The sequence below is a fragment of the Paenibacillus sp. IHBB 10380 genome (assembly GCF_000949425.1).
GTDB lineage: Bacteria > Bacillota > Bacilli > Paenibacillales > Paenibacillaceae > Paenibacillus_AQ.
On sequence record NZ_CP010976.1, the window covers coordinates 2364527 to 2479869 of the forward strand.

109 protein-coding genes, 4 pseudogenes and 2 riboswitches (2 of these 115 running past the window's edge) are annotated in these 115343 nt (G+C 39.6%); of the genes and pseudogenes, 28 read left to right on the forward strand and 85 right to left on the reverse strand.

Annotation, left to right across the window (positions count from 1 at the left end; translation table 11 throughout):
• On the forward strand, positions 1–297 hold the 3' portion of the coding sequence (locus UB51_RS10130) for an N-acetylglucosamine kinase (protein WP_044877196.1). It extends 693 nt beyond the left edge of the window; 297 of the gene's 990 nt are visible here — the last part of the coding sequence; its start codon lies beyond the left edge, outside the window; its stop codon occupies positions 295–297.
• A 12-nt stretch (positions 298–309) separates the two neighbouring features.
• Positions 310–1620, forward strand: coding sequence for a 6-phospho-beta-glucosidase (locus tag UB51_RS10135; RefSeq protein ID WP_044877197.1), 1311 nt, complete (start codon positions 310–312; stop codon positions 1618–1620).
• 174 nt (positions 1621–1794) lie between these two features.
• On the opposite strand, the gene UB51_RS10140 is transcribed toward UB51_RS10135, so the two are convergent.
• Both UB51_RS10140 and UB51_RS10145 read right to left on the reverse strand, forming a co-directional pair.
• The gene (locus UB51_RS10140; protein WP_044877198.1) at positions 1795–3024 is read right to left on the reverse strand and encodes a family 8 glycosyl hydrolase; all 1230 of its coding nucleotides are present in this window, start codon (positions 3022–3024) and stop codon (positions 1795–1797) included.
• A gap of 253 nt (positions 3025–3277) precedes the next feature.
• Positions 3278–4873, reverse strand: coding sequence for a bifunctional metallophosphatase/5'-nucleotidase (locus UB51_RS10145; RefSeq protein WP_044877199.1), 1596 nt, complete (start codon positions 4871–4873; stop codon positions 3278–3280).
• Positions 4874–5180: 307 nt separating this feature from the next.
• On the opposite strand from UB51_RS10145, the gene UB51_RS10150 reads away from it, so the two are divergent.
• The 5 genes from UB51_RS10150 to UB51_RS10170 all read left to right on the forward strand — a co-directional run bounded on the left by UB51_RS10150 (position 5181) and on the right by UB51_RS10170 (position 9512).
• Complete coding sequence (locus UB51_RS10150) at positions 5181–6161, forward strand: phosphate/phosphite/phosphonate ABC transporter substrate-binding protein (RefSeq protein ID WP_044877200.1); 981 nt, start codon at positions 5181–5183, stop codon at positions 6159–6161.
• Positions 6162–6328: 167 nt separating this feature from the next.
• Positions 6329–7123 carry a phosphonate ABC transporter ATP-binding protein gene (phnC, locus tag UB51_RS10155; RefSeq protein WP_044877201.1) on the forward strand — a complete coding sequence of 265 codons (795 nt, stop codon included), beginning with the start codon at positions 6329–6331 and terminating at the stop codon, positions 7121–7123.
• Positions 7120–7890, forward strand: a complete 771-nt coding sequence (gene phnE, locus UB51_RS10160) for a phosphonate ABC transporter, permease protein PhnE (RefSeq protein ID WP_044877202.1) — start codon at positions 7120–7122, stop codon at positions 7888–7890. The genes phnC and phnE (UB51_RS10160) overlap by 4 nt, the downstream gene beginning before the upstream one ends.
• Positions 7887–8684, forward strand: a complete 798-nt coding sequence (gene phnE / locus UB51_RS10165) for a phosphonate ABC transporter, permease protein PhnE (RefSeq protein ID WP_445322360.1) — start codon at positions 7887–7889, stop codon at positions 8682–8684. The genes phnE (UB51_RS10160) and phnE (UB51_RS10165) overlap by 4 nt, the downstream gene beginning before the upstream one ends.
• Before the next feature lie 162 nt (positions 8685–8846).
• Positions 8847–9512 carry an S-layer homology domain-containing protein gene (locus UB51_RS10170; RefSeq protein ID WP_044877203.1) on the forward strand — a complete coding sequence of 222 codons (666 nt, stop codon included), beginning with the start codon at positions 8847–8849 and terminating at the stop codon, positions 9510–9512.
• Between the two features lie 598 nt (positions 9513–10110).
• On the opposite strand, the gene UB51_RS10175 is transcribed toward UB51_RS10170, so the two are convergent.
• From UB51_RS10175 to UB51_RS26380, 9 genes and pseudogenes are all read right to left on the reverse strand, one after another.
• A complete protein-coding gene (locus UB51_RS10175; RefSeq protein WP_044877204.1) occupies positions 10111–10662 on the reverse strand; it encodes a CueP family metal-binding protein in 552 nt (183 codons plus the stop codon).
• Between the two features lie 240 nt (positions 10663–10902).
• The gene (locus tag UB51_RS10180; RefSeq protein WP_044877205.1) at positions 10903–11895 is read right to left on the reverse strand and encodes a phosphotransferase enzyme family protein; all 993 of its coding nucleotides are present in this window, start codon (positions 11893–11895) and stop codon (positions 10903–10905) included.
• Positions 11896–11981: 86 nt separating this feature from the next.
• Positions 11982–12182 (reverse strand): annotated as a pseudogene (locus tag UB51_RS27770) (MFS transporter); the annotation flags it as partial.
• A gap of 52 nt (positions 12183–12234) precedes the next feature.
• Positions 12235–12546: an ArsR/SmtB family transcription factor gene (locus UB51_RS10185; protein WP_044880032.1), complete on the reverse strand. Its 312-nt coding sequence runs from the start codon at positions 12544–12546 to the stop codon at positions 12235–12237.
• Between the two features lie 63 nt (positions 12547–12609).
• A complete protein-coding gene (locus UB51_RS10190) occupies positions 12610–14811 on the reverse strand; it encodes a M1 family metallopeptidase (RefSeq protein ID WP_144406996.1) in 2202 nt (733 codons plus the stop codon).
• A 144-nt stretch (positions 14812–14955) separates the two neighbouring features.
• Positions 14956–15315, reverse strand: a complete 360-nt coding sequence (locus UB51_RS29685) for an EFR1 family ferrodoxin (RefSeq protein WP_052675849.1) — start codon at positions 15313–15315, stop codon at positions 14956–14958.
• A gap of 27 nt (positions 15316–15342) precedes the next feature.
• Positions 15343–15678: pseudogene (locus UB51_RS28940) on the reverse strand (FMN-binding protein); the annotation flags it as partial.
• A gap of 657 nt (positions 15679–16335) precedes the next feature.
• Entirely contained in the window at positions 16336–17574 is a 1239-nt protein-coding gene (locus UB51_RS10205; RefSeq protein WP_044877207.1) for an aminopeptidase, read from the reverse strand.
• Positions 17575–17826: 252 nt separating this feature from the next.
• Positions 17827–21267 carry a metallophosphoesterase gene (locus UB51_RS26380; protein WP_082063298.1) on the reverse strand — a complete coding sequence of 1147 codons (3441 nt, stop codon included), beginning with the start codon at positions 21265–21267 and terminating at the stop codon, positions 17827–17829.
• Between the two features lie 453 nt (positions 21268–21720).
• On the opposite strand from UB51_RS26380, the gene UB51_RS10215 reads away from it, so the two are divergent.
• Together UB51_RS10215 and UB51_RS10220 are read left to right on the forward strand one after the other, a co-directional pair.
• Complete coding sequence (locus UB51_RS10215) at positions 21721–22425, forward strand: DsbA family oxidoreductase (protein WP_234405597.1); 705 nt, start codon at positions 21721–21723, stop codon at positions 22423–22425.
• Between the two features lie 249 nt (positions 22426–22674).
• Positions 22675–23247 carry a nucleotidyltransferase family protein gene (locus UB51_RS10220; RefSeq protein WP_044880037.1) on the forward strand — a complete coding sequence of 191 codons (573 nt, stop codon included), beginning with the start codon at positions 22675–22677 and terminating at the stop codon, positions 23245–23247.
• 95 nt (positions 23248–23342) lie between these two features.
• On the opposite strand, the gene UB51_RS10225 is transcribed toward UB51_RS10220, so the two are convergent.
• The 9 genes from UB51_RS10225 to UB51_RS10265 form a co-directional block, all read right to left on the reverse strand.
• On the reverse strand, positions 23343–23576 hold the full coding sequence (locus UB51_RS10225) for a hypothetical protein (protein ID WP_044877208.1): 234 nt from the start codon (positions 23574–23576) through the stop codon (positions 23343–23345).
• A gap of 136 nt (positions 23577–23712) precedes the next feature.
• Positions 23713–24678 (reverse strand): NAD(P)H-dependent flavin oxidoreductase, encoded by a 966-nt coding sequence (locus tag UB51_RS10230; RefSeq protein WP_044877209.1) that lies wholly within the window; start codon positions 24676–24678, stop codon positions 23713–23715.
• A gap of 219 nt (positions 24679–24897) precedes the next feature.
• The gene (locus UB51_RS10235; protein WP_044877210.1) at positions 24898–25464 is read right to left on the reverse strand and encodes a nitroreductase family protein; all 567 of its coding nucleotides are present in this window, start codon (positions 25462–25464) and stop codon (positions 24898–24900) included.
• Between the two features lie 201 nt (positions 25465–25665).
• Positions 25666–25992, reverse strand: a complete 327-nt coding sequence (locus tag UB51_RS10240; protein WP_044877211.1) for an AzlD domain-containing protein — start codon at positions 25990–25992, stop codon at positions 25666–25668.
• On the reverse strand, positions 25968–26711 hold the full coding sequence (locus UB51_RS10245; RefSeq protein ID WP_044877212.1) for an AzlC family ABC transporter permease: 744 nt from the start codon (positions 26709–26711) through the stop codon (positions 25968–25970). Before UB51_RS10245 ends, UB51_RS10240 begins: the two co-directional genes overlap by 25 nt.
• Before the next feature lie 146 nt (positions 26712–26857).
• Positions 26858–27766, reverse strand: a complete 909-nt coding sequence (locus UB51_RS10250) for an aldo/keto reductase (protein WP_044877213.1) — start codon at positions 27764–27766, stop codon at positions 26858–26860.
• A gap of 33 nt (positions 27767–27799) precedes the next feature.
• Positions 27800–29044 carry a DUF445 domain-containing protein gene (locus UB51_RS10255; RefSeq protein WP_044877214.1) on the reverse strand — a complete coding sequence of 415 codons (1245 nt, stop codon included), beginning with the start codon at positions 29042–29044 and terminating at the stop codon, positions 27800–27802.
• Between the two features lie 47 nt (positions 29045–29091).
• A complete protein-coding gene (gene lspA, locus UB51_RS10260; RefSeq protein WP_044877215.1) occupies positions 29092–29553 on the reverse strand; it encodes a signal peptidase II in 462 nt (153 codons plus the stop codon).
• Positions 29554–29631: 78 nt separating this feature from the next.
• A complete protein-coding gene (locus tag UB51_RS10265) occupies positions 29632–29910 on the reverse strand; it encodes a hypothetical protein (protein WP_044877216.1) in 279 nt (92 codons plus the stop codon).
• A 134-nt stretch (positions 29911–30044) separates the two neighbouring features.
• On the opposite strand from UB51_RS10265, the gene UB51_RS10270 reads away from it, so the two are divergent.
• The 5 genes from UB51_RS10270 to UB51_RS26385 all read left to right on the forward strand — a co-directional run bounded on the left by UB51_RS10270 (position 30045) and on the right by UB51_RS26385 (position 35384).
• Complete coding sequence (locus UB51_RS10270) at positions 30045–31277, forward strand: aminopeptidase (RefSeq protein WP_044877217.1); 1233 nt, start codon at positions 30045–30047, stop codon at positions 31275–31277.
• 30 nt (positions 31278–31307) lie between these two features.
• Positions 31308–32540 (forward strand): aminopeptidase, encoded by a 1233-nt coding sequence (locus UB51_RS10275; RefSeq protein ID WP_044877218.1) that lies wholly within the window; start codon positions 31308–31310, stop codon positions 32538–32540.
• A gap of 35 nt (positions 32541–32575) precedes the next feature.
• The gene (locus tag UB51_RS10280) at positions 32576–33340 is read left to right on the forward strand and encodes an SDR family NAD(P)-dependent oxidoreductase (RefSeq protein WP_445322361.1); all 765 of its coding nucleotides are present in this window, start codon (positions 32576–32578) and stop codon (positions 33338–33340) included.
• Between the two features lie 173 nt (positions 33341–33513).
• Entirely contained in the window at positions 33514–34701 is a 1188-nt protein-coding gene (locus tag UB51_RS10285) for a pectin acetylesterase-family hydrolase (protein WP_234405598.1), read from the forward strand.
• A gap of 35 nt (positions 34702–34736) precedes the next feature.
• On the forward strand, positions 34737–35384 hold the full coding sequence (locus UB51_RS26385; protein WP_052675852.1) for a TetR/AcrR family transcriptional regulator: 648 nt from the start codon (positions 34737–34739) through the stop codon (positions 35382–35384).
• A gap of 259 nt (positions 35385–35643) precedes the next feature.
• On the opposite strand, the gene UB51_RS10295 is transcribed toward UB51_RS26385, so the two are convergent.
• The 5 genes from UB51_RS10295 to UB51_RS10315 form a co-directional block, all read right to left on the reverse strand.
• Positions 35644–36810 carry a hypothetical protein gene (locus UB51_RS10295; RefSeq protein WP_044877220.1) on the reverse strand — a complete coding sequence of 389 codons (1167 nt, stop codon included), beginning with the start codon at positions 36808–36810 and terminating at the stop codon, positions 35644–35646.
• A gap of 204 nt (positions 36811–37014) precedes the next feature.
• Positions 37015–38016, reverse strand: coding sequence for an AI-2E family transporter (locus tag UB51_RS10300; protein WP_044877221.1), 1002 nt, complete (start codon positions 38014–38016; stop codon positions 37015–37017).
• Between the two features lie 248 nt (positions 38017–38264).
• Complete coding sequence (locus UB51_RS10305; RefSeq protein ID WP_044877222.1) at positions 38265–39044, reverse strand: CPBP family intramembrane glutamic endopeptidase; 780 nt, start codon at positions 39042–39044, stop codon at positions 38265–38267.
• 24 nt (positions 39045–39068) lie between these two features.
• Positions 39069–39455: a hypothetical protein gene (locus UB51_RS10310; protein WP_199925001.1), complete on the reverse strand. Its 387-nt coding sequence runs from the start codon at positions 39453–39455 to the stop codon at positions 39069–39071.
• 149 nt (positions 39456–39604) lie between these two features.
• Positions 39605–40408, reverse strand: coding sequence for an inositol monophosphatase family protein (locus UB51_RS10315; RefSeq protein WP_044877223.1), 804 nt, complete (start codon positions 40406–40408; stop codon positions 39605–39607).
• A 309-nt stretch (positions 40409–40717) separates the two neighbouring features.
• On the opposite strand from UB51_RS10315, the gene UB51_RS10320 reads away from it, so the two are divergent.
• On the forward strand, positions 40718–41992 hold the full coding sequence (locus UB51_RS10320) for a chitinase (RefSeq protein WP_044877224.1): 1275 nt from the start codon (positions 40718–40720) through the stop codon (positions 41990–41992).
• A gap of 162 nt (positions 41993–42154) precedes the next feature.
• Here UB51_RS10320 and UB51_RS10325 read toward each other — a convergent pair whose 3' ends face one another.
• The 15 genes from UB51_RS10325 to UB51_RS10405 form a co-directional block, all read right to left on the reverse strand.
• The gene (locus UB51_RS10325) at positions 42155–42916 is read right to left on the reverse strand and encodes a DUF4184 family protein (RefSeq protein WP_082063098.1); all 762 of its coding nucleotides are present in this window, start codon (positions 42914–42916) and stop codon (positions 42155–42157) included.
• 140 nt (positions 42917–43056) lie between these two features.
• The gene (locus tag UB51_RS10330; RefSeq protein WP_052675853.1) at positions 43057–43782 is read right to left on the reverse strand and encodes a hypothetical protein; all 726 of its coding nucleotides are present in this window, start codon (positions 43780–43782) and stop codon (positions 43057–43059) included.
• A 40-nt stretch (positions 43783–43822) separates the two neighbouring features.
• Complete coding sequence (locus UB51_RS26390) at positions 43823–44062, reverse strand: aminoglycoside adenylyltransferase domain-containing protein (RefSeq protein WP_052675854.1); 240 nt, start codon at positions 44060–44062, stop codon at positions 43823–43825.
• Positions 44063–44220: 158 nt separating this feature from the next.
• On the reverse strand, positions 44221–44928 hold the full coding sequence (locus tag UB51_RS10340; RefSeq protein WP_044877226.1) for an SDR family NAD(P)-dependent oxidoreductase: 708 nt from the start codon (positions 44926–44928) through the stop codon (positions 44221–44223).
• A gap of 295 nt (positions 44929–45223) precedes the next feature.
• Positions 45224–45862 (reverse strand): GNAT family N-acetyltransferase, encoded by a 639-nt coding sequence (locus tag UB51_RS10345; RefSeq protein ID WP_052675855.1) that lies wholly within the window; start codon positions 45860–45862, stop codon positions 45224–45226.
• Between the two features lie 123 nt (positions 45863–45985).
• Positions 45986–46225, reverse strand: a complete 240-nt coding sequence (locus tag UB51_RS10350) for a DUF3951 domain-containing protein (protein WP_144407103.1) — start codon at positions 46223–46225, stop codon at positions 45986–45988.
• Positions 46209–47030: a GNAT family N-acetyltransferase gene (locus UB51_RS10355; RefSeq protein WP_044880044.1), complete on the reverse strand. Its 822-nt coding sequence runs from the start codon at positions 47028–47030 to the stop codon at positions 46209–46211. Before UB51_RS10355 ends, UB51_RS10350 begins: the two co-directional genes overlap by 17 nt.
• A gap of 106 nt (positions 47031–47136) precedes the next feature.
• Positions 47137–47907: a hypothetical protein gene (locus tag UB51_RS10360; RefSeq protein ID WP_044877227.1), complete on the reverse strand. Its 771-nt coding sequence runs from the start codon at positions 47905–47907 to the stop codon at positions 47137–47139.
• Positions 47908–48216: 309 nt separating this feature from the next.
• Positions 48217–48633: a hypothetical protein gene (locus tag UB51_RS10365; protein WP_234405599.1), complete on the reverse strand. Its 417-nt coding sequence runs from the start codon at positions 48631–48633 to the stop codon at positions 48217–48219.
• Between the two features lie 433 nt (positions 48634–49066).
• Entirely contained in the window at positions 49067–49534 is a 468-nt protein-coding gene (locus UB51_RS10370) for a P-loop NTPase family protein (protein ID WP_234405600.1), read from the reverse strand.
• A gap of 370 nt (positions 49535–49904) precedes the next feature.
• Positions 49905–50885, reverse strand: coding sequence for a phosphotransferase enzyme family protein (locus UB51_RS10375; protein ID WP_044877230.1), 981 nt, complete (start codon positions 50883–50885; stop codon positions 49905–49907).
• Positions 50886–51219: 334 nt separating this feature from the next.
• Positions 51220–51852: an AAA family ATPase gene (locus tag UB51_RS10380; protein WP_044877231.1), complete on the reverse strand. Its 633-nt coding sequence runs from the start codon at positions 51850–51852 to the stop codon at positions 51220–51222.
• A 249-nt stretch (positions 51853–52101) separates the two neighbouring features.
• Complete coding sequence (locus UB51_RS10385) at positions 52102–52485, reverse strand: glyoxalase (RefSeq protein WP_044877232.1); 384 nt, start codon at positions 52483–52485, stop codon at positions 52102–52104.
• A gap of 677 nt (positions 52486–53162) precedes the next feature.
• Positions 53163–53699, reverse strand: coding sequence for a hypothetical protein (locus UB51_RS10395; RefSeq protein WP_044877234.1), 537 nt, complete (start codon positions 53697–53699; stop codon positions 53163–53165).
• 970 nt (positions 53700–54669) lie between these two features.
• Complete coding sequence (locus tag UB51_RS10405) at positions 54670–55128, reverse strand: DUF2262 domain-containing protein (RefSeq protein WP_044877235.1); 459 nt, start codon at positions 55126–55128, stop codon at positions 54670–54672.
• A 432-nt stretch (positions 55129–55560) separates the two neighbouring features.
• Here UB51_RS10405 and UB51_RS10410 point away from each other — a divergent pair, with 432 nt between their 5' ends.
• The gene (locus UB51_RS10410; protein ID WP_044876287.1) at positions 55561–56745 is read left to right on the forward strand and encodes an IS256 family transposase; all 1185 of its coding nucleotides are present in this window, start codon (positions 55561–55563) and stop codon (positions 56743–56745) included.
• 8 nt (positions 56746–56753) lie between these two features.
• Here the strand turns inward: UB51_RS10410 and UB51_RS10415 are convergent, their stop codons facing one another.
• From UB51_RS10415 to UB51_RS10435, 5 genes are all read right to left on the reverse strand, one after another.
• Positions 56754–57110 carry a hypothetical protein gene (locus UB51_RS10415; RefSeq protein ID WP_044877236.1) on the reverse strand — a complete coding sequence of 119 codons (357 nt, stop codon included), beginning with the start codon at positions 57108–57110 and terminating at the stop codon, positions 56754–56756.
• A 300-nt stretch (positions 57111–57410) separates the two neighbouring features.
• Entirely contained in the window at positions 57411–57917 is a 507-nt protein-coding gene (locus UB51_RS10420) for a DinB family protein (RefSeq protein ID WP_044877237.1), read from the reverse strand.
• Between the two features lie 235 nt (positions 57918–58152).
• Complete coding sequence (locus tag UB51_RS10425; RefSeq protein ID WP_044877238.1) at positions 58153–58605, reverse strand: GNAT family N-acetyltransferase; 453 nt, start codon at positions 58603–58605, stop codon at positions 58153–58155.
• A gap of 263 nt (positions 58606–58868) precedes the next feature.
• A complete protein-coding gene (locus UB51_RS10430) occupies positions 58869–59468 on the reverse strand; it encodes a class I SAM-dependent methyltransferase (RefSeq protein ID WP_044877239.1) in 600 nt (199 codons plus the stop codon).
• A gap of 236 nt (positions 59469–59704) precedes the next feature.
• On the reverse strand, positions 59705–60196 hold the full coding sequence (locus UB51_RS10435; protein ID WP_044877240.1) for a cysteine hydrolase family protein: 492 nt from the start codon (positions 60194–60196) through the stop codon (positions 59705–59707).
• A gap of 126 nt (positions 60197–60322) precedes the next feature.
• Here UB51_RS10435 and UB51_RS10440 point away from each other — a divergent pair, with 126 nt between their 5' ends.
• Positions 60323–60871, forward strand: a complete 549-nt coding sequence (locus UB51_RS10440) for an IS110 family RNA-guided transposase (protein WP_267884744.1) — start codon at positions 60323–60325, stop codon at positions 60869–60871.
• Positions 60872–61081: 210 nt separating this feature from the next.
• Here the strand turns inward: UB51_RS10440 and UB51_RS10445 are convergent, their stop codons facing one another.
• The 10 genes and pseudogenes from UB51_RS10445 to UB51_RS10480 form a co-directional block, all read right to left on the reverse strand.
• Entirely contained in the window at positions 61082–61771 is a 690-nt protein-coding gene (locus UB51_RS10445; RefSeq protein ID WP_044877242.1) for a hypothetical protein, read from the reverse strand.
• A gap of 393 nt (positions 61772–62164) precedes the next feature.
• Positions 62165–62347 carry a hypothetical protein gene (locus tag UB51_RS10450; protein ID WP_044877243.1) on the reverse strand — a complete coding sequence of 61 codons (183 nt, stop codon included), beginning with the start codon at positions 62345–62347 and terminating at the stop codon, positions 62165–62167.
• Positions 62348–62543: 196 nt separating this feature from the next.
• Complete coding sequence (locus UB51_RS28225) at positions 62544–62684, reverse strand: hypothetical protein (protein ID WP_160297252.1); 141 nt, start codon at positions 62682–62684, stop codon at positions 62544–62546.
• A 199-nt stretch (positions 62685–62883) separates the two neighbouring features.
• Positions 62884–63471, reverse strand: a complete 588-nt coding sequence (locus UB51_RS10455) for a hypothetical protein (RefSeq protein WP_044877244.1) — start codon at positions 63469–63471, stop codon at positions 62884–62886.
• A gap of 124 nt (positions 63472–63595) precedes the next feature.
• Positions 63596–63939, reverse strand: a pseudogene (locus UB51_RS29430) (tyrosine-type recombinase/integrase).
• A 24-nt stretch (positions 63940–63963) separates the two neighbouring features.
• Positions 63964–64323: a hypothetical protein gene (locus UB51_RS10460; RefSeq protein WP_144406997.1), complete on the reverse strand. Its 360-nt coding sequence runs from the start codon at positions 64321–64323 to the stop codon at positions 63964–63966.
• A 182-nt stretch (positions 64324–64505) separates the two neighbouring features.
• Positions 64506–67706 (reverse strand): bifunctional cytochrome P450/NADPH--P450 reductase, encoded by a 3201-nt coding sequence (locus UB51_RS10465; RefSeq protein WP_044877246.1) that lies wholly within the window; start codon positions 67704–67706, stop codon positions 64506–64508.
• Between the two features lie 235 nt (positions 67707–67941).
• The gene (locus UB51_RS10470; protein WP_144406998.1) at positions 67942–69021 is read right to left on the reverse strand and encodes an AI-2E family transporter; all 1080 of its coding nucleotides are present in this window, start codon (positions 69019–69021) and stop codon (positions 67942–67944) included.
• 20 nt (positions 69022–69041) lie between these two features.
• Positions 69042–70463, reverse strand: coding sequence for a sensor histidine kinase (locus tag UB51_RS10475; RefSeq protein WP_044877247.1), 1422 nt, complete (start codon positions 70461–70463; stop codon positions 69042–69044).
• Positions 70441–71148, reverse strand: coding sequence for a response regulator transcription factor (locus tag UB51_RS10480; protein WP_044877248.1), 708 nt, complete (start codon positions 71146–71148; stop codon positions 70441–70443). The genes UB51_RS10475 and UB51_RS10480 overlap by 23 nt, the downstream gene beginning before the upstream one ends.
• Positions 71149–71385: 237 nt before the next feature.
• On the opposite strand from UB51_RS10480, the gene UB51_RS10485 reads away from it, so the two are divergent.
• The gene (locus UB51_RS10485) at positions 71386–71733 is read left to right on the forward strand and encodes an Asp23/Gls24 family envelope stress response protein (RefSeq protein WP_044877249.1); all 348 of its coding nucleotides are present in this window, start codon (positions 71386–71388) and stop codon (positions 71731–71733) included.
• A gap of 109 nt (positions 71734–71842) precedes the next feature.
• Here the strand turns inward: UB51_RS10485 and UB51_RS10490 are convergent, their stop codons facing one another.
• Together UB51_RS10490 and UB51_RS10495 are read right to left on the reverse strand one after the other, a co-directional pair.
• Positions 71843–72385, reverse strand: a complete 543-nt coding sequence (locus UB51_RS10490; protein ID WP_044877250.1) for a hypothetical protein — start codon at positions 72383–72385, stop codon at positions 71843–71845.
• A gap of 96 nt (positions 72386–72481) precedes the next feature.
• Positions 72482–72898, reverse strand: coding sequence for a hypothetical protein (locus UB51_RS10495; RefSeq protein ID WP_044877251.1), 417 nt, complete (start codon positions 72896–72898; stop codon positions 72482–72484).
• Between the two features lie 158 nt (positions 72899–73056).
• On the opposite strand from UB51_RS10495, the gene UB51_RS28230 reads away from it, so the two are divergent.
• From UB51_RS28230 to UB51_RS10505, 3 genes are all read left to right on the forward strand, one after another.
• Positions 73057–73212 carry a hypothetical protein gene (locus UB51_RS28230; RefSeq protein ID WP_160297253.1) on the forward strand — a complete coding sequence of 52 codons (156 nt, stop codon included), beginning with the start codon at positions 73057–73059 and terminating at the stop codon, positions 73210–73212.
• A 262-nt stretch (positions 73213–73474) separates the two neighbouring features.
• Positions 73475–74905 (forward strand): MFS transporter, encoded by a 1431-nt coding sequence (locus tag UB51_RS10500; RefSeq protein ID WP_044877252.1) that lies wholly within the window; start codon positions 73475–73477, stop codon positions 74903–74905.
• A 263-nt stretch (positions 74906–75168) separates the two neighbouring features.
• Positions 75169–76014 (forward strand): alpha/beta hydrolase family protein, encoded by an 846-nt coding sequence (locus UB51_RS10505; RefSeq protein WP_044877253.1) that lies wholly within the window; start codon positions 75169–75171, stop codon positions 76012–76014.
• Between the two features lie 11 nt (positions 76015–76025).
• Here the strand turns inward: UB51_RS10505 and UB51_RS10510 are convergent, their stop codons facing one another.
• From UB51_RS10510 to UB51_RS10540, 7 genes are all read right to left on the reverse strand, one after another.
• Positions 76026–77222, reverse strand: coding sequence for a Ger(x)C family spore germination protein (locus tag UB51_RS10510; RefSeq protein ID WP_052675858.1), 1197 nt, complete (start codon positions 77220–77222; stop codon positions 76026–76028).
• Positions 77215–78318: a GerAB/ArcD/ProY family transporter gene (locus UB51_RS10515; RefSeq protein ID WP_044877254.1), complete on the reverse strand. Its 1104-nt coding sequence runs from the start codon at positions 78316–78318 to the stop codon at positions 77215–77217. The genes UB51_RS10510 and UB51_RS10515 overlap by 8 nt, the downstream gene beginning before the upstream one ends.
• Before the next feature lie 26 nt (positions 78319–78344).
• Positions 78345–80084 (reverse strand): spore germination protein, encoded by a 1740-nt coding sequence (locus UB51_RS10520; protein ID WP_044877255.1) that lies wholly within the window; start codon positions 80082–80084, stop codon positions 78345–78347.
• Between the two features lie 186 nt (positions 80085–80270).
• Positions 80271–80756, reverse strand: coding sequence for a DedA family protein (locus tag UB51_RS10525; RefSeq protein WP_044877256.1), 486 nt, complete (start codon positions 80754–80756; stop codon positions 80271–80273).
• Positions 80757–80777: 21 nt separating this feature from the next.
• The gene (pssA, locus tag UB51_RS10530; protein WP_324607761.1) at positions 80778–81299 is read right to left on the reverse strand and encodes a CDP-diacylglycerol--serine O-phosphatidyltransferase; all 522 of its coding nucleotides are present in this window, start codon (positions 81297–81299) and stop codon (positions 80778–80780) included.
• Between the two features lie 44 nt (positions 81300–81343).
• The gene (locus UB51_RS10535; RefSeq protein ID WP_044877258.1) at positions 81344–83104 is read right to left on the reverse strand and encodes a sensor histidine kinase; all 1761 of its coding nucleotides are present in this window, start codon (positions 83102–83104) and stop codon (positions 81344–81346) included.
• Positions 83101–83781 (reverse strand): response regulator transcription factor, encoded by a 681-nt coding sequence (locus tag UB51_RS10540; protein ID WP_044877259.1) that lies wholly within the window; start codon positions 83779–83781, stop codon positions 83101–83103. Before UB51_RS10540 ends, UB51_RS10535 begins: the two co-directional genes overlap by 4 nt.
• A 348-nt stretch (positions 83782–84129) precedes the next feature.
• Between UB51_RS10540 and UB51_RS10545 the strand changes: the two genes are divergently transcribed.
• Both UB51_RS10545 and UB51_RS10550 read left to right on the forward strand, forming a co-directional pair.
• The gene (locus UB51_RS10545) at positions 84130–84564 is read left to right on the forward strand and encodes an SRPBCC family protein (protein ID WP_044877260.1); all 435 of its coding nucleotides are present in this window, start codon (positions 84130–84132) and stop codon (positions 84562–84564) included.
• Positions 84565–84933: an ArsR/SmtB family transcription factor gene (locus UB51_RS10550; RefSeq protein WP_044877261.1), complete on the forward strand. Its 369-nt coding sequence runs from the start codon at positions 84565–84567 to the stop codon at positions 84931–84933. It abuts the gene before it with no gap.
• 82 nt (positions 84934–85015) lie between these two features.
• Here UB51_RS10550 and UB51_RS28945 read toward each other — a convergent pair.
• The 9 genes and pseudogenes from UB51_RS28945 to UB51_RS10585 all read right to left on the reverse strand — a co-directional run.
• A pseudogene (locus UB51_RS28945) lies at positions 85016–85138 on the reverse strand (pentapeptide repeat-containing protein); the annotation flags it as partial.
• A gap of 13 nt (positions 85139–85151) precedes the next feature.
• Positions 85152–86033: a L,D-transpeptidase family protein gene (locus UB51_RS10555; protein WP_234405601.1), complete on the reverse strand. Its 882-nt coding sequence runs from the start codon at positions 86031–86033 to the stop codon at positions 85152–85154.
• 323 nt (positions 86034–86356) lie between these two features.
• Positions 86357–88678, reverse strand: a complete 2322-nt coding sequence (locus tag UB51_RS10560) for a histidine kinase (protein ID WP_044880048.1) — start codon at positions 88676–88678, stop codon at positions 86357–86359.
• A gap of 59 nt (positions 88679–88737) precedes the next feature.
• Positions 88738–89346 carry a potassium-transporting ATPase subunit KdpC gene (gene kdpC, locus UB51_RS10565; RefSeq protein WP_044877263.1) on the reverse strand — a complete coding sequence of 203 codons (609 nt, stop codon included), beginning with the start codon at positions 89344–89346 and terminating at the stop codon, positions 88738–88740.
• Between the two features lie 28 nt (positions 89347–89374).
• Positions 89375–91405 carry a potassium-transporting ATPase subunit KdpB gene (gene kdpB, locus UB51_RS10570; RefSeq protein ID WP_044877264.1) on the reverse strand — a complete coding sequence of 677 codons (2031 nt, stop codon included), beginning with the start codon at positions 91403–91405 and terminating at the stop codon, positions 89375–89377.
• 20 nt (positions 91406–91425) lie between these two features.
• Entirely contained in the window at positions 91426–93105 is a 1680-nt protein-coding gene (gene kdpA, locus UB51_RS10575; protein WP_044877265.1) for a potassium-transporting ATPase subunit KdpA, read from the reverse strand.
• Between the two features lie 31 nt (positions 93106–93136).
• Entirely contained in the window at positions 93137–93214 is a 78-nt protein-coding gene (gene kdpF, locus UB51_RS29690; RefSeq protein ID WP_144407104.1) for a K(+)-transporting ATPase subunit F, read from the reverse strand.
• Between the two features lie 132 nt (positions 93215–93346).
• Positions 93347–93760: a hypothetical protein gene (locus UB51_RS10580; protein ID WP_044877266.1), complete on the reverse strand. Its 414-nt coding sequence runs from the start codon at positions 93758–93760 to the stop codon at positions 93347–93349.
• Between the two features lie 120 nt (positions 93761–93880).
• A riboswitch (cyclic di-AMP (ydaO/yuaA leader) is annotated at positions 93881–94062 on the reverse strand.
• Between the two features lie 108 nt (positions 94063–94170).
• Positions 94171–94371: riboswitch (cyclic di-AMP (ydaO/yuaA leader) on the reverse strand.
• Positions 94372–94785: 414 nt separating this feature from the next.
• Positions 94786–95469 (reverse strand): succinylglutamate desuccinylase/aspartoacylase family protein, encoded by a 684-nt coding sequence (locus UB51_RS10585; RefSeq protein WP_044877267.1) that lies wholly within the window; start codon positions 95467–95469, stop codon positions 94786–94788.
• 372 nt (positions 95470–95841) lie between these two features.
• Here UB51_RS10585 and UB51_RS10590 point away from each other — a divergent pair, with 372 nt between their 5' ends.
• Positions 95842–96291, forward strand: a complete 450-nt coding sequence (locus UB51_RS10590) for a hypothetical protein (protein WP_044877268.1) — start codon at positions 95842–95844, stop codon at positions 96289–96291.
• Between the two features lie 85 nt (positions 96292–96376).
• On the opposite strand, the gene UB51_RS10595 is transcribed toward UB51_RS10590, so the two are convergent.
• From UB51_RS10595 to UB51_RS10605, 3 genes are all read right to left on the reverse strand, one after another.
• Positions 96377–96769 carry a ribosomal maturation YjgA family protein gene (locus tag UB51_RS10595; protein ID WP_044877269.1) on the reverse strand — a complete coding sequence of 131 codons (393 nt, stop codon included), beginning with the start codon at positions 96767–96769 and terminating at the stop codon, positions 96377–96379.
• A 26-nt stretch (positions 96770–96795) separates the two neighbouring features.
• Positions 96796–97167 (reverse strand): DUF423 domain-containing protein, encoded by a 372-nt coding sequence (locus UB51_RS10600; protein WP_044877270.1) that lies wholly within the window; start codon positions 97165–97167, stop codon positions 96796–96798.
• 101 nt (positions 97168–97268) lie between these two features.
• Positions 97269–97964 carry an AraC family transcriptional regulator gene (locus tag UB51_RS10605; RefSeq protein ID WP_234405650.1) on the reverse strand — a complete coding sequence of 232 codons (696 nt, stop codon included), beginning with the start codon at positions 97962–97964 and terminating at the stop codon, positions 97269–97271.
• Positions 97965–98203: 239 nt separating this feature from the next.
• Here UB51_RS10605 and UB51_RS28495 point away from each other — a divergent pair, with 239 nt between their 5' ends.
• A complete protein-coding gene (locus tag UB51_RS28495; protein WP_199925003.1) occupies positions 98204–98377 on the forward strand; it encodes a hypothetical protein in 174 nt (57 codons plus the stop codon).
• A 171-nt stretch (positions 98378–98548) separates the two neighbouring features.
• On the opposite strand, the gene UB51_RS10610 is transcribed toward UB51_RS28495, so the two are convergent.
• The 5 genes from UB51_RS10610 to UB51_RS10630 form a co-directional block, all read right to left on the reverse strand.
• Complete coding sequence (locus UB51_RS10610) at positions 98549–98998, reverse strand: GNAT family N-acetyltransferase (protein ID WP_044877272.1); 450 nt, start codon at positions 98996–98998, stop codon at positions 98549–98551.
• 50 nt (positions 98999–99048) lie between these two features.
• Positions 99049–99924, reverse strand: coding sequence for an alpha/beta fold hydrolase (locus tag UB51_RS10615; protein ID WP_044877273.1), 876 nt, complete (start codon positions 99922–99924; stop codon positions 99049–99051).
• Positions 99925–99953: 29 nt separating this feature from the next.
• Positions 99954–100631 (reverse strand): HAD family hydrolase, encoded by a 678-nt coding sequence (locus tag UB51_RS10620; protein ID WP_044877274.1) that lies wholly within the window; start codon positions 100629–100631, stop codon positions 99954–99956.
• Between the two features lie 64 nt (positions 100632–100695).
• Positions 100696–101238, reverse strand: a complete 543-nt coding sequence (locus UB51_RS10625; RefSeq protein ID WP_044877275.1) for a GNAT family N-acetyltransferase — start codon at positions 101236–101238, stop codon at positions 100696–100698.
• A 419-nt stretch (positions 101239–101657) separates the two neighbouring features.
• Positions 101658–106850, reverse strand: coding sequence for a glycosyl hydrolase family 8 (locus UB51_RS10630; protein ID WP_234405602.1), 5193 nt, complete (start codon positions 106848–106850; stop codon positions 101658–101660).
• A 322-nt stretch (positions 106851–107172) separates the two neighbouring features.
• Here UB51_RS10630 and UB51_RS10635 point away from each other — a divergent pair, with 322 nt between their 5' ends.
• Positions 107173–108015 (forward strand): AraC family transcriptional regulator, encoded by an 843-nt coding sequence (locus UB51_RS10635; protein ID WP_044877276.1) that lies wholly within the window; start codon positions 107173–107175, stop codon positions 108013–108015.
• 92 nt (positions 108016–108107) lie between these two features.
• Here UB51_RS10635 and UB51_RS10640 read toward each other — a convergent pair whose 3' ends face one another.
• Complete coding sequence (locus UB51_RS10640) at positions 108108–109907, reverse strand: CBM96 family carbohydrate-binding protein (RefSeq protein ID WP_052675859.1); 1800 nt, start codon at positions 109905–109907, stop codon at positions 108108–108110.
• A gap of 470 nt (positions 109908–110377) precedes the next feature.
• On the opposite strand from UB51_RS10640, the gene UB51_RS10645 reads away from it, so the two are divergent.
• Positions 110378–111409 (forward strand): chitosanase, encoded by a 1032-nt coding sequence (locus UB51_RS10645; RefSeq protein WP_082063102.1) that lies wholly within the window; start codon positions 110378–110380, stop codon positions 111407–111409.
• A 59-nt stretch (positions 111410–111468) separates the two neighbouring features.
• Here UB51_RS10645 and UB51_RS10650 read toward each other — a convergent pair whose 3' ends face one another.
• From UB51_RS10650 to UB51_RS10660, 3 genes are all read right to left on the reverse strand, one after another.
• Positions 111469–112470: a Gfo/Idh/MocA family protein gene (locus tag UB51_RS10650; RefSeq protein WP_044877277.1), complete on the reverse strand. Its 1002-nt coding sequence runs from the start codon at positions 112468–112470 to the stop codon at positions 111469–111471.
• Positions 112471–112578: 108 nt separating this feature from the next.
• Positions 112579–113676 carry a Gfo/Idh/MocA family protein gene (locus tag UB51_RS10655; protein ID WP_044877278.1) on the reverse strand — a complete coding sequence of 366 codons (1098 nt, stop codon included), beginning with the start codon at positions 113674–113676 and terminating at the stop codon, positions 112579–112581.
• Between the two features lie 21 nt (positions 113677–113697).
• Complete coding sequence (locus UB51_RS10660) at positions 113698–114444, reverse strand: sugar phosphate isomerase/epimerase family protein (RefSeq protein ID WP_044877279.1); 747 nt, start codon at positions 114442–114444, stop codon at positions 113698–113700.
• 109 nt (positions 114445–114553) lie between these two features.
• On the opposite strand from UB51_RS10660, the gene UB51_RS10665 reads away from it, so the two are divergent.
• Positions 114554–115343: the 5' portion of a helix-turn-helix domain-containing protein gene (locus UB51_RS10665; protein ID WP_052675860.1), read on the forward strand. Its footprint extends 134 nt past the window's final position; 790 of the gene's 924 nt are visible here — the first part of the coding sequence; the start codon lies at positions 114554–114556; its stop codon lies off the right edge, out of view.

Here is a 115343-nt window from a genome sequence, read left to right on the forward strand (position 1 = left end):
CTGGGCAAGTCGGCTGCTGCCGTCATACACAAGCTTGGGATGGAGAAAGATACGTTCGACGTGGTTCTCGCTGGAAGTATGCTGACACGAGGCGATCGTGGTTGGATTCGAGGTCCAATTGAAAACGCTGTACATACGGCGGCTCCACTGGCCTCAATCGTGACGCTTACGACGGAGCCCGTTGTTGGCGCAGTATGGTCCGCCATGGAAGAAGATGGATTAACCATTTCCACAGAAACATATGAAAGAATGCGTTCATACCGTGAATATGAAGAAATCAAACAAACTATACGATAGGATGGGGAAACTATGACACAAGTACAAGGATTAAAAATTGCTGTAATTGGTGGAGGATCTTCGTATACACCTGAATTGGTTGAAGGATTTATACGTTACTATGAGGAGCTTCCAGTTCGTGAACTATGGCTGGTCGATATTGAAGCTGGTCTGCACAAGCTGAATATTGTTGGTAATCTAGCTAAACGAATGGTTGAGAAATCTGGACTTCCAATAGAAGTTCATTTAACAACAGACCGTCGCCAAGCAATTAAAGGTGCAGACTTTGTTAGCACTCAAATGCGTGTAGGTATGTTAGAAGCTCGTGGGCACGATGAATCTATTCCATTGAAATATGGAGTCATCGGTCAGGAAACAACAGGTCCTGGTGGCATGATGAAAGCACTACGGACCATTCCTGTACTCCTAGATGTATGCCGTGATATTGAGGAGTTGGCTCCAAACGCATGGCTACTGAACTTTACCAATCCAGCGGGTATGGTTACAGAGGCTGTTCTGAAATATTCGAACGTCCGCAGCATCGGTTTGTGCAACGCGCCAATCGGATTAATCAAGCAGACTTCCGCTAAATACAATGTACCTGCAGACCGCATTTATGCGGAGTTCGTTGGGTTGAATCATCTTCACTGGATCACACGTATTGATGTTGAGGGCGAAGATAAACTGGACGAAATGCTTGCAGACACTACTAGCTACAGTGCTAAGAACGTACCTGCACGTGAATGGGATCCTGAGTTTCTGAAATCACTCCGCGCATTGCCATCTTATTACTTGAAATACTTCTACATGACAGATGCCATGCTTGAAGAGCAGCAAGAATCCGTCAAAACGGCTGGCAATCGTGCCGAGGTCGTGAAGCGTGTAGAAGCGGAACTATTCGAACTCTATAAAGATGTTGAATTGAAAGATAAGCCGAAACAATTAGAGCAACGCGGCGGGGCCTTCTACTCAGAAGCTGCCATTAATCTGATGCGCTCTCTTTACAACGGCACTAACGATATTCAGACATTGAATGTAGCCAACAATGGTACGCTTGACTTCCTACCCGATAACGCTAGCATTGAAGTCAACTGTCTGGTTACCAAGAACGGCCCGCTTCCGCTTCCACTGACTAAGATTCCACGTTCAGCTGTTGGACTTATTCATGCCGTCAAAACCTACGAACAGCTTGCCATTGAAGCTGCCGTAACTGGCGACCGTGGCCTGGCTCTTCAAGCTCTAGTACATCACCCACTTGTTCCTTCAGTGGATGTAGCAATCAAGATGCTGGATGAAATGCTCGAAGCAAATAAACAATATTTACCACAGTTTTTCAAGAATTAGTCTCTACACAATAGCAAACAGCCCCATCTATTGGGGCTGTTTTTAATTATCAATCCCTTAAATTCGTTCATTCACACACATTTAACACGTATAATATGACTCCATAAAAAGGATAGATCCGCTAATTTTACATTAGCGGATCTATCCTTTTTTAAATATTATTTTCTATGCCTGTTAATATGCCCACCAGTTACCGGACATGACCATCATAGAGAAGAACTTGATGCTGTCCTCATAGTAACCTTCGTTAGAACTGTTAGCTGCTTTATTCCATACAGCATTTAGCCAACTTTGGTTGGAAGACGATGTCATCGCACTCACTCCAAAGGGAGCATAGAATGCGCCACTGTCGTACGAACCCGTTGCCGTCCCGTTCAGCTTATAGCCATCTTTGACGTTGCTCGGGTTACTGCTTACTTTACCTTTGATCCACGTGTTCATTTGGTTCAGTTGAGTCAGCGCACGGTTGTCACCTGTCATTAGATAGTCTGTCGTAATCCGCCAAGGGATACGGCAGGAGTTATAACCATAATAAGCATCACTAGCAGCTTCGAGGAATCCTTCAGGAGCAGGTTTGTAGACTCCCCCAGATAAGACAACGAAATCAGGAAGTAAGCCTGTACTTGAGCTATATCCAGTGTGGAGGGAATTAATAATGGTGTATGTTTTATCGATGACGTTATTCCACTTATTATCCCCTGTTGCTTGTTGAAAAGCCTTCATATGCTGCAGCATGAAGTCCGAAGGACGCGTAGCTCCGTCATACTTCCCTGACGTTGCCCAGTCACCCAGACGAAGGGTCCAACGGGACTGATCGACATCACTTTGCATGATCGCATTAATGATATTTTTACCTGCTTGCAGGTAATTAATGGAACCACTACTTCCCCACTGTTTGTCAGCCAACAGAAGTGAGTAAGCAATATCCATATCTCCATCAGTTGCAGAGTTAGCGCCTTCGATATTCTGGAAGCTACTGTTCTGTTTCCAGGCCATCAAATATGGGTTATTATTACTCGGGTGAGCCTGATAATATTTATAAAGTCCATCAAAATAGCTCTGGGCACTACTGTCATGTCCAGCCATCATTACCGAGGCCAACATACCATAACCATGTGCTTCAGAAACCGTATTTCCGTTAGACTGGTATTTCACATAATATTTACCGGTTCCAGCTGGCTTCAAATAAGCTGCTTTCCAGCTATCCCATTTCGATTTGACCGCATTATCCATCGTACTTTGCGTAGCATTACTCGGCTTAATCGTACCGCTAGTGTAGGTGGTGTGTTGAGGAAATGGTTTGTTAGGTGATGCGAACGCGAAACCTGCTGGGACCATAAGAAAAGCGAGACAGCATAACATTACGGCTTTGCTGCTAAAGCTAAATTTCTTATTTTTGCTCATCAACGTACGCTCCTTTGGGAATCGATTTTTGGTAGAATTAGAGTACAGGTATTGGTCATTTCCGACAAAGATTCCGTTCTACCTTGCAGCTTATCCGCCTTCTAAAATTAAATCTATCAACCCTCCTTTTTAAGTTTAAGCGCTTAAACTTAAAAGCGCTTACTTAACACTTTATATGACTTACAAATATTTGTAAATAAAATTCAAATATTTGTATCTAAAGTCCCTACTGTATGCAAAATTCGACAAAAAACTATGCCCCAGAAATAACATGCCAATTGTCATTTACCGTGGAAACAATAGTTCCTTTGTCCCTAATGTAGTCTGCAAGGATCTCAACCATATCCACTGAGATTTCCTTAACTATAGGTTTATCTTTGAACATACTGTACTCTCCCCCACCACTAGCACGGTAATTATTCATAACAACGACATACTGCTTGTCAGCAAGGATAGGCATCCCCTCTCTCTCCAAGTTCACAATTCGTTCTCCATGCGCTTTAGATACATTGATCGTATAGTTAAGCCCCTCCCACATATCGTAGTTGAAGTGCTGTGTCTTCGGATAAAGAAACGCTGAACTAACTTCGATGTCTCCCGAATCATTTAAATGAAAATACTGTGCAGACCGCTCTAAGGCTGCCTTAATATCTCTACCTTCCAATCTCAGGACACGTAATGTATTCGGGTATTTATAATTAATCATAATATCTCTCATCGTGATAATCGAGTCGAACCCAGGGGCCAGATCATCAAACAAGGCGGTACAGGAAATTTCAGCCCCACTAATTTCCATCTGTACTCGTTGAATCCATTCGATGAACGGATGCTCTGTCATTCGTGCTTGAAATGGATTTAAAATACGCATGTTATCTCCTTCAACAAATCCAATAGGCTGATCAAGCCATTGTTGAAGGTTATTCTCCGCAGGAGTTGTTAACTCAGACACGATAGGATCAGCGACGAAACTTTCACAACTCACGATCTCTGATTGTTTATGGTTGACGATCCACTTATGTTCCACCTTCTGAAGCGAGAGCGTAACTTTCCCCACAAATTGCCCTTCACTACCCGGTTGCACTACGCATACTCCAGCTACTTCCTCGCCGGATATAACTCTGTGCTGATGACCACTTAATAGTACGTCAATGCCAGATACTTCTTCACAAAGCGCGTACCCTAGATTCTCACCTGTGAGTGACTCAGTAGGTTCGCCTGACACAAGATCTCTTTCGAACCCTCCATGATAAGAAACGATAACGACATCCACTTGTTCTTGCTCTCGTAAATATGGAACCCATTGTTTAGCTGCTACTATAGGATTGGTAAATGTGATCCCTTCAAGATGATTAGGATGCTCCCAGTTCGGAACATAATGAGTCGTTAACCCCAGTACCGCGAGCCGGACACCATTATCCCATTCCCATATCCGATAAGGTGTGCCGAATAAAGGTTCTCCTGTCTCTTCGGACAGTACGTTAGCGGATAACCATGGAAAAGAGGAAGCTGTAAATGCCTTTTCTAAATAACTTTTACCAAAATTAAACTCATGATTACCAGGTACAACAGCATCATAATTCATAGCATTCATGCATTCTATCACGGTAGTCGGTCGTGATTGATCTACCTTAGCTTGGTGATAGGTTAAAGGCGACCCTTGTAGAAAATCCCCATTGTCTATAAGAAGTACCTCTTCGCTATGCTGTCTGTGTTCATTGATAAGACTGGAGATAACCGATAGCCCTTGATTGATAGAGCTTCCATCTACATAAGAATATGGCATCATGTATCCGTGTACATCACTTGTCTCCAATATAACGATCCTCATAGTTGCATGTTCTTCCTTCATTACGTATGCCCCCCCCTAATACAATATGTAATATGCATTTTCAATATTTGTAATTTCTGTGCATTAAGTCTTTCCACAATAGTATACAGACGTTTCGTCAATTGATATAAAGTGCTCTATGAAAACAATGTAAAATCATATGAATAAACTCCACGATTTTTTTACATAGATTTGAATAAAATCGACGTTACATTTGACCCTTCTTTTTCCTAAAACTGCTAGCATGGAACTTGTCGGAATTGAACTATAGCTTATAAATGCTAACATCGGTCCGGCGGTATCTAGATATAATGAGGGGGAATTAGTTTTGTTTAAGAAAACATCAACACTCTGTATGATTTTGCTTCTTGGTGCAAGTCTAGCCGCATGTGGAGGAAACAACAAGGCGAATAACGCAGCCGCTCCAGCAGGAAACGCTACGACACCAACAACAGAAGCTAAAACAGAAACCGGGTATGCACCAAAGGAATTAAAAGTACAATTTGTTCCTTCTCAGAATGCTGAGACACTTGAAGCCAAAACCAAGCCACTTGAAAAACTGTTAGGTGACCAGTTGAACATTCCAGTTCATGTCACGGTTTCACCTGACTATAATACAATTGTAGAGGCGCTGTCTTCTAAACAAGTCGATGTCGGATTTCTTCCTCCGAACGCTTATGTACTTGCACATGACTTGAGACAATCGGCTGATCTGCTCCTTCAAGCTCAACGCTTTGGCGTTAAGGATGAGACTGGAGAACCTACTGAAGAGAAAGTAGATTTCTACAAAGCAATGATTATCGTTAAGAAGGATTCAGATATTAAAAGTATTAAAGATTTAAAAGGTAAAAAAATAGGTTGGCAAGATGTGACCTCTTCCGCCGGTTATGTTTTTCCTGCAGCAGAGATGAAAAAAGCGGGTATTGATCCTGATACAGATGTACAAGGCATCACGATTAAGGGACATGACGCAGCTATCATGGCTTTACTTAATGGACAAGTTGACGCTGTTGCTATTTTCCAAGATGCTCGTAACACGGTGAAAAAGGATGTTCCCGATGTATTTGAACAGACACGTGCCATTCACTTCACTACTCCAATCCCGAACGATACAATCAGTGTCCGTTCTGATATGAGTCAGGAATGGCGGGAAAAGATTAGTCAAGCCTTCATAGCCATTACAGAAGATCCAGAAGGCGCTCAAATCGTAAAAGATATTTATACGCATGTAGGTTATGAAGTCGGCGATGATAGTAACTTTACACCTGTACGTGAGTATGCAGAAGCTGTAGGTCAGAAGATCAAATAGATTCATAGCCATGAATAGAACCTCTGTCCACCTTTCGAACTGTAATCTAGAAACTGGATAATCCATATTTCATTCACGCCGCTCACGGTTTGTCAAACGTGGCGGCGCTGTCTGCTTATGTAAGTTATACATCGATATCATCAATAGAGAAAGCGGGATTAATAACTATGATTGAATTGACACACGTCTCCAAAACCTATCCAAATGGAACCATTGGATTACATGATATTAATCTAACGATTAAAGAAGGTGAATTTGTTGTTATTGTGGGATTATCCGGTGCTGGTAAATCTACTCTGTTACGCTCGATAAATCGACTCAGTGATGTATCCTCTGGAGATATTCGAATCCATGGCCAATCAATCACTGCTGCTTCGGGTAAGGAATTGCGTTCGATTCGTCGTAATATAGGGATGATTTTTCAAAGCTTTAATTTGATTAAAAGATCTACCGTGCTACAAAATGTACTTTCGGGTCGTGTAGGTTATCATTCTACATTAAGAACGATATTCGGCTCTTTTCCGAAACGGGACGTTGATATCGCATTAACTGCCTTAGAAAGAGTGAATATTCGGGAAAAAGCTTACATAAGGGCCGATCAACTGTCTGGAGGACAGCAGCAACGTGTATCTATTGCCCGTGCACTTGCACAAGAAGCCACCATTATTCTAGCGGATGAACCTGTAGCTTCACTCGATCCCCTAACCACTCGTCAAGTAATGGATGATTTACAACGGATTAATCGAGAATTGAATATTACAACGATTGTAAATCTTCATTTTATTGATTTAGCACGTGAGTATGCTACTCGAATTATCGGATTACGCGCTGGAGAAATCGTATTCGATGGGAGTGTCCAAGAAGCAACAGATGAGAAGCTAGCTGAAATATATGGACGTCCAGTAAAAGCAGATGAACTGCTAGACACAAACGCAGACGTTCATCTCGTAGGTGTACAATGACAGCCATTCAACCACAGAAAGGTAAACGTATCGCTACTTGGATATTATTTCTAGTGATCATTATTGTGTGCTCTGTGTATGTAGAGGTCACACCTTATCAGCTTTTTGTAGGATTACCACAGATGGGTGTACTACTTAAGGAAATGTTCCCACCAGATTGGAGCTATGTTTCTACGGTATGGGGACCTACGATTCAGACGATCAAAATTGCAGTTGCAGGAACCCTTCTCGGAGCCATTCCAGCCATTCCCGCAGCATTGTTATGTGCTCATAATGTTACGCCTTATAAGACTATATCTGTCCCGATGCGCACTCTACTGAATCTAGTGCGTACTGTGCCTGATCTTTTATTTGCGGCTGTATTCGTAGCTATATTCGGAATTGGTCCGTTTGCAGGTATGTTGGCGCTCTTGTTCTTCTCTTTCGGGATTATTACCAAATTGACGTATGAATCAATAGAAGCAATCGACCCGGGCCCGCTTGAAGCTATGACTGCTGTCGGAGCTAATCGAATTCAACTGATTGTCTTTGGTGTTATACCACAAGCCATTCCTGCTTTTGTCTCCTATCTTTTGTATACATTTGAAATTAATATTCGTGCGGCCACTGTACTTGGATTTGTTGGAGCTGGGGGTATTGGACTCTTACTTAATCAGTCACTTGGGCTATTCCGATATGACCGTGCAGCAACCATTATTCTACTAACACTCACGGTCGTTCTAATCATCGATTATGCTAGCACTAGCATACGGAGGAAGCTGTTATGAACAAGAAAATGTCTTCCCCATCTCTTACAACTCAACTACGTAAATGGCTAATCGTTCTACTTATTATTATTGTGTTTATATGGTCTTTGCTAGGTTTAGACTTTCAAGGATTACAAGCGACCGCTGGGACAGTATCTTTGTCTATACTTAAAGGCTTCCTACATCCAGATTGGGCATTTGTTTACTTACCTGAAGGGGAAGATCTGCTCCGAGGTCTGCTAGAAACGTTAGTAATCTCCATTCTAGGTACATTTGTGTCGGCTATTCTCTGCTTTCCATTTGCCTTCTGGGCAGCAGCTAATATGAGTAGACTTCGTATCTTTTCTGGATTGGGCAAGTTCACATTGAGCGTTATTCGAGTGTTTCCAGAAATGATCGTAGCCATCTTGTTTATTAAAGCCGTTGGACCCGGTTCATTCGCTGGAGTGCTGGCACTTGGCGTCCATTCCATCGGTATGTTAGCTAAGTTATTCTCCGAGACCATTGAAGGGATAGATCGCGGACCTCAAGAAGCTCTAATCGCTTCTGGGGCCAATCGAATCCAAATGATTCGGTTTGCTGTTATTCCTCAGGTTATGCCCCATTTCCTTTCATACTCGTTATATCGATTTGAGATTAATATCCGGTCTGCGACAACTCTGGGGTTAGTCGGTGCGGGTGGGATTGGAACACCGTTGATCTTCGCCCTTCAAGTTCGCAATTGGAACCGTGTTGGAATCATATTACTCGGCATTGTCGTGCTAGTGATTGTGACAGACTTTATTTCCGGTTGGTTGCGTAAAAAGATGATATAGAGATTCTTATAATGGGCGATAGATTACAAAGGGAACATCATTTCCGAGTGTGTACTTGGATAATGATGTTCTCTTTATTTTCCATATCCTGCAACATTAATTAAAATAAGTACGTCTACAAGAATAAGAATAACGACAATAAATTATCAATAGGAGTGAGTCATGATGAAAATGAAAACTTTAGTAACGAGCTTAACCGTAGCTTCAATTCTTTCCCTCTCATTCGGAGGCCCGCTATTTGCGGCAGCGAAAGATTTTGCAGATATAGATAAGACGGCTGGCAAAGAAAAAATTATCGCATTACATGAACAAGGCATTATCAATGGGATAACCGCTACTGAATTCAGACCTGAACTTACGCTTAACAATGCACAAGGTATTCAGCTCATCACGAAAGGTCTACATCTTGATCTAGCCGCTATTGATTTCGTCAAAATTCCTGAAGCCAGTGATTTATTCTCTAATATTAAAGATAATGCTTGGTTCGCAGAGGCATTCATCAATGCCTTTTATAATGACATAGACATCCCCAAAAACATCGACCCATCCAAGCCTATGACTAAGGAACAGTTCACTTATTTCTTGATACGAGGAGTAGAGCGGATCGGAAATTTACCAAAGATTAATATTGTCCCTGCAAAAATTTCGGATGCGAAGGATATTACAGCTTCATACCAAGGAGCTATTCAACGTTCACTAACTTGGAAGATTAATACTCTTACTAATAAAGACAAATTTAATCCTACAAATGAAATCTCTCGTGCAGAAGCAGCAGTAATGCTATATAACGCGATTGAGTTCCTGAATGAGAGTAACGTACAACAGTAGGACATGATCCTTTCAAGAAGAAGTGGCTGTCCCATAAGTAGATTAATCTTCTGACGAGACACTCACTTTTCTAAAAAAAGAGACTGATGTCCAAAAAAGCAGGTCAAGGTGTAAAGTGACCCCTTAGCACATACCAGTTGTCTGATAAAATTTCTTCTTTAACGATTCGGATCTGTTGATTCATGTCTTAACCTCCCTGAAATCTTATAGATCAATTGGATGAGCCCGGTTCGACTTCCCTTTTCTTGATGCCTGATCCTTTTTTTGATTATATAGGGTTACGTGACGTCACCTTCAAGCTTTTTTTAACTAAATCATTTCTGTAAGGTAATCTCTGGTTAAATGGATTTCTATCACTTGTATTCATGTTGCAAATTTCTCCTTTTCATGTGAATAGAATCTAATGAAATGAACGCAAAGAAAACGTATCCTTTATGGGTTCATGTATACTCAGCGATAATGATGAATGTTCATGACAGGAACATTGGTAGCACAAACAAACCTTGGATAGGCATTTGTCTGAAATCACCTGTTATTAATCTTCAAGATATTCTGATCTTGTAGAGAATCGATATTTTGAATTAAAAAAAGCGCTCAATTACGCGCTTTTTCCCCCTAGTAATTGCATAGTTGTGATGCAAGTGTTGTCGCTTTCGAACGTAGAAATCTCGGACTCTGCTGATTTCCCGCCGTGCACGATTGTTATGCGATATTTTTTGTCATGTGGTAGCCAGAGATCGATAAATCCGTTCGATTGGGATTTCATTGTTTGGTCCAATATCACGTTGCCTTCCATATCTTCGATGTTTACGCTAAACTCTTGTTTCACCATTTCTCCTTGACAGCCAGTCAAGCTATGGGTTGCACAAGGGTGGGTTCCCTCGATATACGGCGCAATGGAAACAAAAAACTCGTTCTCAGGTAAGTCATAGGTTAACGGGTCTACTTCGCCCCCGGTCACGATGAGTTGCTTCGAAGTGATTGAGGCGGACAGGTTTTCTATGTTTCCTACACTGTATTCCTGTACCAATTGCTTAATCTCTTGCGCATCAATTTTGATAGGCTCTTTTTTTTCGACGCTACCTGTTAAGAAATACGCCCCTACCGCAACAACAACCACTCCTGTAGCCACCACTATTTTTTTTCTCAACTGGACTTCATCTCCTTGTCTCTTTTAACATGTTATTTTCTATCTCCGCGTATCTCTCATTCTCTGTCATTAGTATAACTATTATAACCTTGCCAGCACAACATTGAGGGCTGGGCGAAACTGTGAAAAATATGCAAAAAAGGAATAGAAACATAAAAAAGACGATATCCAGAAAGTCGAAAGACTTCGTGGTACCGCCTTTTCCATATAAAACGTAAATTTAATATCATGAATTACCCGTTACAAGGTAGAATATTTAATGATATTTGTTATACGTTCATAATTCAAACAAATAGATGGATAGTTATTTTCCAAACGGAATCGGTAAAGATTTAATATCCTAACCTGTTCTTCACTTAAGCTCTCTGCATCCCAGTACATATGCATTAGGCAATATTCAAAAATCTCTTTTAGTTTAAAAAACAAAGGTAGTTTTTCGATCATGTCTAGCGGTAGACTATGTTCTTCTAAATAACCCGCAAACAAGGATTCAGCAATAGATTGAGCATAGTCATTTATATTACCCTTCCCGGCGAACGAAAATTCAAGAGCCGAATATATCGGAACTACTAAATCATAAAGATAATAATGTCGTTCACAATCTTGAAAATCTATAATAGTGATATTTGACTGATTTGCCACTAACACATTCTCTAACCATATATCCCCGTGCAACAAACCATATGTATTGCTATTTCTAGGTAATTGTTGAACCTCAGCTAATACTGCCTCAGCTAACTCTCTAATTATAGTTTCCTCAGCAGGGATATACTTCAAAAAATAATACTCTTCATTTTCATTCCACTCTTTAATATATTCCAATTCGGTTTGACTCTCATACCGTGCAGTGATGCGATGCATTTTACCGATTTCCCGACCTAAATCCTTGAATATTTCACTATTCCAACTAGAACGAGGCAAATGAATTCCTTTGGCAGCTTTAAATAGAACAATACATTTTTCTTGAGGGAAATTTCCTGTTTCGACTAAATTACCTTCTATAGAAGGAACTACTGAAGGAACTCCGACTCCATGTTTACTTAAAAAGTTTATCCATTTTAATTCTTCCTGTTGTTCTTCATATGACTTATAACCAGTTATTCGAACAAAATATTCATTCTCATTATCGTTACAACGAAACATTTCATTGGTGATTTCCTCTATTTCATTAATTACAATAGGGTATTTCGCACTAATCTCTTTTAATATTATTTCTTTCATCTCAATAAGCATAATTTCTCCTTCTGAAGTCGATAGTATTTTATTAACTATTCTTCATACAAAAGGATTTACCTTTTTCAACAACTTATCCGTTGAGCTTAATTTACGTTTCTTTCCACTATGTTCGATTTGGAAATTTTTATTTTTATCATAATCGATAAGAAAGCAAGCAGTGAAAACATAATTCTGATCCAGATGAGTTGATGTATTCCCGAGTGAGAAATAAACCAACCTCCGATAGAAGTTCCTATAGTAATTCCAAGATTGGAAAATGAGATAAACAAGCTGTTTCCGAATTTACATATACAGAATTATAGATATATTAACACAAAAAAAGTACCTCCTCCCCGTTTATAGTTTCTTTTGGATATACTCGGAAAATTCCTGAAGGGTCTCTTCGTTCCGACGATAGTATGTCCACTTTCCAATTCGCTCTGATTCCAACAAACCAGCTTTTTGCATAGTGAACAAATAGCTGGAGATAACAGACTGTGCAAGTCCTGCTTTAGCCTGAATATCTCCCACGCATACGCCAATTCGAAAATTGAGGCCTTGTTGTAAATAAGGCTGTTCATCAAAGAACTCCTCTGGATTCTTTAACCATTGCATAATTTGACTACGAGTCTCGTTAGACAAAGCTTTATAAATCAATGTAGGTTCCATATAGATCATTATATCTACTTTTATAGATTTATAAATATCAAAGAGTATTTTCGTTATATTCCGTTATTCCGCGAATAGTTGTGCAAACGGATTTTCGACTTTATGTTCGTTGCTAATTTTACCTACGTTATTCAGCACATAATATTGATAGAAATGGTTTGAGAAACTCAATGATTCCGATGCTTTATCCATAAATGGATCAGCCACCTGATCACTTAATTGGTCCCCTGTCCAAAAATAATGCAGCATGAGACGATTCTGGTTATACGGATGTTTGATAATGTAGGCTCCGGATTGATTAGACTTATTCATGATATCCCGCCATTTAAACCCGACTGTATCAGCACGCTTGATGATTCCGGACTTCAAGGCTTGTATAAATCCATTCGTATCCGGTTTGCCGATTACAATGACATTGCTATCCCCTAACTCTTGCTTAAGCTTGTTTTTCAATACTTGGCGTTCTGTTATAACCGTTGGCTTTATCCCTGCTATTTGCATAAAGCCTTGAATCTGGTTGAGCAGTTGATCTTGTTGTTTTTTTGTTTTGTCCGATATCTGACCGTCGCTCATGATAATCGTTAACGGTTCGCCCTGCAACGTTTTATCGACTATTCGGCTCATCGTTTCAAATGGCACCTCTGGAAACTGGACAAACACCGAATGGTATATTGATTTAAATTGCTCGTGCATATAAGCAGCTTCCTCGTCCGCTGTTAGACGATATTCAGGCTTCAAAGAATAATTCGGGTTGCGCAAATCTGCTTCCCAATCATCCCTGATCTTTTTGCCCGCTTTGTTTTCAACAACCTGCAGTAGTCCGTCGATTGTTGCATTTTTGAATACATACTTGTCAAAATATGTCCTCATCAACTCATCAAACTTCTCTTCACCAAGCGTACGATACAACTCATAGATGGCTTGCCGACCTTTCTTATAAAAAATGGCATCGGGAGAATCCCCAACCTTATCATTGGTCGAATCAAGTGGACTATCTAACGATACTTCATCGAATTGAATCACCTTGAATCCATTTAACGGAATTCCTTGTTTCTCATAGAAATAAACCATAGAGAAATCGGCAAATCCTTCATCCAGAAATGACTCCGTCTCCGAATCATTTCCAATTAAGGCATGGAACCATTGATGCGCAATTTCATGGACAAATGCTGAATGGTTCAAAATATCAGGCTGGCCCTGGATCAAGCCCATTTGAATCGTTCGCGAAAATTCAACAGCGAGGCCTTCAACGTACGATTCAACAATTCTGAACTCTGGATAAGGATATTTACCATATTTTTCGCTGAAGAAGTTTATGACCTTAAAGGCTTGATCGATATATTGATCGATAATTTGTTTTTTGTCTTTCTGATTATCAAAGTAATAGTATTGAACGGTCAGCCCATCTCGTGTAACACTTTCTACTTTAAAATCCGGGCTCGCGAAGAAGACAAATTCTCTCGTGTTATTCGCAGTAGCCGTTACCGTCTTGCGTCCTGCATCGGCTTCCTGTTCAGTCAGTGTCCCAGGCATGGAAACCTTATACTCGGCGGGAACATTCAGAGTTACCTGGTAATCAGCAGAATCATAATAATCGGATTCAAATGTTGTACTGTAAGGAGTTTTGTCCCACATATGCTCTGCAGGGTCATAGACTGAGAGGACAGGAAACCAATGAGCGCCGTTGATAATATTTTTGTAGTAGGACAACCGCTGCGAACCATAAGGAATCTTTACGTCAAATTCAAGCTCCAGTGTGATAGATTGCCCGGGCTGTAATGCTTGTCCCAAAGTAACCGTAAGTGCCTGATTTGTATTATCAAACTTCAAGTGTTGTCCTGATGACTTGATATTGTTAATCTCAATGCCGCCCAGGAAATCCTCGGGTTTCTTATCCGGATTCTCCTTTGCCATTCGTTGATTTGAATGTTCGAATAAACTTGATTGTGTTTCCTTTGAACGGTTTGCATCTGCAAAGGTGTGAAATACAATATTGTCTAGTGTATCGCTCGTGTTGTTGCGATAGGTCACGGCTTCTGTGGCGTGAATCTTCATCGCCTTCTCATCAATCCTTGCGTCTACTTGATAGCGTGCAAGATGATGAACAGCCGTATTCGCTTCTACTAATAAATCGTTCTGAAGTGTTGGCTTTCCCGCCACCGCTATCCCCAACCCGGATACAGGGACAGCGGTTAATGCTACAACAAGACTGCCTGTAATGATGCACTTCGGTAATGTAATATTCCATTGTTTAAGTTTTTTCAAGTTGATCCTCCTAATTAGAAGTCCTAATCATAATCATAGAACTTCATCTGTGTATGAAGACTAGCATAACGCCCCTACCTTACACGAAATTAATTGGAACCTTACATGAACCTTAAAATGGAATATTGCTTTAACTTTCAGGCTCTATCTTCTCACCATTTCATCGATCCTTATATTTGGATTTGTGTATCTCCCTTTTTTTTCAGTCTCTTTCCCATATTGAATCGCACTCACGGGGCAATAATGGACACACACCAGACATAGAGTACAACGTTGCCCCCACTGTGGTTTATCGTCTACTTTAATGTTATTGCAGTTACAAACTCTCTCACAAGTATCACAATTGGTACAACGATCATTTACATGAAACTTTGTAGTATCAATCGCTTTTTTATTAAACATCGGATTTATAATGCCGGTTAATAACCACGGAAGAGCACCTTTTTCTACCTTAAATTCTCCTGTTACTCTTCGATTCCCGGTTCCCGAAAAGTAAAAAAGCATCGTATCATCATCTCGATTTCTGTATAATTATTCCTGCGCTTCGTCAAGTGCGTCTTCTATCGCTTCGAGATATGCTTTAGAGGTAAGGGTTGCTCCACTTATGGTATCCACCTGCAGCGACTGCGACTGGATTACCCTACCGAACAATTCATCTGTGGATGCTGACGACTGATTCTTCGCATGCTCTAATAGCTTGATGTCAGTAATTGGTCTTTGGTGAATACTGTATCCCACAATAAATTGATTTTTTGTCCCGATCTGTACGTTGTATCCGGGTTTCAACTGTCCGTTTTGCATGTGGACTTCTTTCATCCGCATGAATGTGGCATCTCGATCCGTCTTACTAAAACTGTTACGGTTACCGAGTGTTTCATGATATCTTTCGTACTTTTGCAGACGAGGGAGCAGATCTTTTCGAAGCGTTCGTACCGCTCTTTTCAGTGGTTTATCTTTTGGATTTTCCAGAAGACGATTTTCGATCTGTTGAACAGCTGTCTCCAGTTTATGACTTGTAAGCCCATCTTGCTCACCTAGCTCAGCAAGATCCTGACCCTTATATTTTACCAAAAAGAGCGATTTCTTTGTGTTGTTTTGGCGAAAAAGGTTGAACAATTTATGCTCAAAGTAGCGCAGAGGACGGAACGATTTCGGAAAATCGAGAGCGGTCGCCTAAAAGCTTTCCGAAGGAAAGCTACTCCGTAAGCATATGCCTTGGTCTCCGAATTTCAACTGCTGAGCAGTTTTAAACCAGAAATTTGGAGACCACAGCGATTGGAGAAACGATTCGTTCGCGGAGCGTCTCTCAAAACATCTAATTTTCGCCTACAAAAAAACAAATGGGGTGTCCCTAGCGATTTTCACGACTTATGGGACAGCCCCTTCTCGTTAAATATAAGCAAAATATAGTGAAAACTTATACTTTCTTATACTTGTACAAATGAAAATGCACCCCTCAGAATGATCATCCGTTTAAACCCACAAGTGGGTACCGATGTTTACTCTAAGGGGTGCTATTTATCTTTATATTTTATATGCCCATTTCCCTTTCCGGAATACGGGTTCAACTGTTCCATCTGCCAGTTCACCGTCAATCTCTAAATCAGCAGATCCGATCATGAAATCTACGTGTGTCAAGCTAACATTAGCACCTCTGGCTAGTAGTTCCTCCTTGCTCATCTTTGTCCCACCTTCTATATTAACGGGATATGCACTACCGAGTGCAAAGTGACAAGAGGCATTCTCATCAATCCCTGTGTTATAAAAAATGCGGTTCATCTGCGAAATAGAAGAATCATGAGGTACAAGCGCCATCTCACCTAGATAAGATGCACCTTCATCGGTTTCTAGTAACGAGGTCAAATGTTCACGTCCTGATGCTGCATCATATTCTACCACTCTACCCTCTTTAAATTGTAACTTGATCCCTTCTACCAGTCGCCCATTCAAATTTAACGGAAGCGTGCTTGTCACCGTACCATTCACACCTGTACGTAACGGCATCGTATAAATTTCTTCGGTTGGCATATTCGCTACAAAATATACGCCACTTTCGTTCTCACCACCGCCACCAGCCCACAGATGACCCTCTGGCATTTCGACGTGAAGATCGGTTCCCGGAGCACGATAATGCAGACTCTTATAACGTTTGGCATTCATTCGCTCATGGCTTTGCTTCAAATGACTAATATGCTCACGCCATGCCGCTACAGGATCTTCATTACCAACGCGGTTCATCAAGAATACGGCATCCCACATCGCGGATACTCGATCTTCTTCAGGGAGATCAGCGAATACTTTATTAGCCCAAGCAACGGTTGGCGCTTTAATCAGAGACCAACTCACTTTATTGTTTCGCACATAACCCTGATATGTCTCGCGTGCTATTGCAGCTGCTTTTACCGCTGTAGATACTTTAGATGAGTCAATGCCATTGAACAGTTCCGGATTAGGCACCTTAATATGTAGAATGGCTCCTCCCCCTTCAGCCAACTGCTCCATCATGTCTGCCTGCCACTTAGGATAGTAGCTGAAAGAATCATCAGAAGCCTTCTCATATCGGATGCGGGTGACCTGTTCATCCTCCCACTCCACCTGTACATATTTGGCGCCAGCTTCATAGGCCTTGGACACGATAAGTCTTGTTAAATCTACACTCTCTAACGGCGACTGCACGATTAAGACTTGTCCAGGTTGTATATTAACGCCTACTTTCACGACCAGCTCAGCATATTTATCTAACATCATATCAAACTCTTTCATCATCCATTCCTCCATAGTATTAAAGATTCACCTACTATAGTAACACTACTTTTAGTTTAACGTGGCGTTTATAACCTTTCTCATGCATCACGTTAGCTTCTGGAACAAACAAAGGCAGCCCTCAGGGGCTGCCTTTGTGGCTTGGCTAATGACGATACTTTACTGTGCAACTTGCCGATTTCGATTTCGAACTAAAAATTTCTAGGTAATAAAGCAAGAAAAATGTCTATTAGCCCAGAGTTTAACAGTCCCCTATGGTGTGCTGACCTCTACCGGATCTGAATTAATTCTGGTACCCACGGCTCTCACCACAAAATCATACTTAGTCGCTGTATTTATATTGTTAACCGTCAAGGTATAATCCATTTTTCCGGATTCCGAAGGCACATAAGCACTCCAGAAAGCTTTTACCTTGTCATTCTTCTCATAAATCCTAAAGCCTCTTACAGGTTCGCCACCAGCTGCAGGCGCCTTCCATGAAATGACGGCTTTATTTCCACTGATCTGAACCTTAGCTCCCTCCACTTTAGCCGGTTTCGTGTCTGTTCTCTTGATACCGTAATGATCATAGACTTTTACGCCATTATCGCCCGCCTTCTCGTCTTTTTTGGCTGCTGTATAAGCCGTAAACTGAAGCACGTCGCTAGAGACCGATACGTCTGTAAACATTTTTTTGTGCGGCTGATTGTTAATCGCTGCAAAGTAGTCATTGTAACCCGGATACTTTTCATAGAATTTATCACCAAAGGAGTTAGACATAAGATAAACTGTCCCCTTAGGATTAATCGCATTTCCTTGATTGTCGAATGACAGCTGACTAGTTGGAATAGTCTTGTCACCCAGCATCTGGAACGATCTCATATACATATGATCATGAGCTTCAAACACCATATCGATGCCCATCTCATCAAAGGTAGGAATCAGAATCTTTCTGTAGAACTGGACTCGGTCATCCTCCCATTCTCCAGCGTTATCACCTGCTGAGTAAGGTCCTTTGTGGAAGGTAACAAATTTCCATTTGGCATTACTCTTGGCTACCGTGTGTTTCATCCACTCGACCTGGGCCGTAAACTGTGGGTCCACCGATTTCACATCCTTGCCATTACTCGCTAACTCTCCACCATATTGGGAGTTAAATACAAGAATGAGAGCATCTCCATATTCGAAGGAATAGACGGATCCATCGTCAGTATTAGCTATGACCTTTTTGGGCAAGTTGAAATGGTTGTAGAAGTTAGAGTTGGCTGTTGTTTCGTCTCCGTCATAATCCTTTACTTCGTGACCGCCCAGTACCGGAACAATCGGTACATTCAGTAGTTGATTCTGTGGAAGTCCTAGCATCCACTGCCATTGCTCCTCTAAATCACCATTATCTACAAGATCCCCTGCATTGATCAGGAATTTAGGGTTACCAACGGTTTCAACTGCTTTTCGGAATGTATCCGCCCATGGCTCAAAGCCTGATTTACTTGAGGCCTGTGAATCAGATCCAGCTATAAAATGAAAAGGCTGATTGCTTGTTGTGTCGGTCTGGAACGAGCCGATTGAACTCCAACTATCTGAAGATCCACTACCGACACGGTATTTATACACCGTTCCAGGTGTCAGATTATTGGCGATGACTTTATGGCTGATAAATTTCTTCTTCTTGTTGCCCGTCCGATCGGCCTTTGTTATATAGGTCTGAATTTCTTCTGCACTACCTCCAAATACTAAGGCTTCATCCTCGGGAAAATTACTTCCTTGAACTTTGGAAGCTTCTACGACTTGCACTACCGAGCTTGTCAAGACATCTGTATACCATGTAAAGGCCCGGGTTGTTTTGGAATCCCCGTTAAATGTCATATTAATGAGCTTTGGTACGGAAGGCGTACTCTGCCCTCCCTGTATTGTAAAGCTCCATGAAATATCATTTGCGAGCATAACCTGATCATTTTTTCCCTTAATCAGTTCCTTGGGAACTTTGACGGTATAAGTTTGCCCACTTACAAATGAAGGATGTTTGATGTTCAAGGTGTCATTGTTAACAATTTCAGAAGTAACGGAGCCCAACGGTTTATTGCTTTTGTCTACGATGGTGACGCTATAGCCCGGATTGACTGAGACCGCTTTATTGAAGGTCACGGTTACCGGAGCTGCCTGAGTCACATTGGTTACACCGTCTTTTGGCGCCTTCGCCAGTTCGACTGTAGGGATTTCCACAGGACCACCCGTTATGGAACTTCCAGAAACACGTACATCTTTGATTCTGCTGGAGCCAGTGCTACCTATGCTCTTCCCATCTTTAGTGTTGGCATCTGAGCTGACAATCCAACGGATATACAGTAAATCTTGATTATTCGCGTTCGCTGGAAGGGGTACATCCACTAACTTGCACGTATTGCTCGCACAATTGAAACTGGAGACCACCATTTTCAAATTCGTGTTTGGTACGTCCGACCATGTGTTGTTGTTCGTACTGATTTGAACCTTGAAGTCTCGTGGTCCCGTACCGGAAGAATTTTGCTGTGAGGATAACGTTAAATTGTCATAACCTTTAGTAGAAACGGTCGCCAACCAGTACTTCTTACCGTTGCTCCCGTCCCAGCCCTGGTAACTTATGGCTTGCTGGCTGCTATCGTAATCCTCGTAGTAACCGCCTATGCTCCGAAACGTAGATGCGGTCTTGAATGTTCCATCCGTTGCCGGAAATACCCCGTTTTGTCCTGCGTTTGCAAAAATCCATTCTGCCAGTTTAGTCTTTTCCAGCGATGCCGCCGACTTCGTTGTAACTTCAATCTGGTTGCTTATGTCCGAATTGTTATTCGCAGAGTCATAAGCAATGACATGGTATCGGTATGTTGTATCCCGAATAACCCCTGCATCATCATACGATGTAGCTACTGTACTACTGATTTTGGAACCGTCACGATAAATGTGATATCCAGTAGTTCCAACATCGTCAGATGCCATCCAAGTCAGATTAATCGTCGAATCGGAAACCGCAGACCCGGCAAGATCAACTGGTGGGGTTGGAGGCGTTGTGTCGGAAGGAGGCTCCGTTCCCTTCAGTTCTCCTTCAACCGTAATGTTGATCAGTTGGCTTGAACCCTGATCACCGATGGTCGATCCAGAGGTGCTCACATTCGAATTGACAAGCCAGCGAATATACAATTTATCTTGATTATTAGCCGTATCTGGGAGAGGCGCTTTAATCAATGGAGTCGCTGTATCTGGATTCAATACAAGGTCCGGCAAGTCCGTACCTTCACCCGTTATGTTGAGCCAGTTCTGCTGATCTGTACTGATTTGAACCCTGAAATCACGAGGGCCAGTAGTCCCCTTACCTTGCAGCGCTGAGGATAACGTTATATTCTTATAATTTTTGGTTGGAACGACAGTGAGCCAATATTTATCCTTCCCTGTTTCTTGATGCCAGCCTTGGTAACGTATCGCTTTAATATCGTCATTCCAGTCATAATACGGTGCAGAAGGGACAGGTTGAAGCGTTGATGTTTCTTTATAAACGCCATCACTAGCGGGAAATATGCCTAGATCGGTTGGGTTGGACGTATATTTCCATTCTGCAAGCGTACTCGGAGCCACCACACTACCTTCAGCGAATGTGAGTCCGTTAAACTGTAATGTAATCACCATAAACGCCATGAGCAATGAAAGCATTCGCTTCCCTTTTTTACCCCAAATTATATTCATTTGCATCTCCTTCGCTTTTTTCATAAGTGTGCTATTCTTTGCCTGACTTCCTCCTAACCTCCCTTCCTCGTAAAATAAATCCCTGACAGCAACTCACAAAGTTAAAACGCTTTAACTTTTTTGAAATTAAAACGTCATAAATATGACAATCTGCTGTCATACACTTAATATACTATATTCCTAAAATAATAAGAACCATAAAAAAAGAGTTAGCATCTACTACAACCTTGCCAACTTCTAATCAATATATGAATTTAACTGTTCATAGGCGACTACTACAAACAAGCAAAGAAACTACCTCGAATGACCTGTTTAGTCAACCGATTTTCACGCTGCACAGTGCCTTTTAATATAAACAATAGCCACATTCATCTATAATGTTGCTAAATATCACCTAATCAGTTAAACTGTAATTATAAAAATTATAGATATGAACCTAAAGGAGAATAGATCATGACAATGAAAGTTGAATTCTGGTCAGATATTGTTTGCCCATGGTGTTATATAGGTAAACGCCGTTTCGAGAAAGCTCTATCTCAGTTTGAACATCAAGATCAGGTTGAAGTGATTTGGAGGAGCTTTGAGCTGGATCCATCGTCATCACGTGTGGGTGAAGATATTGTAGAATCCTTAACCAACAAATTTGGTAAATCAACCTCGGAAGTGAAACAAATGACAGAACAAATTGCTGCGCTTGCTGCACAAGATGGTCTTGAATACCGTTTCGACCTTATGAAATCCGGAAATTCGTTTGATGCGCATCGTTTGCTTCACTTGAGCGCCGAACAAGGCTTGCATAAAAATTTCAATGAGCTTCTCTACAAATCTTACTTTACGGACGGCATGCTCGTTGGTGATTTGGATTCACTCAAGAAAATAGCCGCAGAGGCTGGCCTTGATTCAGCCGAAGTAAATCGCGTGCTAGAGAGTGATGCATATGCTGACAAAGTAAGAGATGATGAAGCTCGTGCATCAAGTCTAAGAGTGAATGGTGTGCCTTTCGTGCTTGTAGATGATAAATATGCGATCTCAGGTGCACAATCTGTAGAAGTCTTCCTTGACACTCTTCGTAAAGGCTGGATTGAGACACATCCGCTTACGATGGCTGGTAACCCTGAAGATGGAAATAGCTGTGAAGGTGACAACTGTATCATCTAACCATCGATCCTTATGCTTGAAAATACGACTAAAGCCTCTGGAAAGAAAGAGTATAGTTTGGCGATAGAACTGGCATTCAAACTGACATAGGTTTGAATGCCAGTTTTTGTTATATAAATGTTATATAGATATATAACCCATACACTATAAAAGACATCATCGACTTGTTGAAAGAAATGCCTTCCCATGATCTTGCAATCAGATATAATTGGAATATATACGTTCGTGGAGGAGATAACTTTGAACGCAATGAAAGAACAAGATATTATTCAACTTGTTAAAGAAGACGTGTGGATGATGGATATATTAGTAACTGCCAAATCTTTAAATCTACCTGATTGGTGGGTCTGTGCTGGCTTTGTACGCTCTAAAATTTGGGATGTGCTTCACGGCTTTAAGGAAAGAACACCCATGCCAGATGTAGATGTAATCTATTTCGATAAAAGCAATCTTGATGAAGAAGAAGAAAAACAATTAGAAAAGAAGCTACGCAGCATGAACCCTAACATTCCTTGGTCTGTCAAAAATGAAGCAAGAATGCATCTGTTGAATAACTTACCCCCTTATTCATCATCCGTGGATGCGATCTCAAGGTTTCCAGAAACAGCAACCGCATTGGGGCTTACATTAGAGGAACTCAATAAAGTTGTCTTAATAGCCCCTTATGGCATAGATGATGTAGTCAATATGGTAATAAAACCTACACCGCGATTTGAAGAAACGAAAGCATTAGCACACATTTATGAAGAACGTATTGTAAAGAAAAATTGGCAAGGTACTTGGAATAAGATAAAGGTATCTCATATTCAGCAGAGCGACTAATATAATCAAATACGTCACAAAGCCAGCGGATTACCGCTGGCTTTGTTTACATCCTTGTATCAAATTCGTAGCCAATACTCAAAAAAATCATCCCATTATTCAAATCCTGTATGGTACTTCTTCTCACTGGAAGAAGTGTGCTTGGATTCACCCATACGCCGCTTCTCTTCTTGCTTCTCCATCGTCAGATCTTCCATCGGTATAGAGTCTACGGTCTGTTCGCTCTCAAACATATCCAATAAACTTTCATTCTCCGTTGGGTATTGCTCTGGATGATCTCTATTGCCTTCGGAATATTTAGAATTGTCATCCTGCTTCTGCTCAGTCATTGGGCTCACCCTGCTCTCTTAAAGGTATTTATTCGCCAGATCAATGTGATCTAGCCATGTACTGATGTGATCACCTATGAATCATTACCTCAGAGAGAGCTTTCCAAACAGAACAAATTTATACCCCAACTCTAATTCAGATCTTCCCTACATGCGCGGACCTATATTCTTCCATAATATTGTCGATAATTTGCTGTACAGATAGTATCTCTTTAATCTCGTGCACTCTGGACCCGGCAAAAACCAACCCGTTCCGAACGTCCCCTCTAAGAGAGGTGAGTAAAGATTCCATCGTGCAGAATCGATGTGAGCAAACTTTAAGACAATTATGGCATTTGGCTATTTTTATTTTGGCATCATCGCTGATCAGATCTGTAAATTCATTTCTAATTGCTCTTCCCAGCAAACCTACTGTGGACTTGACCAATACGGTATCACCTTCTCGGGCATCCACATATTTCTGTTTGAATTCTAAGGGGGCATCACATTCATTACTGGCTACGAAACGGGTACCCATTTGTACACCGGATGCGCCGATCTGGATTGCCTTTGCCACATCTTTTCCTGTCAAGATCCCACCGGCGGCAATGACGGGAATTGTAACTTCCTCTACTACTTCAGGAAGGATATCAAACATGGATCTGTCTGTTCCCAAATGTCCTCCTGCTTCAAAGCCTTCTACCACAACAGCTGCTGCACCTAATTTTTCGGAAATTCTGGCTAATTTGGCAGAAGAAACAATAGACACCACGGGTGTGCCATATTCTTTTCCCCATGCATACACATCTCTAGAAATTCCGGCCCCAGAAATAATGAAATCCACCTTTTCTTCTAAAGCAACCTTCATCTTTTCGGCATAGTCCTTCATTGCAAATAGCACGTTCACACCGATATATCCAATCCCTCTAGAGAGTTCTCTTGTTCTACGAATATGGATTCTCAATTCCTCCGTAGTTATGCCTGTACCGGAAATAGTACCGATTGCACCAGCATTGGCAACCGCAGAAGCAAGGCCACTCAGGGAAATTCCGACACCCATACCTCCTTGAATAATAGGTACCCTTGATTTAATGTGCCCGAATTGTATGATTGGAAGGTTCAATTACGCACCTCTTTCACTGTTTTTTGTGGATCTTTAATAAGACTCGAAAGGAGTAATACCGATAAAGATATCACAAATAAAGATTTACCGATGTGATTATTCATGCTCAGGGCCAACGGTATAAATCTCATTAACATACGAAAACCCAAGTGACTGTCCTGCTGGACGTTCACTTGGGTTTTCGTATGTTAACTATAGAAATCATATCAGACACTTATACTATGCTTCGTCAATGATACTAATTCTGTCTGCCGCTGGAACACGTTTCTGAGGATTAGGGACTTGAGCTGCATAACCAACATGCAGGCTTCCTACAACCTTTTCACCTGGCTGAACACCTACGGCTTCTCGGAAAGCTGCTTCGTGCATGAATCCGTAACTCTCCCATACCATTCCAATTCCTTGATCCCAAGCAAGTAGACTGAAATTGTGAATGACACAGCTCGTTGAAGCATAGTCTTCTTCTCTAATCGCAATGACTGGATTTTCTTTCATGACAACAATAACAAACACCGGAACATTCATCATTTTGTTATAGAAATTCTGCCCCGCTTCTTTAGCTTTCTCAGGATCACTCTTCAGGAGTCCCTTCCCCTTCGGGTTAAGTTCTGCAATACGCTTCCGACCTTCTCCGTGAACAATAATAAAACGCCATGGTTGAGTCATTCTGTGGTTAGGAACCCACACAGCTGTATCTAGCAGGTCTTTAACTACATCCAGAGAAACCTCTCGTTCCTCAAATCGATGAATGGATCTTCTTTCTCTAATGAGTTGTGACAATTCCATGATATGACCCCTCCTATTCCTTGAACATTGATAAGTATGAATGATTTTATTAATTCGTTTATTGCAAATGATAATCCTTATCATTGTAAATTAGGAATACTAAAATGTCCAATGATTTTCTTGAGATTACTGGCAATTAACCTCGACTTCACACGGAATTCGTGCATATACATTGCTGGTATGCCTCCAATCTATTACAACTTAAAAAGCCCATCGAAGAAACATCATGCAAACAAGGCCCACGAGGACAGTGCCTAGTAAACTCCGAGTCATTAAGGCAACTGCGAATGTCGGTATGGCAGCTAACCATTCCAACCGGGTGACAACCAGTGAGAAATGGCCATCTGCAATGAACAGTTCTTGAGCAATTAAGGCGGACATAACAGCAACCGGAATATGTTGTAGCCAACGAATGAGACCATTAGGTAATTGCATTCGACTGAGCACGACTAACGGGAGAACGCGAGGGATAAACGTCACAAGGGCAGAACCCAAAATAATAATTAAGATATTCCATCTGATTTCCATCTTTCGAACACAACTCCTATCGTAGAACTTAGAACGGCAGCCACGATAATCCCTATACTTCCGGTAAAAATATAACTGGCACCGATCACAATGAGTACCGAACTTAAGGCCACGATCATATGTATAAATAATTTTTGGCTATTATACAATTGAAGTACAAGTAAGCCAATGAACATAGCCGGTAGGGCAAAATCGAGTCCAAATGCTTCTGGATTAGGAATCCATTTACCTAGCAATCCACCTGCGACCGTTGCTAGCAACCAATTCAGGTAAGCCGTTATATTCAGCCCAAGCATCCATTTGTATCCTAATGCTTTCCCACTAGCGACCCGATTCATTGCCACACCGAATGTCTCATCTGTTAATTGGGAACCAATCACTAGATTGTTCCAAACGGTGAGTCGCTTAACTTCGGGTGCAAGAGCAGCACTTAGTAGAAGATGTCGAAGATTTATGAAAAAAATAGTAAAGATAATCGCTGATACCGAAGAGCTTGCAGCAATCATTCCCGCGGCGATAAACTGTCCTGATCCTGCATAGAGTAATGCACTCATGAGAGCTATTTCAGCTATGCTGAGTCCTGAGGTATTCCCGACAACACCTGCCGCAAATCCAATACTTAAGTAACCTAGCAATGTAGGAACACAATCTTTAACTCCTTGTAAGAAGCTATCTTGTGACTTTGAAGTTTGATGATTTATAATCTGATCCATCTCCATGTATTCTAACCTCTTTAGTATTTCTTGATATGATGAACCAATCTCCATGATGTGAAAAAAGGGTAAATCCTAAGATCTACCCCTTTTTCACAATACATCATTATAAGTCATGATATAGATAATATCAATTTTTAATTACTTTTCTATTAACGATGTTGCTCATAGCGGTCTTCCTTGCTATTCTCTCGAATGAACGCTAGTTCCTCCTCAGATAAAGGCGCAGTATCTCCAGCAGCAATATTATCTAGGAGTTGTTGTAACGAACTAGCTCCAGGTACAACTACAGCGACGGCTGGGTCAGCTAACACATACTGAATAGCAATATGAGCCATACTTCGATGCTCTTCAACTAAAGATTGTAATCTTTGGCGTACGTTATGAAGTTCATCAGAACTGTAGTTCATATATTTATTATCTGCTTTTCGATCTCCACCAGCAGATAAGATTCCTTTCGCTACCGGTCCACGAACGATCATACTGATATCATGTTCTGATAGTAACGGTAAGATTTCCTCTTCTGGACGACGATCTAGAATACTATACTGACTCATCACACTTACTATGTTGGATTTCTGTACATACTCACGAATCACATTTGGACGTATCGATGAAACCCCATAATAACGTATAAGTCCTTCTTGTTTTAATTGCTCAAATGCTTCAATGGTCTCGTCTATAGGATCTTCCATCGTTCCACCGTGAAGTTGATATAGATCAATATAATCCGTCTGCAAACGTCTCAAACTTTCTTTGACTTCAGCAATGATATATTGTTTAGATGGGTCCCAGATCCAGCTGTCTTGACCTTCAACACGTCTGTTGCCAACCTTAGTACTTAGAATAACCTGATCACGACGACCTTGGATAGCCTTGCCTACGATTTCTTCATTGCGCCCAGCATCGTATAAATCAGAGGTGTCCAAGAAATTCACACCCTGTTCCAAGGCTTGATGTATCAATGGTATGGCAGATGACTCTTCGGTCCCAAGTGACATACATCCAAGACCGATCTCACTTATCAACAGATCGGATAACCCCAGTTGTCTTGTCTTCATTAGTCAACCCCCTTTCTACAAACCCAATCTACATTAGACCACCATATGGAGCACAGTAAGAAGGATACCAATAATAAAACCACATAAAGCTCCATTCACTCGGATCCACTGTAAGTCATTACCCACTTTATCCTCTAACATTTCCACTAGCGTTTGATCATCCATTTTGTCCAAATTATCTTTAACTAAGAGTGATATTCGATAATAATTTGATTCCACAAGGTTGACAATAAGGTTTAATAATCCTTGCTCCCAACGATTAACTAAAGCTTCTTGCTTATTTAAAGTCGTTACCACCCAACGGAATGAGGATAATATGATACGTCCACCATTGTCATATTCTCGATCTAATTTAAGAAGCAATTGACCTCTCAGCTCCCCCAATTGATTGAATATGAACCTCTCCGTACTTTCATCTATTAGCTTTGTCTCTATCCATGATTTAATTTGATGAGTTACAGATGGATTTAGAGCGGCCGTTGTTAGCTGGACCCTTATCTCTTGAAGGATTCGTTCCCGATAAGCACTATCTGAATTAGATAGATCTTCTATAGAAGAAACCAATAAGCCTGTAAGTAAGGAACCTAGCTTCTCCTCACTCATGAAACCTATGAATGCCTGAATAGCGAACCCCTTCATACCTCCAACCTGTAGGTCTTGTAATTTACTGTGTACAATTTGGCCCAATAAAACTTCTGTCTCCGGCTTACTAGCCCACTTCTGACCATAATCCAAGGCATAGTCTAACACTTTTTCATCATATCGCTTCTCAACAATAGAGATCGCCGTTTGAGCGACTAGTGGCTCTAATTCTTTATTTCTTACATAACTCACCATCGCAGTCTGAACGGAGGATGCTACTTTCTCAAGTGGAAGGGCTTGAACCAGCGATTTAGTAGAAAAAACGATATTTTTTCGAACCTCGCGCTTACGAATCATTCTGAAAGCACCCGAAGCTAGCGCTTTAAATACTTTTGCCTGACGTAATTTGTTCTTGATGCTTTCTTTATTCAACAGTTCCGTTTCCATGGCTGCAATTAAAGAATTTACAATCTTAGTCCGATTGCTAAGAAGCAAAGAGGTGTGTGGAATTGGAATGCCCATAGGATGACGGAATAATGCGGTAACCGCAAACCAGTCTGCGAAACCACCGACGAGCCCAGCTTCAAATCCACCCTGCATCAAGCGAACCACAATATTTTGAGGCATGAACAAAGTGAGTAGGAATCCAATTCCCATGATGATGAGTGAGGAAGTTGCTATATGTTTGGTTCTCATGTGATCCTCCTAATAGTTTGTTTGTTAAAGTTGCTACACGAATATGATCATACCATTGACGTTCTCTTTTTCCGTCTTGTTCTAGTAAATACCATCCCAATGATTATAAGTATTACCCCGAAATTGATCGCTATATCTGCTAAATTCATAATTCCAGTATTAGAACCTAGGACTATGAAATCAGTAACCTTGCCGCGCCATACCCGATCTATAGCGTTTCCTATAGCACCACCTGACAACAATCCTGTGCCCACATTCATGATGAACCCTTGTAGTTCACCCTTCTTTCGGTAGTACACGATGACGATGACAACGAGTATGGCTAATATAGCAAACAAACGTCCATATCCCTGAAAAGAGCTAAAAGCGGCTCCACTATTCTCATAGTAATTAAAGTGTATATAATCATTACCCCAAAATTTGACCTCACCTAGCTCCATGTTGGAACGAACCCATATCTTCGTGATCTGATCTAACATGATAATGAATATCGAGAGTATATAAAACATGTCTATTTCCCCCCATCCACAACATGTACTTTCTAAAACTCAAAAAAAACCGTGCGAACACACGGTTGTGTACTTCTCTTACTCCGAAGCTGTCGGCTCCATTGAATCCAGCGCTGCATCTAGCAATTGATCGAATAGATCATCATCTTCTTCGATCAATTTATCGATCGTAAGTAAATCCTCTTCCTTACCGGATTCCTTAGCAAAGTTGATACTATAATCCCACTCTTTTCCCCTTTTGCTAAAGAAGGTTAGCTCGTACGAATCTTTATATCCTTCAATACTAAACAGGGTGTGACCGATAAAGTGTCCATCTTCATTTTTCTTCATATCTGCGCTCTCAATATGTACATTCATTTTACAGTGTTCTCCTTTGATTAAAATATGTTTCTATAGTATACCATTTTTGCGATAAATACATGTCAGTTTTCATTATGCTTGCCAATTTAGTACAATAACTGTTGAGTAACTAAAAATGTGGAGGTATACATATGACTGATTTACAACAACAATTGAACAAATATGCCGATTTAGCTGTTAGAGTCGGAGTGAATGTACACAAAGGTCAGACTCTTGTAGTAAATGCCCCGATTAGTTCAGCTGAATTCGTTCGGTTAATCGTCAAGAAAGCATATGATGCAGGAGCCAAAACAGTTAAAGTCAACTGGAGTGACGAAGTTGTTACACGTCTGCAATATGAATTAGCCGCAGATGAAGCATTTACTATACCCCCAAAGTGGTATGCAGGTGAATTGATTGAACTTGTAGAGAATGGAGCGGCTGTTCTTTCCGTTCTAGCTGAGAATCCTGATCTACTAAACGGAATACCGCAGGAACGAATTTCCACAGCTCAGAGAACTCGTGGGGAAGCATTAGCGAAGTATCGGGCATACGGACAGTCAGATAAATTCAGCTGGTGTTTAGTCGCTGTACCTTCACCGGAATGGGCAGCTAAAGTTTTCCCTGAACTCCCACCCGAAGAGCAGGTTCAGAGTCTATGGGAAGCAATTTTCCATACCGTTCGTGTCGACCAAGATAATCCTATCGAAGCATGGCAGACTCATCTTGATACACTTGAGTCCAAGTCTAAAGCGCTCAACGCCAAGAAATATAAGAAACTTCATTATACTGCACCTGGTACAGACCTTACCATTGAATTACCCAAAGGTCACATCTGGGCTGCAGGAGATAGTACAGACGAACAAGGACATCACTTTGTAGCTAATATGCCTACAGAAGAAGTATTCACAGCACCACTTAAGACAGGTGTTAACGGAACCGTGAGCAGCACTAAGCCTTTGAGCTATAGCGGTAATATTATTAACAATTTCTCTGTGACTTTTGAGAATGGACGCATCGTTAGTGTATCTGCTGAGCAAGGCCAAGAAGTACTTGAGCATCTAGTCGCGATGGATGAAGGTTCACACTACCTTGGTGAAGTAGCCCTTGTACCCCATCAATCTCCAATCTCGGAATCGAACATTCTATACTACAACACATTGTTTGATGAGAATGCTTCCAACCATTTAGCTATCGGGAGTGCCTATGCATTCTGCATCGAAGGTGGCAAAGATATGAGTAAAGAGCAGCTTACTGAGCATGGGTTGAACACGAGTATCACGCACGTCGACTTCATGATTGGCTCGGCTGAGATGGACATTGACGGTATTACAGAGGATGGTACAGTAGAACCTTTATTCCGTAACGGCAATTGGGCATTTTAATAAAAACTACTAGATAATGGAGGAATACTCATGCTTAGTTATGAACAAAAATTAGATAATTATGCAACTTTGGCTGTTAAGATTGGTGTCAATATCCAACCCGGTCAGACCCTAGTATTGAACGCGATGATCGACGCAGCCGAACTAGTCCAGCTTATTGTGCGTAAAGCTTATGAAGCAGGTGCAAAGCTTGTTAAAGTGAACTATTCAGATGAGGCTGTATCTCGGATGCGTTATGAGTATGCATCGGATGAATCCTTTCTAGAAGCACCCAAGTGGTATGCAGGTGAGGTGGAGGAATTGGCTGAGACAGGCGCAGCTTTTCTAACGATCCTCTCTTCAAGTCCTGATATGCTTAAAGGCATAGACCCTGAACGTATTGCTAACCATCAACGAACGTATGGTCAAGCACTGTCTAAGTACCGTCAATATCAACAAGCCGATAAGATGAGCTGGAACGGGATTGCCTTCCCTTCCCCAGATTGGGCAGCGAAAGTATTCCCAGATGTGGCACCCGAAGAGCAAGTAAATAAACTGTGGGATGCTATTTTTGCAGCTGTACGTGCAGATCAACCAGACCCTATTCAGGCTTGGCATGATCATATCGAAACACTTCAAGCAAAGTCAGATGAACTTAACAGCAAGAAGTACCATAGCCTCCAATTCGTGGCTCCAGGTACGGACCTGACTATTGAATTACCGGAGGGTCATATTTGGGCACAAGCTGGAAGTGTGAATGAACAGGGCGTATCATTTGTAGCTAACATTCCCACGGAAGAAGTGTTCACAGCACCGCTGAAGACAGGCGTTAACGGTACTGTGAGCAGCACCAAGCCTTTAAGCTATGGCGGTAATATTATTGATGGTTTCTCTCTAACTTTTGAGAATGGACGTATTGTGAGTTACAGCGCTGAGGAAGGTCAAGATACACTTGATCGTCTCATCAACATGGATGAAGGCTCTCATTATTTAGGTGAAGTTGCTCTAGTTCCTTTCCACTCTCCTATTTCTCAAAGTAATATTCTATACTACACTACGTTGTTTGATGAGAATGCATCTTGTCACCTTGCTATCGGCAGCTCCTATGCCTTTAATATTGAAGGTGGTAAGACTATGACCTCCGAACAGCTTGCTGACAAAGGAATGAACGCTAGCATTACCCACGTCGATTTCATGATGGGATCACCGGAGATGGATATCTATGGTGTAACGCAAGATGGAGTAAAGGAACAAATCTTCCTTAAAGGCGATTGGGCTGTCTAATCGTAATCTATCATCCTTGGGAGGATTGAACTTAGATGCTGAATGTAGATTTGCAAGGTAAAACGGCATTGATTACAGGAGCTACCGGTCAGCTAGGAAGAGTTATGGCACGTACATTAGCTGATTGCGGCGCAAATATCGTTGTTCACTATCGGGGTAATGAAACAAAGGCTATCGAATTGAAGCAAGAGATCGAGTCTATCGGTCGTAGCTGCATGATTGTACAGGCCGATGTGACCCAATTTGATGACGTCCTACGTATGAGAGATCATATATTCAATCATTTCAAGACTGTTGATATCATAGTCGCCAATGCTGTGATCCAGTATGAGTGGAAGTCGATTCTCGACCAACCTCTTGAAGATTACGCTAGTCAGCTAGATACATGTGTCATGCAAAGTGTCTATTTGTCCAAAGCTTTCGTACCTGCCATGATCGAACGTAAACAAGGTCGTGTCATTGGAATAAATACCGAATGTTCGATGCAGAATGCACCTGGCCAATCGGCCTATGTGGCTGGTAAAAGAGGTATGGATGGCATTTATCGTGTACTCGCAAAGGAAATTGGAGCGAATCAGATTACGGTTAATCAAGTCGCACCAGGCTGGACCATCAGTGAGAATGACCGCGAAAATAAGACAGAACATAACGAAGCATATGAGCAATCTGTCCCATTGAAACGTAGAGGTACTGATCAGGAAATTGCGAATGTCGTAGCTTTCCTAGCCTCTGACTTAGCTAGCTTTATAACCGGTGCCTACATTCCCGTTAATGGTGGCAATGTTATGCCTGCTATCTAATCACAAGATATTATGGTCTAATGGATTACTCCGGAAATTGGCGATAGCCTTCGCCAGTTTTCGGATTTTTTTGTATATACAAATCCCCTCACTATTAGGTATTCAAGAACACTAATTGCACATATTGTGCAATTAGTGTTCTTGGCGTATACTCAATAAAGGGAGTGATGGATATGAGAAAACTAGGTAAAATAACCAAAGTATTTGTAATCAGTCTATTATGCGTCATTATAGTGAGCTCTGTTGCAATTTATGCTTTTGCTATTAAGAGACCCACAACAATCCCTGTTATGGCCGATACCAAACCCTATAAATGGAACAAAGTCACCCTTGGCGAAAAGGTTCTCTCAAGCGATGGATCGGAGTATTACTTATGGACCAAAAAAGGAGAAAACCCGAATTGGATTATCTTCTTTTCCGGCGGAGGGGTCAGTTGGGATGCAGAAAGCGCCTCGCACCCGATTAAGATCATGAATTTCATGACAGGCCGTGATACGGGGAACTATTTTGCCAACATTCCGTTCTACATGCTAACGTTACTCGGTGGTATGCTGGCAACCGATAATCCCGACAATCCCTTCAAAGAATGGAATGTCGTGTATATTCCCTATTCGACTGGTGATTTCCATGTCGGCAATAATAGTGCCGAATATAAGAAAAAAAATGGTAGCAGCTTTACCATGCATTACAATGGTAAGAATAATGTACAGAGTAGCCTAGACTGGATTTATGCAAATGTAGATAAACCCGATAAATTGCTGATCGCCGGTGAAAGTGCGGGAGGATTCGGGTCTGCCTTTTGGGCAAATACCATTGCCAAACACTACAATGAATCGGAGATCTATCAATATTCTGACAGCTCCTATTTAAATTCCGACAAATGGCCAGATATCGTGAAGAACGAGTGGCATGCAGATTTCAAACAAACATTCGGATTTTCCCCCGAAGCGGATTTAATTGGGTCAGCTGTTAAAGCCAACAGCCACCTATTGCCTGCAAATGCTGTTTTATTGCAATCCTACTCACTCTTTGATGAGATATTAATCCACTTTCAGAATAAAATTAATGATTACACAGGACCTTTTGATCAGCGGAACGTTGCCGATTGGTCTCGCCAAATGAGGGAATCTACCAAGGCTTTGGATTCGTCAATTCCGAATTATTATTACTATTTAACAGATTATGGCTTGAATGCCAAGACAGGAACAACCCCGCATACGTTTGCTACACGTGAAACCTTCTATAAGGCAGAACAAGATGGCGTTAAGCTGCTGAATTGGCTGGATGATATCATTAATAAGCAGAAGAACTATTCCGTTGGACATAAATTTATCGAAGAATTGGATAATGGGCAAGATTAAGAGACGAACATCCAAAGGAGTGGCAGAAAGACAATATGAAATTGCGGGAAAAGCAGACCCGGATGACCCGGGAGATCATTAAGAGAACGGCACTCGGTCTGTTCTGTGATAAGGGAATTGAAAACACGGATATGTCTCTAATAGCGGAGACAGCGGACGTTGCACGCCGAACGTTGTATCATCATTACAAGGACAAGGAAGAACTGGCTGCAGAGATTTATACGGAAAATTTGAATACGATGTTCGGACAATTGTTACCTGACTTTAATTTTGAGCGACCGCATCAATCGCTGGAAGCAATTTTGGACAAATATCTGATGCTTAGGGAGCAATCTGAGTCTCTTCTCTATTACGATGCAATCTTTAATACGTATTACAGCACACTCTCCAAGAATCCAGCAGAATTACCCGATTACAAAAGAATTATGGAAGAATGGTATGGCAAGATCGTACAGCTCGAAGCGGTTTCTATGGCTTCGGATGAACGAGCAAAGTGGCTGGAAATGCTGTTTATGTCCACTCATTTGTTTTTTAGCTACTTGCAGAAAGCCGTCATTATTACTCATCAAACAGGTGGACTTCTAACCGAGGCTGACCGAGAAGCAGATCGAAAATTCAAGAATTTCATTATAAACAGTGTAAAATACAACCAGCTGGCGGATGATTCTTTTATAAATGAATGAAAATGAGATTACTCGAAAACCTTTGACAAAAAGGGCTCACAAAAGTCATTAAAAACGAACCGCTCCTGCAGGTCGATCTGAGTATCGAATTCTAGTTTAGTGACTTATTCCCTGAATTAAGCTTACGTGGTCTTCCTTACGCCGATTGATTCAGTCCCTATAAACAAAATTCCAGTCAAAACACGAGACTAAAAGTGTTTTGACTGGAATTTGTTTCACTATCGTTTCCTCGTTATAGCGAGGAGGCTTATTTGCTTTCCTACCCCATCTCACTACTTATCTTCACCAATTTTTCTCCTTGTTCTAAAAGTGTTTCATAATCATAGTCTTCTTTAATTTCTTTTATTTTATTTTCAGAAATATCATTTATTTTAAAGTACTCGATTAAAATTTCATATTGTGTCTTTCCTAGTTTAGTTGAACTATCTTCAATAGCTTCTTTCCATGGAATATTTGCTTTATCCATCATTAATTCAAGAGCTGAACCCGTCTCATATCGCATACTCCTCTCTAAGAACCTTGGAGACTCTGCCTGTCCACTAACAATAAAATCGAATGCTTGCATAAAAGTAACGTGATAAGGCTCCTGCTTTTTTGCAAGCACCCTAAGGTTTCCGCCTGCTAATTGACTATAACGATACTCTAAGTATCTTGCTGAACCTTCAATCGCTTCTGTTTTTGTTTCACCTATTAACTGTGGCCACTTTGTATAACGATAATTACGTACTAAGGTCCAATCATATAAAACTTGTTTGATCGTTTCGGAATTATTATTCATCATGGCCTTATCTAATAGTTTGAACTCCAATCCCATTAACGCATAATTTTCTTTATTTATAGGATAATCAGGAATGTACTCTGCATCATTTGCGTCATATGTCCATTTTTTTTGTTTATAAGCATGAAAAGACTCATGTAATAAAAAAGAAGAAAAATCAAAATATAAATCTGGATCACTAAACATTTTAGGATAATATTTCAAGTGAAATATTTCAGTGTTATTAATATTTAGTGTCCCGAAATTCCCAGGAGCCCACGTAGAAATGGTTCTTAAATCAAAATGATTTAAGCGATATACCTTGGGTAAATGAAAAGACTTCGGTACTTCTATTTCTTTTGCAAATATACTATTTTCTATTTGCTTTACATTCATTGCATAAGCTTCTTTCCTTATAAATCCATTCGATTTATTGCTACGAATAAGAATTAACGGTTTTTTTTCAAAATGGTAATCTTCATTCCAAAGCTTGTCACTGGATTCTTCAAAATGGTTATATATAGTTGATAATTCTCTTAACATGCTTTGATCCGTTTCATTTAATGACTCAAATTTTGTATGATAATTTTTATTCAACATGATGCTTACCAACAAAATCCCTACAAATACCACTAATGAGATTAGAATTACTTTTACAAGTTTCTTCATCTTATACTCCTTTTGAAAGTCACAATTCTTATGATGAATAAGATTATCAATCCTTATATGATGCCCAAAAGAAAATAATTGAAATTATCAATGATTTTCTTTTTTATAGTCTTAGTGAATTCATGTCATATTTTCTCCAAGAAAAAAACGCTTGGAGAACCAAGCGTCGTTACAAACTTATACGGAAAGTTATTCATCGATTAGTTATTCAGACTGCTCAACTTCAAGTACATCCAACAGGAACATAAATATCGGAATTCCAATAATCAATCCCCATATGCCCATGTAATGCTGTGAGAAAATCAGAATAATAAACGTGTAGAACATAGGTAGCTTCGTCTTATGAGCATATAACTTGGGATTAAGGAAATATGTCTCAATTCCATGAATAACTAGGATCATCACAATGGTCCAGACTACCAAAGATAAACTACCAATTTGGTATGCAATGATACCGATCGGAATGAACGAGATAATGACACCTGCAACAGGAATAAGACTAAACAGGAACACCATAATCGTAAGTGCAAATAAATACGGAAAGCCCATAATCCATAGACCTATGATCGTCAGAACGGTATTGAATACTGCAATGAGCAGCTGGACTTCTATAACTTTTCCGAAAGAAGAAGTGAATTTTCTACCGAAATAATTAAACTCACTGTACACCCAACCTATTTTACTTTTACGAAATTTCTCTGTGAACTGATCGACCTTGTTTTTTTGCAGAAGATAAAAGAAACTAAGCAGGATAACAAACAGAATAATCTCTAGCCATTTTCCCAACTTCATAATGTAATCTACAGCACTGCCCAAATATTTCTGGTAGTCAATTTTATCCAGCGCATTTGTTAACATCTGGAGGGTTTCATCATTCTTAGAGGAATTTAGAAATCGGTTGATATTATTAATCATATCTACGACTTGATTTACAATTTTAGGTGCATAATTGAAAATTCCAAATATCAATGAGGAAATAAGCAGTAAGTACAGAATTACGTTCACTACTGTGGGAGAGATGGGAAAGATACGGCTTATTTTTTTAGTCACAAAACCTTCAAGACGTCCCATCACGAAAGTAACCAAGAATAATAGAAGTAATAAATTGAGCATATGACGCAGACTATATAATAATAATAAGACCAGCATCAAAAATAAAACCCTTTTTACAATCGATTGAGCAAAAAATGTGCGTAAAGCTTCCATAGGCGACCCTCTTTTTCTCTTTTATTCATCCTCCCTTAATACGGATAAATGTTGCTTACGTTTCACTTTAAAGTAAAAATTTTTCTCTTAATCCATATAAGTTTTATTAACCTACTTATGTATTGATTTCTCCCCTCTATATTTGGTTCAATTAACAAATAAAGGGGCTTATTCATGCGTACACATTGAAATGATGATGGATTCAATGAGTAATGAGTATAACGCTTTAACACTATTAATCAGCCATCTCATTTTATTTGATTCACGTCTATTTTATCTAACGGCGACTTTAGAATACCTAGAAGAATAATTATCCAAAGCGGGGAATTCCCAATAGTATGTACAGCAAATGAAGCCCAAGTTGAACCCGTATGTTGTGCAATCCAAGGTGCTATTAACATTCCAGGAATCATCCCAATAAAATGCCATTTTAAACAAGCATGAATCATCCAGGCCCAAAGTATTCCGTTAATCATCCATGAGTAAGTCCCGAATGTATTTACTTGTAAAGGTAAAATGTACCCTCTCCACATTAACTCTTCACTAAACATTGCAAGGATATGTATTGGAACAAACAAGGCAAGTAGTTTCCAATTTCCCCTTAGTGATATATCGAAAAACTTAGTTGGTGGTATTACAAATTTCTTAAGTGGATTAAATGGTGCTGGTAAGTACCCAGGTGGAGAAAAAAATTTCATCCGTGCAAAATATTTTCCTACTGGTTCTAGGAGTTGATCAAGAATTATTGTCAGAATAACTGCTCCGAATACCCAAAACCAATCATTCGGCTGAAAAGATATAAGATGAAATCGTTCCTTGAACGCTGAAAATGACATCGTTCCCCCGTCTAACCAATAAAAAAAAACGGATAAAGGGAGCAAGATAATGACTGGCATCCATAAAAAGAACCAAAAAGAAAAAATTAATGGGACACCTCTACTCACTGATTTCGGTGTCCAATAGTAAAAACCACAATATAATAACATCCCTGGAATTCCAAATAGCAAAAGTTGCACCCACAAAGACATTATTTATCTCCTTATTGGAATCATCTATAGTATTTTCACTTTATCCTCAAGCTCTTCATAGGCTTCTTTTAACCATGGATGGACGACCTTTAAGGTTTCTTTCCGTTCCCATAAGTAATTGATATATGCAAATGATGCATGTGTTAAAGATTTCTTTAAATGTCTATTCAGTACTTCAATATATGGAGGCACTCCTGACTGATCCCAAGCAATCTTATCTGCAACAAATAATACGTGATCAAGTAAAGTTGCATTTGCCCGTAAAGTCGTATGGCAACCTACGGCATCTAATATTTCTACATCTGTAATTCCAAAAATATTTCTAGCCATTACTTTTGATATCTTTTGATGGATAATCATTGGAAATAGTTCTTCTTCAGGTAAAATATCAATCTGTAAATGTCTCGACACATCTATTCGCTCAATGAATATTGCTTTTCAAATCACTTGAAAACTCAATATGTTCTGTGAGGTGTTTAAAAATGGTATGCATACATACATTCTCTCTTTCTTATATTATGCTGCATTAATGCGTGAATAGGAAGTTTCAGTGGCTTATTCTAGTTACTTAATCCCTTATTGATCATGGATAAGAAATATTCCTTATTATCAGGATGACAGGCAATTAAATAGGGTTCCTCGTTCATCCCATTAAAGGGATTTCCCTCAAAATCGATTACAATACCTCCTGCTTCTTTCACCATAAGTATCCCAGAATATAAATCATCACCCTCCGAGTTATACAGGATAATACCATCAAGGTCACCTTTGGCTAACATACACCACTGTATGGTTGGAGCCCATAACCGCATCATTCTCTTGCAATTGATATCTATATATTGTCTTAATTTTACTGCTTTTTCTTCATTTTGGACTTTGTGCCCTTGTATCCATCCCAGATTAAATCTCTTATTTGTATCTTTCTTTTTCATTTGGAGCCGTTTATCATTACAGAAGGCGCCCTCATGGATGCAGGATATAAATAATCGATTAATCATAGGCTCAAAAATAACCCCAAGCACTGGCTCCTTCTTATACATTAATGTTATGGATGAAGAAAACACAGGTAAACCAATTGCAAAATTATTGGTGCCATCCAAAGGGTCTACTAACCATAGCCATTCACTTTCCTGTCCATTATCACCTGCTTCTTCACTATGAATTTTATGCTCTGGAAATACTCTATTAATTTCTTTAAGAATTAATTCCTCTGCTAAGAGATCTACTTCCGTAATTACATCACCAAAAATATCTTTTTCTTCAAGAAAGGTGAATTCATCAAATCGATTTTTAGCTATTTTTCCTGCTTCAAGAATCACCTTACTAGACAACCTCTTAGCATCTTCTAATATTCTCACGTCCATAAGTCACCTCATTATCCATAGCTTTTTCTTGAAACCATATTGGCATAGTGTTACTTTTTTACTTAGAGTGAATTCTATATGTAATCTTTTCTATTTTACTATATACTTCATAGTTTATCACAATTATATACTCATCTGGATATAACTACTCATTCTCAGCTATGGTTACATATTCAACACTCTGTATGGCGTAAATCCTGTTTCCTTCTCCAACATTTAGAGATGAAAATGAAGTTAGTACTCAAATCAAACATGATTTCACACAAACAAGAATAGACTTGAATAATTCCAAATAAAGGAGAATGTTAAATGGCTGAATGGAAACATCCTTTTTCAAACAAATTAATAAATCGCGCAATGTGCTTGGCGTTAGGCACCGTGCTGCTCGTCACACCACTTACAGCCTTCGCTACACCCACCGTATCAAGTGTGACTGGCTCCACATCTTCGCAAGTGAAAATTAGTTTCAATCAAAATGATAGCGCTTACTTCGACTATTATGATGGAGATAGTACTTTGGAAGTTGGTGAAAGCCGTGTCCTAAGCAAGAGAGAGATAAGAAAAGAGTGGGATGGAATCGATCCGGATTACAGTCCTGAGCGTGCTGTTGAAGCCGTTAAAGCGGCCCTGCCGCAGAAAGATTATGAAGAGCTATTTCCTTATCGGCTTGGATCAGAAGAATGGCATAAGGCAGCCAAAGGAAAAGAGTATTATAAAGAAAACCAAAGCGATTATTACTCTTATGACAACTTAATTAACGCAGTAACTGAAGTCGCTAACATTAAATATAAAGTAAGAAACCGAGAAGGCAGCGATACGATACAAGAAGTGTATAGACTGGATAAGGAAGCGAAAGTAGAGACACTCGTTGCACGTTCGGTCGATTTCTACTCAGATAAGAACCGACAACAAGCTACTACAACCCAGATCGTGGATTATGGTACTTTCCTAAAAGAAGGCACCAAGATCAATCGGAAGAGAGAGCTGGCTGCGTTACTAGCGAATCTTGCACATGAAACCGGTGGTGGATGGGATGCAGCACCCGGAGGTCCACTAAAATGGGGATTATTCTGGAATGAGAATATTGCCGGAAGAACTGGAAAAAATCTAGATCCTTTCGTCGACCCAGCTAGCAGTGAGCTATACCCTGGTATCAAGGAAAAACGGTACTACGGCCGTGGACCCATTATGCTAAGCTGGAATTTCAACTATGGATTGTTTAGCTCCATTATTTATGGCGATAAGAACGTGTTGCTAAAAAATCCTGAGCAGCTCGCCGTGGACGGAAAAACTGGTTTTATGACTGCCATCCTGTTCTGGATGACACCACAATCTCCTAAACCTTCCGCTCATGATGTTATGGTAGGCAAGTGGAAACCGACAAAAGATCAAGCCGACAAAGGACTTAAGCCAGCTGGATTCGGTATTACGATCATGGTTCTTAACGGCCTAGAAGCCAACCTTGGCGAGACTGAAGGAACAGGAGTCAAACGCCGTGCCGGACATTACCGTGATATTACAGCTAGAATGGGTGTAGATATTACCGATGAGAAGGTCGATACCTTAGGAATGCAACCATTCTAGAATACAGCTTCTAAAAGTACACAATAATAACAAAAGGACTACTCGCTGTCCTTTTGTTATATATCCGCTTTAACCCTCTCGGACCAATAATGCTATCACAACGATCGTGAAACAGGAATCCAGCCCAAAAGATCTTCAAAGGTATACCAGAAATCTAAATCTTTAGTTCTTTCGAAAAATCAAACTTGCAATAATGACCCCAAGAAAGAATCCTGATATGGAAGAGACAATAATGATTCCGATGATATTTGTACTTGTAGTAAAGACTAACTTTGCAATGATGACGCTTATCGCTGTTATAAGTACGATTAACCAATACACTAGCTTTCTCTTCAAACTGATTCTTCTAAAGGGTTTTGTTGAATAAGGAGCTTTACGTATTAACACAACTATTAAACACATCTGAACCACAATACCAATGATGGAAAGTGAGTATTGAAGTAACTTGTACAATGGAATAATAAAATAACTGTTTTGTAAGAATGGGTAATTCATGACAAGGAATCCCGATTTATGAGTGAATGAATCTATAAATATATGACTATAGAATCCAACCACAACAGATATTAAAAACACAATCCAATTCGAAAATTTCCGAAAGTCAAAATATCTAATGAATGAGTATGACTTCATATCGATATTAAACGTGGAAGGCAGATGAAGTATGAAAGGCTTCATTATTATTTGAAGTAATAATAAAATGACTATACATAGGGGAATTCCTTCTAAGAATAGTCCCCAATGTGTATGACCTATGATTTGATATGGCTCTAATGCAATAAAATACTCAAAATCAGGAGACATACTACCAAGAACAAGCCCAACTAAGCTAAAATATCGAGGTTTAATATATTTAATTGGAAATGAATATAATGGATGTGCAAATGTAAATGGCAAAGCATCACTCCTCGTTAAACAGATCATCTACTATGATACTTCCAAGTATTACATATTCACTAATTTTTAATCCATTTACTTTCCCGAAATTCGTGCTTTAGAATGCTCATTGTTATCGAATCATGGTATTCATGGTTATAAAAGAGAATTTATTCCGAACTTCCTCTTTAATCTTCTCTGATTACCTTCCAAGATTTGTTTACATTCGAATATTCAATAATAACTTTATATTCATCTATATGTTCTTTGAAATCATAGACTTTATCCATGTCTGTATAATGACCCACTGATGCTATTGGTATCTTTAATTTACCTCGGGTCTTTATTATTTTGGATAGATCAATAAATAAACCTTCTCTAGTACATTCTAGGAGTATTGAAGAAATATCACTGGGTAACTTCGGAAATAATCTACCCGTTAACAAACCCAATTTATTAATAATTACATTTGATAATAGGGATTCATAATCTCTCAAGTCAGTCACATAAAGTTTATTGAACCAACCATCATCATGAGCATAATAGGCAAATCGATTCATTGGTATGGATTTCATAGGTTTAGCCATGTGCGAAAAAAACAATAATTCGGCTATCTGACCATTACTCAACCTATTTAAGTCTTCCTCTTTGGCGAAATCCACCCAGCAGAAATTACCGTATCCATAAACATCATCATCAAGTAATAGTTCAATCTCTAGTCTTGTAACATATTCGAAATTGGTGTGTTGATTCCTCCTAGCATAATCAAAGTGATGGTTAAGTAGTATCAAGTTCTCCGGTCTATTAGGTATTGAATTAATAAATTCAAAAAATTCTATTCCATAGGAATAAAAACACTGTTGATCATTAGTTCTACTTACGTAAATTAAATCTCTAATTTTATTCTTTTTCATCGAAACATCCCTCATTAAATGAATTGTTAAATCTATCATTTCAAAATTTGTTGTTACATTGTTCCATAATATAGTTCATATATGTAATTGCTTCTTGTTTTCTTTTAATTTTTGATCGGTAGAGTGATTTTGTTACGCCTTGTCTTACATTAATTGATTCTTGAATTATCTTGTGCCAGTGTTTTGGTACAACTTTTAATGCATATTCACCCGCTCTAGCCTTATTTGTAATATCGTGTTCCTGGTGAACAACAAACGAGTGATCCCAAGTACTCCCCATTCAATCTCTGTTCTTCTTATGTAAAGTAAGTATGAGTTAAATGAGAATCGATTTATCGATTTTTTTATCCAGTTCTTCCAGTATGTATTTAAGTTCTCATGCAGATTAGATTTCATAATATTCTCTCCATCTTTCCAATTAGAAGCATATCTAAGATCTCACCAAGGCATGTCTTGAACTAATGGTTGAACAAAAAGTCCTGAGCTATTAATATCAATTGTCCCTATCCATTCATAAATATTCTCTGCAGCTATTGATGGATCTGTATTTGCATCAGTTGACCTACCTCTTGTTAACAACTCACCCGGATGAATTGCACACACTGTTATATTGAAACGCTTAACTTCTTGACCCAAACATATTGTAAACATGTTCTGAGCAGCTTTTGCCATTCTATATGAATATGAGAATCCTCGATCTTTAAATTCTCCTGAAGCCATTCGTGTTAAGGAACCGAGTCTTGAAGAAACATTAATTATTCTTGGATTATTTGATCTTTTTAATTGAGGAAGGCAAGCTTGTACTGTTCTAATAGGACCTAAACAATGAATATTAAATAGATTATTAACCTCTGCGGTTCCTAATGTCTCTATTAAATATTCCGAACCTGAAATACCTGCATTGTTAATCACGACATCTAGCGATTCTGTACTATTCTCTAAGATCAGTTTAATGCTGTTTATGGACTTATCCTCTGACAAATCCGCCACTATTGGTCTACAGTTATATGGGAATTGCGCTCTAATTGTTTCTGCCGATTCCTCCGTTCTAACTACAGGAAAAGTAAAGAATGCATTTGAATTGAATACTTTCAGCAATTCGAGACCTAAACCTCGATTTGCACCTGTTATTAAAATACTCTCCATAGAAACACCTCCGAGAATAGAGTTCAACTCTTTCATGTAACTAAGGCGCAACCAAATAGCGTAAATAGGTTGTTATCTGGTGTATATTCCTTATTCAAGTCCAATTCGGCCGAATGATCCGATACGTGAATATAGTATTGTACTATGTAACATGGCTCTCAAGTCAGCTAATAAAATCTTGTATCCTTCTCCCATTCTCTATTCGCTCTTTAAATTGCCCACTGCGGAAAGCGGTTTTATATGATAGGCATACCTTCTCTTATCGCCTTTAATATCAAGTTTTTCCTTCACCTAATCACAATCTCTTCTTAATCCTATACCAATATGTATATGATTCTTTGTATCCGAGTTTACCATATCCTTGATTTCTATATTTACTGTCCGTGATGATATCATAAAGTCCAACATAGTTTCCTTCAATCACACCGACTCCGCATGCAACAGGAACCGAATCAACATAAAGTATAAAAAATCCTTTCATTAAATACGACTTTGATAACAATTCTTTTGTTATCCTTACATTAGAATCTGTAAGATTTTTAAATTTAGTTAAAATTTCTACCCATTCGTTGTTAATTTCAGTAGAAACAATGGCATCGTTTAATAGAGATTCTTCAATCTCGGATAAGTCTACTGTCTGCACACTGGAAGGTTCAACAATATAGTAGCCCAATCCTTCTAAGATACAGTCGATATTAACTGGATTAACAAACGGAGTTACTTTAAAAATGGTGTCCAAGCCAACGTCTGTATAAATATTCTCACAGGACTTAATCTTTTCTTGAATATTAAGTTCATTGGTATCGTATATAGGACTTATTGAATTCGATCTCTTGGTATATCCATTAGCAAAACGCAAGAGCCAACCATCATAAACAAAATTTTGTAGAGCAGGCCAAGCATTTAGTGAGTATTCTTCAATTTTCTTAAACATTCACTACAACGAATTGCATCGGTCAGACTAATGTTATGTAATTAATTCCCTCAATGTGAAGACCTCATTGTAATTATTGAATGTATTATGCTCCTGAATCCAATTATTCACCAAGTTCTCCTGTTATTTATTGTTGTTCTTATCTTTATCATCACCTTTGTCATTCTCTTCCTCAGTCTCCTCTTTTTCTTCATGAAATTCAATATTTGTTTGGCTAGTAATATAATCGAATGGCGTATAATTACTGCTCGGTAATTCTTTCTTCGTAATTATCTTACGATCAGCATAGAATTCTATTTTCAGCAAGCGCTGATTATGAATTAGAGCCTTATTTGTATTAGATAATCTATAATTTAAACTCATAACCTTTAAAACTAAATTCTCTTTTAAAACCCACTTGTTGTGCAACTGCATTTGATGGATAATTCACTTCCATACAATCCCAATACGGTGTAAAACCATTAGAGAAACAATGCTCTACAAAAGAATGAACAACATTTTGTGCAAGCTTTTTCCCTTGAAAGGATTCAATAGTTTCAATATCAATTCCATGTATTTCATTGTAACGAAATCCAGTAATGCATAGACTAGCAATTTCATTTTTATGCAAAACACAAAATCCAATACCATTTTCAAAAAAATCATTTTCACTTTCCCAGAATTTTAATATTTTGGATTTTAAAAACTCTTGATTCAAAATTGTATCTGATTCTAACATGTCTCTAGTTACCCTTTTGATAACAAATGAATGATCAAGGTTATGTCTACCCTCTGTTTTATATTCACGAGAGGATAAAGTATATACATTTTGATCCCATGATCCTAATTCCCTATCACTAAAGATTTCTTCGAATGTAATATACCAACTTGAATGGTTACCGATACATTCAAACCATTCAAGGCCGAGTTCTTTAGCCTGTACTGTGATTACTTCGTCAATATACTTTTTAATTTCCTTATTAAAGAGATCATTTTTTGAATCGCCAATAAAAATAAAGCCATCCAAATTGCCTAGCCATATCATAGCAGAGCGTGGTTTTTCAATATTATCAACAAATATTCTACCTGGATTTGTTCCCGCTACTATCGCCTTTTCTTCAATATTAACACCACGATTCACAATATCACTACACCTATGAAATTGACTTCTTTCTAATTCGTAAATCATCTTGTCACTCCCTTTTAATTTGATATCATTTATTATTTTTTGGAATTTCCGCTGATTTCCTATAAGCGTGAACACATTGTTATATGATGGTGATGCCTTCATCGATTTACTCTACAATAATCTCTTTTAAGAATTTATTCAGGGTATTTACAATATAAAGCTTCTCAATGTTACCTTCTTCATTTTTCAAATTAACCACTTCCAATATCGAACGCTTGAGCCCTTCACCCCACTCGACAGAATCAGATATTTCTAGTGTATAATTTGATAAATCTCCAGTCTTATCTTGTATTACTGTAATTGGATCATAGTGTTTAAGACCTTTATAAGGATTTCTAATAAAAATACGTTCTCCTATGTATGCTTCTTTTATTTCATCGTTAGCTGTTTCTAAGGTAAGGCGCATCCTTATTTCATCCCCAGCAAACAACAATAGACCTTTCCCTTTTCCATACTCATCATCAAAAGTGAATTCTGCACTTTTATCATTATTTATAGTGAAATCTGCACAAGAATCTGTTACTCGATCCGGATTATATAAAAAGAAACAAATTGAACCAGACAACCCATCCTCAGCTTTACTACCAATATCAATACTATTTTCCGATTCGTTATTTTGATACAGATTGTATGAATCATCAATCCATGACCCATTACTTTTCACTAATAAATCTCTTAATTCTGATTTTGAATTTTCTTCTGGTATATCTGTTTCATCTTTTGTTTCAACTTTTATTTCATCCTGTATAATCTTATTACTCTCACTTATAATCTCTACAGAAGATAGTTTTTTCTCGCCTATCAAATTACAAGAAATCAGTGGTACTACTAGTAGTAAACCAAAAATAATCATCATGATTCTTGATTGATATCTCAATTAGGTTCCTCCTTAGATTTGCATTACTTTCACATAACATTGCGTATTCACGGACCCTCACTGGCTTAAGGGTCATGAGCTCCGGGCCCGACGGACTTAGCCAGTGCAAGGTTAACTGATGAATCCACTTCATCGAAAATACCTCAAGCAGACCAATGGTCCGCTAGGACCCACCGCGTGAATATGCTGTTAGACGATACCTGTGCCATCTCGAATCAACATTCAAAAACTGTCTTGGTCTTATTCGTCTTATTGTTCTTATTGCCCTTATGATTTCCATCTGCTCTCTTGTCACTACAGCACATGCAACTATAGTCTTTCTTCATCATCGTTATACTCATATAGTTTTACAGAATCAAAATTGGATGAACTTAGAAAATCATTAAGATATTTTTCTTGTTCTTCGATAGGTACATGATATGGTGGTGCTACATCTTTTAGATTAGCAAACAATACCCACCCTACGTCTTCATTGGGAAACTTACATTTCCCTTCTAAATCTTTATTTGGGTATATTTCTACATATACTTGCTTTTCTTTATTCAAATTCAAATTCCAATAAAAATATTTATAAATATATGGAAGTCTCGCATTCAACATACCTTTATTATTGCTTTTTGAGAAGGTTCTATTAAGTGGTTCCAAAAATTTATAAAGAGCATTCATTAGTGCCTTTTCATCCTTACTTGTGCATAAAAAACCATACTCCATCATTTTATTCATCATAAATCCTCCACAAGAAATGATTAATGCATTTAATAATCCCCCCACGGACAGGCGGTCTACTTCGCGCAATTTTATATAACGGTCGGGCTTTGCCTCGAGATCCCAAACCGGTCGCAACGCGGTTTGGTGGTAGGGTGATTCTATCTTGTTACGGCACCAAACTCTAATACATTAACTCGTATTGACTCGCGAACTAACCAATGTATTAGAGTATACTTGTATCTTTAAAGTACTTTTTAGGTTTTTAAATATTCGGTTACACCGGTTTCGTCTAACGTTTCCGCATTCCTGACATTTGAGCGGCTTAAGTGACCGTAGGGAACGCGTCGTCAAACTTAGCCGCTGAATGTGTCGCCTGAATTCACCTCTCAGAATTTCCTCTTGGCGACCAAGGAGCGTCAGCGACGCAGCAGGAATACTCTGTTATGTGATGTCATTGCCTTCCTGAATTCGCATTCAGATAATCTTGTATGTATTTCATAATTTCTTTATTGTCCTTGACTATAATTCTTTTCTCTGAATATTCCTCAGTTAATTCCATGATTTCTTGAATACTATCTTTATCAAAGCCTTTATTCCATATGAATAGCATTTCATATAGATTCTTAAATGATTGTTTATAATTCCACTGTTCTAATCCAACTCTTGTCCTGACAAATCTTTTAATTATCCTGAAATCCCTTACATATTTATTAGATTTAATTAAGAACATTAAGTCGGCCTGCTTAAAGCTTTCTATTCCCCATTTATGATGTATGCCTTCGATAATCCACGCTTCTGTGGTAACTATTTCATTTAATTTGGCATCCCGAACTTCAACTGGGTATCTAGTATTCTCTAACGTCCTGTCCCAAACAAAGTTATCAGTCTCATAGTATTTTATTTCGTATTTCTTCGACAATTCTTTTGCAATATAAGACTTTCCACTACCACAAGCTCCAATAATACGGATCTTAATATGGATCGCTCCCCTTGTAACTTCATCTATATTATAGTTTGCAATGATTTCACATAACGTAGCGCATTCCTAACGTCCGAACGGCTTAAGGCACGTAGTGCCTGGTGGATCTGCCACTTATCCGGTTGGATGCGTCGCCTGATTTCACTTCTCTGAAAATCCCCTTGGTGACCAAGGAGCGATAGCGACGATGTAGGAATGCATTGTTATAGGATGTCAGCGTCTTCTTTGTAATACCCATCAACTTTAGTTATCTTTAACTATCGTTATCCGTTAGTGTAACAAATTGTTGCATGTGATTTTATAAATGATCTCAAAAAATTAGTTCCAAGAAAGGGATGTCATTTTTGATATTAAACTCTAAATCCTTTAATATTTGTTGTTGTTTAAAGGTTAATTCACCTAAATTCCATCGAGTTGTGAAAAACAAGTGCAATACGACCTCACGCATTTTTAGAAGAGCTGGAATATGTTTTAGAGTATCATCGGTTATTGAAATTTCCTTTGCATAACCGTTCAAAAAGTGATAGAGAAACTTCTTTGCAAATTCAGTTCTTTCGATGTTTTTTGGCGTAGCTTCCCATACTGAATAGAATAAGGGAATTGCAATATCATTCCCAAACCAATTATAGGAACATTCATCAAAATCAAATAATTGCAATTCCCCACCTAGCACATGAAAGTTACCTCTATGAATGTCATTATGTACTAGGCCATATAAATCATGTTCTATTTTCTTGTCAGGATTTAGCACTTCCGATAAATATATAAACTTTTGAAGTGAAAAAGTTTGAGTATCATCTAGTTTCTTAGATATCGTATGTATGAACTCTTGATCTTTTTCGTATTGATGTGGGCGTCGAGTATTAACTTGTTTTGATTTGTATTTTTTTGTTAATGAATGAATTCGCCCCGCCATACTTCCCCATCGGCTAAAGAACTCTTCATTCCATTCGCTTTCATTGTTAATATTAATCTTTTGACCTTTTGCCATTTCAAAAGCTACAACATAATATCGATCGTTATTTTTTTCAACCATTTCACAATCAACCTGTCGTATTGATTGAATTGATTTACAAACGGATAATCCGTTGTCTGCTAGGTAATTTATCCAATCCAATTCTGCACGGATTAAAGTGTCTGAACGGTGAGAATCATGCGAGAAACGAAGAACATAGTTTTTGTTTTCTTTGGAATATGAGTAGACCAAATTTTGAAAACCACCAATGAAATTGCATTCTTCTTTGGCTATGCCGTAGAGTTTCGATGCTTTAATAACTAAAGCCTCATCCATTTTTTATTTTCTCCTCTTTTCACAACAGCGAAATATAATCTGCTCTATACTTTTGTTGAAGCCTGCATATTTTCCTTTTTAACTACACTATTGAATTCTGTTATACTGCCCGTTAGCTGAAAAACATCTATAAATAGATGATCATTGCTTATACAGTGTTTTTATGATGCTCGCTAATTTCCTATAACGCTTGGTATTCATGAACCCGAGAGGTTTAAGGAGCTTCAGCTCCGGGTCGCAAGACTTAGCCTTACAGGGTTGTCTACCTGAATCCACTTTCTCGAAAACCCCCGGGCATACCAAGGAGCGAACGCGACGCGGCAGGAAAACGGTGTTAGGCGAAGTCATTGCCATCTATGATTAATCTTGCACACTCACTCCAATTCTTCGAGTCAGTATTTATTTCAATTGTTGGAACTTTAGATTTACCAGCATGATTTCGTAATTGTTCTTGAATATTTAATAATTCCTTACAAGCTTGTATAGTCTCTTCATCTGATTTATTAATCCATTCTTCAGGATTTCTACTCATAATTCTTTCTTTCACTATTTCAGGTGATATTGTGAGTAATATGCACTTTGAGCCGAGTGTTACTAAATCCTCCTCCAGTTTAAATATCTCTTCTTTGTCCGAATCCGGGAAAGTAACTCTATGATTTAAGTGAAATCGCTCTAATACAAAAAACAATCCCCTTGATCTTCTAGATGCCGGACCTAATTTAACTGCCCAATCATTTAATTGTTTTAACATATCTACTCTTTCACGGAGTAATTTTAAATGTTCATCTCGTGATAGAGTTATGTACTGTCCATGAACATTGTTCAATATTTGAGAATAATGTTCACCAAGAATAACTACACTTCGCTCAGCTGTTTCATTTTGAGCTTGATATTGTTTGATTGCTCGTAATACTGATGTCTTTCCAGCATTTGAATAGCCTTCAAGAATAATACCTCTGATATTCATATCTTCTCCTCTTTATGCAATGATTTCGCCTAACGTTCTTGTGTTCACGAACCCGAGAGTCTTAAGACGCAAAGCGCCGGGTCGCCAGACTTAGCCTCGCAGGATTGTCTGCCTGACACCATTTCCTCGACTTATCTTCTGACAGACACTGGGAGCTATGGATCGCAGCGTGAATATGATGTTATCGGAATGTTCGGGCCTCGTTGATGCCACTCTCTAATTGTTACTTTATTTTTCTAAAGTCTTTTTTTATTCACTTTGTTTCTTTCCAACAGCAATCCATCTTCCATCAATATCCTCAAATACAAATTCACTATTGTTATAATCCGTTCTTGCTAACGGGCGAATGATCTTTACCCCTAAATTAATAAATTCATTTTCTATTTCTTTTTGTTCACTTGTTATCAAGTACGCATCATAACCGTATCCATGAATTAATCTATTGGGTTGAATTTTATCATTCTTTGATTTAGTAAGAACAATTTCAATCGAATCTCGATAAAGGCATACATGAGGTTCCACCGAATTAAGATAATAGACAGATCTAAATCCCAATCCCTCAAAGTAGCTTGCCGTTTTGTAAAAGTCAGTTGTCGGGAATATTTGCAACAAATTCGAAAAGCCTTTAATCATCACTTTATCTCCTTTAGTTCTTTTTGAATTTATATTTTTTTACCATTTACCGAATTTCCGATAACGTTCCTGTATTCACGAACCCGCGAACCTTAAGACGAGGAAGTCGCCGGCCGCGGTTAGGTTCGCAGGGTTGTCCGCCTGAATCCACATCTCTGAAAACCCTGGAGCCGATGAGAATCGTTAATAGGTTGTTATATGATGTAGGTGCCTTCTTTGAATATTCAAAACTCACTTCAAAATCAATCCTCTTAAATACTTTTTCATTAATTCATTTGAGATACTAAGAGCTTCTTCTCTATTTGATGCGGGTATTGTATCATTTGTCCATTATCCGAGCTACAGCCCTTATTTTCTTTCTCCTTAATATCAAAAACTGAAATAGTAACCTTACTAAAATTATGATTTATATATATAACTCCATATTGATATAAATTTGCAGTTTTATTCTCAATATATGAATGCACAATTACTCCGTTCATTTCCTTGAAAAAGCTTATTTCTAACTCTCTTTGATTCTCTGGTACTGGAATTTCTTCACCTTCAATAATAATTGTTCCTTTAAATGTTTTGTTCCCGGTTAAACTTCTCCGAAGTTCACCTTGGCGATCAAGGAGCGACAGCGACGATGTAGGAATGCAATGTTAGCCGATGGCCCTTCTTCTCTGAAATACTTACTATTTTTTATATTCTTTTCTTGTTATAAATTTTTGGTAGTATTCTTTAAACATTTGATAGATAAGATCTATTTCATCAATTTCATTTATAAATTTTACATATATCTCATTTTTTTGTTTTTGTTCTAGTTCAGTATTGAAATCAGAGTCTTCATATTCATTAAGTAATTCATAAAAATACTCACAAGATTCTTTAACACTTTGACAACTGTCGGAATGCTGTCCTGATGAAAAAAGGAAATTAGCCCATGATATTTCTCTTGTTACATATTTCAAATATAAACAGGCAATGTATTGGTCAGAAAGATCCCCATAGTTAATCTCTAAAAATGGTTCGGAATGTATATATTTATTAACAATATCTACTGCCGCTGCTTGAAATCGAACAATTGATAATTCTATTACCCAGTACGGAGGCTTCGTGTACTCTTGGATAATATCATCACAAAATAACTGATAGTGTTTGTACCATATTAATTTACTATCAAGCATAACACTTAGTTTACATGCGAATTCTTTATTAACGATTATCTTCATAGGATAACCCCAGTTCTTTTTATATTAATTATTAAGGGCTTTCGTCTAACGTTCGCGCATTCCTGACGTTCAAGCTGCTTAAGGACTGTAGGTCCGGGTCGTCAGACTTATCCGGTTGAATGGATCGCCTGAATAAGCTCCTTGGAAATCCTTCTTAGCGATCAAGGACGAATGCCCGCAGTAGGAATGCGGTATTAGGTGATGTCAGTGCCTTCTTCGAAATCATCTACAATATATTTATCTTTTTATTTATTTATTTTTGCCTTGATAAATCTGATCCATCCATTCTTCTAATGTATCCCTGATTTCGAATCTATCCTTTGATTTCTTACTCCATATAACTTCCCATTCTTCATTAACTAAAACTAATTTATACGAACCATTAGCATCTGAATCAGGATACCAGCCAAGATCTATAATCAATTTGTTTTTTTGAGGTATTATCCAACTACCATTCTTCAACTCCATTTTATTAATTTGTAATATATCTTCTGGTAATTATTCCCAATTTACTAAAAATTGATCTTCTTCAGATTTCTCAGGTTCAATGTCTTCAAACTTGTTATAACATACAGCAAAATCTGCAAGTACCATAAATCTCATCAAAGGCATTTGATCTAATCCCCTTTATGTAAAAAACTAATTGAAGTAATGTTTTGTCACAAGTTTTTTATGTTTTGGTTTTATATTGCACTGATTTCACCTAACGTTTCCGCATTCACGACGTTCAAGCGGCTTAAGGCACGTAGTTCCGGGTGGCTCAGCCACTTTGCCGGTTGAATGTGTCCTGTGAATCACTCCCTCGAAATGCCTCTTCCGGACCAAGGGTAGGCTTGCCGGCCCGCAGCGTTGAATGCGATGTTAGGTGTTGTTCCTGCCCTCTTCGAGATTACTTAAAGGTTCGTTAGATCTTTGTGAATGTGTTAGGATTTAAATAAAAAGTATCATTTATCTGTCATATCCCATTAAATTATATATCTGCACTTAATAACTTGTATTTATTATTAAAATAAACATGTATTCTGTGACCACCAAATAACCCTCCATCATCATATTCACAGTATATATTGTTATCATTGATTACAATGTCGAGAAGAGTAATAGCTCTTTCAAACTTTTCTTTTGTTACATCATATTTCCCTGCATCTACATCATCCCAATTTAAGCTTTCATCATTCTCATCATACTCGGGCCAAAAATCATTTTTGTAATTAATTAATTTATCTGTTATAGCTAACTTTGCATTTTCATCAAATTCTTGAATACATAAAAAAAGTTTTTCTGCTCTTTTCATCATCTCATTAAAATCTGCAGATTCATCCCTCATATCCAGTGACCAATGTATGTCGCCGCCTTTATGACTATATGCTTTACTAATCCCTTCATAGACAAATACTCCAATTAACTCACTTTTAATTACCCTATCCAAAATCAATTACCTCCTGACACATAGCTATACTTCATTTGAGCTACTTTTCTTGGCTTAATTGCAGGAATTGCACCTAACGTTGCGCATTCCTGACATTCAAGCGGCTTAAGGCACGGAGTGCCGGGTCGTCAGACTTAGCCGGTTGGATGTGTCGCCTCGATTCTACCTCTTCGAAAATCCTTATGGCGACCAAGAGCGCATGCGACGATGCAGGAATGTTTTGTTAGCTGATGTTCGGCACTTCTTTGATATGCTTACTTAATTTGTTCTACTAATATTATTTCTATATCATTGCAATAAAAGCTGATGTCATCAGTCACAATATCCCTTGAGAGCGTAAAATATTTTGTGTAAATAGATAAATAGAAAAAGGAAGACCTTTTCTTGTAGAATTGAGTTACCACACAAAATTCACAGAGAGAGGTCTTCCCTATGAATCATTTTACAACAGATTTAGTTCAAGCTCTAGTCACAAAAAAAGATGTGACGGAGGTTTTTCGTAATCACTTAGAAGCTGCCATGAATCATCTGCTAGAGACGGAACTTACTGCATTTCTAGACTATGAAAAATATGACCGTATAGGCGTAAATTCAGGTAATTCTCGAAACGGTGGCTACTGTCGAACGCTTCATACCGAGTATGGGGACCTGCAGTTAAACATTCCTCGAGATCGTAATGGAGAGTTTAAGCAACAGACCGTAGCACCGTATAAACGCTCAAATGACACGCTAGAATCTTTCGTTATTCACATGTTTCAAAAGGGTGTCACGATGACGGAGATTGCCGACCTAATCGAGAAAATGTATGGTCACCACTACACGCCGCAAACCGTATCGAACATGACCAAAGTAATGGTCGAACATGTCGATGCTTTTATGAAACGACCACTTGAGAAGCGCTATGTGTGCGTCTATATCGATGCTACCTATATCGCGGTTAAGCGTAAAACCGTATCTAAGGAAGCGGTCTATATTGCCGTAGGAATTCGTGAGGATGGCACCAAGGAAGTACTCACGTACGCCGTTGCACCGACCGAATCAGCTTACATCTGGAAAGAACTGCTCCAGGACGTGAAAGAGCGTGGTACCGAACAAATCCTTCTGTTTATCTCCGATGGACTCACAGGCATTGTGAATGCGATTCAGGAGATCTATCCGCATGCGAAGTACCAAACATGCTGTGTTCATTTAGTTCGTAATATTGCCCATAAAGTTCGAGTCTCAGATCGAGCAGAAGTCTGTGAGGACTTCAAATCCGTCTATCGATCCGACGATGAACAAGCTGGTAAAGAAGCGCTAAAAGCCTTCTGTGACAAGTGGAAAACCGCTTATCCTAAGGTCATTAAATCCCTACGAGAAAACCCCTATATCTTTACGTTTTACAGTTTTCCTAAGCCGATATGGAGAAGCATTTATTCGACGAATTTAATCGAGTCGTTTAACAAACAGATTAAGAAATACACGAATCGTAAGGAGCAATTCCCCCATGAAGAAGCACTAGAAAAATTCTTGGTTGCACAGTTTGAAAGCTATAACCAACGCTTTGCTACCCGTTGTCACATTGGTTTTGATAAAGCTCGTTCAGAACTGCTAGCTATGTTCTCCACCAAAGACTAACCCTAGTTCTACAAGATAAGGTTATTTTCATTTACACATAATTCTTGACGCTGCCTATCCCTTATCCAGTAATTTAATGAATTCCAACCGTCTTCTCTTATATCGATTATTTCAAATATATCTAATTGAATCTCTTTACTGTCAATCGATAATTTCAGACTTTCAATATGATTAAAGTTTACAATTATTTTGTATTCGTTATTGTTTGTTACATAGATTATCGAAGTCTCTAATATCGTTTCATCTTCATAAAATTTGTTCTTCACTGAAGTGAATTTAAATTCATTTATTGATCTACATTTACTCCATGAAAAATCCCCAATTACATTGATCTTTTCAAAGTTTTTAATTGTGCTTTTCTTCATTTATTCACTCTTCCCTTGATTAACTAGAATACCCTAGAATATCACTTTAATCACAAAAGGATACTTAGTAAGACCACGCTTTATATGATCTTGCCGAATTTCTGCTAACGTCTCTCATATTCACGAACCCGAGAACCTTAAGGCACGTTTGGGCCGGCCCGCTATGCGGTTAGGTTCGCAGGGTTTTCCGCCTGATCAACTTCCTCGAAATGCCTCGGGCGGATCGAGCAGCCGTCAGGTTGCGATGCGTGAATACGATGTTATAGGATGTATCTGACTTCTTCGAATATGCAAAGAGCCTTACTTAACTCTATCTTTAATTTCATTAATTTGTTTAATATGTCTTTGTTCATGCAAGTATAGTGATCTAACCCATTCAATTAATAACATCTCCTTAAAAACTGGGTGTATAAAATGTCTTCTACTCAGCACTGATGGGTCTTCTACTGTGTTTAATAATTCGTATAACTTTTCTCTTGAATTGTTTAGTTTTTCAATGATTTCTTGATATTCTAAAATTTCGTCAGTTGGTTTAGCAATGTCAGGAGCTTCTATCTTTTTACTTCTATCAAGTAGAAATTCTAATGGTTTATTCTCTATGAATGAATCTTCCTTGCTCTTTAATCCTTTCTTTATTGCTACGACATATAATTCTTCTGTCTTAATTAAGTGTTGACATACCTGACTAATACTCCAACTGTATGCGTCTTTCCGTTTGTTTAATTGATCTCCACTCAATTCATTAAGAATTCCTAGTAATTCGTCTCTTGTTTCTTTTAATTTTTGATTGATATCTTGAAGTTCCATGGAAAACTCCCTTTCTTTAATTTTTTGCGGATATTTCCTATAACGTTTGTACATTCACGAATCCTGACCGACTTAAGGCCGTCAGGCTGGGCGCCATGCGCTTAGTCGGTGCAGGGTTGTCCGCTGAATTCACTTTTCCGAAATGCTTCTTGCGGACCGAGGAACCGTCAGGGTCCGATGCGTGAATGTTTTGTTATCTGTAGTTACCGGCATCTCGAATTCACCTACATTTATCTTATAATTTCATGCAATAAAGAACTTCGTCGTCTACGATTTTACCTGTATTTTCAAATCCAAATTCTTCATATATTTTTTTTGCAGAATCGTTTTCTGGATCAAACGATAAATATATTTCTGAGCATTCCTTGTTCTTACTCATCTCTTTAATGATTAGACTTATGGCCTTTCTACCGAAACCTTGACGTTGAAATTTATAGTCAATCATAATACGGCATAATTCAAAACAATTATCCTCCTCTGAATATCCATACATTGTAAATCCCACCATTGTATCTTCACTATAAATTGCTTTTGTTATCCATCCTTTTTCTATCTTTGATTGTGCAATCGAAACTGCATTTGAAGCTACAAATTTCTCTACAAGGTAATGATTTTTATCAGGATCAGTCGTTAGAAAGATACATTCTAGCCAGTTAGCTTCGTCTATATCCTTTAATAAAACTTCCACGAGATCGCCTTCTTTCTAATGTTCTATCGGTAATTGCAGATAACGTTTATGTATCTACGAACCCGAGAGGCTTAAGGCGCATCGCGCCGGGTCCGACAGACTTAGCCTCGCAGGGTTGTTCGCTGATTCAACTTCACCGTTTGTCACTTCTTGCTAACCAAGGGCAAAGCCCGCAGCGTAGATACGTTGTTATGTGATGCACCTGACCTCCTCGAATTACTTGTGAAACATTTGTTGAATCTTAATCAGCACATACTTAGAAATCATTTCTCTAACACAATAATTTTGTAATTTCCATTTAATACAGAACTTTCTTGGTGATTAATATTCAATGGAGTACTTCTTAGTATTTCATCAAACCTTCTATTTATATCTGTTCCAAAAATTGAGGTGATCATATTCAAAGCTTTACGCAGAATGTTTGGTTTTTTATTCTCATCTAAAAACTTATCAAATACCAATATGGTACCAGAAGGTGAGAGAACTCTTGTTGCTTCTAACAAAGCTTTTTGGGGATTCTCCACAACACTTAAAATTAAGTTTAAAATCACAAAATCAAATTTCTCATTCTCAAACTTTAATGATTCTGCATCCATATTCAGTAGTACAACATTATTTGTTTTTTTACGTGCTTTTTCTAGCATCTCATTTGAGATATCAATACCGAAAATCTCAATATTGTTAGGTAGCAACAGAATATCTTCTCCGGTTCCAACTCCTACTAATAAGACTTTATTTTTGGGTTTAATATCTATCAATGAAAACGCCCTCATCCTAGCATTTCTAAATATACGATTCCCCATCAAAAAATCATAAATAGGAGATAAAATCTTGTATTTCTTTATATTTGTATTGTTCTTCATTACAGTTAATCTTTCTCCTTTCATATTAGTATCGTTCTACAATTTTCAGGGGTTTTACATAACGTATCAGCATCTGCGACATGACCCGGCCTTAGATAGCTCTTATCATAGGCCGGGTCATGTGTTGTCTGAGTTTACTTCCATGATTTCACTCCCGACAACCAAGGGGCGAATGCCACGCAGCGCAGATGCTTTGTTATATGCTGTTGGGGCCATCTTGCGTTACCTTCACATTCTCATTCATTTGCTAAGTATTCAATTACGGGATAGGAAATCATGTTCCTATCTCTGTAGGTTGAAATGATTACGTCACTTTGTGTACTCAAAATGCCTTGTTGTAATATTACAGGTTTGAATCCTCTTTCAATTGCTCCATTATAGGTAAATAATACGCAATGCTCTGCTGCAAATCCTGCAATGATGACTAACTCAATACCATGATTCAATAAAATTTGTTCTAGTTCTGTCTTCCAAAAAGCATTCGAGTTCTCTTTAGTCATTTTTAGGTCATTATTCTTGATTTCAATTTCTGGAATAAAATTATATTCCTCTCTATTTGATTCTTGAATACCTTCTAAGTCCTGAATATGTATGACTACGTGGTCTTTAGAACGAAGCAAGTCTGCAACATAATTGATATATTCACAAGCTTTATCTACAATTTTCTTTTCCATTTGATCCTGCAAGTAAATTGCTTGCATATCAACAATTAAGAATCCTAACCTCATCGAATCTACTCCTCAAAATGTTATTTAAAGTACTTGCCCCAATTGCATATAACGTTCTTGTATTCACGAACCCGAGAACCTTAAGCGAACGAAGTTAGCGGCCGCGACGCGGTTAGGTTCGCAGGGTTGTCCGCCTGCTCCCGCTTCTCCGAAAGTCCTCGGGCGGACCAGGCCCAGGAGATTGTTCTTATGCACTATATTCAATTGCTGAAGACCTACCAGAACTGTATGAATGATCTCTTGGTAACCATGGAGTCGCTGGCTGAATCTATTAAAACCTATCACTTGCTCCGAACCATTCCGGGTGTCGGACCACTAACAGCTGCTATGCTGATCGCTGAAATTGGAGATATAAAAAGGTTTCCATCAGTTAAACAGCTAACAGCTTTTGCAGGGCTAGACTCAGCTGTTCACGAATCAGGAACCTTCAAATCTAAGAAGAATCGAATATCTAAACGAGGCTCTTCGTACCTTCGAACAGCCCTTTACCAGGCTACCATTTGCGCGATTTCCAGGCAAATTCATGGCCCAAGAAATTCGATTCTCTTTCAATTTTATCAGCAAAAACGCAATGAAGGCAAACCGGCAAAAGTCGCGATCGTTGCTACTTCTCACAAGCTTTTACGTATTATTTTTGGAATGTGGAAGTCTGATCAAGCTATTAAATGTGGTTAATCCTATAATTAGAATTTAATTTCCATTAAAACTCACTCTAATGAGTTAGTTTATTTAAGTGCGTCTATCTTTTTCCTATTAAAATATTATTAATGGTAGAGTTGACTTTGATTAGCTGGTTTATATGATGGGCCTGACGTCTGCGAGAATTACCCATTTCTCTCTTACCCTAACTCCTGGGGACACTCTGAATTTATTGAATTAAGCACCTTATGTTTCTGAAAGCTCAATTAATTCATTTATCTCATTCTCTGGCAGCAATATGTTTCCGCAATATACTCTGTCTGAATGGAATTCCCACTCACCATATGCAACCATAATAGTCTTACATTTAAATTTTTTTACTAATGCCCACACTCCTAAATCCCCTTGTGCACTAGCTTGAAATAAAATCCAATCGTTATATTCAGTCCTACATGGTTTTCTAAAAAATTTAAAATATCCTAAATATTCTTCTCCGTCCTTTTGTGTGAATTTATCAGTGATCCTTTCTAAGCGTATTACTTCTTCGATCTTAATATTTATCCAAGCTCTTTCTTCATTTTTAGAAATAATACTTTCAAAACTACACTTAATAATTGCTGATGAATCTATTTCATTTGGATGTTCCTCCCATCCGTTAAAACTTGATAGAGCAGGTCTGAACAAAGTCCAAAACTTTTCTCCAACTGACATATTAAAAGGAAAATGGACTTGTACTTTTTTCATCTCACCAGCTATTGGGGGGATTGAAGTCCTTTCCCAATTCCTAATACTCAGATCTGGTACATCTTGCGAAAAATTTGACCATTCCATAACATCTTCATACGCAACCATTTCAAAACCTTTTTTATCATTTAAGTTTTTTTCCGGCACTTGTTTACATGCACTACATATAAAAGTTAAATTATCAAATTCCATACATTACCTACTTTTAATTTAATTTCCCTAGTCACTTCATGAATTGATGTTTTATTTGGTTTTTAAATTTACAGGCCTTTCACATAACGTTGTTGTATTCACGAACCCTCACTTCCTTAAACGACTGAAGGGAGTGGCCGCGACGCGGTTAGGCAGTGCAGGGTTGTCCGGCTGACTTTGCTTCCCTGCTACTGAATCATCTTCTTCAAAACTACTTTTTACAACTTTGGCCGGACCAAGGAGCGATAGCGACGCAGCGTGAATATGGTGTTGTAAGATGTCAGGGGCTTCCTGAATTCACTTTCAAAATATGCTCTTCTATATGTTCTAATTTTAATTATTCATTGCACTATATATCTGTTAAATACTAATGCTTTTCAGTTTAGAATTCTTCTAAAAAAATAAAATTAAGATGCCTCCAAATAATAAAATACAAATAAATACTACAATAAATGCAACTATAAAGTTTAACCATGCTGGACGTTCGCCAATCGGCTCTTTATTCAATTGAGTAATTTTGATTTCAATATTTTCTAGTCTTTCATTGATCTTTTTTAATTCATTTTCAATCTCCATTGAAAATCCTCCAAATAATATCAAGTATAGTCTTTCCCCGATTTCTTATAACGTTTTGGTGTTCGCGAGCTCTCACTGGCTTAAGGAGCAAAGCGCCGGGTTCGACGGACTTAGCCAGTGCAGGGTTGTCTAAGACTCCATGGGAGAGACCTAAAGGAATAATTCGGTTATTTCTTTCATAATCCTCATGTTCCTCTTAATATATCTTTATATAAGGAGACTCAAGGGAAATTCTTTCAACACAAAAAGAGATTCTCTCTAAAGTTTCTTCCTTTTTAACCTCATACTTATAAGAGGATATATAGCCAAAACTACCAAGTAATTTTTGTTCCTCCATTGAGTTCACTTCCTCAACAATTTATCTTTTCCCGACTTTCGCATAACGTTCTTGTATTCACGAACCCCCACCGGCTTAGATAGCTCTTATCTTAGCCAGTGCGGGATTGTCCGCTGAAATCACTTCCTCGAAATTGCTTCTCGCGGACCGATACTTGAATTCTTTGTTATCTGAAGTATCAGACTTCTTTGAATAACCCTCAAAAGCTCTTCTTGATAAAAGGCATATCTGAAAGAAGTTGAATGTTGTTATTTATTTCAAGGAATATTCCTTCGAAGTCAAATTCCTCTTCTTCTAATTTAATAATCCAATGATGACCGGCCGTAACCTTGGATACCCCTGCCTTACCTTCGGGATTTACAAAGGCTTCCCATCTAATAAAAGGTAAACTGTTATGGGTCATACTTCCTTGAAAAGTATTAATTAATTCTTTGTTTATAAAATCAGTCTTGTTTAAGTAATTCTTATCAATCTCAAATTGATATTCGATTTCTAATTCAGTAAATGCTTCATTGTCAAGATCATCATGAGTACACTCTTCGGTCTCATCATGGTAAAGTGAGCAGTTCCCACCGTATATTGATTCGGCAGTCAACATACTATCCCAATGAAAACTTATTTCTGCTCTAATTAAATGTGGAGGATTGTCATCAATTGGCACACAGAGGAAAGAGAAGTTTCTTTCTAAACTTATAGTGTCGATTTGATTTTTCATGTGATAGGGATCCAACCCAGAATCACTTGCAGATTGTAAAATTAGATTAGTAAAATCCTCATATTTAATCATATATACCTCCGTGAGATTACCTAAAATTATTGTTATATTTCAGCTAACGTTTCCGTGTTCACAACGTCCCACCACCTTAAGGCTCTATAGGAGCCTTCGTCTGTATTTGCCTTCTTCGATTGGATCAACCATTAACAGGTTCATGAATGTTCCGCCCCATCCGATCCAAAGGACTCTGGATGCGGCGGATATCTTTGATGCTGACATGGGTATAGATGTCGGTTATCTTCGAGCTTGCGTGTCCTAGTAGTTCTTGAATGTATCGAAGATCTGTGCCGTCTCTAATAGGTGAGTAGCCAAGGAGTGCCGCAGCGTGTGTACTGTAGCTGGCTTAGATATTCCCGCTTTACGTATAGCTTTCTCAAAAACATGTTGCAGAGACCATTCAGTAAGATGGTGATCTCGATCTTTTCCTTCTGGGAACAAGTAATTGATTATAAGTTGAGTCTCCATATAGGATTGTAGCATTGAATAAGCTGCGTTCACCGTGCCCTATATAGGCCTTTTGAGTCTTAATGTATACCCTTTCATCTTTAAAGTGTCCCTCAGCTTTTGCAAAGCATCCTTTTCAGCACCAGTGTGAAGTTGTAGAAGCTCAAGAAACCACTCCACCAAGTGAGGGCTTTTCACCACTACAGGCAAGTCCTGCAATGCATGGCACAGGACCAGAATAGCCAATTTCCTCCCTGGAATCACCCAATACTTTGCCGTAGCATCCGATTTACGACCGGGAACACTATTAATTGCTTTAATCCATTCATCAATATAAGGTGTTTCTACAATCGCATCACCATTCTCTGCACGATCCAATATGACATATTGACTTGATGAGTATACATTCGCTTTCATCATTCCATTCTCCTTTCAAATTATAGAATCTATTGCTACAATTCCAGACAAAAAAAGACAGCCCCCTTAGTGTCGTGACTGTCCCAATCAGGTATTCAGTTAACGGTAACCAAAATTTAGAATCCTCACACTGTCTTATCTACATCTTTAAATCATGCTTCACGCTTTGTTCCTCACCAAATCCATCAAATCCCTGCCCACACATCCTTCGCATATCGCCCTTCATTCTGAAGTCCATCCAGCCATGCTTTGGCTTCTTGTTCATCTACGGTGTGGACCTCTTGATAAGCCTCTTGTAATGTCTTCTCAACATCTGGTGCCATCTTACTGCCATCACCACATATATAAAGTCGGCCGTTATGATCCAGAATGTCGATTAATTCTTCCTTATTCTTGTTCATTAGATGTTGCACATACGTTTTCTCATCTTGTCCCTTACGGGAGAAGGCCGTATGAAGTGTAACTACACCATCCCGTTCATATTGTTCAAGCTCTTCGCGGTATATGAAGTCGTCTTCGGTTCTGCATCCAAAGTAAAGATGGGCAGCGCCGAGTGTCTTGCCTTCCTGCTTCAATGCAGCGCGAGCCTGTAAGAAACCACGGAATGGCGCTACACCCGTTCCTGGACCTACCATGATAATGGGTGTCTCCGTATCTTCTGGAAGCTGGAATCCAGATTCCGGCGTTCTAACGAACATGACGATATCATCTCCGGGCTTACGATCAGCAAGGTAGTTGGATGTCACACCACGATATTCGCCGTGACCGCTCCAAGCCGGACCTTGTACGACTGCAACCGTAATACTCGATCGCTCCGGCGTAAGACGCGGTGAGCTGGATATGGAATAATATCTTGCTTTTAATGGTGGTAGCAGCTCCAAGAATCGCTCAAACGACATTTCGCAAGCTTCATATTTTTCAAGAATGTCGAGCATGGAGATCCGTTTCTTCAATACTTGCTCCTTGTAAGCTTCCTCCTCAAGCAAAGCTTCAATTTCATGCTTATGTGGAGGACATACGGTAACGACCATCAGTTCACGGAGTTGCGCACGAGTTGCCGCTTCCTGTAGTTCTACGCTATGGCTGAGCAAATCATATAGACTCACAGGACTATCCAAAGGAAGATGAGCCGAGCTACGCCCACTCGCCTTCACAACCAATTGATCGTTACCATTCAATCCGAATCGTCTTAAGACTCTATCCACAATCTCTCTGCTATTGCTAGGTAATACCCCAAGGTGATCTCCTTCTTGATACGTTACCCCTTCAGGTAAAGTGATCTCAATATGTCGAGTACTTCTACCTGTATTGACTAATTGGAGTTCATTGTTTTCCGTAACTGTAGCGTGTACGGCTTCATAAGATTGAGCAAGCGGTGCCCCTGCTAAGCCACTTACAAATTGAACAGTCAATGAGCTGCGCTCTTTGTCCATCTTCTCATTGAATTTCAGTTCGAAAGCTTCCATTACGTCAGGCCACAAGCGATCTCGCCAGTCCTCCAACTCCTTCTCAAAATCTCCACTTGCATCTCCCTCTCCACGTAGAGAGAGTCTTCTAGCTCCCTTATCAGCAAGTTGCTTATCGATAAATTTCGGCACATCTTGATACGTACTGGCCCAATTTCGATCTCCACAACCGAATACTACATAATTAACACCTTCCAGTTCACCTGGTTCCACCCTTTCAAGCCATTGCACGAACTCACTTGCATTACTAGGTGGCTTGCCGTTATAAGAGGCGGTAACGATAAATACAGCTGCCCCTTCTTTCGGTAATTTCCCTATTCGGTTGTTAAGGGTGTCCACCTCACTTCTGACACCATAGAAACGAGCGGTATCCGCCAGTTCGCGGGCAATACCTTCGGCTGTACCTAAGTTAGATCCATAAAGAACTAACAGCGACAAGTGACTTGCTCCGATAATTGAGACACTTTGTGGTTCCTGATTGGTTCGATTGTCATCTTTGCCCGTGCTAGATGATTTGTCGGCTACAGACATATTCAATTCCATCGGCTGTCGAGAACGAACATGTATTGTGAAATTATCCGGTTTGAGGGTTAATGTTTCCTTCACTTTAAGCTGATAATGAGTATGATCTATCAACTCGAAATGTTTAAGTACCATCCCAAGCACGAGTACCGCTTCATGTAATGCGAATTGCTGTCCAATACAGGCCCGTTGTCCGTTACCGAAAGGTTTGTAAGCATCCTGTGGTACTTGGCTCTGATCCTCGAATCTCTCGGGTCTGAAATCCTCTACATCATCCCCCCATGCATTCGTATCGCGATGAAGCTTAGGGATTAGAACATTCACACTTTCCCCCTTCTTCAGCGGATATCTCCCAGCAAGGATCGTATCCTCTTTGGCAAATAGAGAAAAGGCTGGCGCGGTTGGCCATAAACGTAAAGTTTCACTCAAGATCATTCGAATATATTTGAGATCAAGAACCTGCTTATAAGTTGGGGTTGAATCCGTTAGAACACGGTCCACCTCTTCATAAGCCTTATGTAGCTTATCTAGATTATTCAGAAGATAGTATATTGCAAAAGAAAGTAAACCACTCGTTGTTTCATGTCCAGCTATTAAGAAGGTAATAATCTGATAGCGAATATTCTCATCATCAATACCTTCACCTGTTTCAGGGTCTTTATTATTTAACATTCGAGAGAGTAGATCCTCTGCGTCTTGATTCCCACTCAGTCTACGCTCAGCAATAATGTTATCCACTAGGGAGTTGATGGCCTCGATATCGCGCTTGAACTGACGTTTTGTCATAGGCATCAACTTATCTTGAATCCCTAGACGGGTCAGCTGACTCATCGCTTCATCTAATGCTCTAACCATACTAACAATAAAAGGATGGGGCTGATCACGATAGAAGCTATTAAAACGATAATCAAACCCACATAAGCCGATCGTATCAAGTGTAAGACGGGTCATATCTTCCGGAACATTGACGCTTTCGTCTGGATTCAATCGTGCCCACTTTTGGACAAGTTGTACCGCAATATCAACCATCATGTTGTGGTATCCCTGCATCGCTCTTTGACTAAAGCTAGGTAGAAGGATGTTATGTGCCTTTTGCCAATTGGGTTCCTCTGTAGCGCTTGTAAACAGCCCATCTCCTGTAAAAGCACTGACCTTCTGCAAAGGGGCCCACACTTTTTTATCAAAACGAGACTCATCGCACGCATCAGCCACCAAATCTTGATCGGAAATGTAAATCTCGCTTCTTCCCCCTGGATAATCCATTCTGAAAATAGGTCCGAACTCATCTGCCAGTCTGACCATCGACTGAACGGGTTCCTCTATGTTCAACTGGGGTAAATTCCCGAGTGGACCGAATGTTTTGGGTTGAGGGATTTGAGGATTCTTGTTGTTGTCCATTACACTAGTCCTCCATTATATTTATTCTATGCATCTGTCTAATTCACAAGTTCAATGAACCATTCATGCTCTTATTATGATTTCCATCTAAGGGATTTTTATTTACGTACTCATGATTTACCCAATTCAATCTTCATTGACGCAAAAAAACCTTCAGCGTCACTATATTAGTGGCACGGAAGGTTCTTTCATGTTTATTTTAAATTCAGTCAGACCACATCGCTAGGATCAACCTTTAAGCATCTTCCCATTTATGTTTGAAGAACAGTTGATACACCTTAATAACTACGATTTTGACAATCATATATCCGGGAATAATGACGATCATACCGATGATGCCAAACGCATCACCACCCACTAAGACCAATATGATCGTAGTAAGTGGGTGAATATCTAGCTGTTTGCCGAAAATATATGGTGATATAATATTATCCTGAATTTGTTGTGCGACTAGAATAACAACTAAAGACCAAATGGCAACGGAGGGCGATTCGATCAAGCCAATAATAACAATCGGTACGGAAGACAGAATGGCACCAATAAAAGGGATAAAGTTCATTATAATGGCTACCACAGTCAGCAAAAGCGCATAAGGCAGACCTATAATAAGGAATCCAATGTACATGAGTACGCCGAGTGCAACATTGACAACAACCCTGCCCACAATGAAATTGCTAAGAGCATGATCAATATCTTGCATGACCTTATTACCTTCTTCACGGAAACGTTTAGGCATAAAACTAACAATTTTCTGACCAAATTTCTCGCCCTCCTTCAACATATAGAATAGAAGGATCGGGAAGGTAAAGAGAATGACCGCAAAATTGGAGAAAAAAGAAAACATACCTGCTACGTAATTAGTCAAAAATGATAATCCCTTGTTCAGATATTCAGTCAATTGAGATAACGGACTCACTCCTTCTGGAAGAATGACCGACAGAATTCCGTTCTGTTCCAGTTCTTGTACCTGCTTACTCAACGCATTGAGCAGATTCGGAGCATTATCCATTAAATTATAAAATTGAGTGCGTAAAGAAGGCCATACCCCAATGATAAAAAGGACGAGTAGGATTGCTATAACTAAATAAATAATTAGAATAACCAAAGACCTGTTTAATTTAGGGCGTTCCATCCAATTGACCAGCGGGCGCAATAGGTAATAAAAGAAAGAGGCCAGCATTAATGGAACCATAACAACAGTTAATAACGAAAGTAATGGCTTAAAAATAAAATCAACAAGCGACCCCAAATAAATAATAGCAAATACTAAAATAACAGCGATACACATTTTGATAAATCGGTTCAATGAGGTCAAGATGTTTCCTCCAATTTATGTTAATTCTTCTTCAAACGAATGGTGAATAACGTTACTTCTTTACTATGTTCACGCAGTTCAAGTGTTCCCCCCATTTTTTCTGTATTTCTCATCGCAATAGATAATCCAAGCCCTGTACCTATATTTCCCGTTCTTGACTCATCCCCACGGACAAAGGGCTCAAACATTGTACTTCTCAATTGCTTAGGAATACCTACACCCGTATCAGCAATTTCTATGACAACATCATCGTCAAATGATATTAATTCCAGACGCAAACAGGTTCCTGTTGGATTATGGGTAAGCGCATTAGCAATTAAATTGCGGATCACACTGGATAATAATTCAGAGTCATATACAGCATAAACACGTTCGTTGGGTATATTCAACTCTAGAATAAATTTTTTCTGTTCAATATCACCATAGATATCAGCCACGACTTCACGCAGGAAATCATTCATTTCATTACGTTCAATCTTCACAAGATAATCCGGTGAATCTGTCTTCAACAAGTCTAACATATTATGAATCAGTCTCGTAACTTGAATGGATTTATGATAGATATAACTCAAATAGCGCTGCTGACGTTCGTGATCTTCAACACGACCTTCATATAAGGCTTGAGCAAATCCCTGAATACTTGTAATTGGCGTTTTTAAATCATGTGATAAATCCACAATTAAGCGCTGTTTACTTTCTTCTGCATGCTTCTTTTCAGCAGATGTTTCTTCAATCACACCTGCCATATAGTTAAATGTGTCCCGAATTTGGATGAATTCTTTCTCTGCTTCCAAAGAAATACGCGTACTATAATCGCCTTCAATCATTCGATTTAGACCTTTGGATATTTGGTTGAGGGGTTTATTAATACGCCGTGCTACCCAGTAACTATAGACAAAAATGAGCAATAGCATGAGCCCTATCCATACAAATAAATACAAATAAAACGGGGGCACCGATTCGGAATTAGATTGTACATCTTGTACCGTTATCCCAACATTCTCCCGTGGCATTTTCAGAATTAAATAACGTGATGTCTCATTCTGGTCTAGAACAGCTAAAGAGTAATAATAAAGTTGCTCACTACGATTCTCAAGCTGCGCCAACAACTCACTTTCAGAATATTGATTAAGGTCGTCTTGTTTTATCCCTTGTACCTTGATAACGCGACGTTCCTCATCGAGCTCTTCTAACCAACCGCCGCTCTTCACAAGTCGATTCGTTTCTATTAAATCCTCGGTATCGTTCACATAGAATTTAGCTTCGAATTTCAAATCCGGATCAAGAATCCGGTCTGACTTAACCCTGAAATCTAAATCCACCATCACGATAATGAAAATGCCTGCCATCAATAATAGCAACAAAAAATTGAACCAAAAAAAATCGAAAGTGAGTGAGGTTTGTAACTGTCTTTCCCCTCTATAATTCCATAGGCGCTTCAATTTTGTACCCCAATCCTCTGATTGTTTTTAAGTATACCGGTTGCTTGGGATCTCTTTCAATTTTTTCTCGTATATTGCTAATATGCATCATAATCGTGCTATCCTCATGAGCATAATAGTCTTCCCAGACGGATTCATATATCTTTTTACGTGTAAAAACACGCCCCGGTTGTTCTAGCAATAAGCTAACGATCTTATATTCTGTTGAAGTTAGTAAGACCTCCCGACCGCTACACATGAGCTTGCATTGCATTCGATCAAGTATGAGTTCACCAATAATTACCTTCTCGTTCTCTTGCGGTTGTGTGCCCACCGCATCGAAGTGGTAGACTCTTCGCAGTAGCGCTTGAGCACGTGCAACAACTTCTAGCGGATTAAATGGCTTGGAAATATAATCATCTGCTCCCAATCCAAGACCTAGAATTTTGTCGTGATGTTGACTCTTAGCAGATAAGAATAGCACAGGTAACTGATGGGCTTCTCGAATTTTTTTAATTAATTGCAGTCCATCTATACCGGGCATCATAATATCAAGGATAGCCAGGTCTATTTGGCGGCTTTGTACAATCGATATCGCTTCAAGCCCATCCCTTGCTGTAATCACCTTATAATCTTGCTCTAAATACAATTGCAGTAATTCTGTTATTTCCGGTTCGTCATCAGCAATCAAAATGTTATAAAGCATATTCCCGCCATCTTCCTAAGTTTCCCATTATGAAAATATAAGCAAATCATAAATAGATATTGAATAATCATTATACTGTTGCAATCTAAAATTGTCTTAAGTGTAACCTAAAGATTGTCTAAAGATTCGTTAAAAACCGTTGATAAACGACTTTATTCCTAATTATTTTAACAGAATTTGCTTTTAGGCAACAAAGGCATTTAAGATAACATTATTATAGTCAAAGGAGTCCATAACATGAACAACCAACTTCAAGTTAATATCGGCAACATTTTAATTGCTAAAGAAGTGATTGCAAAGATCATTGGAATAGCTATTCAAGAAACACCTGGCATAGCAGGCGTGCTAGCGGGGAAAAAATCTGTCAGTAGTAAAAATTTTTATAAAGCAGTAGATATAAAACTGAACCAAAAAGAGGTGGAGATTGGTCTGCGTGTGATTATCATGTATGGAATCTCTCTTCCTGAAGTTTCTCGATTGCTTCAGGCAAATGTGAAAAAGGCAGTTGAAGAGATGACAGGACTTCTCGTAGTAAACGTTTCTATCGACATCGCAGGACTTGCTTCTAAAGAGGACAATATATAAAGAGTCGGATGACAAATTAAAATCACTCTATCAAGCAAGTATCCAATTAACAATAGAATCCCGACCCCATAATAAGGGTCAGGATTCTATTAGATTATGAGCCACATAATCATTCTGCATCATCCATACTGTGTATAGTCTTCCAGCGATGATTGTACTTCTCCAGCTTCGGATGTAACGTGACTGGCTCTGATGAAAGAATCAACCTAATCTTTACAATCCACTCCTCAAAAGAAGTAAAGGAAGCAAATAAGTTAGCCATCTCTGGTGTTAGATACAAGAAATGTGGCGCCGGATACATATGGGTCAAATGACGAAGAGCAGATTCTATGGGTGTATATTTTTTACGTTTACTTTCCCATCCTTCCATAACAACAACGGAATGATCTAGCCCACTTGTCCATAAGTTCAGCCGCTTCTCACGCTTGTAAAGTGCGCTTACTTCATCTTGTGGGGACATACGTCTCAACGTCTCTTCGTGAAGTGGATATAGAACGAGCTTCGTGAAGGAATGCTTCATTGTCGTCTGAAGTGCAGCTTCTAACTCATCGTCTGTCGTGTGTTCAAAAGAGTCGTAGAACACCAACGTTCCCTTACGTTTCTCTATCGGTGGCACATATCCATACGGTACAGTTTGTATATTACGTGTCATTCTGACTTCCCTCCTACCTGTAACGTATACCTCTAGTGTGACCAACAATACATGAAGTATAACAAAAGGCATCTTTATAATAAACCATATAATGGATTATGATTTAACAGAATAACAAAGCATAAATGAAGAGACAGGCACTAGAATCGTACAGAATACGGCAATAAGCATCGGATCATTGGAGTGCATCCCCAGCATTGGCCCCATTAACCCTGACATGATTCCACTGGTTACTCCCGCTACCAATGTCTGATAATCAATAAGCGAACCGAATAGAACTCCAATAAGGACAGCAAGTAAAGTCGTTGCAATCGTAACCACAGACGAACTTTGATGATATTGAGCTCCGAGGACCGCTCCTATGGCCAAACCATAGACACCGCTTGTTGTCATCGCAATATTCATGCCTAAGTGATAACCAATAATCTTCCTAAGTTTATTTAGATAAATGTAAGCTATCAGACCACTCCCTATAATAACCGCCAAGAACACCCACCACATATTTCCAAGCATCAAATTCCCCCTTTTACATTAACATTATGCTATTAGGGCACCTAACCATTCTTCTTTATGCAAAAAGAGCAGAAGACAGAATTTTTTAGGGTGGTTACTTTTTTATTCATATAGATTATAATTGCAGAATAACTAAGTGAGAAAGGAGGCAAAAAGCGATGGAAAATGTGTTCATACATGTAGAGTTTGGAAAAAATATGAAAATTTCTGGAGATGTGGTAACTATGGGGACCCGTCTGCCCTTTTATAAGCAAATATTTGAAAAAAAATCATATGAAAATAACAACCGGAAGCTTTTTGCCACTTTATATTAATATGTGCAAAAACGAATGTACCTAATTAGTTTGCAATTAAATGCAACGTAATGACTAGGCGCCGGTTCTATATACGGCCCCTTTTTTTTGTGTGCTAAAGGTGAAATTTATAAACAATATAATACAAAAATGGAATCAAGTTAAACAAACCTGTGTTTAGTTTAGTAGTACAAATTAAAATAATTATGGGGTGAGGATTTTGGTGAAATCCATAGATTTAGCCTCCTAAAATAACAACACACAATTTTAGGAGGTAAACATAATGAAATTTAATATAAAATCTAAAGAATTTAGAACATCACAAAAACAAATGTCTACAAGGCTCTTAATGATGATACTCGTTCTATCTTCACTTGTGGCTGCTATAACGGTTGATATAGTCAATCCAGTTCTTCCTCTTATAAGCGAAGATTTAGAAGCCTCGAAAGCTCAAGTTAGTTGGGTGATAAGTGGTGTAGCACTTGTACTTGCTATTGGAGTTCCCCTTTATGGCCGTATGTCGGACTTCTTTGAGTTGCGGAAGCTGTTCTCTTTTGCCATTTTGATATTGGCGATTGGAAGTCTTATCTGTGCTCTTGCTCCTAACCTTCCCTTATTGGTTTTGGGACGAATGGTTCAAGGGGCTGGAATGTCAGCTATACCCGTTCTTTCAGTCGTCGCCATTTCGAAGGTTTTTCCAAAAGGACAACGAGGGGGCGCTCTGGGCACCATAGCAGGATGTATTGGTGTCGGAACAGCTGCGGGTCCGATTTTTGGAGGAGTGGTCGGTCAATTTTTAGGTTGGCAATCTCTGTTCTGGTTCACGTTTTTGTTGTCCATAATTATCGTTCTTGGTGCACTTTATGCGCTACCGACGATCACACCGACGGTAGCGGATGGGAAGCATCGAAGATTTGATCTCATCGGTGGGGTTTTGCTCGGACTTACAGTAGGTTTTCTTCTTTTTGGCATAACACAAGGAGAGACGGTGGGTTTTGCTTCGTTCTCTTCGTTAGGTAGTCTAATTGGCTCTCTATTGGCTTTGTTAGGGTTTATCTGGCGCCTTGTCACTGCAGAGAATCCATTTGTACCTCCTGTCCTGTTCAAAAATAAGTTTTATGTGAATTCGGTCATTGTAGCCTTTTTTTCTATGTTTGCCTATTTCTCAGTTCTTGTTTTCGTTCCATTGCTAGTCGTAGAAGTGAATGGTCTCTCCCCTGGAGAAGCGGGAATGACACTATTGCCGGGAGGTGCGGCTGTGGCGATTCTTTCGCCTTTAGTTGGTCGTATTTCTGATCGGGTGGGGACTAAACGTCCGATTATTGCAGGACTAACAATAATGGGAATTTCAACTCTATTCTTATCGACATTTGCTTCTGGAGCTTCTCCCTTTTTGGTTTCACTGGGAGTCCTAGGCGTAGGTATTGCTTGTGCGTTTACGAATTCCCCCGCCAATAACGCTGCGGTAAGTGCGCTTAGGAAAGAACAAGTCGGAGTAGGAATGGGAATATTTCAAGGTGCCTTGTACCTTGGAGCAGGTACAGGAGCTGGAATTATTGGGGCATTATTATCAGCTCGACGAGAAGCTGATAACTCCATAAATCCCTTATATGTGCTGGACGCTGTATCATACTCAGATGCATTCCTAGCAGCGACAGCCGCTGTGATCATCGCCCTGATAGCCGCACTCGGGTTGCGTAGCGAAAGTCAGTAGTAGCATAGCCATTTCGTGATTTTGTTATTGCTTTAGATACTCCTCCGTAGTCAACACTTTGTTTTTATGGAACATAAAGCCTAGTTTTTCGGTGTTAAAATCGAGAAACTAGGCTTTTTATATTTAACTATCTTAGGGTTGTAAATTTCACAAGAAAGAATTGTTCATATTGAATGGTTAGAACGCTATGTTGTCTCAACTATTATGTATTAGGATATACTTATATCGTACACAAAAAAACTAGAAATAGAGGGCATTACATCATGATGTTTCATATAACGTACATATCAGAGGGGTTGAAGGTAAAGGGATATCTTTGCTTACCTCATGGCTACAAAATCCCTGTGTCGGATTTACAGACATGCATAGAATCGTTCTATCCTTCCGTAGAATTACCCATAACCCAGCTCGCGAGCTCTATAGAACCAGACAAGCAAGATATCAAGAAGCACAAATGGCCAGTGCTTATGTATTGCCGTGGTGGCATTGGACGAGTTGGAAGTGTCAAGACACAGTGGCTTGAGCAATTTGCTAATTACGGACACATCATCTTTGCGCCTTCTTATCGTGGAACAGAAGGCGGTGAAGGTCGAGATGAATTCGGTGGACAAGATAAAGAAGATGTTTTGTCTGCTTACCGTTTGATAAGTAGCCTTCCCTTTGTTGATCCAGATCGAATATCCGTAATGGGCTTCTCACGAGGAGCCATCAATGCAACTCAAACGGTTACCGATATCACTCAAGTTAACACATGTATCCTGTGGAGTGGGGTGTCCGACCTAGCACAAACCTATGAAGAACGTGTTGATTTACGTAAAATGCTGAAACGCGTCATCGGAGGATCACCTATGAAGGTTCCAGACTCTTATCATGCCCGTTCCCCTATCGCCATGGCTGAGCAAATCCGATGTCCTATTCTTATTATTCATGGTACGCAAGATACTCAAGTTGACTACAGTCAAGGCCTACAGATGGCTAACAAACTTCAAGAGGTCGGTGCAAATGTTACGCTACATAAATATGAAGGCTTAGGACATCATTTCCCTCTGGCAATTCATAAAGTAGCCATAGAACGCATGTTTGAATGGATAAACCGCTCTTCAACATGATTTATTCAACCTTACTTCGCTGAGGAACCGAAATCTGTAATTTTCAAGTTAACATCGTACGTAATATCTGACTGACTAAAAGTCTCGTCCCACTCCTTTTTAACCTTTTTCCAAACCTTAGGGTGTTGTATGCGAAGTTTATCACGGAATCCCGCAACATCCACACGGTAATCCTCTTGCAACTTATGAACAGTTTTATGTAACGTATCTTTTAATTCTTGTTCGAAATAGCCCTCTGCTTCTTTCAAAAATTCGTTGTCTGTAGGAACTTGTTCTGTATCCCAGTTCTCAATTAACCGACCTTCAGATTGTATACTCACATGAAAAGAGATATCGTTTCCTTGTACCTTTGATTTAATTTTGGTTTTTGCAGATTTGATTTCATAAGCAAGAACTTCACCCGACTTATCATACGCTTTGATTACCCCACCTTTTATTTCTCCCTTAATCCAAGTCAGTCCTTCGACCTCGTGCTCATTTAAAGTTCCGATCCATTTATTAATTTTCCCTTTAATAATACCAGCCCCAGCGAATTCAGTTTCCCCTTTGGCAGAAACCAGATTTTGCAAAACAAAACTTGATCCTGAGTTCATGATTCCATCTAATTTAGTAAGAATCATAGGTGCCAATATTTTATTGTTTCTAAATTGATTCTCTACCATACTTCTGAGATGGAACGAGGGAATGTCTCCGGATTGACTTGAATTTAGAGCTTCGCTAGCTTTTCCGTCACTTATTAATACAAGACAACTGGGTCTAATATCGTTATCTCGCAAAATAAATTTTAATAGCTTGTCTAAATCCATTTTACGCGAAAGCTCAGAAGAGATTACAATAACTTTCAAATGATGTCCGATAATGGGGCGATACCGCCTAAGAGAATACTGACGGTATAATTGAAAGATCGAATCTCCTGTTTCCTCTGTGTTCAAATACATCGAGGAGGATTTTGAAGAGCCCATTTGTTGTTCTTTTTTCCCTTTAAGAACAGGTACAGTTTGGATCGTTACTGTTATGAGGTCCTTTTTAGGATAACTATCGCCTTCTTCAGCCAATTCTTGTTCTAATTCAGACTCCTCGCCAACATCAAGTGCTAGCCCTACGTTAACACTCAGATCTTCAATCTCCTTATTACCCCAGCATCCAGTTAGACAGAGTACGAATAGGATGGAAAGTGCAAATAAGAAATAGCGTTTCATGCTATTCATCTTCCTTCACAGCTCCTTTTTTGAAGATTTTTGTAATTAGGAGAAGGAGTACAGGCAATAACATGAACAAATAAGACATAATTCCAATGAAATCACCAAAATTAAATACTTCATTCATATTTTTGGGTAGCAGTGCAACGATGAATATGATCGGAATCAGGCCGTACATGAAAGGTTGAATATTTTTTTTCGATAATTGAGCCAGACCCAACGATGCCACATAAAAAGAAATCGTATATGTCGAGAATATTTGCATGATCCAAATAACAAGCAAGAAGAACTCAAATCTTTCAAAGAGGAGACCCGTAATTTCAAAACTTCGCATGAGATCAAGCGTTGGCCAAGTACTTCTTACGACTCCATCAACAGACAATGCACCCACAACCATAATAAAAGTGATTATGTACAGAACTAGAGGTATTGAAGTACCTATAATCATTGCCTTTACGCCTTTTTTGGGATATTGCATAAACGCCGGAAGAATGAACATGATCTCATAGCCTATAAAAACAAGTGTTGTTGATCTCAACCCCTTAAGGACAGGAAAGATTCCCTCTCCTAACACAGGACGTAAATTATCAATATCAAATATTCTACTACTCAAAAACAAGCAAATTAATAAAACAACGATCGTAATCGGTAGTATAATCTCAAACAATCGCGCAATTGAATTGATCCCGCTCGTAATTAGATACAATCCAATCCACATGAAAGACATAACAATTGCCCATATAGGTGTACCTTCAAGTAAATAAAGCATAGTTACTTCAGCCATCACTCTGATCTGAAACGCAGATATAGCAACAACATAAAGGATCATCAGCGTGCTCAAACAACTACCGATCCAACTTCCTACAATTTCTTTTACGAATTGATAAATGGTTTTACCAGGAAATTGCTCACACAGTTTCACGATACATATTCCTGCGAGCATAATGATCAACCCGCCTAAAATTATTGATATCCAACCATCTGCAGATTTAACTCTCTCGGTTAAAGTTCTTGGAAGTGTAAGAACCCCAGATCCAAGCATATAGCAACTAATAATTACTATTGTTTGTGCCGTTGTTATCTTATCATCCGTCCGGGTAAACACAGAATCCTCCTCCTTTCCGCTCCCATTTATTTTTTACGGTCAGAATCCTTAGTCTTCATCATGAGCGGTCGGCGTTTCATCACCTTAAAGGGCAAACGAAATATAAAGTCTTTCCAATCATCTAATCTGTATGGAGCTGCAGGACTAATGTACGGCACTCCAAAACTTTTCAGCTTCACTAAATGGCTGAATAATAACAGAAAAAACAAAATTGTTCCATAAGCACCTAAAACAGCGGCGCAGAACATGGCCAGAAAACGTAATAATCGTAGCGTTATTCCTGCACTATACGTCGGAATGGCAAATGAAGAAATAGCAGTTACGGCTACAACGATAACTAGAAAGGGACTAACTAGACCCGCATTCACAGCTGCATCACCAATAATTAGACCACCAACGATACCCATAGCAGGACCTATAGGTTTCGGTAATCGGACTCCTGCTTCTCTTAATATTTCAATGGATGTTTCCATAATTAATGCCTCTATAAGAGATGGAAAGGGTACTCCTTGTCTCGCTTCAATAATAGACATAACCAACTTCGTAGGAATAAGCCCAGGGTGATAAGAAATAAACGATATATACAATGCAGGAGCAAATAAAGCAAAAAATGTTGCTAGAAATCGTAACATCCGCAAGAGCGTACCCGGTATCCATCTTTCATAATAATCCTCGGGTGACTGTAACAACATACTAAAGGTTACCGGCACAATCAGTGCAAACGGACTCCCATCCAGTAAAATTGCAACTCTCCCTTCCAACAATGAGTTAATGACTCGATCAGGTCGCTCGGTATTTTGAACTTGTTGAAACGGACTTAAAGTATTATCCTCAATCAATTGTTCTACATATCCTGACTCTGGTAAATAATCCATATTTATTGCTTCTATCCGGCGTTTAATTTCCTCCAGTAAATCGGAATTAACTATATCCTTCATATAAGCAACGACAAGATCTTTCTTCGCACGTGACCCTACTTGAAATTTAATCATTTCCAAACTTTCATTCTTACCATGACGTCTTAGTAAAGCGGTATTATCGCTCAATATCTCAGTAAACCCTACACGTGGACCTCTTAATAGCCCTTCTGATAGAGGTTCCTCTATACTTCGTTTTTTCCCCGTTGCTGTACCTAGAAGTAATACTTCTGCTATTCCATCCATGAGCAGTGCTGTAGATCCCATCAATATATCCGAAACTAATTCCTGTAGATTGAGAGCCTCACTTATTTGACTAACAGGAAGCATTTTATTTGTAAGATACGTTTTTGTAATCTTAGTATCTTCAGATGACTTCTCCGTTTCTTTCTTTTCTTTAGTTTCTTTCATTTCCTTCTTTTCTTTCGTTTCTCCCGTTTCTTCCGTTTCTTCCGTTTCATCGATCATCAAAGACTTCATCACTTGAATCTCAATAAGATCTTTATCATAAAGTCCTTCGACATATATAATAGCTGCCTTTTTACCAGTAGCCATCGTAAACTCTCTAAAATGAACATCACAATTTTGAGCTATCCTTTTCTTAATGGACGCTAAGTCTGTTACATATTTACCTGTAAACGGGATATTATCTTCTGCCTCAGCCTTCCCATTCTCAGGTGTATTCTCTTCAGATTTATTCTCTGTTGGGGTACCCTCTGAAGTTCGAGTTCCCAAAGCAGACTGAAGCCATTTAGATGTAAAGTAAATAATTATAGGAACGATCAAGATCACTAGAGCTTGAACAAAAACTAACCAATCCGGAATATAAGAAACAATTGTTTTCCACATATACATCATCCCAACAGCAACAAGGCCAGAATTGACATGAAAGAGTCATGTCATTAGTACAATGTAGTGTTACCATTACTCTCCAAAAAATACAAAAAGTTTTTACTCCATTAAAAAACGCCTATCCGTCAGCATTTTGCCGATTCGAATAAGCGCCTCATCCATTTACTCAAGCGTCATATATAATCACATAATAACCCCAATATAATATCCAATAGAAATAAAAATCAAAACCCAACTTAATCCGCTTAATCCCGCTACAAATAAATATTTCTTGAAGGGCATAACGCTAATACCAGAAATATAAAAGGTAACTTGTCTTATTCCAGGAATAAAATAACCTAACACAATGGCCCAAGGCCCGAATCGAACAAACCAGTCTTCTACTTTATTGAAGCGTTTCGGTGTCATACCTACCCATCTACCATATTTATTAAATAGAGGTTTACCTACTTTCTTACCTATCATGTAGCTAATCGTCATCCCAGTAATTGCTCCCGCAAAACTTACCAAAACAGACATCAGAAAATTTAGCGCCATTGTGGAGATCAAAAAGCCTACAACCGTCATGACAACCTCGTCAGGTACTGGAAGGCCAACAATTCCAATAGCAAGCAATATATAAATAGCTAAATATCCATATTGTGTTATGAATTCCATGGCCCACTCCATCATGTGCCCCCTTACCCTATATCATTTTTTGAAAGATGGGAATGGTATACGACTAATCATTAAACAAGATAGTAAACAAACGATAATAATCATCATCGTCGTATGAACGTACGCTCCCAATACCGAAACACCAGCCAGTATGACGCCCGCGGCTGTAATAGGTAGTCCAATAAAACCTTTCGTTGCTGACTCTTTGGGCTGAATATTGAATCTTGCCAGACGTAGTGCACCACAGACTGGAAAAATAACAATAACTAATTCACTCATCCGCGGCATGTCCTGCAAGTTATTTAGAAACATCAGAAATATAGGTGCTACTCCAAAAGAAATGACATCAGCAATAGAATCTAAGTTTTTGCCATATTCGCTGCTCACATGTAGTAATCTCGCTAGTAGACCATCTAATACATCCCAAAATGCCGCAATCATCACCAATACAAAAGCAGCGATATATTCTCCGTCAATGGTCAACTTCAATGAGATTACCCCTGCAGCGAGATTCGCTGCGGTGCAGGCAGAAGGCAACCAAAATAACTTCATCATTCTCGACTCCTTATCATGAATCCCATTATACTACTCGAACCTACTTAGTCCTCAAACCAAACAACAAATCGGACTCCTTCATGAATGTTCTCTGCTGCATATCTACAACGATGTAAGTCTAGTATATGCTTCACTATGGATAACCCTATCCCCGTGCCTCCCATTTCCCGATTTCTTGAAGGTTCGGCGCGATAGAATCGTTCCCACACGAGTTCGAGCTGCTCCTCGGGGATATGGATCCCCTTATTCTCTATCGCAAACATGGTAGATTCTTTGGAGCTCTGAATTCTAATCATGATTGAGCTCCCCAATTCAGCATAACGGATTGCATTCACAATCATATTAAATATCACTTGTTCAAGTCTGCCCACATCGGCCTGAATTGGCATTTCATTAGTAGGAATCACGATAGCTTGTAATTGTTTGTCTTTCAGTAGGTGAACAAGTTTAGCTACAACTTCTTCCACAAGATCACTTAACAATAACGGTGTTTTCCTTAATTTGACCGTACCCGATTCAAGCTTTGCTAAATCAAGCATATCCTTAACAAGCACTTCCATTTTCTCTGACTCTTCAATAATGACCTGTATATAATGATCTTGCTTCCCTGCACTCACTCCATCGTGTAGTCCCTCAGCAAATCCTTTAATGATACTTAAAGGTGTTTTTAATTCATGTGAAGCACTTGAGAAAAAATCTTGTTGAATCCGCTCCATCTTCTGTTTCTGCTCCATATCAACTACTAATTGCCGATTGGCTTCTTTCAATTCATGAAGTGTGCTGTCTAATGTTCTTGATAAGGTATGCAAACTATCTGACAGACTCCCAAATTCATCATTACGTCTGACTGGAGTAGGCGTAGTGAAATCTAGCTTCGCCATCCGTTTGGCGACTTGATTTATTGAAATTAATGGTTTAGTCACCATTTTGGAATACATGAATGACATAATCACCATAATACAGACTCCGCCGATTCCCAAATATAGATAAAACCAACGTAAGGCCTCATTCGCTTCACTTATTTCTTGAAGTGACGTGACTGAGAATATAAGCTCAGGTGTCGGCTGATTAGATTGAATCGGTTGAACAACAATGATGTTACGCATGCCACTCCAAGGCTCCGTCCATTCCTCTTTGACGACCACTCCACGCTGTAATTGTCTCATATGATCCTCAGATAAGGGAAACCAATCTTCCAAAGCCATTAGAAGCATGCCCTGGCGCAGGCTCAATGCTTTCCTATTAGGTAATAAGAAACTTACTACTTTACCAGACACTTGCTTGGTCTGAAATTCAGCCCTTCCATTGGTCTGACTCCCTATGGAAGGACCACCTTCTTTACTAATACGAATAGGATACAGCAATTGGGAAGATGATCGCCCATCCTTCTCACCTTCCACGTCTAACTGATCACCCAAACGAATTTGAGCAGCCATAAATTGTTCTCTATATTGACTCATAAACAAGGAAATGGACACATCCGTTAATTGACCATTATCTTGCTTAATTTTGATATGATAGGGATCGTCAAATTTTACTTTTCCATCTAATGTTACGATCGCAAGGTGATTTTTATTCTGTGTCATTACCTTGGCTGCTTCTGTGGAGACACGTTCTGAATCCCAATTAGCTCGTGCATAATCGTTGCTGAACTTCTTCAAGCTGCTCTCAACACGATTAATTTTTTGATACTGATAGAAATTCTCAAAGAATAGGAGTTGCCCTAAAGTAAACAATCCATAGAAACACAGAAAAAATGAGACTGTCACAGCAAATAGTTTAAATGTAACTCCTTGTTTCTTCATTCTTCTTCCTCAAATCTATATCCTGTTCCGATTACCGTTCGAATATAACGAGATTCATGCCCTAGTTTACTTCGCAATTTTTTGATATGTGTATCCACTACCCGTGAATCACCATCGAAATCCAAACCCCACACACGATCAAGAATTGTATCTCTAGATAATACTATACCTTTGTTCTGAATCAGAAATTGCAATAGTTCATACTCTTTCGGTGTTAGTTCGATCTCTGTATCTTCTATGTTTAGACGATGTGCTAATGTATTCAATACAGCCTGACCAAAGCGTAGAATATGTGACTGAGGACTAACCAAACCCTCGAACCTTTTCATTAAAGTATTGGCACGAACAACCAGCACTTTGGGGCTGAAAGGTTTCGTGACATAATCATCGGCTCCAAGCTCAAATCCATGTATTTTATCATCATCATCAGATTTAGCAGTCAATAATATGATAGGTACATCAGACTGATTGCGTATCTGCTTACAAACTGTCCATCCATCCATACCAGGCATTAAAATATCTAAAATAATCAAATTAGGCTTGTCCATCTCGAACATCTCCAAGGCGCTCTTGCCATTATCAGCTTCATAGACGGTCCACTGTTGCTGCTTGAAATAATCCGCTACGATTTCTCGGATTCTTCGTTCATCTTCAACAAGGAGGACTTTTCTACTCAAATTTTCATCCCTCTCTCCAGCATAATGCTCTGTATCATTATAACGATGTGATGTGTTTTTTATGTGTACTGGAGTGTTGCATATGGCTCTTTATTAAAACCACATACGCACTATAATACCAATTATTCCTAACACAAACAATTCATATTATCTAGGCCAGCGCTAAAACTTCGTATAACAAAGAAAAAAGTTCACATATTATATACGACAATATTCGCCCTTCTAAGCTAGTATGAGCAAAATCATGGATATTAACATCTTAACATTGACATGAAACCAAATGGTTGTATATAATCCAATAAGTGAAACCAAATGGTTGTACATTTATTAGAAAGTAGGAGAATGATTATGGAAACAAACCATCAGAATAAACTTGAAGATGTTATACAAACCGTTATTTTTGAAGCATCTATTCAAAACGTATGGGATACAGTATCGACTGCAGATGGCATTGCATCCTGGTTCATGCCCAATGATTTCCAACTCAAAGAAGGACATGAATTCCATTTGCAATCACCTTTTGGTCCATCTCCATGCAAAGTAATAGAAATTGATGCTCCGAATAGACTTTCTTTTACATGGGATACCGATGGTTGGGTTGTTACATTCATGTTAAAAGAGTTGGGGGATAAAACGGAGTTTACTCTCATTCATAGTGGATGGAAACAACCTGATACAATCCTCCCGAAAGCGAACGAGAAAAGCTCCGTTATTCGTGACAGAATGGGACACGGTTGGGTTCAGATTGTTAATGAAAGACTTAAAAAGGTTGTCGAGGGTTAAATGATACCCTCAACTGCAAAGCGTGATGTATTTCAAGCTCTTGCTGACCCCACTCGTAGAGAGGTACTTCGATTGCTTGCTGAAAAGGAATTACCCATTTCAGAAATAACATCCCATTTTTCCATGAGCCGTACAGCCGTTGCAAAACACCTTCATATCCTTTCAGAAGCAGAGCTAGTCCGTGGACGTAAGATAGGTAGAGAAAAAATTTATTGGTTGAAACCAGAACCCTTAACAGAATTAAAACAGTGGCTTTCCTTTTACGAACAGTTTTGGACCAATAAATGTTCAACCCTTAAACATGTGGTTGAAAATGGGGATATTGGATTAAAAGCCATTGAAACAGAACCTAATAAACTGGATAAATAACAAAAAATGGATAGATCCACCAGAACACATCTGATTCTCTATCCATTTTTATTTATTTTTTCACAATTACATAGTAAAATAATTATTTAATAACCAGTCCTAAAAGCCCTGCAAAAGACGAAGCTTGATGCGCTGAGATGATACAGCCATTCAAGTCTTCTATTTCCACATTTATTCCATCAAACTCGCAGTCACTTAGATCTATAACCCACAGTTCTCTAGTTATTAATGATAGCAGCATTAGACTTGGAATCCCATTTTCCTTGTAAGCCTGATAATTGAAGTAAACTCTTTAAAGAAAGCATTACTGTTTCACCTTGGTACCGAGATTCTATAATTTTAACGTTCGTTCCGTCCACTGTCGCTTTGTTGGTAAGTGGTTTATGAGTAATTGTGCGGCCATTCACCAACATGGTGATGGTCTCTGTTTTATTGTTCCATTGAAGATTACCTCCAAGTAATTTAACGGACTCCCTGAGTGGAATATAGACGCGGGAATCTTCAAGTACAAGAGGTTCTTTCAATGTATTTTTCTTACCGTCAATCATCAGTTTTCCCGTAAGCACCTTCATATTAGACAGTTTCCCATTGTTGATCGCAATCTGTTCAAACGATAAATTGGAAGAAGTTATGATAGCAACAATATTTAATTTAATTTGTGAGAACAACCAATGGATCTCGTCGTTCTTCATCCTTATACAACCTGCACTTACATATTTCCCAATAGAATTCACATTATTGTTACCATGAATAGCATACGTTGTTCCCTTAGTCCCATTCACTTCTAACCCTAGCCACCTATCACCTAAAGGATTTCGAGGATCCCCTCCGGCAATCTTCTCTTTGTAATAAGGCCTGTTTTTTATTTTGTTCACAATTTTGAAGCTACCTTCCGGTGTCAAGCTAGGATCTTTCCCTGTAGCTACCGAGAATACTTTGTCTAACTTTCCATTTCTAAAATAAGCCAATTTGTTCGTTTTCTTGTTCACGATAATAAAATCAGAACTAACCACTTCTGCCGCTGCCGCTTTGTCTACAAAGGCGGTACCCCATAATAAAACTAAACAAATAAATACCAGCATCACGTTTCTTCGTTGCAAATAATGAACCAGCTCGTAAACCTCCCTATCCAGCATAAATGTACTATTTATAAATATATTACTAGAGTGCCTGTCTTACTACATTTTTCCACACAAAAAAACCTCCTCAAAAACTATGTATGATTTACCTAAATACCCCTACTACGAATCTTATAACGGATTCATAACCATTTAAAGGGTTGCTGCTTATATTTCATCAGCTCAGCCCTACCGTTTTGATACATATGTATATACGATTTACTTCTTTATTAGTTGCATCAATTAGGTTCAGCACAAAATCAGAAAACTACCCGAATTTAGGGTAGTCTCTGATTCCTCTATTATTAATTCAAGGGTTCAAAATCAGCGACAACGAGAACATCCAAGTGTCTGGTCGCACGAAGGAGTTTTTTTATGATGGAGCCTTGCCATACTTCTTTCCACAACTTAGTTTTCGATTGACCCACGATCATCTGTGTGGCTTGGTATTCATTGGCTTTTGATACCAGAACATCAGGTATGTGCTTCCGCCTTCTCGTCGTTTGAATCTCAAACTTCCCTCCTAACCGTTCAGTAAGTTTCTTTAGAGCTTCTAGTTGCTCAGTCATGACCGCCGTACTGTCTGCGTGCTCCAACTGAACAAATGTAACATACCAAATCGCCTTCAGGCGGTTGGCAATCCGAAACCCCCTTCGAATCAATCTTTCTGCATGCAGAGTATTGTTGATGCACACATAAATCACTTCTTTCCGTCTCCACGGACCTCTTAAAGAGTTATTTCGTTCCCAAGCCTCTAATCTCTCATCAACATCATCAGCGATTTCCCGTAATGCCAATTCTCTAAGTGCAATCAAGTTACCCGTTCTAAAAAAATTATTGAGCGCTTGATGAACCTTTTTCATATTATAAATTTTGCCGTCTTTCATGCGCTGTTGCAGCGATTGAGGCGTAACGTCTATTAACTGGACTTCATCCGCAAGCCTTAGAATATGATCTGGAATCGTCTCTCTAACTCGTACACCAGTAATTTGTTCAACTGCATCATTTAGGCTCTCCAAATGCTGTACATTGACCGTTGTAATGACCGAGATTCCCGCTGCCAAGATTTCAAGAACATCTTCATATCTTTTTTTATATTGACTACCCGGGACATTGGTATGTGCCAGTTCATCGACTAATACGACCTCTGGATTTCTTCGGATTATTTCCGCTGTATCCATCTCTGCTAATTGGGTTCCTCTATATTCAATCACCTTTCTCGGTAATATTTCTAAAAGATTAACTTGTGCTTGTGTGTCATTACGACCATGTGTTTCCAGTAATCCAACGCAGACATCGATTCCTTTTTTGAGCAGATGATTCCCTTCACGTAGCATGGTAAAGGTTTTTCCGACACCCGGAGCAGCACCGATGTACACTTGAAAAGTACCCCGCTTGATTTGTTCAATTTTTTGGTCCAATTCCTGAGAACTTAAACGGCGAAATAATTCCTTATCTTCCTCTGGTTTGGAAATTTTTGTAGGCAGGATTCGTTCTCCATCGTGTTCTGCACGATCCGCAACGATGAAGATATCTACATTGCGCGTTTTTTTCAACATATCATGCACGATGGACCCATGCCACAACTCTTGCCATCGCGTTTGTTTGGAATGTCCAAGCAAGATACGTGTCACATTATTCTCAAGTGCATAATGGACCAAAACCCTAGGTAACTCCCTTCTTGCACATAATGGAAGTTCCTCAAACTCGGCTCCGATTCGATTAGCAAGCTTAAGCTGTGATCTTTTAAACGCTGCCGCCTCTCTGGTAAGCTCCTTATCCTTGTTCACAAAAGTCACGACAAGCAAATCACCATTCAGCCTCTTGGCAATTTGTTGCCCTCTACGCATGTAAATCGAACCATTCCAATGATACTGTGTTGAGACAAGGATACGTTCACCTGCACCTGACGGGCCGATAAGTCCCCATTCTTCACGATACTTTTCGAGTGAATCATTGACCCCTTCAGCTACTAATCGTAACGTTAGCTCACGGAGTATCGCCAAATTTCCACGTTTAAAGATTTCTTTGTCGTCGAGACTTAATTTCCCTTCAGCAACACGGGTTAGCATCTTCTCGGGGGTAACATCAATCAGTACCACTTCATCAGCTAGATTCAGCGTATCTGTAGGTACCGTTTCAGCAACCTCAATCTTAGTTAGTTTTTGTGCAACTGACCGCACATCTTCAAGTTCATACACGTTGACGGTCGTAATGACACTCATGCCATGACTGATCAAGCGTTGTATATCTTCTAATCGTGTACTCAATGGGGCATCTTCCCGATTTCGGTGAGCCAAACCGTCCACAAGTACAACCTCAGGATTCCTTTCGATCAATGCATCCAAGTCCAAATCCTTTTTCTCTATTCCATTCTTCCACCAGTGAATACTCGGGACACGTTCTAGATCCCCGATTTGTTCTATCGTCTCTGCACGCTGCATCGTAGAAACAGCACAGATTACAACATCAATGCCTTGGCTTTTAAGAGATTGTCCTTCACGTAACATATGATACGTTTTTCCAGAACCGCTAACAGAACCAATATAAACTTTCAACCGGCCTTGATGTAGCTTGGAGATGGACTGCAAGATCTCTTCCGGTTTTTTTCTTCTGAAATTATCCATCGTCCCTCCTGCACGGATAAAAACCGGAGCACCCTCATAAGGGTGACCGGCTTCTTTCATTATTTATTAAAAGTTTCTTTCAAGGCTATGTTCAATTTAAGCACATTAACGCGTGGTTCCCCGAACACACCAAGATCGCGTCCTTCCGTATTTGCTTCAACCAGATTACCTAGTTGGGCCTCAGATATCCCTAACAGTTTGCTGATCCGTGGTATCTGAACTTTAGCTGACTCTGGTGTAATATGAGGGTCCAGACCAGAGCCTGAGTTCGTAATCAAGTCAATGGGAAGCTTGCTTACGGGTACGTCGGGATTACTTTGCTCCCATGCAGCAATGGACTCTTGCGTTCTCTTCAACAATTCTGGATTGGAAGGAGCATAGTTATTGGTTCCAGATGCCTCGGCTTTATACTCGATGCTCGATACTCTACCTTGAAAATACTTTGGATCTGTAAAATTCTGTCCGATTAATTCCGAGCCTATCACTTCACCTTGACTGTTCTGAATAAGGCTACCATTTGCTTTATCGGGCATTAACAGTTGTGCCGCTCCTGTACTTACAAGCGGGTACACGATGCCGCACAATACAATAAGCACCAGACTACATCTTATGGCAGTACTAAGGGAGAGGCCCACTGTTTTCAAGCTTGTATTTAACGTTTTATTCATATCTCTTCATACCCTTTCTATATATAATCTAAATCCAGAAATGTACAACCATATCAATTAACTTGATCCCGACGAACGGCGCTACGATACCACCCAATCCATATATAAAAAGATTACGTTGTAGCAGTTTGTTGGAGCTCATCGGTTTGTATGCGACACCTCTCATGGCAAGTGGGATCAATAATGGAATGATGATCGCGTTAAAAATCAATGCTGATAATATGGCGGACATCGGCGAACCTAAACCCATGACATTGAGAGCTTCCATTTGCGGTATGGCTAGCATAAACATGGCCGGAATGATAGCGAAATATTTGGCAACGTCGTTTGAGATACTAAATGTCGTTAGTGCGCCACGAGTCATCAATAGTTGCTTCCCGATAGCCACCACTTCAATGATCTTCGATGGGTCGGAATCCAGATCGACCATATTGGCCGCTTCCTTGGCTGCTACCGTACCACTGTTCATCGCAAGTCCTACGTCTGCTTGAGCTAGTGCTGGGGCATCATTTGTGCCATCCCCCGTCATCGCTACCAACTTACCTTGCGCTTGTTCTCGCTTAATGACAGCAATTTTATCTTCTGGTTTACTTTCAGCGATAAACTCATCCACACCTGCCTCCCGTGCAATGGTTTCAGCCGTCAATGAATTATCTCCCGTACACATAATGGTTCTAATCCCCATTTTACGAAGTTGTTCGAAGCGTTCTTTCATCCCCGGTTTCACAGTATCTTTGAGATAGATCAGTCCGAAGATTTGATTATCGACCGCTACGGCCAGCGGGGTTCCGCCTTCCCTCGCAATCGAGTCACCTTTTGTACCCAAGTCCACGGGTATTGTGCCGCCTTGACCTTCTACCCATTTCTTCACTGCATCGACTGCGCCTTTACGCACTTTACGACCGTCTTTCAGATCAATTCCACTCATCCGAGTTTCGGCTTTAAATTCGATAAACTCGCCATCTATAGCGATGGATTCGTTAAAAGGTTGCTCTTGCTTTTTAAGAAGATCCAACACAGAGCGACCTTCTGGTGTTTCGTCTTTGACGGAGCTAATTGCAGCCCACTCCGCAACTGAAGCTTGGTTCTCTGAACCAACAGGAATAAACGCGCTGGCCATTCGATTACCGAAAGTGATCGTTCCTGTCTTATCAAGAATCATCGTGTTAATATCGCCAGCGGCTTCAACGGCTTTACCCGACATCGCCAGCACGTTGAATTGGGTAACACGGTCCATACCTGCAATTCCGATAGCTGACAGCAGCCCACCAATCGTTGTTGGAATCAAGCATACAAGTAAAGATATAAGAATAGGAACCGTCAGCTCAATTTCCAAGTACCTTGCGATCGGTGCAAGGGTAACGACAACAATCAAAAAAATGATCGTCAAGCTTGTTAGCAGGGTGTTCAACGCAATTTCATTAGGTGTTTTTTGTCTTGAAGCACCCTCCACCAGAGCGATCATACGATCGATAAATGACTCTCCAGGATCACTTGTAATTTTGATCTTGATCTTATCACTGACAACCCGAGTACCGCCTGTTACCGAACTAAAGTCACCACCCGCTTCTTTAATAACGGCTGCAGATTCACCCGTAATGGCGGATTCATCGACAGAGGCCAGACCTTCGATCACCTCACCGTCACCAGGAATCATCTCTCCTTGTGACACGACGACGATATCCCCTTTACGGAGGTCGGTTGAAGGTACTTGCTTCAGAACGCCATTCACTATTTTATTGGCTGTGATCTCTTTCTTCGATTGTTTCAAAGAATCGGCCTGTGCCTTGCCACGTCCTTCTGCTAAAGCTTCAGCAAAGTTAGCGAACAGCACCGTTAACAACAAAATCAAAAATACAGTCAGATTAAAACCGATACTGTCTTCCGTACCGAAGTAATTTGGGAACATCGTCATGAGTAGCACAATGAATGTCCCGACTTCTACCACAAACATCACGGGATTTTTCATCATCTTGACTGGGTTCAACTTCACAAAGCTATCTTTTATCGCCTTTGTCACTATATCACCGGTTAATAACTTTTTTCGATTTGCATTCATATCTATGTTCCACCTTTTCTTTAACGGTTCGTTAAATGCTCAGCAATAGGACCAAGCACAATCGCCGGCAGGAATGTCAATGCACCAATGATCAAGACCGTACCAATGAGAATACCAACGAATAAACCATTATCCGTACGTAACGTCCCAATCGTTTCTGGAACCCATTTCTTACGTGACAGAGAACCTGCTACAGCAAGGAGTGCAATCATCGAAATATAACGACCTAATAACATGACAACACCCGTAGAAATATTCCAAAATGCCGTGTTATCACCGAGACCCTCAAAACCGGAGCCATTGTTCGCCGCAGAAGACGTGTATTCATACAACACCTGAGAAATACCATGGAAAGATGGGTTTGTTATCGCCACTTTACCAACCTCTGTCATCAGCGCAATGGCTGTTGGAGCCAAGATAATCAACGGATGGGCCAAGATGGCGATAGCTATAAGCTTCATCTCTCTAGCCTCAATTTTTCGTCCTAAGAACTCAGGCGTACGTCCGACCATCAATCCAGCGAGAAAAACAGCCAAGATGGCATACATCAGCATGTTCACAATGCCTACGCCTTTTCCCCCGAACACGCAGTTTAGCATCATTAATGCAAGCGGTGTGATCCCACCAAGTGGTGTCAATGTATCATGCATGTTGTTCACCGAACCTGTAGTCGCCGCTGTTGTCACCGTGGTGAAGAGCGCGGATTGGGCAACGCCAAATCGTACCTCTTTCCCTTCCATACTACCTTGTGAAGAATCAGTACCCAATCGGTTCAGTGCTGGGTTACCGTTAGACTCTGATACATAGACCAAAGACAAGAACACCATAAATAAAATCATCATCGCCGAAAAAATAACCCAACCTTGCTTCTTGTTTTTGGCAAACAAACCGAATGTATAAGGCAAAGCAGCAGCCAATGACCACATGGATAATATCTCAACTACATTCGTAAGTGGATTGGGGTTCTCAAACGGATGTGCCGAGTTTACGCCGAAGAATCCACCACCATTCGTCCCCAAGTGTTTAATGGACTCTAATGAAGCAACCGGTCCGATGGCAATTTGCTGTCCTTGTCCATCAAGCCCTGTCACCGATAACATGGGTTGCAAGGTTTGTGGAACTTGAAGCGCTACAAGCAGCATTGTAACCACAAATGCTATTGGAAGGAACACACGTATAATTGCCTTCACGAAATCCTCAAAAAAGTTACCGATGGTTTCACCCTTGCTCGTAATAGCTCGTATAAACGCAATCGCCACACACAATCCCGTCGCCGCGGATGTGAACATCATCATCATGATCACGGCCATTTGCGAAAAGTATGACAGACCGCTTTCTCCGCTGTAATGTTGTAAGTTCGTATTCGTCATGAAGCTAATGACCGTGTTGAAGGTCAAAGTCGGCTCCATGTTGTCAATATTATTCGGATTAAACGGCAGAAATTTCTGCATTCGGAGAATGAGATAGCTGACGATAACCAGCACAATATTCGTTAAGATAAAGCTAAATGCGTACCTTTTCCAAGTCATTCCCTTGCGTTCCTTCAAACCAATTAAGGAAAATATCGGTCTCTCCACAAAGGAGAACCATTTATCTGTTTTGTTGCTTTCATTCTGAAATACGTTGTACAGGTAAGTACCCAACGGCTTGACGAGTAACACCAAGACCAGGATAACGATAGCAATTTGTAGAATGCCCATGAGTGATTACTTCCTCCTTAGATTTGAAGCTTTAGAATTTTTCTGGGTTAATCAACGCATAGATCAAATAAAGAAATATAAACACTGTTAATACTGAAACAACTATCATTGTCCATCGCCCTCCGCTTCTCGGACCACACTTCCACACCAAGATAAAAATCCAGTAAACAAAGCGTAGGCTCCTGCCAGAATTAACACCATGTACAGATCTAGCATGTAAATCCCTCCCAAACTTCAATTGTTATTTATCAACTAACATAGAGACTAGAAACGAAGCATCTTGACTGTGCGTATGAATCACATAACTTGCTCCAAGCCCTTTGTAGATCGATCTTGGATTGCTCGAATGAGTAATAATATAAATGGGCTCTGAGGTCCATGTGCGACATATTCGTAAATACCGGCAGCTTAGATTCAAACTGCTTTCAAATAAAATGATTTTACCCACTGAGAACTCCGGGATGACCCATGTACGTTCATCCGTAGTACCGACCATGAGGGTTTTCTCTACGCCCATTTTCTTCATCCGCTCTCTCTCCACTTTATTGTTCGTTATAGCGGCGAACGGGATCTTGTATCTCATTAATTGACGGATAAAAGCTTCTCCTATTAAATTTGGAGCGGATACGATCATCAAATCTTGTTGTACTTTCATGTGATTCTCCTCCTATTAATTAGAAAGAGAAGACAACAAAAAGAAAGCCTCGGGGCAGAGAAGAACTCATCCCGTGGCTTCTTAAGGCAGGTCAAAGACCCTGTCTTATTCACGAAAATTGTTGCCTCTCTCAATACGCTTACGAGGTTAGCTGTCGGATTCGGGCGTGAGAGTCGCCCTACTCGGGAGCAAGCTTACTTGCCCCGAGATTCACCCCTTGAAGTCATGATCAATTATAAGGATCATCACTTCCGTTGGTTCCCCCGTTCCTTTTCTATTCAAGGACTCAGCGATAAAAAACACAGTAAAAAACCACAGAGGTCTAAGCCCTGTGGTCGAAATACGATCACACGCTCCATCATCCTCTCTCATATAAGAGCAGCGCTGTTTCCTTAGTACCAAAAGGAAAAGCAACTGCATTCCAACGCTTACGAGGTTAGCTGTCGGATTCGGGCGGTGAGAGTCGCCCTACCTATTACGAATTTCATGATATTCGTAATAGGATTCACCCCAGATGATACATGAGACGGCTCTCACACCGCTTATGCATCATCAATTTATTGGTTCCCCCATTTCCCTTACATAACAAGGAAATTCAGCGATTCTAAATGGAAAACTTTGTTTGTTGTACTGATGAGATGAATCATACCCTCGACGTTTATTTCTGTAAAGAATGGTGTGGATTCAAATAAGGCAATGTAGGACATTTAGGGAAACTAATTCATCACTTATCTTCGATTTACTGCATCCATCTCTTTATTTCTCATTTTCTCTTATAAATGTTAAAAATACTAGCATAACGTAGAATTCATATAGTAAATCAAAGCATAAGCCATATGTATTCGTTTCCACGTTCATTTTCAGTCAAAACACGAAGAATAACCCTCCAATTCGAATTTTACTTTGGCAACCGTTCAGCGTATGATTCATATGGATTTCTAAGATTCTAATATACATAGATTACATAGATACACAAAAAGGCATTAGATAAGCGCTACCCAAGGCTTCTTAATTCACCTTAATCCTTACTTATTCATTAAGCCTGCTTCTCTTAAGAAACTACAAGCTATATCTACCTGATACTTCACACGAGTCGATCGTTTTAGACTCCAACATGTTTCAACTGTTATGGACTTCGCACATAGAATTCGAGCTACAGCAGTACGTGAGGACCCCGGCAATTCATGTAAACGAAGGTTAAAATGGTGTGATTTCACTTGAGTCTTCCCATTGACTCTATTCATAATTCGTCTTATAGCTGGTTTACTCAAGCTCTTGGGATTCGTGATCAGCGTCTGACCGAGTACCTTTGAATTTAATTGAGATAATCCATTGGCTTCATGAAGATCTAAATACCATGAGGGCTTGTACCTTGTAGCCAACTTAAATAAAGATGCTGCTAAAGAATGAGTAGCTGACTTATTTGCCTTCTTTGGAAAAGTACGGTTCAGATCCGGAATACCTCTGATCCGTTTCTCATAAGCTTTTTTATTTACAATAGGAACGATGATCAGTCTGCCTTCATTAATACGTAATTTACCTTTTTTGAAATCATCAACAAGTTTATGTGCTGCCGCAATGCTTCCTACTTCATTCCCATGAATACCAGAGACAATCATGAAGTTGGGGCCTGTCTTGTCTCCCTCTATGACAAAATACGGCGTTGCAAATGAAGATCCTGAGGCTAGGACATGCCGTTGTATAAGCACTATGGTCACCCCCTCTCATTACATTGTGATCACCACTATATTCATATGCTAAGTAGAGATCAATAGATTGGACAGGACGCCAATAGTTACAAATTTCTACACAAAAAGAACCTACATGGGCTGTAGGCTTCTCTTCGGTTACTACATAACTCTCTCATCAATACGTCGTGAATATTTGAATAAGGCACTAACGGAATTCGTGACTGCTGGATGCCCGTAATGTTTTTGAAGAAATCATCTAGCAACAGCCCTTTTTCTATTCCCTTCCATAAAGCGTAGGTATATCAATTTTTTACATGGTAATGATTTACTAATACTCCAAAATGATATAGTATGGAAATGAAATACATAACTTTTTGGGAGGCTTATAGAATGAAATCATTATTCAAAAATACCGCGGTCGTGGCGGCATTAGGTGCGTTAATCTTATCCGCAATGCCAGTCGTTGCACTGGCCCAGTCCAGCGAAGCCCCGAATCATTCTTTAATATCGACCCAATCCTATGGTGATATCAAGAGAGTTGCTATCAGCGATAATTCCAATGTAGGGTGGGTCGCTTATGTACTCGATGGCAACACCCATAAATACATTGTTAATTTGAACGGCGCTCCTTACAATGCAAAAAAAACTATCCTTACCAATCAAGCCGTTCCGTATGGCTGGGCGTTTACCACCTATGACGGAAAAACACAAAATATTGTAAATCTCAACGGCGCTCCCATCGGCAGCATGCATTCTGTTCTAGAAAACTCTCCTATTCCTAGCGGCTGGATTGTAACTGGCATCAGCAATGGAATCAAATTAATTAAAAAAGTTTCGTAATCAATCGTATCAAAATAACATCGTTTATCGAATGGACAAGGAAACAAAGGGCAAAAAGAGGCAGCTTTGGCTGTCTCTTTTTCTATTAATGATCATTACGAGTTCGTCTCATCACACTTCGATCAATTAAATAACACACCCCAATGCCAACTGTGTATCTCAGTAAATCTACGAATAGGAATCCTCTTCCCAGAATTAACGAACCTAATAAAGAACTTCTGATGTCATTGATCCAATCTGCTTGATACAGCTGACTGAACTCGATAGCATAGCAGAACATTAGGCTGATTAGAACAGCTAATGCTAGCTTCTTATGTATCAGCAATGCGCGAACGCCCAAATAAATCATACATGCCCATAGTGCATCTCCAAAGTGTCTGGACACAATGCCTGGTAAGATGTCCGTAAATGCTCTTGAACTTATGCCCAAAATCATTGTAATGATAACAGCAACAATATAAATTATTCTAGCTCGCATCTACATCATTCCTAATTGATTATTAATTATCCTTGAATAACGGAAACACTAACCAATATCCAACCTACGATAAAAGCAAGTCCACCAATTGGGGTGATCGCCCCAAGCTTTTTCACACCTGTGAGGCTTAGCACATATAGACTGCCACAAAATAAGACAATCCCAGCAAATAGAAACCATCCCGCTGTTTGTATAAGAGAACCCTGAATAGCCGTAGTATTGCCCAAGAGTCCAACAAGAATCAAGCCCAGCGCATGAGCCATTTGATATTGAACAGCCGTCTGATAGACTGCGGACATATCCGCGGATAGTCGTTTCTTGAGCGCATGAGCTCCAAATGCACCTAGAATCACCGAAATAACCATATTGATGCTTCCAAGCAGTAATAGTACCTGCATGATAATCCCCCTTACTATATTGATATGTTATTGTTCATTTAATCATTATAACAAGGAAAACGCTCTTGCAAGACTATTTCTTATACCTGAGTCAAAAAATCCTAATCGAGCCGCAGCAATTGAACATATTCCATAGGCGTAATCTCAAATTTGTTCTTAAACATACGAACAAGATGACGCGGACTGATCTTGGACACCCCAGCCAGTCTTTTAACAGAAAGTGGCTCACGATAATGCTGCTCTATATACATCCGTGTCTGCTCAAGAGCTGTGTCCAATTCATTATTCCCCTCTCCCATTAACTCATTAAACAGCCGATGAAGCAGTTCTTGAAATATATACTGGCTTCGAAATCGCTCAAGCCCATTCTCTCCGAATGAACTAAGATAAGCAGCATTACATATGACTGCAAGCGAGACTGCTGGAATTTTCAATAACTTGCTTAGATAAGGAAACGTAGGCTTACTGGAACCTTCAGGAATACTCTCTTCAGTCACTGAATCTGTATCTTCTTTTATATCAAATTGAAATACAAATAATTCTGCATCCGTATATTCGTCCGTTAAGAATGATAGATTCTCTCCAGGAGCGGATACATAGACCGAGCGTTCCGTGATGGACTGTTCTCCGTGTACTGTTGTAAACTTTCCATTCCCCTCAGTTAGGACAAACAACATATATGATGAATCCGCGGGAAATTTGAAATTTGTACTTCTACCGTGACTCGTTAATTTTTGTGCATTTCGCAATTTAAACCAAAGTTGATCTAGGGAATTCAATCGATTCGTATGCATCATTTCCACCGTCTTTCTCCATCCAATGGCTAGATTGAGCATTTCTAATTATAGCTATGAGCTATACTTTGTTACTCTTCTCTATTTTATTGATAATGATTATCATCGTCAATAGTCAATTTGTTTCTCATGCAATCACACCCTTTCTTACTTTTTAAATCAAAGGCACTCATCTCTGAACATAAAAGACAACGCAGATATGTTATAATGCTAAATATAAAAATTATTGGAGGATATGTGAGATGAAATTATATGTCATTCTCTCGTTTAACGAGGAAGAGATGGAGAATGTGTATGTAGGCGAAGACGAGGAAAAAGCTCTCGCGCTGAAGACGGAGGATTTTGATAATTGCGCTGCTCTGTTTGTAGAAGTTTGGGAAGACGGAGAGAAAATAGACGATTACCGTTTAGTTTAGTAATTAATAAAGAGCAACTGGTTGACCCTTTAGGGATCGATTAGTTGCTCTTTTCATATCTAACGAAGAGAATTCACGTCCCCTTCAAATTGATTGGCTACTTCCATCTAATATCTGACTGTGAAAATTGATAGATCAAAAATGATATTGTTGGAATAATTACCATCCTTATCATTCCTTATACATGTATATTAATGTTAAATTTTTACTTATTACTTCCATTCTATATGTTTTATATCCTAATTTGTTGTAAAGATATAAATTCCTAACGCTTTTATGTCCTGTAAATAGTTCAAATCTTTTAGTATGGTTAAACATATATTCAATGCATTCCATAAGTTTAGTTCCTATCCCTTGATTCTGGTAATTGGGGTTAACAATAAGTTTGCTTACTTTACATATGCCGGTATCTTCGATTGCTCTTATTGAGCCCACAATTATATCATCAATGACTGCTTTTAAAATAATGTGATTCTCATATTCCTGCTCTAACTCTTCAATATTCTGTGTAAGCGGTTGTATATTATTATCATTATAAATTTCAGCTTCACTTCTATAAGCTATGTATTGAAGATCTAGAATTTCTTTGAGTTCTGATTTATGGGCTTTTGATATGATCATTATGATATGTCCTTTCCTAAATAGATATCCTTATTTCCATCTCTACCCTCTTATACTAAAAAGTTTATGATTTCCTTGTTGATAATCTCTGCCTGTTCGTGATTAATTGCATGACCTGTGTCACTTATCATCTTGTAATACATCTTATTCTCTTTTAATTTTGCTATTGCCTTTGGATAATTTGTTAACTTATCGAATTCTCCTATCAAAAATAATGCCTTATCTTTTAGAATAGTTAACTCATCATTATCAATGATGACTATCTTGTGCTGTCTCATTGATTTGTTGTTAAAATACTTCAATAAATAGTACCAATGTTTCATTAACTCTTCATTTTCTCCAAACACAGAATAATTGGAGCCGCTCAATTTCCTTAATAATTTCACACAATTTTTTTCAGATGGGAATAAAGCCTCCGGCAAAAAGGCAGCCACCATTTTGGATATAACTTCGAACTGACTTGAGGGAATTCTTCCTGCCAAACATACCACTTTGTTCACTTTATTGGATCTCTTTATTGTATAGTAATAGGCTAAATATGCACCATATGAAACCCCAGCGATATTTGTTTCATATATTTCAAATGCATTTAATATCTCATCTATCCATAATAATGAATCGAAATTGTTATCATAATTTTCATTAGGTTCACTTTTTCCTGAACCTCCAATAGCATCAACTGCAATAACATAGAATTTTTCTGCCAATTCTTTAACATTATAAATCCACATCATTGCTGAATTATCAGCTGTCCCATGAAAGAGTAGTAATGAAGGATTTAATCGGTCACCTGCAGTAATAATATGTGTCTGACCGTAGGTAGTTTCGATCTTTCTCTCTTCAAATTCGATCCCCCATGAATTCAGTAATCTATCATAAGATTCATAAATCAGTTGTTTACCCATAGGTTTCTTATATCTTTCCATCAAGTGATTCCCCTCTCATGAACACAATTTCATAGAGTCACTTTCAAATTCCATTGTTCTATTATTTCTTCAATCTCTATTAAATCCCTTACTATTTCATCGTATTCGAATAAATCTTTATAGTATATATCCTCTTTCCAAATTCCTCTCATGCCAGCATCCTTGCTCGCCATTACATCATTGGTTGGATGATCTCCTACATAAACACATTCTTCTGGAAGTAAATTCATCATCTCAATAGCCCTAAGAAATATTGCCGGATCAGGTTTTCTTAGTCCTTCTAATTCAGATATTAGAATCACTTCAAAATACTCTTTAATCCCTAATGCTTGAATATTACTAGCTTGAAAATCTCCAAATCCATTAGTAATCATTCCTAGCCTATATCCCTTTTGTTTCAGTCTTTCTAATATTTCAATAGTATTGGGAAAAGCAGTTACACAGGAAGAAAAGCCAATCTTGTAATCAGATAGCAAATCATTCCAATCGAGTAATAAACCAAATTCCTTTACAAGCTCTTGGTACACCCTATCTTTCCATACATATCCACGACTATCTAGTTCAATAAATCTATTTAGGAACGTTTGTTTATTAACATATTGAACATCTTTAATCATCCGATCGAACTGATCGTTTACAAAATTAAGCAAGGATTTATTACGATCTAACAAGGTTCCATCCAAATCAAATATGATCGATTTAATCATTTCTTAGTCCCTTCATTCGTCTTATAGCAGAGTTATACGACGGAAATTTGAAATGCTTATGAATTCATTCTTTTGAGTTATTATTAAATCTAAAAATCAACTTAAGACCATCATTAGTTGTTTCACCGCATTCCTCTTTATACGTATCGCCAGCATACCCTTTAATGGTTTTTTTCCAAAAGTTTTGTGCTCTTACATTAGCTTCAGTGGGATTGGTCTGTAGCTCCCAACTGCCCATATGATTATTAAAAACTTCTTTCGCTGCATTTTCTGCGATACCCTTACCTCTAAAGGGTCGTAATAAAAAGAATTCATTCAAATAGTAATCGCTACCATGAGGTGTATAGGGTGGTGTTGCTACTAATGCAAAACCAGCGGGAATTTCATTTACTTTTATTAAATATGGAAATAGTATGGAAGGCTTCTCCCACCATATGTCGAAGACTTTATTCTGTTCGTTTAGAGTCTGCGTTCCATCCTCTTCATATACTCCATATTTATTGGGCAGCCATCCCCATATCTCTGATAAATCATGCAAATATAGTGGATAAAGATTGTTAATAATAAATTTCGTAGATGGGTCGGTTAAATATACTGCGATGTCAATAATGTTTCCTCCGTTCTGTCATATAACATTGCGTATTCCTGATGATTAAAGGGTCTGGATGAACATAGAATGTTTCGTAAGTTAATCCGTTACTACATGGGAATTATTCATTGTTATCCGAAGTTATGAAGAGACTTATCCATCCCAACGTGTCCGATAAATAATTGTACAAAAAGAGGTCATTCATTTAATAGCTCTTATATTACACCTGACTATTATACCATTTTAATCCAATCATATCAGGACATCAATTATTGTTTCTGCCAATTACGTACCCAGACTCCACATACAATCGCTGACCTTATCACTGTAGCGCTAGAAAGAACCCGAGGCCTAAGCCCGGGTTCTTTCTAGCTCACATATATACCTCAGGAAATTTGTGTCTCGTGTTTATCTCCCAATGAACTTCTACTATGAATTTAAAGGTATTTTAGGATGACACGATAGACAAGAACCGCCGCCTCTGCTCTTGTCGCCATCTGTTCAGGATGAAGTGCGTTGCCGTCACCTTGAACGATCTCTTCCTTGACCAATATAGCAACGCTATCCTTGGCATATTCAGCCACCTTCGCTGCGTCGGAGAAACTGCTGAGATCGGATGACGCTTCGATGTTCGATTTACCTGCCAATTTTAACGCTCTGGTCAACAGCACCATCATATCTTGCCTGGATATAGGCGATTTAGGATCAAATTGATCTCCTCCCGTTCCAGTAACAAGTCCGATCTTCTTGGCGACTCTCAATGCTTCATAATAATAGGATTCTGGAGCAACATCCTTAAAGTTGGCATCGGCTTCAGCTTTCAAGTCAAAGGCTCTCACTAAGAGCAAAACGAAATCCGCTCTTCTCATCTTTTGCCCAGGTCCGAATGTTTGATCCGATGTCCCATGGATGATACCTTTAACTGCTAGTTGCTCAATAGCGGTCTTCGCCCAATCGAAACGTGCATCTACATCATGGAATGACCGAACTTCAGGTTGCTTAGGCCCATCCGTAACAGGATCCGATGTTGAGCCATTATCAGATTGACCCGTGGTTCCCTTGTCCGCGTTGCCCGTGCTTCCGTTGTTCGTACTTCCGCTTTCCGATCCCCCATTACCTGTGCCACTGCCTGTAGAGGAAGGAGTCGATACGATTCTAATATTGCTAATTTTGGACATGTTACCAGCCGCATCGTAAGCGACGACAAAATATTGATACGTCGTATTCGGCATTAAATGGCTATCCCGATATTCCGTTCTCACCGTCGTATCCATGACAGCATTATTACGATAAATCTTATATCCCACAACTCCCATATTGTCAGAAGAAGGCGTCCATTTAAGCTCAACGCTCATATCTGATTTCACTTCTGCCTTTTCAATCGTCGCTTCCGTCGGCGCCTCGGCATCCACGATAGTCGGCGTCCACCAATTGCCCGATACAACGATCATACTTAACAAACGGAGCGTATTACCAAAGTAAACATCCTCACTCGTAGAGAGCCCTGCATTGTAATCCCACAAACCGTTAAGCCAATTTTGGTTGCCTGCATCCAGCATCGCACCGACCATCATTGGAGCAGAAAATGCAGTGTCCCCATATTCCTCCAATGCCGCTGAACCGTCCAGCTTATAACCTGCTTTGATTTGGCTCGGATCATCCTTTGTCTGCTGACGGATCCACTTGGTGAGCTTGTTCAATTGCTCCTTAGCCCGGTTGTCTCCTGTCAGGAGATAATCCGTGCCGATGCGCCAAGGCGTGCGGGAAGAATTATAGCTATAGTCGCCATCCGTTTCCGATTCTAGAAACTTCGGCTCCGCAGGAACGTATTTACCGTCTTTCTTCACCACAAAATCGGGGAGAAGTCCAGCATTAGGACTAAATTTATTGTATAATTCCTGGCTGATCGAATACGTTTTGTCGATCACGCGATCCCAATTACGATCACCCGTCACGTTGCGGAAATCCTTCAGGTGTTGCAGCATAAAGTCAGATGGGCGTGTCGCGCTGCCGTATTTAGGATCACTATCATCGACCCAATCCGCCAATTTCAACGTCCAATCGGAATGATTGACGTCATTCTTCATAATGGCATTGATCACTTTTTTGGCTTCTGCCAAATAATTAATTTCGCCGTTACTTCCCCACTGGCTGTCTGCAAGCAGTAAGGCATAAGCGATATCCATATCCCCATCTGTAGCGGAGTCAACACCGCTGACATCCACGATAGCCCGGCCTGTATCTCCCTGCTTCCAAGCCATTAGATCAGGATTAATACCGCTGGGATGAGCCCTGAAATAACGGTATAATCCATTAAAATAAGACTTAGCTTCTGGATCGTGTCCTGCCATGTTAGCAGTAATCAACATACCGTATCCATGGGCTTCAGAAACGGTTATAGAATCATAATCAACATTTAGTTCATCGTCATGCTCTTTCTCAAACCAATCTCCATCCGCATACCATACATAGTACTGAGAAGGAGCCGTTACTTTAAGATACGGATTCTTTTTCAAATACTTCTTCTTCCATTCATCATACAAGCGAGCCACGGTAGCATCGATTTGTGACTGTGGCTGATGATTCGGCTTGATTGAGCCTGCCGCAGTGACAGTATGCTGCGGGAAGGGCTTCTGAGTATCCGTCCCTATGTAAGAGGACTTCGTCTTCAACCTGATCTCGTCAGTGGCTATCGATTCAACGCTGCTCTCATTCACTGCCTTGACCGTATACTTATATTCCGTATTCGGCTCCAAACCAATATCATTAAAGGACGTTTCTTTGGTTGTTCCAGCGAGAACCTCGCTACGGTATACATGGTAACCCGTAGCACTTTTACCTGTTGATGCTTTCCAGGACAGATCAATTTGGAAAGGAGAAATCACTTTGCCTTTTAACTGAGTCGGAGCAGAAGGTGGTTCATTTGCCGTTGGATCTTTCAGTGTGCTGACTTCTACTTTATCTGAATTATCTCTGATACCAACGGCTTTAATGATCAGATTGTATTGAATAGCCGGATTCAAATTCTTAATTGTTAAGCTATATTGCTTCGTATCCGGATTAACAGCTACATATGTGCTCCAATGCTTGCTGATTTTGTCATCCTTCTCATATATTCGGAACCCTCTTACTGGCTCTTTACTGGACGATGGTACGTTCCAGGTAAGTATCGCCTTGTTGCTCTGTAGCTCAACCTTGACCTCTTCTACTGGGTCTGGCTTGGTGTCTGTTCGCTTAATTCCGTAATGATCGTATACCTTCAGACCATCTTCTCCATAGCCATCCTTTCCTTCGTCCTCTACAGCTGCAGTCATAGCATCAAATTTCAGAACCTGGTCCGAAAGGGACACATCGGTAAACATTTTCTTCTCAGGTTGTTCGTCGATTGCCGCAAAGTAATCATCGTAAGGAATAGCGTTGCCGTCCTTATCCTTGATCTCTTCAGGTTCTCCGTCTTTTCCAATCTGATATTGGTTATTCTTATAATAGAACTTATTGCCAAAGGCATTCGACATGAGATAAACCGTTCCTTTGGGATTGATGACGTTACCATCACCATCTTTCTCTAAATCATCAGGATCGATAACCTTGTCGTTGTACATCTGAAAAGACCTCATATACATGTGATCATGAGCCTCAAATACCATATCGATTCCAAGTTCGTCAAAGACGGGAATCAGATTCTTCTTGTAAAATTCAACGCGCTCGCCCTCCCATTGAGCCGAATTATCACCAGCTGCATAAGGGGATTTGTGGAACATAACGAATTTCCACTTCTTATCGGTCTTTGCCACCGTATTTTGCATCCACTTCACTTGATTCCAGAATTGTTCCTTCTTGTCATCGTCCCAATCGACGGCACTTCCATCCTCATTAACCTTCCCGTCAAATTGCGAGTTGAACACCATATACAGCCCATCGCCGTACTCATACGAATAAACGGAGCCGTCGTGCGTAGCATCTACCACTTTACGGGGCAAGTTGAAGTGATTGTAGAAGTTATTGTTCGGAGTTGTCGCATCCCCGTCCCAGTCTGAGATCTCGTGTCCACCCAGTACTGGCACAAAAGGTACCTTCAATAAATGCTCCTGAGCCAGGCCGAGCATCCACTGCCATTGCTCTTCCAGATCACCATTATCGACCAAATCGCCGGCACTAATGAGAAATTTGGGTTTGCCGATATGTTCATACGCCTTCTTGAACGTATCCGCCCATGGCTCGAACTCTGATTCGCTCGAAGCCTGCGAGTCGGACCCGACAATAAACCGGTATGGCTGAGGAGTAGCCATATCCGTCATGAAGGATCCGATTGAGCTCCATTCGGAGCCGTTCCCGACCCGGAATTTATAATCTGTTCCAGGCTTTAAATGATCCGCAGTCACTTTATGGCTGAGGAACGTCGTTTTATCCCCAGTTTCTCTGTCCTTCTCACTCATATAAGTAGAAATTTCATCTGCAAGACCGGTATACTCAATTACATTATCATTCGGAAATTCATTTCCTTGAATCTGGGTAGCCTCAACGACCTGCACCTTCGTATCGGTCGTGACGTCCGTATACCATGCAAAAGCGATGCTCGTCTTCGGGTCACCATTAAAGGCCATATTAATAAGCCTTGGCATAAATGGTGAAGCCTGCGCTGTAAAGTTCCAACGGATATCTCGAACGAGTGGTACACCATCTTCGCCTTGAATCGCCGCTTTTGGAATCGAAACCGTGTAGCTTTTACCGTAAGACAATGCGTCATGTTCGACCCGCAGTATGTCGTCTTTCACTTCGATCTTCAAGCCGGGAGCTGTCTGATTCTTTTCATCTACGACAGTAATAGCTTGATCTGGCACTAATGTAACCCCTTTGTTAAATTTGACCATAAACGGATCGGTTACCGACACCTTCTCCTCTTTATCGCCGGGAAGATGCATTAGATCAATTGTAGAATGAACGGGATTAATGCCAGAAATAGGCACGCCTGTCACATGAATGTTCCGGATTCTACTAGATCCTCCTCCGCCTATGCCTGATGGATTCTCTTTAGCGTTGGTAGCACTGTTCGAGTTGACCAGCCAACGAATGTACAACAGCTCCTTGTCGTCTGCATTCGGAAGCGGAAGCTTGTCAAGCTTACAGGTACCCGCCGGACAGTCGTAGCTGGATGATGTATTCATCTTAACGGTGCCGCTCAGCACATCGGTCCATGTGGAACGATCCGTGCTAACCTGCACTTTGAAATCGTTCGGACCTGAACCGGATGAGTTTTGTTCGGAAGACAAACTAATATCTTCATAGCTTGACGTAGAAACTGTCGCCAACCAATACTTCTTGCCTTCACCGTTATCCCAGCCTTGGTAGCTGATTTCTTTCTTTTCTTTATCGTAATTTTCGAAACTACCACCTATGTTCTGAAGAATGGAGGATGATTGATATTGACCGCCAGTAGCAAGGTGGATACCCTTCTCTCCCTCGTTATTGAAATTCCATTCGGCTAAGACTGTTCCAGACGAATCCGCTGAATCTACTTTCGTCCTCTCGGCATATGTAGCGCCCTGTAATGGCCATGGAATCAGCATGAGAACCATTAATAGAAGGGCCGCTTTACTCCAATTATTTTTTATTTTCTTCGTTGATCTCATTTTTTAGCCCCTTTTCATGTAATTAAAGCGCTTTAATTTTTAGGGTACATACTTCTCTTAGTTTCTCGTCAATACACTATCTCTCCCTTCCGAGAGGTTTAGAATCTTGTAATCAGATCCGTTATGATTTAATATATCGTTGTTTGCTCTATGGTTCTCGTATTATTCTTTTCAAAATTAATGATTTTCTACGTTTATTGCTATTATTTTTATTATAATAAAACAGTCAAAGTATAAGCGGTTTAATTTTATGATTAACATTTCGATTAGCATCGGTTACAATAAGGTCACGATTACATAGTAGGACTTTCTGGAGGTGCTCATGATCCGTTTCTATCGATCCGCTCCCTTCTACATCAGCCGAGAGAGCAAATCGCACTCAAGCATTCCTTCGGTACATTATCATGACGCTTATGAAATTCTCTACTTGATCTCGGGTGATCTGTATTATTTTATCGGCAATCAATCCTATCAAGTCGTAAGTGGTTCTTTGCTGCTCATTAGAATGAACGATATGCATAAGTTGATCAATCCGAATGGCTCAACTTTCGAAAGAGTTACTCTGCTGTTCAAGGAAGAGTACCTATGCGGATTGTTAGCCGAGGAATCCTCTTTCCATCCGTTGACCCCTTTTCAATCTGGTTCAGGTACGATCCGGCTAAGAGGCCCGGAACAGGGTTTTATCGAAGAAATCTTTGAGAAAATGATCGCTGAGCAAGCGAACGGATTGTCTGAATCAAGCCTTTACCTCAAAATCCTATTAGCGGAACTGTTAATTTTCATACATCGTAAAATAAACAGCGGCTGCCAACAACACTATCTCTCGTCAAATCGGTTTCATCAACATATCTCTCAGGTTGTCCATTACATAAATCATCATTATGATCAGCGCCTGACCTTAGATGATATTTCCAGACGATTCTACATGAGCCCCTCTCATCTAAGCCGAACCTTCAAAGAATCCACAGGCTTTACCCTAATCGAGTATGTCAATAACGTTCGAGTCAAACAGGCTTGCTACTTCTTGAAGGAGTCTAAATTACCGGTTTCAGAAATCGCTGAACGCGTCGGCTTTGAGAATTTAACCCATTTCGGGCGAACGTTCAAAAGCGTTGTTGGTCTCTCTGCCCTGAAGTTCCGCAAATCATGTGAAGTGGTTATATGATCATGACGAATACGAGCCAGAAATTCCTTCACCGAGGGTATCTGGCTCGCGCATAATATCATTATCTTGGCATTTAGAGATCAGATTAATAGTTAATTTACATTACTGCTATATAAACGCCCGCCACCTATGCGACTATCATTCTGTGCTGTCGTTCCTGTTGTGGCACTTGTTGCAAAGACAACGTAACCTGCTGAATTATCCAAGTTCACCGTGTTGTGATCGAAGGTATTGTTCTTTCCTGTTACATAAGCGGTACCATGTGTTCGAACCTGAAAAGCATCCACAATGTTCACATTTCCATTTCGGTAACCCTGATTGTAACGAATGATCGTGTTCGCCCCCTTTACATCCACGAAGCTATCCGCGCTGTTCTCGCCGCTAATTCCAGTTCCGTTGAACGTACAGTATTCGATAATGGTGCCACTCGCTCCTTCTTTCACATCAATGTGTTCAGCTGTAATGCCACCATCAAACAGGGTGTGTCTAATCACATTACCCGTTACAATATGCTCATAATTTGAGCTGGAATCCGATCCAACGTAAGCACCCTCGCCGTAGCCTGCTTGATATTTACCCGTGTCGTAAATCGTTGAATATTCAAGTGTATTATAGGAACTGCCATCACGGAAATGAACACCTTCATCTCCAATATTGTGGACTTTGACGTTGTTTACAAGATTGCTATTTCCGTTATCGATAATGATTCCTTTTTGCGCGTTCGTAATTTCGATATGACTAATTTTCCAATGGTCGCCCGTCAGATGTAAACCATAAGAACCATTATTCACATTTACTCCTTTTAGGATAGCTGGATGGGTCGGATCACAACTGGTTAGAATGATAGGGCTCGATGAAGTCCCATTCTTATCAGAATAAAAGAGTCCTTGACCACCGGGGTCTCCACTTGTTGAGCGATTTCCTGTGTAAATTCCTGGAGCAATGGAAATGACCGAGCCAGGTGTGGCTGTTTTCAGTGCATTTTGAATGGCGGATGTCGTATCCAGTGCTTGATTGCATCCTACCGGCGGCGTGATGTCTGCTTTCGTTGTAACCGTGGTCGTACTGCTTTGTACTGAGACATTGCCCGCGGCGTCTTTTGCTTTAATAGAGTAGCTATATGTCGTGGAAGCAGCTAAGCCTGTATCACTCGTGGAGGAGCCCGGTACACTTTTGACCCAAGTCCCATTCCGGTATACCTCATAACTTGTTACCCCTACGTTATCGGAGGAAGCGTTCCAACTCAAGTCGATTTGGCTGCTAGATGCTGCTGATCCGTTCAAATTTGTTGGTACAGTTGGCGCCTGCTTATCTCCTCCAGCATCACCACTGCTTATGATAACAAGCTGAGGTTTATTCGCAACATTCTCTTTACTGTTTAACGTCGTATATTTACCAGCACTCTCTTGTAGCACGAAGGAGGCAGTAACATCTCCCCCAGATTCCGTTATCACATAAGAAGTAACATCCATTTCATAGTAATTGTTCGAGTTATTCATAGATATGCTTCCAACTGAAACACCAGCTGTAGGCTTGTTATTCCAGGTTATAGATGATTGTGTCCAGTTATCCGTTGTCTCATATGCCGAAAGGACCGTATTCCATGAAGCACTTCCATAAACCCTTAATTTGGCATTGGTAATCCCAGGGATTCCTGCAAGATTGAATTTAAGGAAAGTAGCGCGTGAACTTATGGGGTCATTTTTGACAAAAAGAGATGCAGTTGTTCCAAAGTTTGAAGCAGGGCTGTTTTGTTGTACGTAGGAATCGTCTGATGGATTAAGTGTTGTTATCGTTGTGGCCAGCGCCGAGGTAGGAGTTATCATTATGAGCGATGAAATCAGGGTCACAACCAATGCCTTACCTATATTCCGTTTAATGAACCTCAACATTTAAATCAATCCTCCTCAAATACGTATATTTTATGTAACTAAGTATACGAGACGAAAAATATTTCATGTATATTTCTGAGCCCAACGGAATTATTTTAGATAAAATGGATCAATTTGGACTATTTTTCACTAATATGCATCATAATTTTAATAACTTAGTTATTTAAGCCCTGTTTAATAAAAATCTTCTTAAGTATACTCTTGCTAAATAATATGGTGATGGATGTTAATCCAAGAGGGGTTAAAAGTGACTTCGGTGTTGCTAATGGCACAGAATCATTTTTTCTATATGCAGCACATCTTTTAGCCTAAAAGTATAAGCGCTTAAATTTCATAATTAGAAGGGAGGAATATATTTAGCTTATAACCTTTATTGTTTTCACCCCTAAAGTTAAAGCGCTTAAATTACTGGCGAATACGTAGAATACTAATTATATGCTCAACTATCACATTATTATTGGAGGAATTATATGTATAAGACAAGTACTAAACCCGCTACAAATAGAGTAAAGTTTTTTGTTATCATGCTTTGTTTTATCGTTATTGCTTCATTTTCTGCTATGTCCAGCCCTATTCAAACGAAGGCTTTTGCTGATGAGAATATTGCTCCTACGGAGGAATATATCGATCCAAGTGAGTTATATGATGATTCAAATGAGGTAAACACAGATTCATTATCTACGATAGACGAAGATGTGTTCAGCCAAGAAGCCATAACAGCCATTGATCATGACGCTAATTTCTCTCCAGTGACGCTCCAGTTCCTGAAGACCAATACGGGTCTTAATGGCGAACAGTGGAATAACATTATGAAGCTCATCAACAAACCAGAGCAAGATTCCCTCGATTGGACAAAGTACTATGGATATGCTGAGGATATTGATGATGATCGCGGATATACCATCGGTATATTTGGGGCTACTACAGGCGGTTCTAACGACACTGGCCCTGATGGCCCAGCATTATTCAAAGAATTTGATGCTGCCAGTGGAGCTAGCAACCCATCGATCCAAGGTGGATTGACACGTGCCGGTATTAAAGGAACGATGAATGGTAAGATTTTGAAAATTACCGATAGCAACAGTGTTTTTGTCAAAAAAATCAATGCACTCCAAAATAATGCAGTATGGAGAGAAGCGATGTGGCGCACTTTCTATAACGTATATATCAAATACAGTGTGCAACAAGCGAAAAATCGCGGATTCAATTCGGCTCTGACTATCGGATCTTTCGTCGATGCAGCGCTAAATCATGGAGCATCTGGTGATTCTAATAGTCTCGAAGGCATACTCTCCCGGTCTGGAAACAGCACCAACGAAAAAACCTTCATGACCAATTTCTATGCCAAACGTACCTTGATCGTAGACACCAATGAATACAATCAGCCGCCCAATGGCAAAAACCGTGTGAAGCAGTGGAGTTCTCTCCTGAACTCGGGTGAGACGGATCTGAAGAATGCAGATGCTGCAGTTGTTAAAGCCACCAAATGGACCATGCAATAAATAAAGGTCGCATTCCCAGTAATCTTGGGAATGCGACCCATTTTTTGAATCAACTGAATTTATGATTTCAATTCGTCCAAACGAACTGCACGATGTTCACGAGCTGAAATATTAGACGCTTCCATTAGCTTCGTTAGCTCGATCGCACATGCAATGTTCTCATCTGCCGATGTATCCTGCTGAATGTGGGTAATCCACTGCTCGAAAGCACTCACGCGATTGTCAGGTACAGGGATTTCCACCCAATCATTCTTATATTCCTCTCTTTGGGAAGTCCGAATGAGCAGCTTGTCATCAGGTGTTCCGAACAGAAGGGTTCCATCCGTACCATGAACTTCTATCGTAAACGGAGAGAAGTTATTTACGAATCCCGCTTCCACCACGCCGATAGCACCAGAAGCGGTTGATAGCATGGCTACAGCATTATCTTCCACTTCTTTTCCCGTGATATAGCCCAATTGTGCATTGACCTCAATCGGTTCCTGTTCTAAAAACAAACGTGTTAGATACATGGGGTGACATCCAAGATCAATTAGCGCTCCACCAAGACATTCTTCTAAATGGTAAAAGTGCTCCGGCAACCAGCCTGCTGTGGCACCATTATGAGATAAACGAACACGAACATAGGTCACCTCTCCAAGAAGTCCTTGCTTCAATACATCCTGAATCGCAAGTGTGTATCCGTCATTTAATCTTGGAAGGGAAACCGTCAATTTCACTTTATTATTATCAATCGATTTTATGATTTCTGTGACTTCACTCAGCGTTGGGGCAATGACTTTTTCCGTAAAAATATGTTTCCCCGCTTCAGCTGCTTTAATCATTACCTCCTTGTGCATGGATGTAGGCGCATCCACAATTACAGCATCGATATCATCACACTTTAGCATCTCATCTAATGAATCGAAAAAGGGCACCCCTTGTTTATCTGCTGCTTCTTTCCCACGCGTCGGATCTTCATCCCAGACCGCAACGATTTCTGCCTCCGGATGCTCTTGAGCTTGCTTAGTGTAATCCCACGCATGTACATGCCAATAACTTATTTTTCCGATTCTTATCATATTCAGTCCACCTTTACATTTAATATGAAGACTATTCCAAATCATACTCTACCCAGGTCGCCGAAGAATCCGAACTGTAATCTGTTCGGATTCTATCTTCAGGTTAAACTATTTATCAAAATATACGGTTTTTCCAGTCCGTGCCGATTCGTAAATCGCCTCAAGTATTTCAGTAACAACTAGCGCCTGCTCCGGTTTCACGAGTGGTTCTGTGTCATTGATGATACTTTCGATCCACAATCTGCATTCTCTACCCGCTTGGCTCTCGGATTTCCCATCAAAATAAGCAACTCCATCTGTACCCAATTCCGGCTTCTTAGTAAATAAATGACCCATCTCATCTCCATTTATCCGCAGACCGTCTTTCATGTCTGCACCACCTTCGGTACCACATAGCGTAGCCTGTGCTTCGCCTACATCTAATGTATTCAGCGCCCAGCTTGCTTCCAACGTAACTGTCGCACCATTTTCCATTGTAATAAATCCGAAAGCAGAGTCCTCTACTGTAAATAGTTCTGGGTCCCACGGTCCAAAGGCATTTGATGAATCTTTCTTGCTACCCAATTTGTGATACACATTGCCTTTAACACTCTTCACTTTGTAATTGTCCATTAACCATAAAGTCAGATCTAGCGCATGGGTTCCAATATCGATCAATGGTCCTCCGCCCTGCTCATCTTCATTTAAGAATACGCCCCATGTTGGCACAGCACGTCTACGAATCGCATGTGCTTTAGCGAAATAAATTTCGCCTAATTCTCCTTTTTCACATACCTTTTTAAGTAGCAGGGAGTCTGGACGATAGCGGTTATCGTAACCGATAGACAGTTTTTTGCCCGTTCTCTTAGCAGCTTCAAGCATTAATCTGGCTTCGGCAGCCGTCTTAGCCATTGGTTTTTCACACAGAACATGCTTTCCTGCTTCTAATGCATCAATAGTAATGAAGGAATGTGATTTGTTCGGTGTGCAGACATGGATCACATCGATACTTGTATCCTTCAATAACTCTTTGTAGTCCGTATATATGGTTACGTTCTCAAGGTCAAATTTCTTGGCCGTTTCTACTGCACGATTCTCAATAATATCGCAAAGGGCAACCAGTTCCACATTGGACTGTGTAATTAAATTAGGGATATGTTTACCATTAGCAATCCCCCCACAACCGATGATTCCTACTTTTAGTATTCTTTCAGCATTCTGTGTCATGTGACTTTCCCCTTTGATATGTTATAGAATTCCTCTTAAATATTGTAAGCTCATCTCAATACTCTCAAGCTGTGGAAGATCATACTCTTCTTGTTCTACCGTGTACCAATCCACGTTGTATTGCTTCGCTGCGGCAGTAATCTTATTGAAGTCCATAATCCCTGAGCCAATCTCTATATTCTTCTTGTCCTCTTCACTCTTCATATCTTTAATGTGCAGGATCTTACAACGTTCCTTGTATTGATGAATAAAGTCTGTAGAGTGAAGACCCGCATGTTCTACCCAGTAAGTATCCAACTCCACAAACAAATGATCTGCTTGTGTATGATTCATCAGTAGATCGAGCCCATATTGCCCCTCGAATTTCTGAAATTCAATATCATGATTATGGTAACCAAATCTGATTCCATTCTCTTTGCATCGTTCACCAATGCGATTAAACCGTTCAGCCGTCCGCTTATAAGCGTCAGCACTATCACGCATCTCTTCTGGTAGACCTGGACAAATGATATACGGACTATGAACCTCAAGCGAATACTCTATCGTTTGATCTAAATTCTCTTCAAGCTCAGTAATGCCAATGTGACTGCCAGCAGCCTGTAGTCCCAAATCATCCAATGTTTTTCTCAAATCCTTAGCAGAAGTACCGAAATATCCAGCGAATTCTACACCGTCGTAACCGATTCTAGCTACCTTTTCCAGTGTGCCAAAAAAATCTACGTTCGTTAATTCTTTAATTGAATATAGCTGCAATGCAATCTTTCCCATGTCTTTGCACTCCTTTCTTGTTACAAATAAAGTTACCAAAGTTAGTGTAAAAGTAATACAATGAAGCTATTGAAAAATATTAAATATTTGTCATTCGGAGAGTGATGTAATGACGGAAGCCTACTTTGAATCCAACCGATCCCCTATGGGATCAATCCATTATCCTTATGAATGCATGGTTCATTCGAGTGTTGGAAGCCGCTGGGTCGTAAATGCTCATTGGCATATTTATATCGAAATTCTCTATTTCTTATCTGGACAGGCCAAAGTATACCTCGGTGGAGAATGCCATCTCCTCAGCAAGGGGGATCTTATCCTTATTCATTCTCATGAGACGCATTCTATTTTTTCCATGGACGTGGAAGAGGTCTCTTATGTCGTGATCAAGTTTGATCCGGAGATTCTATACTCCACTTCAAGAACCATTTTCGAATCGAAATATGTATTACCCTTCACCATGGCGAAATCAACCAATCAACGGGTTTTCACCGAACAGGAAATTATAGATACTCCCATCCCTTCTTTGGTTACAGAAATTTATGAAGAGTTCACTTCGCGAAACTATGGGTTTGAACTAGCTGTTAGGACGTTAATATGTAGAGTATTTCTGTGGTTTTTAAGGAAGTCGCAGGACCAGCATCCGAATTGGGATATTGCGCATTCACTGAAAGAAATTGATTTTCAAATGTTGCAAAAAGTTTTCGAATATATCGATGATCATTATATGGAAGACATCAATGCTGACACTGCAGCACGTATGTGTAACCTAAGTTACAGTTACTTTTCACGAAAGTTCAAAGCAATTATGGGCAAGACATTTACGAACTACTTGAACTACATTCGGATTACAGAAGCTGAAAAGTTACTGCTAACGACCGACTCAAGTATGACGGAGATTG

Excerpts from the sequence above, each read along its gene's own strand:
- UB51_RS10135 (WP_044877197.1), top strand. The coding sequence starts at position 310 with ATGACACAAGTACAAGGATTAAAAATTGCTGTAATTGGTGGAGGATCT.
- UB51_RS10140 (WP_044877198.1), bottom strand. The coding sequence starts at position 3,024 with ATGAGCAAAAATAAGAAATTTAGCTTTAGCAGCAAAGCCGTAATGTTA.
- UB51_RS10145 (WP_044877199.1), bottom strand. The coding sequence starts at position 4,873 with ATGAAGGAAGAACATGCAACTATGAGGATCGTTATATTGGAGACAAGT.
- phnC (WP_044877201.1), top strand. The coding sequence starts at position 6,329 with ATGATTGAATTGACACACGTCTCCAAAACCTATCCAAATGGAACCATT.
- phnE (WP_044877202.1), top strand. The coding sequence starts at position 7,120 with ATGACAGCCATTCAACCACAGAAAGGTAAACGTATCGCTACTTGGATA.
- phnE (WP_445322360.1), top strand. The coding sequence starts at position 7,887 with ATGAACAAGAAAATGTCTTCCCCATCTCTTACAACTCAACTACGTAAA.
- UB51_RS10170 (WP_044877203.1), top strand. The coding sequence starts at position 8,847 with ATGATGAAAATGAAAACTTTAGTAACGAGCTTAACCGTAGCTTCAATT.
- UB51_RS10180 (WP_044877205.1), bottom strand. The coding sequence starts at position 11,895 with ATGCTTATTGAGATGAAAGAAATAATATTAAAAGAGATTAGTGCGAAA.
- UB51_RS10185 (WP_044880032.1), bottom strand. The coding sequence starts at position 12,546 with ATGGAACCTACATTGATTTATAAAGCTTTGTCTAACGAGACTCGTAGT.
- UB51_RS29685 (WP_052675849.1), bottom strand. The coding sequence starts at position 15,315 with ATGCTTTTTTACTTTTCGGGAACCGGGAATCGAAGAGTAACAGGAGAA.
- UB51_RS10205 (WP_044877207.1), bottom strand. The coding sequence starts at position 17,574 with ATGAAAGAGTTTGATATGATGTTAGATAAATATGCTGAGCTGGTCGTG.
- UB51_RS26380 (WP_082063298.1), bottom strand. The coding sequence starts at position 21,267 with ATGAATATAATTTGGGGTAAAAAAGGGAAGCGAATGCTTTCATTGCTC.
- UB51_RS10215 (WP_234405597.1), top strand. The coding sequence starts at position 21,721 with ATGACAATGAAAGTTGAATTCTGGTCAGATATTGTTTGCCCATGGTGT.
- UB51_RS10220 (WP_044880037.1), top strand. The coding sequence starts at position 22,675 with ATGAAAGAACAAGATATTATTCAACTTGTTAAAGAAGACGTGTGGATG.
- UB51_RS10225 (WP_044877208.1), bottom strand. The coding sequence starts at position 23,576 with ATGACTGAGCAGAAGCAGGATGACAATTCTAAATATTCCGAAGGCAAT.
- UB51_RS10235 (WP_044877210.1), bottom strand. The coding sequence starts at position 25,464 with ATGGAATTGTCACAACTCATTAGAGAAAGAAGATCCATTCATCGATTT.
- UB51_RS10240 (WP_044877211.1), bottom strand. The coding sequence starts at position 25,992 with ATGGAAATCAGATGGAATATCTTAATTATTATTTTGGGTTCTGCCCTT.
- UB51_RS10245 (WP_044877212.1), bottom strand. The coding sequence starts at position 26,711 with ATGGAGATGGATCAGATTATAAATCATCAAACTTCAAAGTCACAAGAT.
- UB51_RS10250 (WP_044877213.1), bottom strand. The coding sequence starts at position 27,766 with ATGAAGACAAGACAACTGGGGTTATCCGATCTGTTGATAAGTGAGATC.
- UB51_RS10255 (WP_044877214.1), bottom strand. The coding sequence starts at position 29,044 with ATGAGAACCAAACATATAGCAACTTCCTCACTCATCATCATGGGAATT.
- lspA (WP_044877215.1), bottom strand. The coding sequence starts at position 29,553 with ATGTTTTATATACTCTCGATATTCATTATCATGTTAGATCAGATCACG.
- UB51_RS10265 (WP_044877216.1), bottom strand. The coding sequence starts at position 29,910 with ATGAATGTACATATTGAGAGCGCAGATATGAAGAAAAATGAAGATGGA.
- UB51_RS10270 (WP_044877217.1), top strand. The coding sequence starts at position 30,045 with ATGACTGATTTACAACAACAATTGAACAAATATGCCGATTTAGCTGTT.
- UB51_RS10275 (WP_044877218.1), top strand. The coding sequence starts at position 31,308 with ATGCTTAGTTATGAACAAAAATTAGATAATTATGCAACTTTGGCTGTT.
- UB51_RS10280 (WP_445322361.1), top strand. The coding sequence starts at position 32,576 with ATGCTGAATGTAGATTTGCAAGGTAAAACGGCATTGATTACAGGAGCT.
- UB51_RS10285 (WP_234405598.1), top strand. The coding sequence starts at position 33,514 with ATGAGAAAACTAGGTAAAATAACCAAAGTATTTGTAATCAGTCTATTA.
- UB51_RS26385 (WP_052675852.1), top strand. The coding sequence starts at position 34,737 with ATGAAATTGCGGGAAAAGCAGACCCGGATGACCCGGGAGATCATTAAG.
- UB51_RS10295 (WP_044877220.1), bottom strand. The coding sequence starts at position 36,810 with ATGAAGAAACTTGTAAAAGTAATTCTAATCTCATTAGTGGTATTTGTA.
- UB51_RS10300 (WP_044877221.1), bottom strand. The coding sequence starts at position 38,016 with ATGGAAGCTTTACGCACATTTTTTGCTCAATCGATTGTAAAAAGGGTT.
- UB51_RS10305 (WP_044877222.1), bottom strand. The coding sequence starts at position 39,044 with ATGTCTTTGTGGGTGCAACTTTTGCTATTTGGAATTCCAGGGATGTTA.
- UB51_RS10315 (WP_044877223.1), bottom strand. The coding sequence starts at position 40,408 with ATGGACGTGAGAATATTAGAAGATGCTAAGAGGTTGTCTAGTAAGGTG.
- UB51_RS10320 (WP_044877224.1), top strand. The coding sequence starts at position 40,718 with ATGGCTGAATGGAAACATCCTTTTTCAAACAAATTAATAAATCGCGCA.
- UB51_RS10325 (WP_082063098.1), bottom strand. The coding sequence starts at position 42,916 with ATGATCTGTTTAACGAGGAGTGATGCTTTGCCATTTACATTTGCACAT.
- UB51_RS10330 (WP_052675853.1), bottom strand. The coding sequence starts at position 43,782 with ATGAAAAAGAATAAAATTAGAGATTTAATTTACGTAAGTAGAACTAAT.
- UB51_RS26390 (WP_052675854.1), bottom strand. The coding sequence starts at position 44,062 with ATGGGGAGTACTTGGGATCACTCGTTTGTTGTTCACCAGGAACACGAT.
- UB51_RS10340 (WP_044877226.1), bottom strand. The coding sequence starts at position 44,928 with ATGGAGAGTATTTTAATAACAGGTGCAAATCGAGGTTTAGGTCTCGAA.
- UB51_RS10345 (WP_052675855.1), bottom strand. The coding sequence starts at position 45,862 with ATGTTTAAGAAAATTGAAGAATACTCACTAAATGCTTGGCCTGCTCTA.
- UB51_RS10350 (WP_144407103.1), bottom strand. The coding sequence starts at position 46,225 with ATGAGTTTAAATTATAGATTATCTAATACAAATAAGGCTCTAATTCAT.
- UB51_RS10355 (WP_044880044.1), bottom strand. The coding sequence starts at position 47,030 with ATGATTTACGAATTAGAAAGAAGTCAATTTCATAGGTGTAGTGATATT.
- UB51_RS10365 (WP_234405599.1), bottom strand. The coding sequence starts at position 48,633 with ATGATGAATAAAATGATGGAGTATGGTTTTTTATGCACAAGTAAGGAT.
- UB51_RS10375 (WP_044877230.1), bottom strand. The coding sequence starts at position 50,885 with ATGGATGAGGCTTTAGTTATTAAAGCATCGAAACTCTACGGCATAGCC.
- UB51_RS10380 (WP_044877231.1), bottom strand. The coding sequence starts at position 51,852 with ATGAATATCAGAGGTATTATTCTTGAAGGCTATTCAAATGCTGGAAAG.
- UB51_RS10385 (WP_044877232.1), bottom strand. The coding sequence starts at position 52,485 with ATGATTAAAGGCTTTTCGAATTTGTTGCAAATATTCCCGACAACTGAC.
- UB51_RS10395 (WP_044877234.1), bottom strand. The coding sequence starts at position 53,699 with ATGAAGATAATCGTTAATAAAGAATTCGCATGTAAACTAAGTGTTATG.
- UB51_RS10410 (WP_044876287.1), top strand. The coding sequence starts at position 55,561 with ATGAATCATTTTACAACAGATTTAGTTCAAGCTCTAGTCACAAAAAAA.
- UB51_RS10415 (WP_044877236.1), bottom strand. The coding sequence starts at position 57,110 with ATGAAGAAAAGCACAATTAAAAACTTTGAAAAGATCAATGTAATTGGG.
- UB51_RS10420 (WP_044877237.1), bottom strand. The coding sequence starts at position 57,917 with ATGGAACTTCAAGATATCAATCAAAAATTAAAAGAAACAAGAGACGAA.
- UB51_RS10430 (WP_044877239.1), bottom strand. The coding sequence starts at position 59,468 with ATGAAGAACAATACAAATATAAAGAAATACAAGATTTTATCTCCTATT.
- UB51_RS10435 (WP_044877240.1), bottom strand. The coding sequence starts at position 60,196 with ATGAGGTTAGGATTCTTAATTGTTGATATGCAAGCAATTTACTTGCAG.
- UB51_RS10445 (WP_044877242.1), bottom strand. The coding sequence starts at position 61,771 with ATGGAATTTGATAATTTAACTTTTATATGTAGTGCATGTAAACAAGTG.
- UB51_RS10450 (WP_044877243.1), bottom strand. The coding sequence starts at position 62,347 with ATGGAGATTGAAAATGAATTAAAAAAGATCAATGAAAGACTAGAAAAT.
- UB51_RS28225 (WP_160297252.1), bottom strand. The coding sequence starts at position 62,684 with ATGGAGGAACAAAAATTACTTGGTAGTTTTGGCTATATATCCTCTTAT.
- UB51_RS10455 (WP_044877244.1), bottom strand. The coding sequence starts at position 63,471 with ATGATTAAATATGAGGATTTTACTAATCTAATTTTACAATCTGCAAGT.
- UB51_RS10460 (WP_144406997.1), bottom strand. The coding sequence starts at position 64,323 with ATGATGAAAGCGAATGTATACTCATCAAGTCAATATGTCATATTGGAT.
- UB51_RS10465 (WP_044877246.1), bottom strand. The coding sequence starts at position 67,706 with ATGGACAACAACAAGAATCCTCAAATCCCTCAACCCAAAACATTCGGT.
- UB51_RS10480 (WP_044877248.1), bottom strand. The coding sequence starts at position 71,148 with ATGCTTTATAACATTTTGATTGCTGATGACGAACCGGAAATAACAGAA.
- UB51_RS10485 (WP_044877249.1), top strand. The coding sequence starts at position 71,386 with ATGAACAACCAACTTCAAGTTAATATCGGCAACATTTTAATTGCTAAA.
- UB51_RS10490 (WP_044877250.1), bottom strand. The coding sequence starts at position 72,385 with ATGACACGTAATATACAAACTGTACCGTATGGATATGTGCCACCGATA.
- UB51_RS10495 (WP_044877251.1), bottom strand. The coding sequence starts at position 72,898 with ATGCTTGGAAATATGTGGTGGGTGTTCTTGGCGGTTATTATAGGGAGT.
- UB51_RS28230 (WP_160297253.1), top strand. The coding sequence starts at position 73,057 with ATGGAAAATGTGTTCATACATGTAGAGTTTGGAAAAAATATGAAAATT.
- UB51_RS10500 (WP_044877252.1), top strand. The coding sequence starts at position 73,475 with ATGAAATTTAATATAAAATCTAAAGAATTTAGAACATCACAAAAACAA.
- UB51_RS10505 (WP_044877253.1), top strand. The coding sequence starts at position 75,169 with ATGATGTTTCATATAACGTACATATCAGAGGGGTTGAAGGTAAAGGGA.
- UB51_RS10510 (WP_052675858.1), bottom strand. The coding sequence starts at position 77,222 with ATGAATAGCATGAAACGCTATTTCTTATTTGCACTTTCCATCCTATTC.
- UB51_RS10520 (WP_044877255.1), bottom strand. The coding sequence starts at position 80,084 with ATGTGGAAAACAATTGTTTCTTATATTCCGGATTGGTTAGTTTTTGTT.
- UB51_RS10525 (WP_044877256.1), bottom strand. The coding sequence starts at position 80,756 with ATGGAGTGGGCCATGGAATTCATAACACAATATGGATATTTAGCTATT.
- pssA (WP_324607761.1), bottom strand. The coding sequence starts at position 81,299 with ATGATGAAGTTATTTTGGTTGCCTTCTGCCTGCACCGCAGCGAATCTC.
- UB51_RS10535 (WP_044877258.1), bottom strand. The coding sequence starts at position 83,104 with ATGAAGAAACAAGGAGTTACATTTAAACTATTTGCTGTGACAGTCTCA.
- UB51_RS10545 (WP_044877260.1), top strand. The coding sequence starts at position 84,130 with ATGGAAACAAACCATCAGAATAAACTTGAAGATGTTATACAAACCGTT.
- UB51_RS10550 (WP_044877261.1), top strand. The coding sequence starts at position 84,565 with ATGATACCCTCAACTGCAAAGCGTGATGTATTTCAAGCTCTTGCTGAC.
- UB51_RS10560 (WP_044880048.1), bottom strand. The coding sequence starts at position 88,678 with ATGGATAATTTCAGAAGAAAAAAACCGGAAGAGATCTTGCAGTCCATC.
- kdpC (WP_044877263.1), bottom strand. The coding sequence starts at position 89,346 with ATGAATAAAACGTTAAATACAAGCTTGAAAACAGTGGGCCTCTCCCTT.
- kdpB (WP_044877264.1), bottom strand. The coding sequence starts at position 91,405 with ATGAATGCAAATCGAAAAAAGTTATTAACCGGTGATATAGTGACAAAG.
- kdpA (WP_044877265.1), bottom strand. The coding sequence starts at position 93,105 with ATGGGCATTCTACAAATTGCTATCGTTATCCTGGTCTTGGTGTTACTC.
- kdpF (WP_144407104.1), bottom strand. The coding sequence starts at position 93,214 with ATGATAGTTGTTTCAGTATTAACAGTGTTTATATTTCTTTATTTGATC.
- UB51_RS10580 (WP_044877266.1), bottom strand. The coding sequence starts at position 93,760 with ATGAAAGTACAACAAGATTTGATGATCGTATCCGCTCCAAATTTAATA.
- UB51_RS10590 (WP_044877268.1), top strand. The coding sequence starts at position 95,842 with ATGAAATCATTATTCAAAAATACCGCGGTCGTGGCGGCATTAGGTGCG.
- UB51_RS10595 (WP_044877269.1), bottom strand. The coding sequence starts at position 96,769 with ATGCGAGCTAGAATAATTTATATTGTTGCTGTTATCATTACAATGATT.
- UB51_RS10600 (WP_044877270.1), bottom strand. The coding sequence starts at position 97,167 with ATGCAGGTACTATTACTGCTTGGAAGCATCAATATGGTTATTTCGGTG.
- UB51_RS10605 (WP_234405650.1), bottom strand. The coding sequence starts at position 97,964 with ATGATGCATACGAATCGATTGAATTCCCTAGATCAACTTTGGTTTAAA.
- UB51_RS28495 (WP_199925003.1), top strand. The coding sequence starts at position 98,204 with ATGAAATTATATGTCATTCTCTCGTTTAACGAGGAAGAGATGGAGAAT.
- UB51_RS10610 (WP_044877272.1), bottom strand. The coding sequence starts at position 98,998 with ATGATCATATCAAAAGCCCATAAATCAGAACTCAAAGAAATTCTAGAT.
- UB51_RS10615 (WP_044877273.1), bottom strand. The coding sequence starts at position 99,924 with ATGGAAAGATATAAGAAACCTATGGGTAAACAACTGATTTATGAATCT.
- UB51_RS10620 (WP_044877274.1), bottom strand. The coding sequence starts at position 100,631 with ATGATTAAATCGATCATATTTGATTTGGATGGAACCTTGTTAGATCGT.
- UB51_RS10630 (WP_234405602.1), bottom strand. The coding sequence starts at position 106,850 with ATGAGATCAACGAAGAAAATAAAAAATAATTGGAGTAAAGCGGCCCTT.
- UB51_RS10635 (WP_044877276.1), top strand. The coding sequence starts at position 107,173 with ATGATCCGTTTCTATCGATCCGCTCCCTTCTACATCAGCCGAGAGAGC.
- UB51_RS10640 (WP_052675859.1), bottom strand. The coding sequence starts at position 109,907 with ATGTTGAGGTTCATTAAACGGAATATAGGTAAGGCATTGGTTGTGACC.
- UB51_RS10645 (WP_082063102.1), top strand. The coding sequence starts at position 110,378 with ATGTATAAGACAAGTACTAAACCCGCTACAAATAGAGTAAAGTTTTTT.
- UB51_RS10650 (WP_044877277.1), bottom strand. The coding sequence starts at position 112,470 with ATGATAAGAATCGGAAAAATAAGTTATTGGCATGTACATGCGTGGGAT.
- UB51_RS10655 (WP_044877278.1), bottom strand. The coding sequence starts at position 113,676 with ATGACACAGAATGCTGAAAGAATACTAAAAGTAGGAATCATCGGTTGT.
- UB51_RS10660 (WP_044877279.1), bottom strand. The coding sequence starts at position 114,444 with ATGGGAAAGATTGCATTGCAGCTATATTCAATTAAAGAATTAACGAAC.